Source organism: Paenibacillus thalictri (assembly GCF_004307995.1).
GTDB lineage: Bacteria > Bacillota > Bacilli > Paenibacillales > NBRC-103111 > Paenibacillus_AF > Paenibacillus_AF thalictri.
Genome location: NZ_SIRE01000031.1, coordinates 1 through 115,343 on the forward strand (window position 1 = coordinate 1; position 115,343 = coordinate 115,343).

84 protein-coding genes and 2 pseudogenes are annotated in these 115,343 nt (G+C 51.4%); 24 read left to right on the plus strand and 62 right to left on the minus strand.

The features are described 5' to 3' along the window. The first annotated feature begins 473 nt into the window (after positions 1-473). Positions 474-1,610, plus strand: coding sequence for a carboxypeptidase regulatory-like domain-containing protein (locus EYB31_RS32820; protein ID WP_131017747.1), 1,137 nt, complete (start codon positions 474-476; stop codon positions 1,608-1,610). 124 nt (positions 1,611-1,734) lie between these two features. Here EYB31_RS32820 and trxA read toward each other — a convergent pair whose 3' ends face one another. The 3 genes from trxA to EYB31_RS32835 form a co-directional block, all read right to left on the minus strand. Continuing rightward, complete coding sequence (trxA, locus tag EYB31_RS32825; RefSeq protein WP_131017749.1) at positions 1,735-2,052, minus strand: thioredoxin; 318 nt, start codon at positions 2,050-2,052, stop codon at positions 1,735-1,737. Positions 2,053-2,065: 13 nt separating this feature from the next. Further along, positions 2,066-2,461 (minus strand): hypothetical protein, encoded by a 396-nt coding sequence (locus tag EYB31_RS32830; RefSeq protein WP_131017751.1) that lies wholly within the window; start codon positions 2,459-2,461, stop codon positions 2,066-2,068. Between the two features lie 150 nt (positions 2,462-2,611). Beyond that, on the minus strand, positions 2,612-3,040 hold the full coding sequence (locus EYB31_RS32835; RefSeq protein ID WP_131017753.1) for an RrF2 family transcriptional regulator: 429 nt from the start codon (positions 3,038-3,040) through the stop codon (positions 2,612-2,614). A gap of 159 nt (positions 3,041-3,199) precedes the next feature. Between EYB31_RS32835 and EYB31_RS32840 the strand changes: the two genes are divergently transcribed. Further along, the gene (locus EYB31_RS32840) at positions 3,200-4,213 is read left to right on the plus strand and encodes an LLM class flavin-dependent oxidoreductase (protein ID WP_131017754.1); all 1,014 of its coding nucleotides are present in this window, start codon (positions 3,200-3,202) and stop codon (positions 4,211-4,213) included. A 68-nt stretch (positions 4,214-4,281) separates the two neighbouring features. Here EYB31_RS32840 and EYB31_RS32845 read toward each other — a convergent pair whose 3' ends face one another. From EYB31_RS32845 to EYB31_RS32855, 3 genes are read right to left on the minus strand one after another with little or no spacing between them, the layout of a single operon-like run. After that, a complete protein-coding gene (locus tag EYB31_RS32845; RefSeq protein ID WP_131017756.1) occupies positions 4,282-5,436 on the minus strand; it encodes a Ger(x)C family spore germination protein in 1,155 nt (384 codons plus the stop codon). Beyond that, on the minus strand, positions 5,433-6,911 hold the full coding sequence (locus EYB31_RS32850) for a spore germination protein (RefSeq protein WP_131017758.1): 1,479 nt from the start codon (positions 6,909-6,911) through the stop codon (positions 5,433-5,435). Before EYB31_RS32850 ends, EYB31_RS32845 begins: the two co-directional genes overlap by 4 nt. Next, positions 6,908-8,002, minus strand: coding sequence for an endospore germination permease (locus EYB31_RS32855; protein ID WP_131017760.1), 1,095 nt, complete (start codon positions 8,000-8,002; stop codon positions 6,908-6,910). Before EYB31_RS32855 ends, EYB31_RS32850 begins: the two co-directional genes overlap by 4 nt. Before the next feature lie 144 nt (positions 8,003-8,146). Here EYB31_RS32855 and EYB31_RS32860 point away from each other — a divergent pair, with 144 nt between their 5' ends. Together EYB31_RS32860 and EYB31_RS32865 are read left to right on the plus strand one after the other, a co-directional pair. Further along, complete coding sequence (locus tag EYB31_RS32860; RefSeq protein WP_131017762.1) at positions 8,147-8,575, plus strand: Rrf2 family transcriptional regulator; 429 nt, start codon at positions 8,147-8,149, stop codon at positions 8,573-8,575. A gap of 111 nt (positions 8,576-8,686) precedes the next feature. Beyond that, positions 8,687-9,322 carry an NAD(P)-dependent oxidoreductase gene (locus EYB31_RS32865; RefSeq protein WP_131017764.1) on the plus strand — a complete coding sequence of 212 codons (636 nt, stop codon included), beginning with the start codon at positions 8,687-8,689 and terminating at the stop codon, positions 9,320-9,322. Between the two features lie 474 nt (positions 9,323-9,796). Here EYB31_RS32865 and EYB31_RS32870 read toward each other — a convergent pair whose 3' ends face one another. From EYB31_RS32870 to EYB31_RS32945, 16 genes and pseudogenes are all read right to left on the minus strand, one after another. Continuing rightward, positions 9,797-11,851, minus strand: a complete 2,055-nt coding sequence (locus tag EYB31_RS32870; protein WP_131017765.1) for a molybdopterin-containing oxidoreductase family protein — start codon at positions 11,849-11,851, stop codon at positions 9,797-9,799. 167 nt (positions 11,852-12,018) lie between these two features. Further along, positions 12,019-12,567, minus strand: a complete 549-nt coding sequence (locus EYB31_RS32875) for a D-lyxose/D-mannose family sugar isomerase (RefSeq protein WP_131017885.1) — start codon at positions 12,565-12,567, stop codon at positions 12,019-12,021. Positions 12,568-12,774: 207 nt separating this feature from the next. Then, positions 12,775-13,791 (minus strand): annotated as a pseudogene (locus EYB31_RS32880) (carbohydrate kinase family protein); the annotation flags it as partial. 54 nt (positions 13,792-13,845) lie between these two features. Beyond that, positions 13,846-15,012: a Gfo/Idh/MocA family protein gene (locus EYB31_RS32885; protein WP_131017767.1), complete on the minus strand. Its 1,167-nt coding sequence runs from the start codon at positions 15,010-15,012 to the stop codon at positions 13,846-13,848. A gap of 5 nt (positions 15,013-15,017) precedes the next feature. Next, positions 15,018-15,857, minus strand: a complete 840-nt coding sequence (locus EYB31_RS32890; protein ID WP_131017769.1) for a class I fructose-bisphosphate aldolase — start codon at positions 15,855-15,857, stop codon at positions 15,018-15,020. Positions 15,858-16,141: 284 nt separating this feature from the next. After that, the gene (locus EYB31_RS32895; protein WP_131017771.1) at positions 16,142-17,212 is read right to left on the minus strand and encodes an ABC transporter substrate-binding protein; all 1,071 of its coding nucleotides are present in this window, start codon (positions 17,210-17,212) and stop codon (positions 16,142-16,144) included. 184 nt (positions 17,213-17,396) lie between these two features. Continuing rightward, a complete protein-coding gene (locus tag EYB31_RS32900; protein ID WP_206105516.1) occupies positions 17,397-18,398 on the minus strand; it encodes an ABC transporter permease in 1,002 nt (333 codons plus the stop codon). A gap of 16 nt (positions 18,399-18,414) precedes the next feature. Continuing rightward, complete coding sequence (locus EYB31_RS32905; protein WP_131017773.1) at positions 18,415-19,209, minus strand: ATP-binding cassette domain-containing protein; 795 nt, start codon at positions 19,207-19,209, stop codon at positions 18,415-18,417. Between the two features lie 269 nt (positions 19,210-19,478). Continuing rightward, entirely contained in the window at positions 19,479-25,181 is a 5,703-nt protein-coding gene (locus tag EYB31_RS32910; RefSeq protein ID WP_165452739.1) for an Ig-like domain-containing protein, read from the minus strand. Positions 25,182-25,229: 48 nt separating this feature from the next. After that, positions 25,230-26,762 (minus strand): ABC transporter substrate-binding protein, encoded by a 1,533-nt coding sequence (locus EYB31_RS32915; protein ID WP_131017777.1) that lies wholly within the window; start codon positions 26,760-26,762, stop codon positions 25,230-25,232. A gap of 58 nt (positions 26,763-26,820) precedes the next feature. Further along, positions 26,821-27,705, minus strand: a complete 885-nt coding sequence (locus EYB31_RS32920) for a carbohydrate ABC transporter permease (protein WP_131017779.1) — start codon at positions 27,703-27,705, stop codon at positions 26,821-26,823. Between the two features lie 15 nt (positions 27,706-27,720). Continuing rightward, a complete protein-coding gene (locus EYB31_RS32925; protein ID WP_131017780.1) occupies positions 27,721-28,641 on the minus strand; it encodes an ABC transporter permease in 921 nt (306 codons plus the stop codon). A gap of 212 nt (positions 28,642-28,853) precedes the next feature. Next, positions 28,854-31,169: a helix-turn-helix transcriptional regulator gene (locus EYB31_RS32930; RefSeq protein WP_165452740.1), complete on the minus strand. Its 2,316-nt coding sequence runs from the start codon at positions 31,167-31,169 to the stop codon at positions 28,854-28,856. Positions 31,170-31,539: 370 nt separating this feature from the next. Continuing rightward, entirely contained in the window at positions 31,540-32,319 is a 780-nt protein-coding gene (locus EYB31_RS32935; RefSeq protein ID WP_131017784.1) for a response regulator transcription factor, read from the minus strand. Continuing rightward, entirely contained in the window at positions 32,316-33,674 is a 1,359-nt protein-coding gene (locus EYB31_RS32940; RefSeq protein ID WP_131017786.1) for an extracellular solute-binding protein, read from the minus strand. Before EYB31_RS32940 ends, EYB31_RS32935 begins: the two co-directional genes overlap by 4 nt. Beyond that, complete coding sequence (locus EYB31_RS32945) at positions 33,671-35,464, minus strand: sensor histidine kinase (RefSeq protein WP_165452741.1); 1,794 nt, start codon at positions 35,462-35,464, stop codon at positions 33,671-33,673. Before EYB31_RS32945 ends, EYB31_RS32940 begins: the two co-directional genes overlap by 4 nt. Positions 35,465-35,755: 291 nt before the next feature. Between EYB31_RS32945 and EYB31_RS32950 the strand changes: the two genes are divergently transcribed. The 15 genes from EYB31_RS32950 (at position 35,756) to EYB31_RS33020 (ending at position 49,032) form a co-directional block, all read left to right on the plus strand. Beyond that, a complete protein-coding gene (locus EYB31_RS32950) occupies positions 35,756-36,502 on the plus strand; it encodes a GntR family transcriptional regulator (protein WP_131017790.1) in 747 nt (248 codons plus the stop codon). A gap of 69 nt (positions 36,503-36,571) precedes the next feature. Beyond that, positions 36,572-37,522 (plus strand): phosphate/phosphite/phosphonate ABC transporter substrate-binding protein, encoded by a 951-nt coding sequence (gene phnD / locus EYB31_RS32955; RefSeq protein ID WP_240763132.1) that lies wholly within the window; start codon positions 36,572-36,574, stop codon positions 37,520-37,522. Positions 37,523-37,540: 18 nt separating this feature from the next. Continuing rightward, complete coding sequence (phnC, locus tag EYB31_RS32960) at positions 37,541-38,287, plus strand: phosphonate ABC transporter ATP-binding protein (protein WP_131017792.1); 747 nt, start codon at positions 37,541-37,543, stop codon at positions 38,285-38,287. Further along, complete coding sequence (gene phnE, locus EYB31_RS32965; protein ID WP_131017794.1) at positions 38,284-39,117, plus strand: phosphonate ABC transporter, permease protein PhnE; 834 nt, start codon at positions 38,284-38,286, stop codon at positions 39,115-39,117. The genes phnC and phnE (EYB31_RS32965) overlap by 4 nt, the downstream gene beginning before the upstream one ends. Continuing rightward, positions 39,114-39,959 (plus strand): phosphonate ABC transporter, permease protein PhnE, encoded by an 846-nt coding sequence (gene phnE / locus EYB31_RS32970; RefSeq protein ID WP_240763133.1) that lies wholly within the window; start codon positions 39,114-39,116, stop codon positions 39,957-39,959. The genes phnE (EYB31_RS32965) and phnE (EYB31_RS32970) overlap by 4 nt, the downstream gene beginning before the upstream one ends. A gap of 1 nt (position 39,960) precedes the next feature. Further along, complete coding sequence (gene phnG / locus EYB31_RS32975) at positions 39,961-40,401, plus strand: phosphonate C-P lyase system protein PhnG (RefSeq protein WP_131017796.1); 441 nt, start codon at positions 39,961-39,963, stop codon at positions 40,399-40,401. Then, the gene (gene phnH / locus EYB31_RS32980; RefSeq protein WP_131017797.1) at positions 40,388-41,125 is read left to right on the plus strand and encodes a phosphonate C-P lyase system protein PhnH; all 738 of its coding nucleotides are present in this window, start codon (positions 40,388-40,390) and stop codon (positions 41,123-41,125) included. Before phnG ends, phnH begins: the two co-directional genes overlap by 14 nt. Continuing rightward, the gene (locus tag EYB31_RS32985; RefSeq protein WP_131017799.1) at positions 41,113-42,426 is read left to right on the plus strand and encodes a carbon-phosphorus lyase complex subunit PhnI; all 1,314 of its coding nucleotides are present in this window, start codon (positions 41,113-41,115) and stop codon (positions 42,424-42,426) included. The genes phnH and EYB31_RS32985 overlap by 13 nt, the downstream gene beginning before the upstream one ends. Further along, complete coding sequence (locus EYB31_RS32990; RefSeq protein WP_131017801.1) at positions 42,395-43,279, plus strand: alpha-D-ribose 1-methylphosphonate 5-phosphate C-P-lyase PhnJ; 885 nt, start codon at positions 42,395-42,397, stop codon at positions 43,277-43,279. Before EYB31_RS32985 ends, EYB31_RS32990 begins: the two co-directional genes overlap by 32 nt. Next, a complete protein-coding gene (locus EYB31_RS32995) occupies positions 43,270-44,205 on the plus strand; it encodes an ATP-binding cassette domain-containing protein (protein WP_420819492.1) in 936 nt (311 codons plus the stop codon). The genes EYB31_RS32990 and EYB31_RS32995 overlap by 10 nt, the downstream gene beginning before the upstream one ends. A 15-nt stretch (positions 44,206-44,220) precedes the next feature. Further along, the gene (gene phnL / locus EYB31_RS33000; protein ID WP_131017803.1) at positions 44,221-44,949 is read left to right on the plus strand and encodes a phosphonate C-P lyase system protein PhnL; all 729 of its coding nucleotides are present in this window, start codon (positions 44,221-44,223) and stop codon (positions 44,947-44,949) included. Between the two features lie 19 nt (positions 44,950-44,968). Beyond that, on the plus strand, positions 44,969-46,171 hold the full coding sequence (gene phnM / locus EYB31_RS33005; RefSeq protein ID WP_165452742.1) for a phosphonate metabolism protein PhnM: 1,203 nt from the start codon (positions 44,969-44,971) through the stop codon (positions 46,169-46,171). 51 nt (positions 46,172-46,222) lie between these two features. Further along, positions 46,223-47,188, plus strand: coding sequence for a sugar phosphate isomerase/epimerase family protein (locus tag EYB31_RS33010; RefSeq protein WP_131017807.1), 966 nt, complete (start codon positions 46,223-46,225; stop codon positions 47,186-47,188). A 175-nt stretch (positions 47,189-47,363) separates the two neighbouring features. Then, positions 47,364-48,245: a PHP domain-containing protein gene (locus tag EYB31_RS33015; RefSeq protein ID WP_131017808.1), complete on the plus strand. Its 882-nt coding sequence runs from the start codon at positions 47,364-47,366 to the stop codon at positions 48,243-48,245. 82 nt (positions 48,246-48,327) lie between these two features. Further along, positions 48,328-49,032, plus strand: coding sequence for a hypothetical protein (locus EYB31_RS33020; protein ID WP_131017810.1), 705 nt, complete (start codon positions 48,328-48,330; stop codon positions 49,030-49,032). Positions 49,033-49,056: 24 nt separating this feature from the next. On the opposite strand, the gene EYB31_RS33025 is transcribed toward EYB31_RS33020, so the two are convergent. The 3 genes from EYB31_RS33025 to adh all read right to left on the minus strand — a co-directional run bounded on the left by EYB31_RS33025 (position 49,057) and on the right by adh (position 52,344). Further along, positions 49,057-50,151, minus strand: a complete 1,095-nt coding sequence (locus EYB31_RS33025; RefSeq protein ID WP_131017812.1) for a nitric oxide synthase oxygenase — start codon at positions 50,149-50,151, stop codon at positions 49,057-49,059. A 288-nt stretch (positions 50,152-50,439) separates the two neighbouring features. Further along, a complete protein-coding gene (locus EYB31_RS33030) occupies positions 50,440-50,808 on the minus strand; it encodes a DUF779 domain-containing protein (RefSeq protein ID WP_131017814.1) in 369 nt (122 codons plus the stop codon). 15 nt (positions 50,809-50,823) lie between these two features. Beyond that, positions 50,824-52,344 (minus strand): aldehyde dehydrogenase, encoded by a 1,521-nt coding sequence (gene adh / locus EYB31_RS33035; protein ID WP_131017816.1) that lies wholly within the window; start codon positions 52,342-52,344, stop codon positions 50,824-50,826. 685 nt (positions 52,345-53,029) lie between these two features. Here adh and EYB31_RS33040 point away from each other — a divergent pair. Further along, on the plus strand, positions 53,030-54,259 hold the full coding sequence (locus tag EYB31_RS33040; protein WP_131017817.1) for an MFS transporter: 1,230 nt from the start codon (positions 53,030-53,032) through the stop codon (positions 54,257-54,259). Between the two features lie 134 nt (positions 54,260-54,393). Here EYB31_RS33040 and EYB31_RS33045 read toward each other — a convergent pair whose 3' ends face one another. The 9 genes from EYB31_RS33045 to EYB31_RS41070 form a co-directional block, all read right to left on the minus strand. Next, positions 54,394-55,158, minus strand: a complete 765-nt coding sequence (locus EYB31_RS33045; protein WP_131017818.1) for an HpcH/HpaI aldolase family protein — start codon at positions 55,156-55,158, stop codon at positions 54,394-54,396. Between the two features lie 132 nt (positions 55,159-55,290). Next, on the minus strand, positions 55,291-56,739 hold the full coding sequence (locus EYB31_RS33050) for a sedoheptulokinase (protein ID WP_165452743.1): 1,449 nt from the start codon (positions 56,737-56,739) through the stop codon (positions 55,291-55,293). Beyond that, complete coding sequence (locus EYB31_RS33055; RefSeq protein ID WP_131017822.1) at positions 56,732-57,769, minus strand: exo-alpha-sialidase; 1,038 nt, start codon at positions 57,767-57,769, stop codon at positions 56,732-56,734. Before EYB31_RS33055 ends, EYB31_RS33050 begins: the two co-directional genes overlap by 8 nt. 27 nt (positions 57,770-57,796) lie before the next feature. Beyond that, positions 57,797-59,416 (minus strand): extracellular solute-binding protein, encoded by a 1,620-nt coding sequence (locus EYB31_RS33060; protein WP_131017824.1) that lies wholly within the window; start codon positions 59,414-59,416, stop codon positions 57,797-57,799. Between the two features lie 136 nt (positions 59,417-59,552). After that, on the minus strand, positions 59,553-60,458 hold the full coding sequence (locus EYB31_RS33065) for a carbohydrate ABC transporter permease (protein WP_131017826.1): 906 nt from the start codon (positions 60,456-60,458) through the stop codon (positions 59,553-59,555). A gap of 15 nt (positions 60,459-60,473) precedes the next feature. Continuing rightward, on the minus strand, positions 60,474-61,445 hold the full coding sequence (locus tag EYB31_RS33070; protein WP_131017828.1) for an ABC transporter permease: 972 nt from the start codon (positions 61,443-61,445) through the stop codon (positions 60,474-60,476). A gap of 180 nt (positions 61,446-61,625) precedes the next feature. After that, positions 61,626-63,905: a helix-turn-helix domain-containing protein gene (locus EYB31_RS33075; RefSeq protein ID WP_131017830.1), complete on the minus strand. Its 2,280-nt coding sequence runs from the start codon at positions 63,903-63,905 to the stop codon at positions 61,626-61,628. Between the two features lie 316 nt (positions 63,906-64,221). After that, on the minus strand, positions 64,222-66,897 hold the full coding sequence (locus tag EYB31_RS33080; protein WP_131017832.1) for a YhgE/Pip domain-containing protein: 2,676 nt from the start codon (positions 66,895-66,897) through the stop codon (positions 64,222-64,224). A gap of 159 nt (positions 66,898-67,056) precedes the next feature. Further along, complete coding sequence (locus EYB31_RS41070; protein WP_240763134.1) at positions 67,057-68,367, minus strand: right-handed parallel beta-helix repeat-containing protein; 1,311 nt, start codon at positions 68,365-68,367, stop codon at positions 67,057-67,059. Positions 68,368-68,589: 222 nt separating this feature from the next. On the opposite strand from EYB31_RS41070, the gene EYB31_RS33090 reads away from it, so the two are divergent. Both EYB31_RS33090 and EYB31_RS33095 read left to right on the plus strand, forming a co-directional pair. Next, on the plus strand, positions 68,590-68,925 hold the full coding sequence (locus EYB31_RS33090; RefSeq protein ID WP_131017834.1) for a TM2 domain-containing protein: 336 nt from the start codon (positions 68,590-68,592) through the stop codon (positions 68,923-68,925). A 196-nt stretch (positions 68,926-69,121) separates the two neighbouring features. Next, complete coding sequence (locus EYB31_RS33095; RefSeq protein ID WP_240763135.1) at positions 69,122-71,383, plus strand: PAS domain S-box protein; 2,262 nt, start codon at positions 69,122-69,124, stop codon at positions 71,381-71,383. 89 nt (positions 71,384-71,472) lie between these two features. Here EYB31_RS33095 and EYB31_RS33100 read toward each other — a convergent pair whose 3' ends face one another. The 9 genes from EYB31_RS33100 to EYB31_RS33140 form a co-directional block, all read right to left on the minus strand. Beyond that, positions 71,473-73,515 (minus strand): polysaccharide lyase family 7 protein, encoded by a 2,043-nt coding sequence (locus tag EYB31_RS33100; protein WP_165452744.1) that lies wholly within the window; start codon positions 73,513-73,515, stop codon positions 71,473-71,475. Between the two features lie 323 nt (positions 73,516-73,838). Continuing rightward, positions 73,839-74,936 carry a response regulator gene (locus tag EYB31_RS33105; protein WP_131017838.1) on the minus strand — a complete coding sequence of 366 codons (1,098 nt, stop codon included), beginning with the start codon at positions 74,934-74,936 and terminating at the stop codon, positions 73,839-73,841. Next, positions 74,911-77,973: an ATP-binding protein gene (locus tag EYB31_RS33110; protein WP_165452745.1), complete on the minus strand. Its 3,063-nt coding sequence runs from the start codon at positions 77,971-77,973 to the stop codon at positions 74,911-74,913. Before EYB31_RS33110 ends, EYB31_RS33105 begins: the two co-directional genes overlap by 26 nt. Before the next feature lie 240 nt (positions 77,974-78,213). Then, positions 78,214-78,888 (minus strand): hypothetical protein, encoded by a 675-nt coding sequence (locus EYB31_RS33115; RefSeq protein WP_131017841.1) that lies wholly within the window; start codon positions 78,886-78,888, stop codon positions 78,214-78,216. Beyond that, positions 78,885-79,676: a winged helix-turn-helix domain-containing protein gene (locus EYB31_RS33120; protein ID WP_131017843.1), complete on the minus strand. Its 792-nt coding sequence runs from the start codon at positions 79,674-79,676 to the stop codon at positions 78,885-78,887. Before EYB31_RS33120 ends, EYB31_RS33115 begins: the two co-directional genes overlap by 4 nt. Positions 79,677-79,740: 64 nt before the next feature. Further along, positions 79,741-81,141, minus strand: coding sequence for a nitrilase-related carbon-nitrogen hydrolase (locus tag EYB31_RS33125; protein WP_131017845.1), 1,401 nt, complete (start codon positions 81,139-81,141; stop codon positions 79,741-79,743). 434 nt (positions 81,142-81,575) lie between these two features. Continuing rightward, positions 81,576-82,154 carry a sulfite oxidase-like oxidoreductase gene (locus EYB31_RS33130; RefSeq protein ID WP_131017847.1) on the minus strand — a complete coding sequence of 193 codons (579 nt, stop codon included), beginning with the start codon at positions 82,152-82,154 and terminating at the stop codon, positions 81,576-81,578. A gap of 74 nt (positions 82,155-82,228) precedes the next feature. Then, entirely contained in the window at positions 82,229-83,290 is a 1,062-nt protein-coding gene (locus EYB31_RS33135) for a Gfo/Idh/MocA family protein (protein WP_131017849.1), read from the minus strand. A 30-nt stretch (positions 83,291-83,320) separates the two neighbouring features. After that, on the minus strand, positions 83,321-84,586 hold the full coding sequence (locus EYB31_RS33140; RefSeq protein WP_131017851.1) for an MFS transporter: 1,266 nt from the start codon (positions 84,584-84,586) through the stop codon (positions 83,321-83,323). Positions 84,587-84,715: 129 nt separating this feature from the next. On the opposite strand from EYB31_RS33140, the gene EYB31_RS33145 reads away from it, so the two are divergent. Next, entirely contained in the window at positions 84,716-85,285 is a 570-nt protein-coding gene (locus EYB31_RS33145; RefSeq protein WP_131017853.1) for a hypothetical protein, read from the plus strand. A 184-nt stretch (positions 85,286-85,469) separates the two neighbouring features. Here EYB31_RS33145 and EYB31_RS33150 read toward each other — a convergent pair whose 3' ends face one another. From EYB31_RS33150 to EYB31_RS33175, 6 genes are all read right to left on the minus strand, one after another. Beyond that, the gene (locus tag EYB31_RS33150) at positions 85,470-87,005 is read right to left on the minus strand and encodes a leucyl aminopeptidase (RefSeq protein WP_131017855.1); all 1,536 of its coding nucleotides are present in this window, start codon (positions 87,003-87,005) and stop codon (positions 85,470-85,472) included. A gap of 93 nt (positions 87,006-87,098) precedes the next feature. Continuing rightward, a complete protein-coding gene (locus EYB31_RS33155; protein WP_131017857.1) occupies positions 87,099-88,115 on the minus strand; it encodes an aldo/keto reductase in 1,017 nt (338 codons plus the stop codon). A gap of 139 nt (positions 88,116-88,254) precedes the next feature. After that, on the minus strand, positions 88,255-89,625 hold the full coding sequence (locus tag EYB31_RS33160) for an ATP-binding protein (RefSeq protein ID WP_131017859.1): 1,371 nt from the start codon (positions 89,623-89,625) through the stop codon (positions 88,255-88,257). A gap of 185 nt (positions 89,626-89,810) precedes the next feature. Beyond that, positions 89,811-91,379: an anti-sigma factor domain-containing protein gene (locus EYB31_RS33165; RefSeq protein ID WP_131017861.1), complete on the minus strand. Its 1,569-nt coding sequence runs from the start codon at positions 91,377-91,379 to the stop codon at positions 89,811-89,813. Next, positions 91,379-92,203, minus strand: a complete 825-nt coding sequence (sigI, locus tag EYB31_RS33170) for an RNA polymerase sigma factor SigI (RefSeq protein WP_131017892.1) — start codon at positions 92,201-92,203, stop codon at positions 91,379-91,381. The genes EYB31_RS33165 and sigI overlap by 1 nt, the downstream gene beginning before the upstream one ends. Before the next feature lie 138 nt (positions 92,204-92,341). After that, positions 92,342-92,770, minus strand: a complete 429-nt coding sequence (locus tag EYB31_RS33175) for a hypothetical protein (protein ID WP_131017863.1) — start codon at positions 92,768-92,770, stop codon at positions 92,342-92,344. Positions 92,771-93,075: 305 nt separating this feature from the next. On the opposite strand from EYB31_RS33175, the gene EYB31_RS33180 reads away from it, so the two are divergent. Continuing rightward, the gene (locus EYB31_RS33180) at positions 93,076-95,043 is read left to right on the plus strand and encodes a glycoside hydrolase family 15 protein (RefSeq protein ID WP_131017865.1); all 1,968 of its coding nucleotides are present in this window, start codon (positions 93,076-93,078) and stop codon (positions 95,041-95,043) included. A 43-nt stretch (positions 95,044-95,086) separates the two neighbouring features. Here the strand turns inward: EYB31_RS33180 and EYB31_RS41075 are convergent, their stop codons facing one another. The 13 genes and pseudogenes from EYB31_RS41075 to leuB all read right to left on the minus strand — a co-directional run bounded on the left by EYB31_RS41075 (position 95,087) and on the right by leuB (position 115,183). Continuing rightward, entirely contained in the window at positions 95,087-95,746 is a 660-nt protein-coding gene (locus EYB31_RS41075; protein ID WP_240763137.1) for a class I SAM-dependent methyltransferase, read from the minus strand. A gap of 51 nt (positions 95,747-95,797) precedes the next feature. Next, positions 95,798-96,436, minus strand: a pseudogene (locus EYB31_RS41080) (glycosyltransferase family protein); the annotation flags it as partial. Positions 96,437-96,633: 197 nt separating this feature from the next. After that, a complete protein-coding gene (locus EYB31_RS33190; protein WP_131017869.1) occupies positions 96,634-98,238 on the minus strand; it encodes a hypothetical protein in 1,605 nt (534 codons plus the stop codon). 126 nt (positions 98,239-98,364) lie between these two features. Further along, on the minus strand, positions 98,365-99,228 hold the full coding sequence (locus EYB31_RS33195) for a sugar phosphate isomerase/epimerase family protein (RefSeq protein WP_131017870.1): 864 nt from the start codon (positions 99,226-99,228) through the stop codon (positions 98,365-98,367). Positions 99,229-99,355: 127 nt separating this feature from the next. After that, a complete protein-coding gene (locus EYB31_RS33200) occupies positions 99,356-101,116 on the minus strand; it encodes a cache domain-containing sensor histidine kinase (RefSeq protein WP_165452746.1) in 1,761 nt (586 codons plus the stop codon). Between the two features lie 17 nt (positions 101,117-101,133). Beyond that, on the minus strand, positions 101,134-102,720 hold the full coding sequence (locus EYB31_RS33205) for a response regulator (protein ID WP_131017874.1): 1,587 nt from the start codon (positions 102,718-102,720) through the stop codon (positions 101,134-101,136). 462 nt (positions 102,721-103,182) lie between these two features. Then, on the minus strand, positions 103,183-105,531 hold the full coding sequence (locus EYB31_RS33210) for an FAD-dependent oxidoreductase (protein WP_131017876.1): 2,349 nt from the start codon (positions 105,529-105,531) through the stop codon (positions 103,183-103,185). Between the two features lie 150 nt (positions 105,532-105,681). Next, the gene (locus EYB31_RS33215) at positions 105,682-107,313 is read right to left on the minus strand and encodes an extracellular solute-binding protein (RefSeq protein WP_131017878.1); all 1,632 of its coding nucleotides are present in this window, start codon (positions 107,311-107,313) and stop codon (positions 105,682-105,684) included. A 35-nt stretch (positions 107,314-107,348) separates the two neighbouring features. After that, positions 107,349-108,218, minus strand: coding sequence for a carbohydrate ABC transporter permease (locus EYB31_RS33220; RefSeq protein WP_131017880.1), 870 nt, complete (start codon positions 108,216-108,218; stop codon positions 107,349-107,351). After that, positions 108,212-109,084, minus strand: coding sequence for an ABC transporter permease (locus tag EYB31_RS33225; protein WP_131017893.1), 873 nt, complete (start codon positions 109,082-109,084; stop codon positions 108,212-108,214). The genes EYB31_RS33220 and EYB31_RS33225 overlap by 7 nt, the downstream gene beginning before the upstream one ends. A 331-nt stretch (positions 109,085-109,415) precedes the next feature. After that, positions 109,416-111,662: a golvesin C-terminal-like domain-containing protein gene (locus EYB31_RS33230; RefSeq protein WP_165452747.1), complete on the minus strand. Its 2,247-nt coding sequence runs from the start codon at positions 111,660-111,662 to the stop codon at positions 109,416-109,418. A 548-nt stretch (positions 111,663-112,210) separates the two neighbouring features. Next, a complete protein-coding gene (locus EYB31_RS33235) occupies positions 112,211-113,782 on the minus strand; it encodes a glycosyltransferase family 39 protein (RefSeq protein WP_240763136.1) in 1,572 nt (523 codons plus the stop codon). 321 nt (positions 113,783-114,103) lie between these two features. Next, positions 114,104-115,183, minus strand: a complete 1,080-nt coding sequence (gene leuB, locus EYB31_RS33240) for a 3-isopropylmalate dehydrogenase (RefSeq protein ID WP_131017884.1) — start codon at positions 115,181-115,183, stop codon at positions 114,104-114,106. Between the last annotated feature and the right edge of the window lie 160 nt (positions 115,184-115,343).

A 115,343-nucleotide genomic window follows, 5' to 3' on the forward strand; every position in this document is an offset into this window, starting at 1 on the left:
TTCAAGCTGCTCACTGCTTACGTCAATACCGACAAAGAGTTTCAAGTGGAAATCCTCCTTTCTATTAGGGATTCAGGGAAATGGACTTTTCGGGATGCCCCCAGCGCGCTCGCCGATCAGTCACCCTCGCCTATGAGAACTCACTTCGGTCCATGAGCTGCCCCGAAGTTGCTATCTTCGGGCATGGGTTGCCGGAGGGAACAGCCAGCGGGTAAGAAGTGCCGCACGAGTGCCAGGGAAACAGACTTTAAGAGTAGTCGAACTACAGGAGGAAAAAGAGTTTCCCCGAATGAACCCTAAGATTCATTGTCTGGAAGCATTACGAAAAGTCCAGTCCCTTTTAAGAATCTTCATTTATTTTTCATTTTTCAAAGATCAAATTGGAAATTTTGAAGGTGGCCGCCAGTACCCTAGGGTACTGGAAATTGGCTCAACAACAATCTTTAAGAAATACTATACGAGGAGCTTCAGTCATGAAAAGCATTAACAAAACAACGGCTCTTTTGGCGATTGCCGCCTTATTCGGCGGATGTTCGGCTCAGTCTCCCCATAACGCCGCTTCCCCGGCGCCCTCCGAGGCGGTGAAGGATCAAGCTCATACCGCGCAAATTCAGCTGGATGAGCAGAATTTTACGCTGAAGCAGTGGAAAGTGGACGGCTCTCACATCACGACCGTGAAAGGCACGCTTTTACTGGACAATCAGCCTGTCACCAACGGCATTCTGCATGCCTCCAGCATCAAACGGGATATCGTTACCGGCGAGGACGGCGCTTTTGCTTTGACAGTCGACCAGAGTTTGCTGGCTGATACACAAGTGAAAGTAAAATCGCTCGATCAAGCTACTTTTTCCGGCAAACCGCTAACAAGCGAGATGACAAAAGATTTACTGGCTGCCGAAACAAGAATCAACGTAAACTATCCGATTCAGGTCAAGCAGGTGGAGAACTCACCTGAGGACCCCGCTAAAGTAAAGGTGCACGGACAAGTGCTATCAGGCAGCAAAGATGATGTCATCTCTTTTTTTCAGGTGGATAAGTATCGGATCGGCGGGGTTGTGAAAGATGCGGATGGCAAACCGGTGCAAAACGCGGTCGTGTGGTTCGATCGAGATGAAGGCGAAGGTTTCGGAAAATCGACGCCAACGGATGAGAATGGCACCTATTCGATTTACTACATGCCTGAAGATGAAGAAACGAATCTGTCGGTCACCCTCGGTACGACAAGATATACGCTGCCGGAGGGCAAAGTGTTTGTCATGCCCGAGAAGACAAGCGTACAAATTGACATTACTTTGCCGAGACAAGGCACCATTATCGAAGATAAACCTCCGACGCTGGTCAGCGTAACGTCGCCCGGCGCTATTTATACCGGCGTGCTTGTTGGACTAAACGTTCCCAAAGACGTAGAATACACCGTTACGATTCCCGACAAGCAAGGAAATTTCGTAGTAACGCTCCCCAAACAAGTGTGGGAGCAGCAAAAACCCGCTTTTTTTGAAACAAAAATTTCCAAGTTCGTAGATAACATCAAACTAACCTGGGGAGATACGCTGCCGCCAAATTTCATTGAACCAAGCGATAACGACCCTAAGCTTACTACGACGTTATAGGCATCCACGACGGACCTTGAGAAAAAGACGAGTAAACACCGGAGGCATCTTCCGTTTTCACAAAAGTCCGCCGGGTTTTACTCGTCTTGTTTATTTTCCACTATGTGTTTCATACAGAACTGAATTATTGAAGGTGCTTTTGCACGATGGCTTCAAGCTCCGCCAACGGACGAACGCCAACATAATTGCCCATGTCCACTCCATCTTTAAACACTTTTAATGTAGGAATGCTCATTATGCCGAATTGGCCGGCTGTTTCCGGATTGTCGTCGACATTCACCTTCGCGATCGTTACCGCGCCTTGCAGTTTCTGATCCAACTCCTCCAAGATAGGGGCGATCATTTTGCAAGGACCACACCATGGGGCCCAGAAGTCAACCAGTACAATACCCTCCTGAATCGTTTCTTGAAATTTGGCATCCGATACATTCACAATAGCCATGTTAACCCTCTCCTTATTTTATATTTTCGGTTCCATTAAGCCGCGTTCTGTTATATACCATGCTGCGCTTTGCTCCGCCGCGGCCGGCCTCTTTGGCGGCAGCTTCGGTGAATTGGCCCTGCAGCTGTTCAAACCACGCTTTGTCATATGTGAGCAGCGCCAGTTCGATCAAACTGCGCAGTTCTTCAGAAGTTGAAGGCACATAATCAGGCAGCTTTCTCGCTTTCAGCCTTCTTGTTTCGATCACGGTGTTGACAGTTTCCGCATGGTCGCTTTGCGTAACCATTACCTTTATCATGCCGTGCGGATCCACCGATTCGACGTATCCGATAAATCTTTCATCCAGGGGGGATGTGCCGCTGACCCAATCGCCTTCTTGAATAATGCCATGCTCGCTCACTGCAGCCATACCTGTTCACCTCTTTATTAGAATGTTATATATCAAAGGCATCTATCACCATTTAGGTAACAGTTAACCTATGGTTTCTAACTGTCGTCATTCAAGTGACAGTTTAATGAAAGAAACTTGCTCAATGCTCCTTAATGCCTCAAGAAACATTTACTTCTGCTGTTCGGCCGCCAATACGCGCTCAAGCACCTTACTTATCGTCATGCATTGTAAATAAGAAAGCAAATGCTGCTCGGCCTCGCAAAAAATATGGTCCATCACCTCAGCCATGTTACAAGCGATCTTGCAATCTTCCTCCACATTGCCGGAACACCACGAAGGCTTAATCGAACCAATGGAAGTGGCCCGGTATATTTCGTCAAGCGATGCTTGCTCAGGGCTGCACTTCAAGTAAAATCCGCCGCCGACCCCTTCCTTCGTTGCAATGTAGCCATGTTTCCTTAAGATGCTTAACACCTTGCGGACTCGCGACGGATGGGTATTCACGTTATGGGCAATCATATCACTTGTAGCCATTCGGTCAGGTTTGGAAGCGAGATACACCAGGCTGTGCACCGCAATCGTAAATTCGCTGTTCACCTCGCTGACCTCCTTCGACTTAAGCTTACTGTCATTATAATTGTAACAGTTATAAAAAGCAATAGCCTTTTCCTACATACTTACAAAAAATCGGGTACTTGCAAATTACTATATAATATCGAATAATAATTCTATGTATATCAAAATAGGAGTGTGAACATGATGCGTGAAATCCCTATATCCGTTCTCGACCTTGCGCCGATCGTTGCAGACGGCACCGCCGCAGATTCATTCCGAAATTCGCTGGATCTTGCGCGGCATGCCGAGCAATGGGGCTATCAGCGATATTGGCTTGCCGAACACCACAGCATGCCCGGCATCGCCAGCTCGGCCACCTCGCTGGTGATCGGCTATATTGCTGCCGGTACGCAAAAAATTCGCGTCGGTTCCGGAGGCATTATGCTGCCGAATCATGCTCCTCTTGTCATCGCCGAACAGTTCGGCACACTCGAAACGATGTTTCCCGGCCGTATCGATCTGGGACTAGGGCGGGCTCCCGGCTCCGATCAATTAACAGCCCGCGCTTTAAGACGCGGTTTAGCCAGCGGCGGCCAGGATTTCCCTGAGCTGCTTAGCGAGCTCCAGGCTTATTTCGATCCAGCCCGCGAATCCGACTATCGTCCGCTCGGTGTGAGCGCCGTACCCGGGGAAGGGCTTCACATCCCGATCTGGCTGCTTGGCTCCAGCGGTTTCAGCGCCGAGCTGGCCGGGAAGCTGGGGCTGCCGTTTGCGTTCGCCAGCCATTTTGCTCCCGATTATTTGCTCCCTGCATTGGAGTTGTACCGCCGCAACTTCCAGCCGTCGGATGTGCTCGACAAGCCCCATGCGATGGTCGGCATCAACATCATCGCCGCCGACACCGATGAAGAAGCCCGCAGACTGGCTACCAGCCAGCAGCAGCAATTTCTGAACATCATCCGCGGCCGCCGGGGACAGCTGCGCCCTCCTGTCGACAGCATGGAACCGTTGTGGGCTCCGCACGAGAAAGAGTACGTGCTGAAACAGCTCAGTTATTCCATTGCCGGCAGCAAGCAAACGATACGCGAGAAGCTGCCCTACATCCTTGAGCAAACCGGCGCCGACGAAATCATCGTTGCCGCTCAGGTTTACGATCACAACGCCCGGCTTCGCTCGTATCAGCTTGTATCCGAAGCGGTGCAATCCGCAAATTAAGCAATTGTACTCACCCGCCGCGGCATCATTATTTATACCGATGAAAAGAAGGCAGGAAATCGAGTGATCTACTCGGTCCTGCCTTTATATTTGCCGGTATGGATGAGGTGAACGGTTACGTCGATCTTGTTCAGGGAATCTTTGTTCAGCACAAAATCCTCAGGTTTTTCATGCAGCTCATGCCATTTGCGCGGATACTCCCGGTACAGCGTTTCATCTAAGAACAATACGTCGATTTGCTGCTCCAGCCCTTTATTGTATGTGTTCCTGATTTGGCCGCCGATCACTTTCGCCGCTTTGTCCTCCAGCATTTTCTCCGGTATGTCCTTGACCAATTCTTCGACATATGCGTTGAAGCTTAGACCGATATCGTATTTTACCAGGCTGTCCTCCATGATCGGCTTGATTTTCACTTTGGGATTGATCAATACCATGGCGCCAACCGTACTTGGGCCATCGGGAATATTGATCGGGGAACGCGACATCTTTCGCTGCAGCCAACGTGCGCCCATCAAGTCTTTTTCGGACAGCCAGTTAACTTTATCATGAGTCAAGATGTATGCGCCGTCGATTTTCAGCATCGGCTTGACGCTGTTGTCTTCATGCCAGCTCCCCTTGTCGAGTGTGATGGAAGGGATCATGGCCGAGCGGGTCGGCTCATTCATTTTGGCAATGATTTTATATCCGTAGATAGGCTGGATAAACGAGCTTTGGGCGTACAGCCGGGCTGGCGAATACACCACTGTATCCAGAGGCGACAGATTAAACAGCGACTTTTCTACAAAAATATCCTGCAGCCGCTCCTTCGTTCCATACAACAGGACATTGTAACGGATTTCCCGGTAACGGTTCAGCGCATCGTAAGCGCCTTTGACATAATCCTCATGGTTTAAAAACTCCTCGGTGCAGATGATCGCTTTGACATGCCCCCAAAATACGCGGATTTGCGATGTTTTATATATATTAAAAAACGATTCGATCAACGTATCGCCTTCACCTTTGCCAATCCAATTGGGCACAACTTGGCCTACTTTCTCCGATTCGCCTTTAGCCACATTGGAAAAGTTCAGCACCTGGGCATAGGTCACAAATTTGCCGTCCCGGTAATCGAGACCAATTGCGGTCACATAAGCCATGCTTTGAATATCCTTGGAATTCCAGCAGCCTGCCAGCAGCAAAGTCGAACCCAATAGACCAATCAGCCAAATTATTTTCATCATCATCCGTTATCTTCCCCCTGATGATCGGGATCCACCGGATGGATGGCTTTAGGTCTCGACTTCAAAAACTCCCACGGAACCCGCAAATACGATTTGGCCATATCCGAGAATATCGGCGGAGAAATCGGTCCGAAATAAGGCACGCCAAACGAATGCAGTCTGGACATATAAAAAATAAGCAAAATAAACCCCAGAATCACCCCGTACATGCCCAGCACCGATGCAAGCAAAAACATAATGAACCGGGCAATGCTCACCGATGTGCTGAGTGTTTGATTGACTAAGGTGACCCCCATAACGGCCGTAATCGCTCCGATGACCACAACGGAAGGGGAAACGAGTCCCGCGCGAATCGCCGCGTCGCCGATCACCAGACCGCCTACAACGGTTAACGTTTGCCCGATGGAGTTGGGAAGCCGCAACCCGGCTTCGCGGAAAATTTCCAGCAGCACCAACAACAGCAGCATCTCAAGCTGGCTGGATAACGGCAGCCCCAAACGGGCCAGCGAAATCGTCGCCATTAAACGAAAGGGAAACTGATCCTGATGAAACGCCGAAATGGCAACCCAAAAACCGGGTAAAATAATCGCCGCCCAAAAGCTGAGAAACCGTACCATCCGGGCAAAAGAGATGTACATGAAGCCAAAATGGACATCTTCCGGCGATTTGAGCAGCAGCGATAATCCGGCGGGACCGATAAGCACAAACGGATTGCCATCGATGATCAAGACGAATCTCCCGGCCAGGAGGGAGCTTACCGCATAGTCGGGCCTGCCTGTAAAATCAAGCATTGGAAATAAGCTGTATTTGACATCGGCCAGCGCTTCCTCCAACTGGTTGGTCGTGTAAAGCCCATCGATATCGATCTTGCCCAGACGTTTGCGCACTTCCTTCACGATATCCGGAGCAATGATGTCGCGAATATACAACAAAGCGACCTTGGTCCTTGTTCTTCTGCCGATTACCGACATTTCAGCCTGCAGCGAGTTGCTGCGCAACCGTTTGCGAATGAGGGCGATACTGGTTGAAATATCTTCGACAAAACCGTCCTTGGGGCCTTTAATCGAAATTTCCGTGCTCGACTCCTCGGGCTGTCTGCCTGGGCGATTACATATGTTCAGCTTCAAGAGCTGTAAGTTTTCAGCAAATAAGAGCAGCAGATCGCCCTGAAACACGGAATCGATAATATCCTGGCTTTCAGGTATACCGTGAAACTGAATAACAGGCAGCGAGCCGAATAATTTCCATTGGGCCGACGATTCAAAGCCCTTATCGACATACAATTGCTGCAATACCGGCATAATGTCTGTACCGATCTTCCCCGAATTGCACAAGCCTTCGGCATAAATCACATACACTTCCGAGGAGGACTCTTCTCCGAAGCGGTAAGATAAAATTTGCACATCCGAGCAGCCGGCAAACAACTCTTCGAGGTCCTGCCGGGTCCATGCCTGCAGCCGTTCACGGCGTTCCGTCATGTCGCCCTCTCCTTTACCGGCTTGGTATACAAAGACATCACCGTCCAGATGACAGTCAGCGCCAAGGAAACCGCCAGGAAAACGGGAATGTGCACATGATACATCCATAAATAATACGCGTTTTGACTAATCGGCAGCATTGGCAGCACAATGTAGCTGAGCATGACCAGAAACATAAACCGTTTTCTCCATTTGTCCGTGCGAAACGGCAAAATATCCGCCATAAGAAATATGGCGGCGCTAATACGGATGGTAGCTCCGGCGAGCCATTGATATACGGAGAAAAAATCGACATGCTCCACATAATCGCCGATTTTTACCAGACGCCACTGCTCATACGGCGATGTCATCTGCTTGGCGGCTTCCTTCGGTCCAAATTCCGTGATGCCTCCCAGAATAGGTCCAAGCGTAATGCCCACAATAAACAAACCGAATAATACGATTTGCCACACCTTCACTTCCGATTTAATCCGGTGCTGCATGACAAGGATCAGCGAGAGCTCCAGCAAGCTTCCTCCGGCAAAAATCATCCCGTTCATCACGGGCTTCCAGCCGTCCTCCAAAAACGGCTTGAGCAAGTAAAAATCTTTCTCCGATGCATTCGCAACCGATACAAAAATGCCGAGCATAATCACCAGCGGCAGCAGCATACCCGCACTGACGGCAATCGTGCGGATGCCGGCGCTGGCACAGTACCAGCAAAATAGGACAATAGGCAAAATTAACGCCAGCTTTGGCGTTGCAGGCAAATAATTGGTAATCGTCCATACCGTTGTATGTATGACCGTCAAACCCCCGATGGAATACAGCTGCAAGCACAACGGGGCAATCAACAGCCATGAGACTAACGGACTCGAATGTTCCGCCATCCAAAACTGCAGCCTCTGGTAATTCATTTTTCGCATAATATAAACAAGCAGCACGCACCAAGGAATGTAGATGACTCCTGTGGCAAGAACGGTAATCCATGCATCTCTGCCCGATGCGTCAAGCAGCACGGCGTTAATGACGACATGACTGGTCAGACCATTCATCAAGGCGAAAATCATACACGCTTGCAAAAAGGAGATTTTTTCGTTGGAATGAATCATATCAGGCTCCCGTCGTTGAGTAAGAAGGAATCGTTGGTATTTTATCCCCAAAATGGTTAAGATATTCGCATATGGCTTAAGCGTCTGGGTTGACAATAGAGTCAATTGTAACTATGATAGTTACATCAAGGGAGGATACGACTTATGAAAATAAGCAGTCGGTTTACGGTCGCTGTTCATGTCTTATCTCTGCTGTCTATCCAAAATAGCAGCCCTTGTACGTCTGAATGGATCGCGGGAAGCGTCAACACGAATCCTGTTGTTATTCGCCGCATCATGGGCATGCTGAAGCAGCACGGATATATTGATATCCGCCGCGGCACTGGGGGAGCGAAGCTGCTCAAACCGCTGGAGGCCATTACACTGCTGGATGTATACCGCGCTGTCGAAGTGATGGAGGAAGGCGAGCTGTTTCAATTCCATAGCAACCCGAATCCGAATTGCGAAGTAGGGGCCAATATCCAAGCCGTGCTTGAGCTTATCCTGCACCGCGCTCAGGAAGCGATGGAGCAAGTGCTGGCCGAGATTACGATGAAAGAACTGGTCACCGTGTTAGTTCAAAAAATTGGATAATGGGATATCCGATTTTTTTTGGACTGGATGTAACTACAACGATTACATCTGGCGTAAAAACAATGGGTTTGGGCATCATGAAACTATATTATTATTCGGAGGGAACACACAATGAAAATCGCAGTAATTGGCGCTAACGGCAAAGCAGGAAGCTCGATTCTGAAGGAAGCTGCAGACAGAGGACATGAAGTAACGGCTATCGTAAGAAATGCGTCCAAACTTCAATCTACCGGAACAGCTGTCATCGAGAAAGATGTTTTCAGCTTGACCGCAAGCGATTTGGCGCCCTTTGACGTTGTGATTAACGCGTTCGGAGCGCCGCTGGAACAAGAGCAACTTCATGTGAAAGCCGGACATGCGTTGATTGAGGCGCTCAAAGGAACCCCAACAAGACTGATTGTTGTCGGCGGCGCGGGCAGCTTGTTTGTAGACGAAGCCGAAACGGTCCGCGTGGTGGATACGCCGGATTTCCCTAAGGAGTATCATGCAACTGCCTCCAACCAAGCTATCAACCTGGAGGAATTGCGCAATTCCACTTCTATTAACTGGACCTTCGTCAGCCCGTCGGCCTTTTTTGACCCGCAGGGGCCAAGAACAGGCACTTACCGCAAAGGCAAAAACCAGCTGCTGATCAATTCCAAAGGCCAAAGTTACGTCAGCTATGCCGATTATGCCATCGCCATCGTCGATGAAATCGAAAATCCGCAGCATCTTAACGAACGTTTCACCGTTGTTTCCGAAAATTAATCCGTTATAAGCGGCATTCCATCGTTTCAAAACGAAAGGCAAAGAGAGTCATGCGGCCCTCTTTGCCTTTTTTGTATGCCTAACTCACGGTCCTTCATCTCACCACTAATGATTATGAGTAGCCATATTGGTTTGTATATGCGCCATACCGATCTTGTCCAGGTATCTGCTTGCTAGGTAGTGGGTCTGACAATATCCTTTTGCGACGGACGGCTGCTCGCAGCGTCTCCATTTGCAGTTGATTTCTTTCGCTTTAACCCTTTCATGCTGTGGGTCCCCGTATCTTAGCAGCCGTTGATGGTGCATCGCACACAGATGTTTCGCTTTGATTGGCTTCATGCAACCTTCAATGGAACATTGATTTGCCACGATCAAGAATCTCCCTTTTTAAAAATTTGACTCTATAACGATAACCGAACATTGGAACGAAAATTGTTAAAAAGAACACGAAATGGAGACCCAATCATTACAAATTTATGAACTTTGCGGATCTTGTTTGGCCACATGTACTTTTCCGGAGAAGAAAACGGCTCCGCCTCCCATATCGGCCAAACGATCAGGTGTGAGCGCATTAACCAGCGCTTTTCCTCCTGCTGATGCGTCCGACCAGAGCCCTTGGCTCACGACCACTCCGGGAAGCACTTGATCGCCGACCGCAGCCGTCAGAATGCATTCGCCTTGCCGGTTCCATACTTTGACGGCATCCCCTTCCGTTATCCCGAGAGCCGCGGCATCGGCCTCATTCATGTGCAGCTTCGGAGATTTCTCCATCCGGACATGCTTTTCGTTATTGGAGAACGTGGAATTCAAGAAATTATGATTTGGCGCTGGAATGAACCAAAACGGTGAATCGTCCTCCTCAGGCAGCGGGACGTAAGCCGGCAAAGGCGGATAACCGCGCCGTTCCATCGCTTTGGAATACAATTCAATTTTCCCGCTTGGCGTCTTCAGTTTCCCCGGAAAAAGCGGCTTCACCTGCGCTTTGGCATACCGCCGTTCGGCCAGCGCCTCGAAAGTCACGCCCTCCAGATAAGGGTTATGCGGATGATCCAGCGCCTGGCGGATCATCTCATCTTCCGAATCCTGAAAAGCGCTGTCTGTAAAGCCCATGGCCTGAGCCAGCAGGCGAAACACTTCGACATTCGATTTGCTTTCCGCATACGGCTCGATGACCGGCTGCTGGATTTGCACATAGTGATGCCAATAGGAAGTGTATAGATCGGTATTTTCAAAAGATGACGTTGCCGGCAGCACAATATCCGCATAAGCCGCCGTCTCCGTAAGAAACAAATCGTGCACGACCGTAAACAGCTCTTCCCGCTCCAGCCCTTGCCTGACCTTATTCGCATGCGGAGCCGCAACCGCAGGATTGGCATTGTATACGTATAGCGACCGGATCCGCGGTTCGAGTTCAAGCAGCGCGCTGCCGAGCAAATTCATATTGATGCGGCGCGTGCTTTTGGCCAGCAAGTCGGGCCGTTGCAAGGCCGTGGTATTGACGTTTAAATAACCCCCGTTGCCTTTGATCGCGCCGCCGCCCCGTTTCAGCCATTGACCTGTCAATGCAGGCAAACAGGATATGGTGCGAACGAACATTCCGCCGTTGTCGTGATGCTGTGGACCGTTCCCGATTCGAATGAAAGAAGGGGAGGTTTCCCCGTACATACGAGCCAGGCGGTAAATGTCTTCGACGGGGACACCCGTGATACCGGATACAATTGCAGGTTCGTAATACTTCACATGCTCACGGAGCTCTTCGTAACCGACGGTATACTGCTCGAGAAAATCTTCATCGGTCATGCCTTCGGCAAATAAAATATGCATCAGACCTAACGCCAACGCCGCGTCGGTCCCGGGCAATATCGGAATAAACCAATCGGCCCAGCGGCCGGTTTGATTGCGATGAACATCAATGACGATAATCTGAGCCCCGTTTTTGCGGGCTTTTTCCGCGAGCATCACCTGGTGCATGTTCGTACTGACGGCATTGATGCCCCACATGATGATCAGCTTGGCATGAATCGTATCCTCCGGATCGATTCCATAACTCCCGCCCATCGTATATCGATACCCTTCCGTTCCCGCGGCGGAGCAGATCGTTTGCAGCAGACGGCTGGCTCCGAGCCGGTGAAAAAACCGGCGGTCCATCCCTTCCGTGCCAATCCGGCCCATATTGCCGTAGAAACTGTAAGGTAAAATGCTTTCCGCTCCTGCGCCCGCAATCAGCTTTTTCCAGTGGCCGGAAATCGTTTCTATCGCATCTTCCCAGGAAACCCGCTCGAATTGTCCGGAGCCCTTAGGCCCGACCCGCTTCATCGGATAACGAAGACGCTTCGGATCATAGATGCGCTGACCCATATTCCGCACCTTGTTGCAGATCGCCCCTTGGGTCACGGGATGGTCAGGATCGCCTTCGATTTTGACAATGTGACCGGCTTCTTTATGAATCAACAGTCCGCATTGGTCGGGGCAATCCAGCGGGCAAACAGAGGAAAACACTCCCGTTAATCGTTCGATGGCTGGTTCCATAACAGCACTTCCTTCGTTCACGACAAAATAAGACAAATGTCGATTTATTTTAGCATATGAAAAAGCCGTCTTTCCACAGCAAAAGGCAGGAAACAAACGGCTTTAATTTATTTTTATAAACTTTATCATTTCATAAGCAACGTTGCAAATTTAACGGCAATCCGCCTTCAATCAGCGGCCACTTCCGGTATCCGCTTGATCCGGGGATCCGTAAATATATCGTATTCATCCCGGCTGGTGCTGGAAAATTCGGAAACGATCGCACCTTCAGCCCCCGCTTGAAACCAATGCAACGTGTTCGGCTGAATCGTATACTGCTCGCCGGGATTCAGCTCGATTTCATGAAACACCGTGTAATACGGCTCGCTGCCCGCAGGCACTTGAGCTTTCGGACTTTCGGCCGGATCGCCTTCCACGTACAAATACACTTTGCCGGAGCGGCAGCGGAATGTTTCCATCTTGCCCGGATCGCTGCCGATGGGAGGATGCTTGTGCTCAGGGCAAGTCTGCCCTGGAAATAACACCAGCTCCTTGGCGCAATAGCGGTCCGTATTGATGTATGTAATGAGTTCCAGCCCTTGCTTCTCCAGCTCTTCGAGACCAAACTCGGCGATTTCGATACTCTCCGTTTCTTCCTGTGAAAGCACAATACCCGCTTTGGCAAAATACTCCGCCGTACGCGCCTGTGCCGCTTTCAATTGCGTTTGTGTCAGCATGTGATTTCCTCCTGCGTCGTTAGCATTTTCTATCGGCTTTCCGTGAGGAAAGCCCTCATCATGTATAACCCGGACCACGCTATCGTTTGGCCCTATCCAAATTCCCGTCTCGCTGCACTCGCGCCATTCTGGTATAGCCATCGCGGTCGGATGGCGAGGCCAGCCGGCGGACATGCGCCGCTGCAGCTCCGTCCAAGATGGTACGCCGCTGGTTGCGTCGGCTTGCTCCACACTGGATGCACCGACGGCGACAGCGCTGTTCAGCGCTTGCTCCGCGGGCATCCCCAGCAGCAGGGCGTTCAGAAACCCCGCAATGGTGCAATCTCCGGCTCCTGTCGTCCCGACGGCGTCAACCCTGAAACAGGGGGCCAACAGCTCGCGGCCAAGCCAACTACGGGGGTCAGCTAAAGCGCAAGTTCCCACAGCCCGCAATCTGTCCGCATCGCTTGTCGAGCGCAAATATAACCCGTATTCGCCCAGCTTCAGGACGACAATCGCCGCTCCCATACCGATCAACTCATCGGCAAGAGACCGTAAAAGCGTATCGTCTGGCACCACCGGTTCGCCTGTAGAACGGACTACTTCCGATGAGCTGCCGGAACGGCCCGGATCAAGCATAAATACGATTTCCTCCAGGCTCGGCATAAACAAATCCACGTAGGGAAGTGCCTTTTGCAGAACGGCTCTCCAATCCGCTCGGCCGGCAGCCGAATCGGGATCGGGCCGGGCCATGTCCAACGAAGTGGCGGCCCCCTGCCTTTTGATCCGCTCGAGCATGCCGGCTAATTCCGTCCCCCCATCCGCAAACATTCGCCGCATCAAAGGGGGATAACCGAAATGAAACCAACGTATTCCCGCTAATGCCTCGTGCCGAATGTCGTCAGCGGCAAACGTATCGTTTGTTCCGGTGTAATGCAGAAAAATCCGGTCTACCCCGGGCGGGCTGATCACAATCGTGTACGCGCTTGTTTCCCCGGGCTGTACCAGCATGCTGTCTGCCAGCCGTTCATCCTGCCGCCGCAGCACATCCAAGATAGCGCCGCCAAACATGTCGTCTCCGATCTTGCCCATCAGCGCGACATGGGCGCCAAGACGATGGAGGGCTATCCCTGTATTTGGCACAGCGCCACCGGTTGCCAACACCGCAGGACCGATATCAACCAGCTTGCCCGGCTGCAAAATATCGTGTATTCCGCCATGCCAACCGCCAAGAGCGGGGATCACGTCGAGGCAGATATGTCCGGCAACGACAATGTCGACTCGCTTCTGCCGCAAGCGCTACTCCCCCCATCGCAAGGCGACGGTCCGCCCGCTGCGCTCCGATTCCAACGCCGCCGTAAACAGGCGGTGGCTGTCGGCCGCTTCCTCCGGCGTCGCGCAATACAATGGCTGGCGCATGGCAGAGCCGTTCGTAAGCTCGTCGCAAAAGGCGGCCCACATCTGCAAAATGGAGTCGGAGAAGCCAAATTCGAATATGTTTCCCGTAATTGTACCGTAAGCCGATACATAAGGCACATCGGCCACACGCCACGCCTGCTCACCGCCGGGGGAATAAGGCAGCGATGCCATCATCTTCGGATTTTTCGTGCTGAACTCCGCTGAACATTCCGTCCCCTGGATTCGGAGAAACCAGGTATTGGCATGCCCGGGAGCTATCCGTTTCGTCGACAGCATAAGAGGAAAGCGATTGCCCCCGGCTTCGTGCACATCACAGGCAAGAATGGCATTGTCCCACGTTTCGCAAGGAACCATCCGTCCCAAAGCATCCGGACGTTCCGTCACGACGTTCGTAAGCAGCGAGCGGACACTTTGCGGCTTCCAGCCGAAACGAAACGGCAGATGAACGACGTGCAAGCCCAGATCGCCCATGCAGCCGTATTCGCCGTTCGTGGCTATGCGCCGCTTCCAGTTAATCGGCTTAAGCGGGTCCAGATCGCTGCTGTGCCAGAATCCGGCTTCCACTTCGATGATCCGGCCGAATTTGCCCTCTCTCACCATTTTGGCAATCCGATAAGCGCCCGGAAAAAAGGGAAACTCCGAAGAGCATCGGACCAGCACCTCGGGATGTTCGCGGATCGCCTGCATAACGGCTTCGTTCGCTTCCTTGTCGATGCCAAACGGTTTCTCGCCAAGCAGATGTTTGCCTGCCCGAATGATGTCCACATACAGCAGCGCGTGCAGATGATGCGGCACCGCGCAGTAAATCGCGTCGATATCCGGATCCGCCAGCAGCTCCTTATAGTCCGTGGTCACGGTGGCGACACCCGGAACATGGCGTACGAACCACTTTGCAGCCTCGGGATTTGCATCGCAAACAGCTGTGATTCGCGGCTCGAAATCGACGCCCGTCAGGTGGCACCAACGGGCAGCAGCGCTGGCGAATTCTCTGCCCATCAAGCCGCAGCCGATCAGACCAAAACGAATGATACGTCTTCCTGCTTCCATCCGCTTCAGCCCTCCCCGCGCAGAAGTAGCGCCGCCTGCTCAGGATCGGCCCCGGCATGAATCATCGCCATGAAGGCGCGTGTCATGCGTTCCGGTTTAGGGTGCTGAATGACATTTCGTCCGTACACGATGCCGGAAGCTCCTTGCTGCAGCAACGTATACGTACGAGTTAATATTTCTTCATCGGAGGCCTTACCTCCTCCCCGCGGCAGCAGCGGTTTTCCGGATGCCGCTTCGACGACGAGGTAATATTCCTCCAGGCGATCGCACGGATCGGCCTTGATGATGTCGGCCCCCAGCTCCACCGCCTGCCGGACCAGCGGAATGATTTTGGTTATATCGCCATCTACCATATAACCTCCCTTTTGCTCATTAGGCAGCATAACCAGCGGTTCCACCATCAGCGGCATGCCGTAACGCTCGCATTCCGGTTTCAAACGGCATACATTTTCGATACATTGGCGATGCAGCTCGGGTTGTCCCGGCAGCAGCAGCAAATTAACGACAACGCAAGCCGCGTCAAGCGCCAGCGCTTGCTCCACCGGCCGCTCAATGAGCTGGCTGAACAGGTAATGCGAAAGCCGGCTGCCGTACACATTCGCCACATCCGTGCGCAGCACAAGCGAAGGCTTCTGTTTGCCGGGAATATCCTGCAGCAGCCCCGCCTGTCCCGGACTTAACTGAATCGCATCGGGATTGGCGCTCACAATCGTGGCAACGGCTTCCCGCATATTTTCGATCCCGCTTAAAAATGAATACTCGTTAAAAAAACCATGGTCTATAGCCACATCAAAGCACTTTCCGTCCGTGCCGAACAGCCGATGCAATCGGGGTGAAACCGACATCTTATTTCCCTCCATATAAATAAATTGAATGCCAAGCGGTTAATGTGCGGGAGGGGCCGCCCCAGCTACAAGGCAGCCCCTACATTTTACGTTCCGATAAGCTATTGCATGCTTGTTCTTTTTTGCCGAAGCCTTCCAACGTGCGTTATCCCGAGTGGTGCGTTGCAGCATTACATGGGCAGCATTCAGAGAGCTGGCGCTTGCCAAGTCGCGGTGCTCCGTCGCTTGCATTTGTCGGCTTGGAACCGGATAGCCGTTTTCGGCTCGGGCAGGTCGTTCCCAACTTACTTGGTGCGATACAGCCACTGTTGAATTTCCGGCTTGTCGATGTTTTCCGGCGTGACCGAGACGTTATCAAGCACGGTCAGCTTTTTGGCGTCCTTTTTGCCATTCAAGTAATCGTAAGCCATTTGCAAAATGATACGCGCTTCCTCCAGCGGCTTCTGCGAGATGATCGCCTGCAGCTCGCCCGCCTTCAGCGATTTTACCTGCTCCGGACCGGCGTCGTAAGAAACCAGCTTCACCTTATCCTGCACATTTTTGACGCGCAGCCCTTGAGCGACACCGGCGCCGGAGACAACGTTGGCCGCAAATACGCCGCTCAGGTCGGGATTGGCCAGTAAAATGTCCTGTGTTTTTTTCGCCGCGACGGTTGCTTGGTCGTCACAATATTCGGTCGCTACAACTTGAATGTTCGGATATTTCTTGATTTGCTCGAGGAAGCCTTTCTGGCGGTCGTCGGTTGTCGTAATGCCCGGCTTCGTATTCATGACGAGTACCTTGCCTTTTTCCCCGATCTGCTTGGCGAGTGTGTCCGCTCCCAGCTTGCCGCCTTGGATATTGTCGGAGGTGACGTTGGCGATATAAGCCGATTCGTCGGATACGTTCGTATCGACCGTAAATACGGGAATGTTGGCGTTCATCGCTTTCTTTAGCGGAGCCACCATCGCTTTGGCGTCATTAGGGGCAATGATGATGGCATCGACTTTTTCGGCGATCAGGCTGTCGACGATCGGCGTTTGTTTCGTATAATCCCACTCCGGCGCGCCGGTCCATACAAGGTCCACCCCCAGCTTGCTGGCTACTTCCTCCGCTCCGAATTTCATCGAGATGTAAAAAGCGTCTGTCGTAATGCCGGCCACATAAGCGATGCGCGGCTTTTTCTTGTCTTTGCTGCCGCTATCCGCTGCGGCCGGTTTATTTTCTGCGGGCGCGGGTGCAGCCGCCGGCTGTGCGGGTTTCCCACCGGAATCTGCTGTGGAACCTGCTGCGGGGCTGGAGCCCGACGATGAACCGCATGCCGCCAGCGAGACGGACAAAATCATGGCAAGCGCGACTGACAAAACCTTTTTCATTGGATAAAAACCTCCCTTAAAAAGTGGATGGATATGGCTAGCCCTTTTGCGTGCTTGTTACCGGCTTACATTAAGCTTCGCACCTTGTGCAGCACCTAGAGCAAGGCACATTGCCGCGTGAAGGCTGTTAATCTTACGTCCGAATGATCAGTTGCTGCGATAATTAAGCTTCTACCATTGCTTGCTAACGTTTGCTTTTACTGCGCAGCTGATCGACATACACCGCAAGCACGATAATCGCGCCAACGGCGACGATTTGCCAATAGACCTGGACATGCGCCAGCACAAGTCCGGTCATCAGCACCGCGATAATCGCCGCGCCGACAACCGATCCCCAGATGCTGCCCCGGCCGCCGAACAAGCTGGTGCCGCCGATCACGACCGCTGCCACAGCGTTCAGTTCGGTATGAGAGCCTGTCAGCGGAGAACCGTTCACAAACCGCATGACGATAATAATACCTGCAAGCGCCGCCAGAAATCCGGACAAAACGTATACCTTGGTCAGATGACTTTTGACGTTAATTCCGGCTCGGGATGCCGCCTCCACATTGCTGCCGATCGCATAGGTATAGCGGCCGAACCGGGTTTTCGTCAGCAAAATGTAGATCCAGGCTACGGCAAGCGCCGTAATCAGCACGGAGAAGCTAATAAAACCTAAAATAATGTAATTGCCGGCCGTCCCCAGCTCCGAGGGCAGATTGGTCACGCTTGTTCCGTTGCAAATAATAAACGTCATCCCGGTGCACACGCCAAGCATCCCCAGCGTGGAAATAAACGGTGTGATTTTCCACCTCGTAATCAGAAAACCGTTAATAAAACCGACCAGAACCCCAGTCAGCAGCCCTCCCGCTATGCCCAGCGGAACCGTCACCCAATGGCTTATGCCATGGTCCATGCCGTATTCGAGAATCAGCGCAAACACGATACTCGACAGTCCCATATTGGCACCAACGGACAAGTCGATGCCTGCGGTCAATATAACTACCGTTTCCGCCAGCGCCAGCAGCAGCGTATCCGTCATAAACGTCGAGGTGTTGTTCCAGTTATCCACCGAAAAAAATACCGGGTTGATGATGCCAAAAATAACAATCAGCAGCACCAGCACGCCAAAAATCCAAAAGTCCTCCACCCGCTGCCTGAGCGGATGGACCGGCACATTCAAGGAAGTCATCGTATTTCTGCTCACTTTCCGCATTCTCCTTTCATGGTCGGGCCCCGCTTTGCTGGAGGCGGGCGATGCGATCCGACTGCTTGGAGCCGGTAATGTACTGCACCACCTCGTTCACCGTCGTCTCCTTCACCTTCAGATTTGCTACAACTTCGCCGAGGCGCAAAATGACAATCCGGTCGCAAACGTCAAACACAAAAGGCATCGTATGGCTGATAAAAATAACCGGTATCCCTTTGGAACGCACCTGCCTGACCAAATCAAGCACCATCGCCGATTGCTCTACGCCCAAAGCCGCCGTCGGTTCGTCCATGATAACCAGCTTGTTGCCCCACTTCACAGCGCGGGCCACCGCTACCGCCTGCCTCTGTCCGCCGGACAGATCGGAAATGTTCGCATTCAGATCGCGCACACGAATGTTCAATTTAGCGAACAAATCCTCCACTTCCCGGAACATCGCCTTCCGGTCCAGAAAGCCGAACCGGCTCCGCCAGCCCTTTTTTAAAATCTCCCTGCCCAAAAACAAATTTGACTCGATATCGAGATCGGTTGCCAGCGCCAAGTCCTGGTACACGGTTTCGATCCCGGCGTCCCTCGCCTCCTGCGGCGATGAAAATCGGCATATCTTGCCTTCCAGCAGCAGTTCCCCCTCATCTGGCGACAGCGCCCCGGAAAACACTTTGATCAGTGTCGATTTTCCCGCTCCGTTGTCGCCAAGTAGCCCAACCACTTCGCCCGGGTAAATCGTGAAATCGATCCCTTTTAAAGCTTGGATGCGGCCGAAGTTTTTAATGATCCCTTTGGCCTCAAATGATGGTATTGGTTCCATCGTTCCCCTCCTATTTTTTGGAATCACTTTTGTACTCATTGTACAGAAAACGCTTCCAATCCGATATGCGGTAAATCTATCTTTTGCGCAGGTTTTATATACAGATTTACGCCGGATCTAAACACCTCAAACCCTCGCCTCCGACTTCCAATTCCCTTCTGAAATCGCCATCGTGCCGCCGCGGGCCAAATCAAAAAAACATGGCGGCAGGTCCGCGCCTGCCGCCATTGTGAACGAAACACCGTACCGACTATAAGCTCAGCGCAATCTTAATTTGGCCTGAAAACTTGTGACAATGCCTGCATTCTGAATCCAGTTCTGGTTGCCAAATCTGTTTGATCGGTTGTTATTTGGGCAAAGTCGTGAGCCGTTCTAAAGATCGTGCCGTTGCTTTTTTGCAAAGTAACATAGGCTATTCCTGCCGACGCATCTTTCTTCTCCTGCCGGGCCCTTAATGTAATGGAAAATACCGCTGCCGGTTCGCTCAAAGAAAGGCTGTCTCCGTTAAGCATTACCATGACGTTGCCTTCATGATCATCGTCAACCGTACCGATATTTATTTCCGGCTTCAGCGATTGAATGCCGACAAATTCGAATGCCTGACTATCGTACCGAATGGCGGTATCTTTCATAACCATTCCGTTGCTGTCGGTATCGAGAGAAAGATTGAGCTCAGCCTCTTCGCCGACTTTTATTTCATTTGGGCCGCTAATCGCCGATTTGGGCACGGCTCCTAACGTAATACTGCCGCTTCTGGCGTATAGACCTAAATAGCCGGGTGTTGCAATGTTCCCTTCTCCGGAATCCAGATAGTTAAATATGTTTTGTCCGTCTACATAAAGAAGCAATCTGACTCCGTTGGATTCCGTAATCGCCCCCGCCTGGACGAGGTGGGTTGTATTAAATGCCATGACCGTGTTCGGGTAAGCCGGTCCTCCGATGCTTGTCGCTCCATCGATATTTCCAAAAATAACGGTCCTTACTCCCTTATTGAACCTTTGAAGTTCGATTTCGTTTGGTTTGAAACCGATGATATACAAGTCATTGGTCTCCGACAAATACGGTTCATTTGGCTTTTGGCCGCGGAGTACGACGGACGGCCAGCCATCCGTTCCGTTGATTTTCATGTTGAATGTCAGCAGTTCGTTTTCAAACATCCTGCCTTTATAGGAGGCAAATCCGCCCGGAGTAGATATTTCTATCGTCCCCGCGTCCGTTTTCTTGTTATTGTCTCCTGTTGCGTTTACGAACCAATGGTCCGAGTCCGCAATGACATCGTTCAGCGGATAAGCATCGTAATACAGGTAATCTCCATCATAGTCGACGACATGTATGCCTTGCACATTAACTACAATTCCGACTTGCTTCCTGACGCCATCCCATGTTCCCGCTACCGTAATATAAGCGGTTCCGCTGTTTACCGCCGTGACTTGGCCGCTTGCGGTTACAACTGCAATAGCAGGATTTGAACTGACATATGATAAGTCGCTCAGCTCCACATTTTGGCCATAACGGGAGATCCCCATCGGGATCAGGGATTGAGTCATACCTTCAAGAAGTTCAATACTTTGATCCACCACATCGCGAATTTCGATTCGTTCCAAAGCATCTTCAACATAAACGGGAACCGTACGGACCGTCCACACTCCTCCCATCTTTACGCTGACCTTGATCGACGCAAATCCTGAAGCTAATGCTTCGATACGGCCTTGTGCATTCACAGCGACGACCGAAGGATTGTCACTCTCATAGTAGATTTGCGCCGCTCCGGCCGTGAGGTCGATGACCGAATCCTTGCCTGATTTCGCTTGAATCTCAAGCTCAAATGCTTGCCCTAGCTGCATGCTCACCTGTTCTGGGACGATCAGCCTTTCCAATGTATGGGAGGCAAGATCGCGGTAGGGCAGCTGCAATCCGGCGTTTTCCATAATTTGCAGCGCTTCCTGCGGCCACACCGCGTCCGGTACCACAATCGTTCCGGTAAAGGAAACGTTTGTTCCGCGGTTTACGTAGTACCCGGTAGTCGTATAATTGTTGGCAAAGGTGATATCATGGATACCCGAAGTACCGACATGGGCCCAAGTGGCGTTTGTCGCAGCGCCCCAAACCGGGGTTTCGCTTAAATCCACGACATTGTGCTCATAACGCCAAAACGATGATCCTTCGTCCGGATAGATGGCCCCGTAACGCTCCATCTGATTCCGGATGTAATTCCCCCTTACAAGATTGGGAGCTTCCGATGTCCCCCCTGTACCTCCGATCGTGTAAATAGCGCCGCCGTCATAAATCCCGTCGCCAAACAAATCGTGAATAAAGTTGTTTTCGATTTTCATGTCGGCAAATGCCGACGATTTAATATTTGCCCACCCGTACCCAACGTGCAAACCGCTATAAGGCATATTAAACATCTCATTGTGACTGATATCCATATGAACGGGAAAACCGGCGGATATAGCGGCGGCGGAACGATATTCGACGCCGATGTCATGAATGTAGTTATTCAGAACGTCAACATTGCTCATCAATAAGTGCACGTCGGAAGGGTTATAAATGGCCGGATCGGAATTTGTCGGGTCTCCGACATTGATGGCTCCGCCGGAAACGTCGTAAAACCGGTTCCCCTGAATCAGACTGTTCTGCACACCACCTGCCATTTTCAAAGCCGTAATGCCAAGCTTGGAAAATTCGTTTCGTTCAAAATCGATATTATGAGCTCTCTCTATCGTAACTGCTGCCGGAGGAAGCACATCAGGCGCGGGCGGATAACGAAGGTGGTTATTTTGCGCGTCTGCATGCCCCAAATCACTGTTCGGACGAAGCCATGTAGTATAAGCGAAGGTGATGCCTTCGAATTGAATATGGTTGGCCGGCGTATTAAGCGAACTGCCTTGTATTTTCACCAATTCTTCTACTGTCGGAGCTACGATATAAGCCGAATTCATCTCTTCGCCGGGTCGCGGCTTGTAATAAAAGGTGTCGGTTGTTCGATCCAAATACCACTCGCCTGCTTCGTCAAGCAATTCGTATGCATTCTCGTAAGTCCACGGATAAGTGACCGACGGCCTTCTGGTAACGGCCGACCAGCCGGGCTGCTTCATGGTGATGACCGCCTTGCCGTCCTGCACCGTCACCGATTGGACACCATCCCTTGGGTTGGTCCATTCCGCCTTAAATACGAGCTCCATGTCGCTAATATGGCCCCAGCCTGCCAGGAACGTATCGTCAGACGTAAACCCGGCGGACGTCCTTACAGGATTTGTAAGCCCACCATTGCTTCTCGCTCGAATGGCTCTGGCGCCGTTTACGTACAGCTGCCGGGTTTCTATATTACCTCCGGCATAAGCCTTGTAAATATTTTTATTGGGGTCATGCAGCTGCCAACCTGTAATTTGCCGCCCGCCGCTCAGGATCGGGGCATGATTCGGCGTCAATGCCTTGTATATGACCTTGTACCCGTTTGACCCCGAATCCCGTTCATCCAATTGGAATGTCTCATCCAAGGTATATGTACCTTCCGCCAAGTACACCACGATGTCGCCCGTCATGTTCTGGTTCAGCTGCCGAACCGCGGCACGGGCTTTGCTCAATGACCGGAACGGAGCGGCTGCGCTTCCTGCGTGGTCATCGCTGCCTTGCGGCGACACATAATAAGACGCTTGAACGGAACGCGGCACCACAGTGACCTCATAAGACGTCGTTTTATTGCCGTCACGGGACGTAACGGTTATTGTAGCTGTTCCAACACCGATTGTCGTTAAGCTTCCATCGACGTCAACCGCAGCGACATTCGGATTGCTTGAGCTCCATGTCACCGTTTTGTCGCTGGCATTCGCGGGGCTAAATGCCAGGTCCACGACATGCTCTTTAGTCGCATTGACAGGAAGCTGTATCGAAGTTGGATTGACCGAGACGCTCACGACATGGCTAATGGCAACGCTAATATTCACCGAAGCGGCGATGGACGAGTTATAAGTGGAAACGGCCGTAACGGTTGTATTGCCGACTGCTTTGGCCGTGACCACTCCGTGTTCGTCTACAGCCGCCACATCCGGGTTGCTGCTGGTCCATACAAGTGAACGGAAAGTCGCGTCAGCGGGAGTGAATAGAGGAGACAGCGACAAACTATCACCTAGAGCCAACTGCTCCTCGCTTTGCGTGAAGGCTACGTTTTGCAAAGCTTTGAAAGAGTATACATTCAGATCGTCAAAATAGGCGGTTCCCGTATCCGTGCGGTACATCCCAAGCTGCATCGATTTCACCCATTGCGACGGATCGGTAAAATTCACTTTACTTTTGGCCAATACCCCGTCAATGTAAATATCCAGCCATCCCGCGTCGGCATTAAATACGGCGTCGATGGCATACCATTTCCCCGCCTCGTAAGATTGAAGCGGCTTCCAAGCACCATCCGATCTGACTGATATATTTCCATCGCTAAAAAAGGCGATCTGCGTAACGTTTCCGTTGTTCTCGTTTAATACAAGCGGGATGTATACAATGGCGTTGGTTTGCATCGCCATGGCCTTTAAAGAGATCTTCGCTTTCGTCAAGCCGTCCGGAAATGACCGGACAGCGTATAAGCTGTTGGCCGTTGCCGAGGGCTTCACCATTTTTAAGCTTTTGTTAATCTCATCCGGGACTTCCGCCACGCTTGTGACGGCGCTCACTTCGCTTTTTGCAGTCAAGCTGGAAGGAAATTGTCCCGCCGCCGTCGAATCGAAGTTTTCGCTATAAAGATCGCCCCGAGGCACAACCGTTACGACAGCATGAGCTTGATGCCCGTCATCGGCCGTTACAGTCAAATTGGATACTCCGGGACTTCCCCCTGTAATCACAGCATAACGGGAATAAGTATCGTAAGTGACGGAAGCAACTGTCTCATCGGTTAACTTCCAGACAAGCGGGTGGTTACCTGCATTTGACGGGTCAAAAGTGACATTGATTTTCGCTTTCCCGCCCTCGACCAGATTTACATTTGGCTTATCCAGTCCAATGGAATTCAACGAGACATACGGCGGTTCCGGCACGTTTACCGCACATTCGGCCGATGCTCCGCCGGAAGATACCGCCTTAATAACCGCCGCGCCGGAACGAAGCGCTTTCAATAGCCCAGATGAATCCACCGAGACGACCGAAGCATCACTGGAAGACCAGGTTACCGTCTGGAAAGCCGGCAGCGCAGGACTGACCGCAGCAGTTAATTGCTCGATTTGTCCCACTTCAAGCACGCTTGCCGATTTGCTCATCAAGACATGGTGCGTATAAATGTTCAGATCATCCATATAAGCAGTGCCCGTATATAATCGGAACATTTGGAAATCCAGCGTTTTAAAATCGGTTGCGCCCGCCGATTTAAATGAGACCCCTTCCTTCTTTTTGACGCCATCGATATATATGGTAAACGTCTGGTTTTGCGTATCCAATACGACCATCACATCATACCAAGTATCTATCGAATAGGATTGCAGTGTCGTTTCCGGCGTCGAATAGGAGCCGCTGGGGAGCTGATAAGCGATTTTGCCTCCATTGGTAAATAAAATATTGGCAATTTCGTCGTTACCTGAGCCCTTTATATTCAGCGCATAAACGACAGCATTTGTCTGCTTGGCCATGATGTTAGCCCGCACCACGATGTTGCCTTGCTGCGCGGCGGATAGCGTCCTTCTGGCTAGCAAGTCGGCGCTGCCGGATACTGCAGACCTGTTAATCATCAGCCCTTGATCGGAAGCATCCGCTTTGCCGGGCACTTTAACAACAGAAACAGTCCCCGACGACGAATTTTCCACATGACTCCATCCATTAGCGGTAAGCTTGGAATTTTCAGGGTAACTCTGAAAGTCCTCATGTACGATATCTCCTGCTAAAATGGCCGAATCCGCATATACGTCACGCGGCATTTCAAAAGCGAGTATACCCCAGAGCAGCGATACGGCCATCATCAAGCTTACCCAGTTGCGCGTTTTACTTGTCATCGAAACCCCCTCTTTCCGTACATTTGTCATGCTATGTAATCACCCTCATTACTTTTTCGCTTTCCACTCGTTGATTTGTTTTTGTTTCTCCGCGATAATCCGATCTGCCCCCGCCGTTTTCAACTTATCCAGAAATTGCGGAAGGTACTTTTCCGGATCGACGGCACCGGTCAAAAGCGAAGGAAGAAACTCGTCGGCTACCGCTTGGCTTTGCGCCACTTCCGCCTTCACCGGCTCGCTGTCGAACACAAATCCCATCAATTTCGACTGAGCGGCCCTCTCGTTCAGCTTGATTGTCTCCTGCCATACGTTTTCGGGCTGGCCGGGCAATAAATATGCATTGAATTGGTTGCCGATCGCCCACGCTTTATTCGGGAAATATCCGCTGTCTGCGACCGGCTCGATCCGGTTATCGGATACTTTCTTAAAGTGCTTGCCTTCAAGGCCAAAAGAGAGCAGGTTGTACAGCTGTTTATCCGTATTCACCAGTTCGATCAGCATCATCGCTCTTTCGGGATTTTTGGAGGTTCTGCTAATCGCCTGCAGCGTAGCGGAAATGTTCGAGGACGTTACAAAAGGCGTCTCAAACGATTTAACGGCGAGATCACGGTCACCGAATTGCGTCCTCACCTCAATCTCCCCGCCGGGTTTGATCGGATTCCACATGCTGATCCCATTCCCCGATTTCAATAAGTTATTGACATCGGAGACGGAAACCATAGCCGCATCTTTATTGATATATCCCTTTTGATACCAGCTTCTCATCAGGTTCACGTGTTCCTTGAAAGCGGGATCGGTAAATTGATTCACGACCGTTAAAGCATCGTCGTTTAATTTCACCGTTCCCGGCGAAGTCGGCGACACGATCGTATCGAAGCCGTAATATACCAAGCTGTCTTTCCACATCCCGGTTTTGTTCATGACAAAAGGAACAGCGCCGGCCGGCTCCGAGCTTTTTACTTTGGCAAAAAAGGATTCGAGATCCTCCAGCTTCTTCATCTGGTCGAAGTTCAGACCGTACTTGTCTGCGATGCTTTTCAGGATATAAATACCGTTTTCCCGGGCGACAATCTGATAATTCGGAACGCCGTATATTTTGCTGTCGACGGAAACAGCCTTCCAAAAGCCCGGCGGGATGGAAGCATACGTTTTGGGCGCGTAAGCTGTGAGCAGTTCATTCATGGGCAGGAAAGCCCCTTTGGCGACGCTTCCGTAAAAATCGCCGCCAATCGAAGAGGAAACAAAGGAGATATCGAAATTCTCGCCGGCCGCAATCATCGTTTTCAGTTTGCCGTCAAATGTTCCCGGATCGATAAATCTCAGTTCAACCTCGGCATTCAGCTTCTCCTTTGTAATTTTATTGACTTCCTGCTGGACCGCGGGCAAATCCGTCTGTGTGCTGATCCGCAACAGCCAAGTCAGTTTTACCGGCGGCAGTGAATTCGGGTTTGCTGCAGCCGCGGTACTCTGCACCGGCTTTTGCGTCTCTTGCGGCTGCGCCTGGGATGAACAGCCGGCAGTCAATCCTACTGCCAGCGCAAGCGGAATCGTCTTGTGCAGCCATTTTTTTCTTGCTTTCATTATGCAACCTCCTCATTGATTTTGAACTGTATGCTAAACCTTGCGGGTAAAGCCTGAACTAACCTTTAACGGCGCCAACCGTCAACCCTTGCACGAAATAACGTTGAAAGAATGGAAATATGAACAGCATTGGTCCCGCCGCAATGATGGCCATCGCCATCCGCGCAGATTCGGAAGGAAACTCAATGGTCTCATTAATTCCGCTTTCTGCCGCCATTCGGGCTAACTCTTGAATATTCGCCATGATTCGGTATAGCAGAAGCTGCAGAGGAACGAGGTTTTCGTTGTTGATATATAAGAGACTGAGCCACCAGTCGTTCCAATAGCGCAGCGATACCATCAATCCCACAGTCGCCAAAGCCGGCTTGGTCATGGGCAGCAGAATGGTAAAAAATATCCGGTACTCGCTGCAGCCGTCTACCTTCGATGCCTCGATGATTTCGTAAGGAATTTGGGTAAAAAATGTTTTTAACAAAAGCACGTACCACGGAATGACCAGATATGGCAGAATCAGCGCCCAAAACGAATCCCCCAGATGTAAATACTTGGTCACCACGATATAAGTAGGTACAAGCCCCCCATTAAACAACATCGTAAAAAACACGTAAAACGTCATTTTCCGCTGGTGGCGAAAATCGGCTCTTGATAATGGATAAGCAATCATGGCCATAACAAGCAAGGATAATGCGGTCCCGGCGGCGGTCACAAGGATCGTAACCAAATAGGAATGCACGATTTGCTTGGCATCGGCAAAAATGTAAGCGTAGGCATCAAGACTAATAGCGTGTGGAAGGAATGAATACCCCGTACGGTAGATTGATTGGATATCCGTAAATGAAACGTTAACGACCAGCAGTAACGGTGCAATACAGCAGATGGCCAGAAACAGCAATGGAATGTGTTTAAGCAAAAGCGATACATCGGCAAACGCTCTTTTATTCATCGAAGCGGTCTCCTTTTAAAACATCGAATTTTCTTTGTTGATTTTTCTGACCACCGCATTGGCGAGCAGGACAAGCATAAATCCGACAACAGCCTGATAGAATCCGACGGCTGCCGCCATTCCCGTGTCCCCGACGACCCTCAGCGACCGGTAAACGTACGTATCGATGACATCCGTTGCCGGGTACAGTGCGCCCGAATCACGTGTAACCATGTAGAAAAGTCCGAAATCCGAATGAAATACATGACCCAACTGGATTAATGTCATGATTGTGACCAAAGGGATCAGCAAGGGAACGGTAATATACCTTCTCATCTGTGTCACTGTTGCACCGTCTACGGCAGCCGCCTCATAATAGCTCCGGTCGAATGCCATAATCCCCGCATAATAGATGAGCGTATTGTATCCAATCGACTTCCAGAATGTAATAAAAACCAGCAGCAACGGCCATACGCCCGCTTCCGAATACCACATGACGGGTTCGATGCCAACTGACCCTAGCAGATGGTTCAAAATCCCAAGATCGACATCCAGAAAAGCAAATACGATTAACGCTACCACCGGCCACGACAGAAAGTAAGGAAAAAATAGGGTAGTCTGATAGAGGCGAATGAATTTTTTATGTAAAATCTCGCTAAGCAATATGGCAAAATATACGGCGCCGGCCGTCACCGTAACAATAAACAGCAGGTTAAGCCCAACTGTGTTACGTGTAATACGCCATGCATCTTGCGAAGAAAACAGGAAATAGAAATTTTTCAGTCCAACCCAATCACTGCCGAAAATCCCCTGATCATACCGGTAATTTTTGAACGCAAGCACAAGCCCGCCCATCGGAAGGTAATTCAATAATAACAAGAGCAGTAAGGCAGGCACGGCAAGAATCGTTAAGTCTCTCGTCTGACTCTTCAAAAAACTCGAACGTTTGGAACTCATCCAGGCTTCATCCTTTTTTTGTATTTGTTGTCGATACGATAAAAATAGCGTTTCCAGCCCGCTCTGCGATACTGTGAAATCCAACGAAGTATCGCTTTTTGACTATTCATTTTTATTAAATATGTTAAATTGAACAATCCAAAAAAACCCTTCATCAACATGGTTGTTCCCCATGCTGTAAAGGGTTCTTGTGGTATCTCCGCCGCCGCTCATCATTTGTCCTGGCTCACTAGTTCCAACGTTCGGCTTGTTCTGTATTCGTTAGGCGTAACGCCAAATTCCTTTTTAAACACTTTGTAGAAATTGGCCTCGTTGAAATATCCGGACTTTACCGCAATATCCCTGACGCTCCAATCCGTTGCGCGCAGCATATACTGCACCTTCTCCATCCGGATATCGTTGATATATTTCCCCACTGATTTGCCGCACGTTTCCCGAAACAGCTGGCCCAAGTACCCTTGCGACATTTTAAATTCAGAGGCAATCCGCTTCAGACTAAGATCGTCATCAGAATAATGCAGCTGAATATAATCGGTCACCGAGTTTATCATTACCTGATGCTTGGTATCGGCCGCTTGGCGCTGCAGCCCGGCAATTTGCTCGAACAGCTGCTGAAATCGTCCGCTAATTTCATCCAATGTTTCCGCTTGAACGATCTCACTGTAAAAATGAGAAAAATTGATTTGAATATCTTCCATTTTATTCAAATTGATTTCTTGCACGGTTCTGCCGATAGAAAGAGCTAAGCTGACCATGGTGACAAGCAGACGATTGTTATCGCTGTTTCGCAAATCATCGGTGAGCGCTTGAAATACGGCCGTCGCTTCATCCATCTTCCCGCGTTTGATCGCATCGCTAATTTTCGCTTCGGCATCAATTGGGTGAGCCCCGTCCGTTTGTTTCTCCATAAAGGAATCGTAGCTCAATATACAGCTGCTCCCTTGCGATAACCGGTAATTCAGCAAAGTACGGGTTGTCTGATAAACGTGGGAGAGATCGTCGAATCGATCGAACGAAGGACCGATCACGGCGGAAATCGTCATCACCTTTGTAATTTTCGCAACAACGGATTGTATGAGCTTGATTCGTTGAAGTAGAGCATCTTGATCTTGGCCTTCCGGTTCGGAAACTTCTACGAGGTAAACAAATTCCCCGCTGCCCAGGAATGCTTTCTCGTAAAGGCCAAATTCTCCGGCGATTTCATTGGCCACGTTCAGAATCGAGAATTTGACAAGCTGCTTCTCAGCTTGAACAAGGCTCTGGTAATGTTTGTTTTGATCTATCATAAAAAAGATCAGCCTGAACGACCGGCCTTGTTGAAACCATGCCCGCAAGTCGTTTAACTGTTCCTTATGAAGCCCGCTTTGCAGAAAATGACTCTCCGTAAGCAAGCCTTTTAGCACATTTTCCCTGATCGATTCCCTGCTGGTTTGCGAAATTTCACGGTACTTATTAATACTGGATTGCAGTGTACGCGATAAATATTCGGTATCGTCGTAGTTCGGGGAGCCGTGTTCCCCCATTATATTTCTGACTTTCTTCACAAGAAGACCAAAAGGACGATAAATCAGCTTCGAAATGGCAAGTGATGCCAGAATGGCGGCAACGAATGCAATACACGTGATGGGCAGAATCTGACCCTTCAGCTTGTCTATAAATCCGAATACGGATGAATAGGAGCGGATACAAAGCAGATACCAGTGATCCGTATCCGATACCGCCAGTTTCGTGATCACCTGTTTTCCGGCGCTTGTCGTTACGATCGTGCTTTGATTTGCATTTACATGAGCAAGCTGCCCTTGAATCTGATCAAACAAGCGATATTCGTTTCGAGCGTCCAATAATACTTTCTCATTCGCATCGATGAGGACAAAATTGGAGCCGTCATTCGTAATAAATTTTTTCAGGTTGCCGGCCAGCCAGTCCATTTTCACATTCAGAATGATCGCGCTGTCCATCACACCGGCTTGATCCACGCTGTCGAACATTAAATAAGAAAATACCGGAACATTGGCGCCATCCTCATTCAGGAGCCCCGGCATCGGGGTTAACACGGGAATCTGTTTCCCTTTTCTGACCATCTCCATGAAATTCGCTTGTGTCGGAGTCACACCCTTGGAATCCACGGTATAAAATTCTTTTCGTTTATTGTTGTAAACGACCACGGAATGAAGAAGCGCGTTGTTGGCAATGAGATTTTGCAGCTCCGCCACATTACGGATCGTGTTAAAATTATCCTCCGTGTCCACGTTATTTTGCATAATTTGTATCGTAGAAGGATCGAAAAACAACGTAATGGCCATGTTTTTGGAAAATTCGTTCATGTAGTCAAAGTTGTACGTTAACTGCGAATTCAGATTGCGATTTAATTCATGCGAATGTTCCAATCCGATTTCTTCAAACTTTGTATACAGAAATTGAATCAAAGATAAAACCAGAACCAGCATGGCGATCGAGATGAAAGTCATCATCTTGATGTAGGTTTTGGAAAAGTTGAGGTTCAACCTTCCTCGCATCAATGCAAGCACTTGCGGCCCCCCTTCCATGGAGTAAGGTGTACCCCCATTGTAATCACCGTCCGGGGGAACGATCAAGACTGGCGTTTGGATATAACCCCGGAAGTATCGAAAAGGATAGTAATCTGCAAAAATAATAGTCGCTATGATGCATCTTTTGCCATAGGCTGAAAGCGCTCACCTTCGCCGTATGATACGGCGCGCGTTTAGAAGCTAAGCTGTCGCACCGCGGCGTCTGCCTCTGCCCTAGGAGCACGGCTCGTCTCGCGCAAACGCAAAAACACCTGCGGCAGTGGTGTTACTGCCGCAAGTGTTTTTCAACACACGCGAATCCCAAGCGAGCATTTGGCGCTCTACGCGGGAGGCCGCCTCCCGGCCTTGCCTATCCCGTGTATCTGTTGCGGTAATCGGTAGGCGTCAGCCCGGTCGCTTTTTGAAACCATTCGTTAAAATACCGCGGATTCGGGTAACCAACCGTTTCGCCAATCTGATACACCTTCATCGCCGTATTCGTCAGCAGCTCCTTGGCTTTCTCCAGCCGCAACTGGGACACGCACTCACTGAACGATTGCCCGGTCTCCTGTTTGAACAAACGGCTTAAGTAATTCGGCGTTACAAATACTTCCTCGGCCAACTGGGCGAGCTGCAAATCCTCGGTATATCGTTCGTTTACGATATGAAGCGCCTTTTTGATAATATACGATACCGGGCTGCACTCGTTGTCCGCCCCCTCCGGATGCCGCACAGGCTGAAGCTTGGCGGAGTCCATCTGCCACTGCTTTTTGGCCCGGAGCAGCGCATCCTGAATATCCTCCTCATCGGCAGGCTTCAGCAAAAAGTCGACGGCGCCGAAACGGAGCGCCTGCTGCGCGTAGGCAAATTCGTCGTAGCCGCTCAAAAATACGATTTTCACACGGTCGAGCTCCGGTTTCTCGGCAGAGTGCTCCTTCAGCGTGGCGATCAGCTCCAGCCCCGTCATATTCGGCATTCGTATATCCGTAAGGATAATATGGACCTCCGCGGCCAAAACATATGAGAGCGCTTGCGAGCCGTCGGCAAACGCTCCGCAAAGCTCGATTCCCATCTCCTTCCACTCGAGATGCTCGGCCAACCCTTCGCGTATCCATGCCTCATCGTCGATGAGAATTGCTTTGCAGTTCATGGAAGGTTCTCCTTTCCTGCCGGCTGCGCATTGGCCTGAAAATGAATGGCGGCGCTGCGCAGCCGGGCACCCGCAGTCTGCAAAGCTTGCCCGGGCGGCGTATGAAGCGTCAATATTTGGGTGAGCGCATCGTTCTCAATGTCGATCATCAGCGGATAAAAAGGAATCGCCGGTTCGTTCCGAGCGATTTTCATACTTTCCAGCACCAACGCGAACTCCGGCCTGACGTACTGCAGCAGCGGGTCCGATAGGATCGATTGGCGCGCCGGAGTCCCGCCGGCTCTTGCGTAGATGACGCCGCCGCGCTTGCCGGTGATGTAGGAAATAAACCGCCACGCCTCCTGAGGATGAGGCGATTTGGCATTGATGGAAAGAGCCCATCCGTGCTGGAACGTCGCACGGCGGATCGAGCCGTCAGGCATGGGCGTACCGGGAATCATCGCCACCTTGATCACATCCTTATATCGGCTGTTCGAATTGCGGATTGAATCGTACGCAGCGTTCCAATACGGTGCCGCCATAGCGATATCGCCGTTCATCAGCGCGTCTCTCACTTCAGAAAATCCCCACGACAGCACGTCGGGCGGCACCACCTTATCCTTGACCCAACGCTCCCAATATTGTCCGGCTTCCACGGAACGGGAGGAATCAAGATACACCTCGTTGTCTTCGTTAAGCAGATCGCCGCCGAAGCTCCATAACATCGTATCGAACACCTTCGGCAGCTCTTCCGGCGCCAGCCCCGTCAAGCCGATTCCCCATTCCGTAGGGGAGTCCGGATTGCTTTTTTTGGTCCAACGAGCCGCCAGCCGACTCACTTCATCCCAGGTTTGCGGCGGATTCGGAATCAAATCGCTGCGGTAATAAAGAAAATGCGTGCTGATATCGGTCGGCAGCGCGTACACCTTCTGATTATAGGAATAAGTCGTCATAAAATCGGCTTGGTCAAAAATTTTTTCATCCGTAAATTGGGGATCGCGCATAAACGAGTCGAGCGGCAGCAGCACCCGGCCTAACGCGAATTGGGCGACATACGTGCTTGGTACAAATACCAGATCAAAATCGTCCGACCCGGCAAACAGCTGGGTAGCCAGCGTGGTGAAATAGACGTCCCGGCTCAGCTCGATCATCTCCACCCCGATGCCGGTTTCCTGCTCGAATGTCGGAATCGCCTGCCGCATTGCGGCCGCTTCGTTCCCGGTACGGACGAGCAGTTTGATTTTGTGGGGCTGCTCGGCTTGCGCCGCCGGCGTATCTTCGATCGACAAGCCAAGAATGTACATACAGCCAATCCCCCATACAAGCAAAAGCAAAATCGCTGAATAGCTGCTTAAGCCGAACTTCGGCATGCTCATACGCTCCCTTCCTCTGCCGGAATGTCGAAAGAAACGGAGGTTCCGCTTCCTTCCCGAGATTCGATGTGCAGCGTGCTCATCGGTCCGAATGCCAGCTGCAGCCTTTGCTGCACATTGCGCAGGCCGATATGCTCGGCTTTTTCCGTTTGCCCGAGACTCTGCAGCAGCTCCTGCAAAGTCTCTCCGCTCATGCCTTTGCCGTCGTCGGTAATTCGAATGCTCACTTTATCCCCCGAATATGTCGCTTCAATCGTGATTTCTCCGACCACGCCTTCGGGAAGCGATTGCGTGATGCCGTGTTCGAACGCATTCTCAACGATCGGCTGCAGCACAAGCGGCACGATCGGCACCTGCTTGGCCCGCTCGTCAAGCTGCAACCGGTAGACGACCTTATCGCGGAAGCGAATCGCTTGGAGCTCCAGATAACTCGCTACATGGCGAAATTCCTGTTCGAGCGGGATCCGGTCGTTGCCTGCATGAAGACTTAAGCGAAAAAACTTCCCCAGCGAGGTAACCAGCTTGCCGATTTGCTCGGCCTTGTATTTTTTGGCCATCCAATGAATCGTGTCCAAAATGTTGTACAAGAAGTGCGGATGGATCTGCATCTGCAATGCCCGCATGGACGCTTGCTGTTTCTCGCGTTGTTCTTTTTCGACCGCTGCCAGCAGTTCTTGAATTCGTTCCATCATATTGTTGAAGTTGCGCTGCAAGATCGATATTTCCCGGTAGCTTTCATTCGTATGCCGGACATCGAGATTGCCGTAGGAAGCTTTGAGCATCAACTGCGACAAATACACAACCGGCCTGGATATATGGGTCGCCAGCGAAAGAGATACAAATACCGAAACCGCCGCTCCCAATCCGGCAATAATCAGCAGGTTACGCAGCAGCAGCCGGTTAGGCTCAAGCAATTCCGCCAGCGGCATCACCGCGGCCATCGTCCATTTGCTCTTCTGCGATGTGACATATGCGACGATCCACTTGCCGTCGATGACTTCGGTGCCGGAGCCGTTCGCGGGAAGACGCCCCAAAGCTTGCCGGATGCGCTCGTTGCGCAAATAAGGCGATTGCTGCCCGAACAGCAGCTCGCTCCCTTGGTCAAGCAGCAGCAAGGAGCCCGTTTTGCCGATCTGCACATTTTGCAGAACGTCCTCAAGAAATAAATTATTGAACTGCATGATGAAATATCCCTGAAGCTCCACCCGGTTGCTGTCGACAATCTTCCTCGCCGCCAGCACAGACGGATGAATCCGCGTCGTGAACGCTTCGCGGTGGGTCATAATCGCATATTTTTCGCTAAACCAATGAATCGAGAGAGGGTCCTGCTCCAGACGTTCCGTAATATATTGAAAATTGCCGGGGATCACTTGCTCGAATGTCTGGAACGCGCTTTCCGTGGACAGCAGCGTGCGTTCGGGAGTTACAAAATAGACGGCGCTCACTTCGTTAATCCGTCCCCGGAAATATTGATGGACCATCTCCTCCTTGAACTTCTCCGCCGCTTTGACCAGTTCATAAGAAGAATCGCCCGGCTTGGCCAAAAAATCAAACGGCTCCCGGTACAAAATCGGCCATGTCAACCGGTCCATCTCCGCCAAGTTGGCATCAAGCGATCGGCTTGTCTGCACCACCGTTTGCAGCAAAAACCGGCTCACCTGGTTTTGAAAGATCTCATTTTCTTTATGGTAAGTCACGATAGTAATAACGATCATAGGAAAAATCATTAAGGCCAGGAAGCAGCTGATCAGTACAGTGCGTATCGAGATTTGTCTGGTTGAACGCGCTTTCATATCATCGGCTTCCTTACTCTGGGAAATTGTCATATTTTCCTATTATAGCAGAAAGCCCAGATTCGTCATCTTCCTTAAGCCCCCCATTTTTGGAGCTGCAGCGGCTCGATTTAAGCAACGTTTATAGCCAAAATCAGAAAAGGAGCTGTCTCAAAAGGTCTGAGAAAACGTGAGGAACAGCCTCTTTTGCGCTTCCAAATCGTCTTGTCTTAACGTAATCTTCACATTTGCTTGACACTGCTCTGATGTCGACAAGTTACGGTTAGTTCAGCAAGACAGACAACGACCCATATGGAGGTGAAAGTTTTGAAGCCCTACGCGGATTCGCATGAAGGTGTGACAAGACATGTGATAGCGGATATTTTGCAGGCTGAAATCGATAGCGGTGTGTATGTCGTCGGAGAAAAAATGCCTTCGGAAGCGGAGTTATGCAGCAGGTTTAAGGAAAACAGGTATACCGTCAGGCAAGCGCTCGACCTGCTCGTAACGACGGGTGTCATCCGGGCCCATCAAGGCAAGGGGCATTATGTATGTGAAAAACCTTTGGACATTGCCTATACCATTACACCCGGAATGCGTTTCTCCGATGTGATCAGCCGGCTCGGCTGCAAGCCGGGTATTCGCATGATCAAGCAGGAGATTGTTATCCCTCCCCAGCCCATTGCGCAGCATTTGCTGCTCTTGGAACATGAGCATGCTTACAGGCTGGAAATTCTCCGATTTGCCGACGATATTCCTTTAAGCCTCAATGTCACTTGGCTGCCGGAGCGCCATTTTCCTGACCTGCTGCAGCGCACCGAGTCATTTCATTCGCTGTATGAGCTGCTGGGGCGCCATTATGATATTCAGATGCAGCGGCTCTGGTCGACTTTCCAATCAACCTATCCCAACGCCCAGGAAGCCTTGCTGCTGCAAGTATCCCCCAGTATGAATTTATTGCATATCGAAAGCCTGATGAGAGATCAGCACGGCAGGCCCGTCGAGTTCACATCAGCCAAGTATCGCGGCGATCTCTGCAAAGTCTCGATTCATTTTTAAATAGACTCGTTCAGAAGCGTTAAATTCAGAATATTTTAAAAATTTAGTTCGACGAAGGGATGGATTTCAGTGAAAAAAAGGTTGTTCGCTGTTACGGCGCTTCTCGCCATCGCATTAGCAGGATGTGGTACGACAGACAAGCAAGCCGCAGGCTCGGCAGTTCCGGCCGCTGGTGCCCAAACGGCTCAAACCGCTTCTACCAAGTGGCCCGAAGTACTGCGATTTGGCGTACTGCCGGGTGAAGAAGAAGGCAAGCTGTCGCGCGGGAATAAACAATTCGTAGAAGATTTAGGCAAAGAACTAGGCATCAAAACGGAATTGTTTGTCGGCGACGATTACACGGCGGTTGTCGAAGCGATGCGCACAAAAAAAATCGACATGGCCTCCTTTGGCCCATTCTCTTACATTATCGCTGCAGAACGCAGCGGCGCAGTGGCGCTTGCCGTAAAAGCGAAATCCGAAGACGAAGCGCTGTACAAAAGCCTGATTGTCGTTCCCGCCCAATCCAAGGCTCAAAAGATCGAGGACTTGAAGGGCAAAACATTCCTGTTCGCCGATCCGGCTTCGACCTCAGGCCATTTATTTCCCCGCGCGATGATGATTAAGCAGCTTGGCATCACTAACGATCAAGTCGAATCTTATTTCTCCAACGTCTCGTTCTCCGGCGGACACGATAAGTCGATTCTGGCTATTGCCAGAGGGACAGCGGACGGCGCCGGCGTATGCGACACCTGCATCAAGCGGGTTGTGGACGCAGGGCTGGTCAAAGAATCCGATTACCGGGTGATCGGCACTTCCGATCCGATTCCGCAAAGCCCGTTTGCCTACCGCAAGGACCTCCCCGCAGACCTGGTGGAAAAAATGAAGCAGTTCATGCTGAATTACCATAAGGACAACAAAAACCCGCAGTTTTTCAGCAGCGGGACACAACGTTTCTTTTTGGTCGACGACAGCAAATACAATATCGTTCGGGAAACGGCCAAGGCGCTGAACATGAGTCCCGAGCAATTGCTCAAATAAAAGGGGGAACCGGAGACGATGGCATCCTCCATTCTGGAAATTCGCAATTTGCGCAAGGTGTATACGGACGGCACGTCGGCGCTGCAGGGCATCGATCTGCAGGTGCAGCAGGGTGAATTCATCGCTGTCATCGGGCCCAGCGGCGCGGGAAAAAGCACGCTGCTGCGCTGCATCAATCGGCTCGTCCAACCGTCCGAAGGCACCGTCATGTTCAATGGCATGGATACGACCAAAGCGAGCGGCGGGCAAATCCGCAAGCTGCGCCGGGAAGTCGGCATGATTTTTCAAAGCTTCAACCTGATTGAACGGGTCACTGTGCTGAGAAATGTGCTGCACGGACGGCTTGGTTATATGAGCAGCTTCAGCGGCGCTTTAGGACTGTTCTCCAAGCGGGACATCGAAGAAGCGATGCATATTTTGCACAGACTCGGACTTCACGATCAGATGTATAAACGAGCCGACGAGCTGAGCGGCGGCCAGCAGCAGCGTGTCGGCATCGCCCGGGCGTTGTCGCAGCAGCCGCTTCTCATCTTGGCCGACGAACCGATCGCCAGTCTGGATCCCGTCACTTCCGAATCGATCATGAAGCACCTGCATACCGTTTGCCGGGAAGATGGCATTACTTGTCTCGTTAATCTTCATCAAGTGGATGTCGCCAAAAAATTCGCAACGAGAATCATCGGCATCCACAAAGGAAGCGTCGTATTCGACGGGCCGCCGGAGCAGTTGACCGACGAAGCTGCGGAAAGGGTGTACCGCAAATGAATAAAACCGATGTCTCGGTAAGCTCAAGCTGGCAAGCGCGGCAGGGAGAACGGTTGGAAGAGCTTCATAAGCAAAAGAAACGTCTGAGCCTCTTCATCGCTTTATTGGTTGTTGGGATTACCGTCTGGTCCGCCGCTGAAACCGGATTTTCCATAACCGAATTGGCGAAAGGCAGCGGGGAAATATTCAGGTTCATCTTTTTCGATTTCCTGCCTCCCGACTTTACCAAGATCGGAAAGCTGATCGGGCCTGCGCTTGATACGATCTATATCAGCTTTGTAGCGATGGCGGTCGGCGCTTTTCTCTCCATGGGGCTTGCCTTTTTCGGCGCTTCGACAACTAGTCCGCATCCTGCCCTGCAAATGGCCGTACGAGCATTCTGCTCCGTCATGCGCAACATACCGACGTTGATCTGGGGTATCTTGTTTGTCGTTGCCTACGGCCTTGGCACATTGGTAGGTACCTTGGCACTGATCGTCACTTCCATCGGCACGTTAACCCGGGCTTACGCGGAAATGCTGGAGGAAATCGACATGGGCCAAGTCGAAGCGCTGAGAGCGACCGGCGCATCGTACATTCAGGTGCTGGCGCAAGCGGTTTGGCCGCAGTTTCTGCCGGGCTTTATCGGCTGGTCGCTGTATAAGTTGGAGTTAAACGTGAGAGCTTCGACTTTGATCGGGATGGTCGGCGGAGGCGGACTTGGTTTTGCCATTCAAAAAGGGCTTAAGCTGTTTCAATTCAAAGAAGTCAGCTTGGCGATCCTGATGGTCATGGCGCTGGTGCTGGTGACGGAATGGATCACAAGTAAATTAAGGGAGCGAATCCTATGAGCGCAAAGTGGAACCCGGCCGGGGAACATGCCGTCGATGTCGGTTTAATGAGGCGCCCGTCGTCCGGCGGTCTGGAAAAGCCGCGCAAGGACCCGGTTTTGGTGGCGGCTTTGATATTTGGCATCTGCTTTTTCGTATTTTGTCTGATTCAGCTGAACTTCAATTATATGGTGTTGTTTCAAGGCACATGGAAATTCATTCAATCGTTTGCCTTGATGTTTCCGCCTAATGTTGCGGAATGGAAGCCGGTACTCTTCGCCGCATTGGAAACATTGCAAATCGCCTTTGTCGGCACGGTGCTCGCCGTATGTATCGCGTTTCTGTTGTCTTTTCTTGCTGCCGCCAATTTGTCGCCGCGAACCGCTCCTGTTATTAAAGGCATCGCCTCCTTCTTAAGAGCGATTCCGACACTGGTATGGGCGCTGATTTTTATCGTTGCGGTAGGGATGGGACCTTTCCCCGGCATATTGGCGATTTGCGTTCATGCGACAGGCATGCTGATCAAGGTGTTCTCCCAATCGATTGAAGAAATCGACGACGGCGTCATTGAAGCGATGCGGGCCACAGGGGCCGGCTGGCTGCAAATCGTATGCCAAGGCGTGCTGCCGAACGTAGCCACCTCGTTCCTGGCCTGGAGCGTGTTCCGGCTGGAGGTTGATATCGGCGAATCGTCCATTCTCGGCGTTGTGGGCGCGGGGGGCATCGGATTTGAAATTGCCAACGCGATGCGGGCGTACGAATTTGATTCCGCTTGTTTTGTAGCCTTAGTCATTTTTGCCATGGTATTTACGGTGGAGCTCTGCAGCAACCGGTTTAAATCGAGCATTCGGAGGAGGAGCTAACATGCTGAAACGTTCGCAAATTACCCGTATTTTAATCGAAGGCGACAGGCAGCTGCTGAAGCGGCTGTGCGCGCTGGTGGAGGAAACCGCCGAGCCGGTCGTCGTAAAAGCGCCGGAGAAATCGCTTGTGATGAGCAAAGCGAGGGACTCCGTTTCGGGCCAGCCTTTTTATCTTGGAGAAATATTGGTCACGGAGTGCACGGTGGCTTTAGGTGAAACTCATGGCTTTGGCCTGCTCATCGGTGAAGATGCGCAGAGCGCCTATGAGCTCGCCGTTGTCGATGCCGCTTTTCATGCCGGACTGCCGGTAACGGCAAACTGGACGTCTCTTCTGGAGCAAGAAGAACAGCGCATAGCCAAGCGGCGCGCCGAAGAACAAGAACGCATTATGAAAACACGCGTGCATTTTGACACCATGGAGGAATCGTATGGAAAACGTTAAACACATCGTCCCGGCATGGGACCCGGTTCATGATACGCAAGCCGTTTACCGCATGCTGCTCGAAGCGATTTCACGTCCGGGCACTCTCGTTCACATCGGCCCGATGATTGCCAAGCTGCCGGAGAATATGAAATGCAGCCCGGCCGCCGCCGGCTTGGCGCATGCCCTGCTGGATGGGGAAGTTCGCTTTGCCGTCAGGCTGGAAGGGCAGGACGTTTTACCTTCCTACATCCGCCGTATGACCTTTTGCCGGGAAACGGCCCTTGACGAAGCGGATTATATTTTTGCCGACGGCGTCATGCCTGAAGTGGACATCGAGGCTTTGCTGCATGCCGTAAAACGCGGTACGCTCACCGCTCCCGATGAAAGCGCGACGTTGTTCATCCGGGTTCAAGCTCTGTGCGAGAACGAATCGTCATGCGCCGACGAATGCGAGTCCCCCCCTTCTCAAGTGCAGCCTGAGCTTAGCGGCGCAGGAATCCGGGCGGACGAATGTGAATCATCTCCCCCTCAAGTGCAGCTTGAGCTCAGCGGACCGGGAATCCGCGGCACGCAATTCTGCTGTCTAAGCGGCGTCTCCCCGGCATGGCTGAAAGTTCGCGAAGCTATCAATGACGAATATCCGATGGGCGTTGATATGTACTTTTTTACCGAATCCGGCGAGCTGATGGCGCTGCCCCGTACGACCAAATTAAGCAAGGAGGGATCGTCATGGCTTATGTAGCGGTTACCGGCGGGCAAAAAGCGATTGAACAAGCCGATCTCCTAACCCAATATTACCGGTTGAAGGATTCGAATGCGCCGATTGCGGTGAATGCGATTGAAAAGCAGCTCCGCTTGCTTGTCGACCGAATTATGAGCGAAGGGGGGCTGTACGCACCCGAGCATGCCGCTGTAGCACTGAAGCAAGCGGAAGGGGATCCGTCGGAGGCTGCGTTTCTGATCCGCGCTTACCGTTCCACCCTGCCCCGCAACCATTATTCCCAAGTCATCGAGCCGGCCGGCATGCGCATCATTCGCCGTATCTCCTCTTCCTTCCGCGATATTCCGGGCGGACAGCTGCTTGGGCCGACTTACGACTATACGCACCGCATGCTGAAATTTTCGCTCAGAGGCGAAGATGAGCGGGCGATCGAAGAGTTTGTCGATACGTACTTGCGTGATGCTGATCCGGAAGCACAGTCGGTCGCAAACGATCGTGCAGTTGAGAAACCGGCTGGGGAAAACAATCATGAAGCCTCCGAGCTGCTTCGGGAAAACAACCCTGCTGCTGGCGAGACGAATCGAGAAAACGATCGCGCTGCTTTGGAGTCCACTCAAGAAAACGGACCGCAGACCGGCGCTCCGCTTACTTTTGTCAAGGTAGCCGATTTGCTGCGCGAGCAAGGGCTGATGGGCAGAACGGAGCGGAAGGAAATCGAGCCATACGATATTACCCGCGAAAAGCTGACGTTCCCCGCTCCGCGTTCGGCCCGCCTGCAGACGCTGACCCGTGGTGAAACCGGGGCGATGACCGCTTTGGCCTACAGCAGCATGCGCGGTTACGGCGCGGTGCATCCGACGATCGGCGAGCTGCGTGTCGGCTACGCTCCAGTATATGTCCCCTATCCCGGCGGAGACGGCGGCGCTGATGACGATGCGCTGTACATCGGAGAAGTGATGCTGACCGAAGTCGAATCGATTAATTCTTTTACCCAAAACCAAGCGGGCAAAATCGAATTTTTACTAGGGTACGGCTTATGCTTCGGCCAAAACGAGCTGAAAGCGATCGCCATGTCCATTCTGGAACGCAGCTTGGAAACGACCGGCCCGGCACCTGCGCAAGACGAGGAATTCGTGCTGCTGCACATCGACAGCGTGGAGTCCAACGGCTTTGTTTCCCACTTGAAGCTGCCGCATTACATTACGTTCCAATCGTCGCTGGACCGCATCCGCGATACGCAAGCCCGCACCGCACAGCCGAAAGAAGAACAGAAAAAGGAGGCAGCCCCTGATGAGACCCAACTTCAACCCGCCCGCGTATAATTTTGCCTTTCTGGACGAAGGATCGAAGCGCGAGATCCGCCGCAAATCGTTAAAAGCCGTAGCCATTCCGGGATTTCAGGTGCCTTTCGCCTCGCGGGAGCTGCCGATTGGCAGAGGCTGGGGAACCGGCGCGCTCCAGCTTACCTTGTCCTTGATCGGGCAAAGCGATGTGCTGAAGGTCATCGACCAGGGCAATGACGACAGCGTAAATGCCGTCAGCATCCGCCGCCTGGTAGAAGAAACAAGCGGGATTCGCACGACCGAAGATGCGCTGGACGCCAGCGTCATTCAATCCCGCCACCGTATTCCCGAAGAAACGCTGCGCCACGGCCAAGTGCTTGTCATGCAGGTGCCGCAGCCGGAGCCGCTGCGCAAGGTGGAGCCGCGAGAGCGCCAATCGAGAATCAAACATGCCGAGATGGACTACAGCGCGATGTGGCTGACGTTGTACGAAGGCATCGTGAAATGGGGCGACATTACGCTTGGCGCGGATTATCCCGTCATGGTGCATGAAAGATATATTATGGCACCTAGCCCAATCCCGCGCTGGGATAACCTGAAGCTGCATCAAGCGGAACATCTGACGTTATTTGGCGCCGGTCGCGAGAAGAAGATTTACGCCGTCCCTCCTTATACCGACGTACGTCCGCTTGAATTCGAGGATTATCTTTTTCACGTGGAATCGTTCGAAGGCAAGGCATGCCGGCATTGCGGCGCAGCCGATACCTTCCTGGACGAAGTGGCCGAAGAGCAAGGCTCCGGGCGGCTGTATCAATGCTCGGACACGGCATTTTGCAATAAACGCCAAACGACCGCCAACGCTACATCAAAGGAGGCTATCGTATGTCCTTAATGTCGAAATTACATCCATCCGAGCCGGCGGTTCATGAACACGGACGGTTTGAAGCTAATGCTGCCCAGCTAGCAAATGACCCGCATCTGACGGAAACACCCTTACTGCAAGTGCGCGGTTTAAGCAAACGGTACGGCGCCGGCTGCAGCTTATGCGAGCACCCGGTTTCCGGCGACGATGCGCCGGTCCGCTGCCCGGCCTGCGGCAGCATCTGGGCGTGCCGCTCGCTCGATTTCCATGTGTACCCCGGCGAAATTCTCGGCGTGGTCGGCGAAAGCGGGTCCGGCAAAAGCACCATGGTGAAATGCCTGTACTTCGACGAAGCGATTACCGGCGGAGAAATGCGTATTACCGCTTATAAAAACGGCACATCGGAGCTGTTCACCGAGTCTTCGCAGCAGAAACGTTATATCCGCAACCATCTGATGGGCATGGTATATCAAAATCCGCTGCTTGGGCTTCGCATGAACTTCTCTTCCAGCGGCAATATTGCGGAGAAGCTGTTCGCCGCCGGCCATTTTCACGTAGGAACAATCCGCGAGCGCGCGTCCTCCTTGCTTGACCGCGTGGAAATTCCGGTCAGCCGCATGGATGAGCCGCCCAAGCAGTTCAGCGGCGGGATGCAGCAGCGCGTGCAAATATCCAAGGCGCTGGCCAACCACCCCCCGCTGCTTCTGCTTGATGAAGTGACCACAGGTCTCGACTTGTCGGTCCAAGCGAAGGTCATCGATCTGATCCGCGACATTCAACGCGAGCTGCAGGTGGCCATGATTGTCGTATCGCACGATTTGGGCGTCATCCGGATGCTTGCCGACCGCACGATGGTGATGCGTAACGGCTGTATCGTTGAGCAAGGCTTAACCGATCAAATTTTAGAGGACCCGCAGCATCCGTACACCCAACTGCTCGTCCATTCACTCTTGTAAGGAGGGGCCGACAACATGCTTAAAGTGCAATCGCTAGCCAAAACGTTCGAATTGTCCATGACCGGCCAAATGAAAATCCGCCCGTTCCGCGACTTATCTTTTGAGGTGGGCCGGGGCCAGTTTCTCGGTATTGCCGGACCAAGCGGCATCGGCAAATCGTCGATCCTTAAATGCGTCTACCGTACCTATTTGCCTACGGCAGGGTCCATCCTGTACGACTCGGAACTGTACGGCGAGCTCGATTTGGCGCAGGCGACCGAACGCCAGATAGTGCATCTGCGCCGGGCGGAAATCAGCTACGTCACGCAATTTCTCAAAGTGATCCCGCGTATCCCGGCGCTTGATGTCGTTGCGGAGCGGCTGCTTCTGCGAGGAGCGACCATGGAAGAAGCGCGCGTTCAAGCACAAGACATGCTGCAGCGGCTTAACATTCCGCAAGATTTGTGGAGCGCGTTTCCCGCCACCTTCAGCGGAGGCGAACAGCAGCGCGTGAACCTGGCCCGGGCGCTGATCGCCAGACCTAGGCTGCTCATTCTTGACGAGCCGACCGCTTCGCTTGATCACGATACGACCCTGAAGGTGCTGCAGCTGCTTAATGAGATGAAAGAACAAGGCACAACGATGATTGGCGTGTTCCACGACTGGGATGTCATGGGCCGGGTGGCCGACGACATTTTGGACCTGCGGATATGGCAAGCCTCGCAGAACGCAGCGGAAACCGAACAAATTCCGGCTGCCCGCTAAAGAAAAGGAGGATCACTTCATGCACAATGTTTATAAAATTTGCGGCGGATCCATAGTAACCCCCTCCGGCATATTGGAGAACGGCACACTGGTCGTCGAAAACGGCACTATCGCCGATGTGTCCTCCGTACCTTCGCTTCCCGGCCCCCATGATATTGATGCACGCGGTTTGCTGGTGCTGCCGGGTATTATCGATACGCACAGCGACGCCATCGAACATGAGATGCAGCCGCGTCCGGCCAGCTTGTTTCCGATTGAAATGTCCTTTTACGAGCTGGAGCGGAAGCTTGCCGGCCAAGGGGTCACCACCATCTATCACTCGCTTAGCATGTGGGATGACAATTCGCCGAAGGAAGTACGCCGCAACCAATCCGTGAAAAATATGATCCGCACCATCCGCCGTTTGTCTTCAGCCGGGCATTTGATCCGGCACCAGTTGCATCTGCGGTTCGAAATCGTCAATCTAAATGCCGTTCCGCATATCGTCGAGCTGCTTGAGAACGGCGAACTCGATCAAATCTCCTTCATGGACCATACTCCGGGCCAAGGACAATACCGCAATCTGGAGGTACAAAAAAAGTTTGTGATGGAGCGCCAGAAGCTTTCCGAAGAGGAAACGCTGCGGGTGCTGGAAGCCCGCAGACAGCAGCCCAAAGTCAGCCGGGACGATCTGCAGCTTGTCGCCGATCTGGCCCGCAGCAAAGGTGTGCCGCTGGCTTCGCATGACGACGATTCCGTCGAAAAGTTAGAGCTTGTGCAAGGCTGGAATGCGGCGATCAGTGAATTTCCGATCACGCTGGAAGTCGCTTCCGAAGCCAAACGCAAAGGACTCTACGTTGTAATGGGCGCGCCCAACGTCATCCTCGGCAAATCGCACAGCAACAATCTGTCGGCGCTGGAAGCGATCAAAGAAGGTCTCGTCGATATTTTGTGTTCCGACTATTATCCGCCTTCGATGCTGCAGGCCGCGTTCCGTCTTCACGCATTAGGTTACGATCTTCCTTATGCTTTTAACATGATATCGCTAAACCCCGCGAAAGCGCTTGGGATCTCGGATCGGCTCGGTTCGCTGGAATCCGGCAAAACCGCGGATATTTTGCTAGCACGTATGCACGAAGGCCGTCCGGTCATTGAGAAAGTATTGGTAGGCGGGCAAACCGTATGCCAGATGGATTATCGGGGCCGAATGGACCATGCTGCGGCGGCTGTTTATTCATTGTAGCCTGTGAGCCCTCAATTCGATTACGGACCGATACCACAAGGAGGAAGGCGCATGAAACTGAAAGGCATGGGAGTCAGTTTGCCGATCAACGAAACAACAAGCAATTTGGAGCGCCTGAAAGATAAGCTTCACAAGATTGCCGGGCTTGGGTTCGATACCGTCGAATTGCCTATCCAGGGCATGAATGTCATTAAGAACGGCCGCATTAATGCAAGCAGGCTGCAGGCTTATAGAGATCTGCTGAGCAGCTTTCCGCTGCAGTATACGACACATGCCCCGTTTGATTTGAACTTGTTCCGGCAAGGCGATACCTCCGTCGATGAAAAATGCCTGATGGCTTCAGTGGACATCAGCGGAGCTATAGGCGCCAAAATCATGGTGTATCATGTAGGCCGCTATGTAGGGGAAGAACAGCTGTCCATATCCCATTCATGGGCCCGGTATACCGAAGAAGAGAAACAAGCGTTATTGCAATATGAGCAAAAATGGATGCGCACAGCCGGGGACAGGGCTCAAGCATGCGGCGTAATGATCGCTATGGAGAACATGAGACCGTACCTTGATTGCGCGGATTACGTCTATGCGCTTTCCCCAAGCGCTCTCGCCGATCAAATCGAAGCCGTCGCGCATCCGCACGTTCAAGCCGTGCTGGACACGGGCCATCTGCATATGGCCGTGCATATGTATGGCTTGGATTTGCTGCAGGAACTGAGAAGGCTCGCTCCTTATGTGATCCACATGCATCTGCATGACAATTACGGCCGCCCCTGCTACTCCACGGAAAAAAGCCAATATGAGCTCGCTCCGCTCGGACGCGGGGATATGCATGCGCCGCTTGGCGAAGGAAACCTGCCCTTCCAGCTGATCGCAGCGGAGCTTGGGCCCGGTTTCCACGGATACGTGATCCATGAGGTCAGAGAAATGTACGAATCGTTTTGGCCGCAGTTAAGAGAGCGATACGATCAAGCGCTCGGCAAGACAGCAGCCGTTTCTCACAGCACTGCTTCCGGCGTTTGAACCCGGACGTTTGAATATGTGCGTTTGACCCCATACGGAACGATCTGGACGGCATAGATGATATCAGCGATACGGAGAACAGTGTCCTGACGATAGAGCAGAAACCAGTAATATGGGGAACAGCATCCTAACGACACAGGAGGCGCCGACAATACGGAGAAAGGAGAGGTCGACGATGGCACGCGACATTGTGGATTTGCACTGCCACACCCACTATTCGGATAATCCGCTGACGGTGGAGGAAGTGCTGCTTCAAGCAAAGGAACAAGGCGTGAGGTATCTCGCCATCACGGACCATGATACGACAGCGGGTCTCATCGAAGCGGCCGTATTGGGACGGAAGTATGGCATCGAAATTATACCGGGCATTGAAATCTCGGCATACGATATGCGCCGCAAACGAAGGGCTCACATATTGGGCTATTACGTGGAACCGTTACATCCCGCACTGGAAGCTCTCTGCCGGCCGGTTCTCGAGAGAAGGCACGAAGCATCCCGCACCATCGTACAGCGGCTGCAGCAGGCCGGTTATTCGATTCGCTGGGAGGATGCGCTTCAATACGGTACGGCAGGCGGTTACGTATATAAGCAGCACATTATGCGCGTGCTCATGGATCGCGGGCACTGCGACGACCTGCACGGGGAGCTGCAGCGCACATTGTTTCACCGGGGCGAACCGGGAAAAGCGCCCGGCCTGGCCTATCTGCCCATCGCTTATGCGGATGCGGTTCAAGCCATTGCCGCCATCCGCGAGGCCGGCGGCGTCGCCGTGCTGGCACACCCGGGCCAGCTCCGCAACTTCGAAGCGATCGGCGAATGGGTTGATGCCGGGCTCCAGGGCATAGAAGCGCAGCATCCTTCCCATACGCCGGAAGATACCGCTTTGGCCCGAGAATACGCCGCCAAGCACAATCTTATCGTAACGGCCGGTTCCGATTTTCACGGACCGTACGGATATCCCGGTTTTCGGCCCGGCTGTTATGACGCCGGTACCGACGCGCTCGCCGCATTGCGGACAGCAGCTGAGGCCGCTACCAGGTCGCAAATTTCCAAATAACTAATTTTTGCCAAATAATCACTTTTATCCCGGCCCTCCGCAGTGTAATATGGTTATTAAATAAGTGAAAAGTGGGGGCCGCATGAACGGGATTATTTGGATCAGCTTGCTTGTCTTGCTTTTGCTTGCCTACGTTGACCGGAGGCGCGACATGACAGTCAAGATGTGGCTTATCGTCGCCGGGATGTTTATGTTATGCCAATTTTATATCGACTTGTTCGGCTTATTGATACCTGCGGGTTGTATTGCCGGCCTTATCTATATGAGGAAAGCAAAAAAGTCCTATTTGTCCAAAGCGCTTATCTTCGGTCTGATTTGCGTATATGCCAATTTTTACCTTCCAAAAATCACTTTAACTCAGTTGAAAGAGCAAGTTGAAAACGCCAAATATACGGCGGAGTTTAATCAAGTGAGGGCCGTCTCCCAATATTCTGCGGCTTCAGAGGTGAACGCCATCCTGCAGAAGGCGGCCGAGCAGCTGAGGGACAAAAATCCGAAGTCGGAAATTACGATTGACGATCCTCACGTGTTATTCAGCATCTGGGTTCTTACCCACAGGGACATGTCGATACAGGACCTGGATTGGTTGTGGTACACAGCTCCGCGGGAGCTGCATTATTATTGGCAGTCGAGCCGCCCCGACCCGCTGACAACGCTGGAGTATGTTATTTTTAACGAAACGGGGTATATGGGGTTATTCAAAAGAGCGACGGCATCCAGTCCGTTTCTGTTGGAATCGGTTTACGAATTCGACCGGCTGAAGAACGCAAATCCGGCCATTCCGTAAGCTCTCAGCGTCGCCCTTTGATGCTCAATAAAGCGTTTCCTGATAAAAGAAATTCGGCGTTTCGATTTTATTGTCGTATGAATGGTGAAAGATATGTGTGGCCGCAGGCGAAAGCGGCGGGATGAGCCAAGTCCAATCCCCCGTAATGCCGCGGCCTTTTTTGCCTTCCGCTTGCTCGAAGAGCTGGAATTGCCGTGCGGCCGTATGATGGTCGACAATCGTTACCCCTTGCCGGTTAAAGGAATACAGCACGGCGGCGTTGAGCTCCACCAGTGTTTTGTCCTTCCACAAGGTCGCTTCCCTGCTCGTATCCAAATTAAGCAAAGCCGCCACCCGGGGCAGCATGTTGTAACGCTCTATGTCGGCCAAGTTCCTCGCCCCGATTTCAGTGCCCATATACCAGCCGTTAAAAGGAGCGGCCAAATAAGAAATGCCCCCGATTTCCAAACGCATATCCGAAACAAGCGGTACGGCATACCATTTCAGCTGCAGATCCGCAAAACCCGCGTGCTCGGGATGCAAGATAGGCACCTCCAGCACCAACGGCCGGGGAATTTCAAACCAGCGGGGCTGCCTGTCTCCCATCTGCACAACCAGTGGAAGCACGTCAAAAGGCGTACCCTCCCCGCTCCAGCCGATCGACTTGCAGAAACGGGTTAATGCCGTCGAGACCGGGTCGCCGATGATCCCGTGCTCCGTTTCATGACCCGCATAACGAATCAGTTGGTGGTTCCAAATACGCAAACGCTGCTCCGCACGATGCGACGGCCCGAAAACGGTAATTGCTGGCCGGATCTTGCCTCCGTTCGTGGCAAACTCGATATGCCTGCACAACATCTCGGCTGCTTTCTCCTCCGTGTCCGCATCACGCGCGTCGAATACGTGCAGCGATTCCCAGAACAACCGCCCGATGCACCGGTTGCTGTTGCGCCATGCCATTTTGGCGCCGTGCCGCAATTCCTCCGACGTGTGCTCGTAAAAGCCGGTCAGCTCTATCGAGCGCTGTATTTCCGACAGCCGGCGTTCAGCTTCATGCTGCGATTTGCCAAGCTCCTGATAAGCTCGAACTATAAAATGAGCAGCTTGCTCATACAATGCAATCTGATTGATCGTTGGCATGTTGTTTTCCCATCCTTACAAGCAGTTCGGTATACACCGCAGTTCTAATATTATATGAAAAACTTCCATACCAAGTCCAATTAGGGAGAGCCGCTGCATTCATAAGGAGCAGCTGCGAGATATCAGCTTTTGCAAACGGCTTCGGTTTAAATGCGCCAACCGGATGATCCTGAACCGTCACTGGCATTCCATACCTTTTCACAAAAAAGAAGCCCGCGCATCCCTTAGTAAAAAAGGGTGCTCCAGGCTTCCTCTTAATCCACGCATGAAACTTTTGACAATATCCGGCTACGTTAAACCCAGCTCCGCAAGCTCATCATCCGTAAACACTTTCGACCGGGTCAAAAACCTCTTCCCCTCCGGACCCTCCAGCGAAAACATGCCGCCCCGGCCCGGTACAACGTCGATAATCAACTGGGTGAACTTCCAATAATCGTATTGCACTTGGCTCATATAAAAAGGAGCGCCTCCGATCTCCCCGAGCTGCACATCCTGGTCTCCGACCATAAATTCGCCGAGCGGGTAACACATCGGGGAGCTGCCGTCGCAGCAGCCTCCCGATTGATGAAACATAACCGGACCGTGTTTGCTTCGCAGGAAGATGATTAAGTCCAGAGCGGCATCGGTAGCGAGCACTCTTTGCACTTGGGTAGACATCCCGTGTCGAGCCCCTTAGAAAAATCCCAGAGCATCGGGACTGTAGCTGACTAGCAGGTTTTTGGTCTGCTGGTAATGCGACAACATCATCCGGTGGTTCTCCCGGCCGATCCCGGAAGTCTTGTAGCCCCCGAACGCCGCATGTGCCGGATACGCATGGTAGCAGTTGGTCCACACCCGGCCGGCCTGAATACCGCGACCCATCCGGTAAGCGGTGTTCATATCGCGGCTCCACACCCCCGCCCCCAGGCCGTACAACGTATCGTTGGCGATCGCAAGCGCATCTTCCGCATCTTTGAACGTCGTGACCGAAACAACCGGACCGAATATCTCTTCCTGGAAAATACGCATTTTATTATGCCCTTTAAGCACCGTCGGCTGGATATAGTAACCATCCGCCAAATCGTCGCCAAGCTGCGCTCGCCCTCCGCCGATCAGGCATTCCGCCCCTTCCTGCTGTCCGATGTTCATGTAGCTGAGAATTTTCTCCACTTGTTCAGTGGACGCTTGAGCGCCAATCATCGTGTCCGTATCAAGCGGGTTGCCCTGCTTAATGGAAGCTACACGCTTCAGCGCTCTCTCCATAAACGCATCGTAGATCGATTCTTGAATGATCGCACGGGACGGACATGTGCAGACTTCCCCTTGGTTTAAGGCAAACATCGCAAAACCTTCAATCGCCTTATTAAAGAAAGCGTCGTCCTTGGCCATAATGTCCTCGAAGAACAGGTTCGGCGATTTGCCGCCGAGCTCCAGCGTCACCGGAATGATGTTCTGTGAAGCATACTGCATAATCAAACGGCCGGTTGTCGTTTCACCGGTAAAGGCAATTTTGGCGATACGGTTGCTGGAAGCAAGCGGTTTGCCGGCTTCCAATCCGAAGCCGTTGACGATATTCACCACACCCGCAGGCAGCAGGTCCTGAATCAGCTCCATTAGCAGAAGGATCGACGCAGGCGTTTGTTCAGCGGGCTTCAGGACTACGCAGTTGCCTGCCGCCAGCGCCGGTGCCAGCTTCCATGTCGCCATCAGCAGCGGAAAGTTCCATGGGATAATCTGCCCGACGACGCCAAGCGGCTCATGAAAATGATACGCCACCGTATCGTTGTCGAGTTGGCTTAACGTGCCTTCCTGCGCCCGGATACATCCCGCGAAATAGCGGAAATGATCGATCGCAAGCGGCAGATCCGCAGCCAGCGTTTCACGCACCGGCTTGCCGTTATCCCAAGTTTCGGCGACGGCCAGCATCTCCAGATTCGCTTCCATCCGATCGGCGATTTTATTTAAAATAAGCGCCCGCTCCGCAACGGAAGTACGTCCCCATGCGTCCTTCGCTTCATGAGCCGCATCAAGCGCGAGTTCGATATCTTCGGCGGTAGAACGCGGTACTTCGCAAAAAGACCGGTTATTGACCGGCGACACATTTTCAAAATATTGACCTTGAACAGGCGGAACCCACTGGCCCCCGATAAAATTCTCATAACGCTTCTTAAAAGCAATCTTTGCATCTGGGCTTCCCGGTTGAGCATAAATCATGAGTGGACAACCTCCTTTGGATTTGGGCAATACAAGGAATAGGAACGTAGAAGAGTAAGCCGACCGCTGATACGGAAGCGCTATCATTTCGTGAAATAAGTCGCACGTCAAGACATCATAAGCCGGCAAATTACCGGTATCAACCTGGTTAGATCCGTCCAATATTCGCCAAAATGCACCGCCTCTTTCAGCAAGTGATGAAATTTTTTCGCTGATGGGACATCGTGTGCTAGCTGGGCCAATCGGAGCATCAGTCCGATTGAACGATCTCTAGCGTGCTCGACAAATCATACAAGCAGAATAGAGCCATGCCAAATAAAATGCAGGAAAGGAAAGAATACTGGCGGTGAGCTGAGTTTGCAAAGCTGCGGGACGTCCCCGCCTGATGCAAAAGAGGAGTTGGCAAGCTATAGTGCGTCCGATCTGCCCAATCCTTTGCTTGGCGAGAGCAGGTCAGGTTAAAATCGATTCGCACCGTCCAAGGAGGTTATTCTAAATTTTACCTTTATAAAGCAAATTTGCCAAGCTGGTTTTGCAACATTTACCAAAATCTTCAATTTTCTTACTTGTCCGAATTGATCTTGCTGCGCATCATCACATTTTATCACATGAAAAATAAACTTATTCGGTTTCAAGCGGATGTTTAATGTTATGATGGGAACTGAAAAGGAAGGTGGTGCAGGGAATGTCGTCTGAGTCATTTTCTTGGAAGCGCAATATGTTCATGTTATGGAGCGGGGCTTTTTTGGTCAGTATGGCTTATTCGGTGTCGATCCCGTTCATGCCGATTTTTTTGCAAAAAGACTTGGGTGTTCATCAGCATTTGGAGGCTTGGACCGGGTTTGTTTTTGCGATTACGTTTCTCGCCAGCGCGTTAATCGCTCCGTTCTGGGGTTCGATTGCCGACAAGTATGGACGAAAACCGATGATTTTGCGAGCCGGCGTCTGCTTGTCGCTCGCTTACTTTTTGTATTATTTTGTGCAAAATCCTTATGAATTGATTGCCGTTCGCATCTTGGAAGGCCTGCTCGCCGGGTACATCCCTTCGGCAATCGCGCTTGTCGCCACCAATACTCCGGAAAAACATGTCGGGTACGCGCTTGGCATCATGTCGACGTCAGGAGCCGCGGCGTCAATCATCGGACCGCTGCTAGGCGGTGTAGTCAGCCATCTGATCGGGCCGCGCGATACGTTTCTTTTTGCCGGTGTGATGGTGTTTGTGGCGTTTCTGATTGCCCTCTTTGCGGTCAAAGAGCCTTACTTCAACAAATCTGCGGCCAAACGTTCTTCCGTAACACAGGACTTGAAGGAAGCGGCCGCCAACCGCAGCCTGATGATTGCGCTGGTTGTCGTTTTTGTAACGACCTCGTCGGTGATGATCATCGAACCGCTGCTGACGATTTATGTGCTGAATCTCGGCTCCAGCGAATCTTCCGCTTCGTTGTATGCGGGCATTATATTCTCCGCGGTTGGTGTCGCCACGCTTATTGCCGCCCCGCGTTGGGGCAAATGGGGCTCCCAGCTCGGATTTGAGAAGGTGCTGTTTATCGGGCTGCTGGGCGGAGGCATCGGCAACCTGCTGCAGATGGTGTTTCAGGATATCGTCAGCTTCGGATCGCTGCGGTTTGTGTACGGGTTGTTTTTTGCCGGCGTATTTCCGGCCCTTAACGCTTTTATTGCGCAGCAGACGGACCCGGCGTTTCGCAGCCGCGCCTTCGGCTTGAACCAATCGGCCAACCAGTTGGGCCTGATGGCCGGGCCGCTAATCGGGGGGCTCTTGGCCACTCAATTACCGATACCGGTTATTTTTGCAATCAACGGTTCGCTGCTCTTGGCGGTTGCGCTGCTGCTCAAAGTACCGAAGTTCTCCATCAGCACCAGCCGCCGCCCTGTGTATAAGGAAACATCGAGATAAAGCAAAGCCCCCAGGCTCCTGTCTGAACGAAAGACCGCAGGATGGACACTTAGGACAAAGTGCTCATCTGCAGCTCACAGTTCAGATTAGGGAACCGGGGGCTTTTTAACATAGTTCAGAAGCTGCCAATCAGGTCAGCCCCGCTTCAGCTTGGCGAGGCCTTCCTTGGCGCCGCTCATCAGCATGCCAACTTCGCTATTCCAGCTTAATATCGACATGCCTATCCGCTCGCAATGCTGCAGCAAGTCAATCTGCGACGAAATAATGCCGGAGCCAATGCCGGCTGTGCGGGCCGCTGCCGCGATTCTACCAATCGCTTCCATTAAAGCGGGATGATTGCGCGTTCCGGAAATACCAAGATCCTGAGCAAGATCGTTTGGTCCGACGATCAATCCGTCCAGTCCTTGAACGCCGGCGATCTCCTCCAATTGCCGCAGCCCTTGCTGTGACTCGATCTGCGCCAATATGACGGTATGTTGATTGGCCGCTTTCATATATTCACGCAAATTCTCAACATGATAACGGGTATGAGCACGTGTCGTCGATACGCCCCTGCGGCCCTCGGGAGCGTATTTGCCGTATTGAATTGCGCTGCGAAGCTGTTCGGCATGCTCGACCATCGGAATGAGCAGCCCATTCACCCCCATGTCCAAATACTTCACGATGCATTCTCTGGATACTTCAGGGATTCGCACGATGATCGGGATATCGGCCCCTCTGGCCGCTGTAGTTAAACCCGCCACCATAGAGTAATCAAAATAACCGTGCTCGCAATCAACGATAAAAAAATCAAACCCGCACGTTTTCAGCATGACTGCGAGATTCGGCGTGTGGAACTCGGACACCATCGTCCCGAATACAGGCCCATTTCCGTTCAGCTTTTCGTTTAATCCGTTCATGCCATCCTCCTGTGTAATTTAAAAACACCGCTTCGCGTCCTCGACCGATCCGAAGTCTTCTCCCATCCCTAGTCGTACCCGATCCGGGGGGCTGCAGTGCTTATTACCGCAGCGCGTATCGTTCCTGCAGCGTCAATCAAGACTCTCCGGCATAAGCCGCCTTGTTTCATCATAAGAACGGCAGCGGCCCGAACACAATAAAGCGACGCGGTACATACCGGCGAACACCTCGTCCTGCACCGGAGACCATATGCCGGGGATGCCGCTTCTTTGGCTGATCAGTTCCGCAAGCAGCTTATTGCGGCTGAGTACGCCTCCCGAGAACATCAATCGACGCGTTGTTTCCGGACGTGCACCATGTAATTGTTCGAGCAGCGAAACATAAATGTCCGCCATATTGTCCAATGCGCCGCGCACAATCGGACCGATACGCAGATTTGTCGCATCAACTCCTAATAAGGCCCCCTCCCGGACACCCCTTTGGTTCGAAAAAAAACCGACCGACACCTCTAGCCGCCCCCGGTCGTCGGCTCGATCAGCCGCTTGCAGCAGTCCGCTCCAAAGCTGCGCTTCCTCAATCTGACAGCCGAAGATCGTCTCGCCAATGTCCTTCACAAAATCGGCCAAAACGTCGAGATTGCGGCCTCCGGGCAGACGGGTCAGCGTGTTCAGCCACAGGCCGCCAACAAACGGCCGGATTTCGTACGCGCCGGGCCGGTACTCCTCTTCGAGCCGCGACATGATGCCGGCCGTTCCGATCGTTAACACGGTATCCTGCTGCGGAACGGCCAAGCTGCCGAGCACCGAAGCTTGATGATCTCCGATATCGGGATATATCGGAATGTGAACCGACCCGGCAGCGGCACTCCCCCTGTACCATCCGGCAGGTTCCGTCTCACAACGGATTTGCGGGAACGACATCGTCCCGCAGCCCGCTGCTTCGATCAGCCTCCGATTCCAAGCGCCGCTGCGAATGTCGGCAAACCCCGTAGCCGCTGCGTTGGTCAGGTGGCAAGCATGCTCGCCGGTAAGCCGCAAGATAATGTAAGAACCCAGCGTGCAAAAGCGGATTCCCGCCTCTCTGCGGACATCGACATGATGGCGCAGCAAATGGAATACGTTGCACATCGCCAGCCCCGGTTTGAGGCCAATGCCCGTAGCGGCCAAATCCTCTTCCGAGACCAGCGCGCGCAGCAGATCCAGATAGGTCCGCGCCAAACTGTCTTCCACCGGCTCCATGCATCTTTCGTCCTGCCATGAAATATACGGCGTAACGGCGTGTCCATCGCGTCCCGCCAGCACAAAACCGTGCATCTGCGTCGACAGCAGCACGCCTTGCGCCTCCGGCCGCAACGTGAGATGATCGTCGATCATCTCGCGTACGATGCCGACAATCCGTTCGGCGTCCGTCTCGTGCCGTCGCGCCACAATCCCGGCCCCGCTCCCAGACAGCGGGGCCGGGGTGGATAACGGAGCCGGCGTCTTTTCTCTGCGCACGGCAAGGAGGGCACGGCGATCCACATCAAGGATCGCCGATTTGATGTAGCTGCTGCCGATATCCACAGCGATGTAGCTAGCCATCGATCCGGGCGCCGACATAGATCGTATCGTGTTTGTTGTAGTCGAAGGTGAAATGAATAACTCCTTTGTCTTCGTCAACAAAGCCGTCGGGATATGAAAGTCCTCCGGGGAAGGTGACAAGATCCCTTTGGACGGACCATGTCTTCATATCGTCGTCCGAAATCCACAGCGACAGCGGATTCCTTGAAGCCAGTCCGTGCTCCGCCCGCCATGGCGCAGGATTGTGCAGCAGCGCGATGCGGTCGTCCTTTAAGCGGAACAACCGCAGCTTGGTGCCGGCGTTTACAATGCCGCTCGGATACGCCTCGCTCCAGGTGCGGCCGCCGTCCGCCGAATCGGAACGATACAGCATGCTGGTCCGATCGGCGCGAATGAGCATCACCATCCGGCCGTCGCTTAGCTCGACCACATTGTTTTCCGCCCAATTCCAGTTTGGCAGATCAATCGAGATGCCCCCATGGGCATCCCACGTTTTACCGTTATCGCGGCTAATTAGCACGCCATTGTCCGAGCGGTAACTCGAGGTGCGCATGATGGGCAAATCCTCGGCTCTCAAACGGGCCAGCTCCTCTTCCGCCACATGATAATGCTGATAAGGCAGCACCAGCTCCCCGTTGCGTTTGTGATACAACGTGCGGATGAAGGTCCGCTCGAACAGATGCGGCACAGGCAGCGGCACCAGCTCGCTCCATGTGTACCCGCTGTCGCGGCTTACGCACATCCACTGCTCCCAGTCGAGAAATTTGCCGTTATGCACGGTCACAAACAACGTCACTTCATCGCCAAGCACCATCGCTTCGGTCTGATAGGTCGCTTTGCCGGGAATGTCGAACAACCTGACAAGCGGTCCCCAAGTTTCCCCGCGATCCGTGGAGCGGCTCAAATACACATCGTTATCGATATGGGGTTCGGTAAAACCTCCGGTTTGGATGAACGTTACCCATTCTCCGTTTGGCATCTCCCGCAAAATCGCTTCGCAGCAGACGAGATTCGGGGCCTTGCCCCAGTAAATCAGGCGCATTGTATCCATCGTTTTGATTCTCCTTGTCGCTATTGTTTATTTCACGCTGTTCCATCTGTCGTAAGCCGTTTGGCGAATTTTGATCATGTCGTCCACGCCCATCTTCTTAAGCGTCGCAATATAATTGTCCCATTCGCTGAGCGGTGTTTCTCCCATGATGAACTTGGCTTCCATCTGATCCGCGTAGCTGTCCATATCGATGTACGAAGCGATTTTCTCCTGCTCCTGCGGGGTAAACTTCACTTCCGGATAAGGGTATCTTGCAACATCGACACTGCCGCTGCTCATGATCAAATTGGTTAGCCATACCTGCATCGGATCGTTATAAGTTAAATAATCGCCTATCGTCTGGCCGTTGTAGAACGGACCGTTCACCGGAGACTGCTTTTGTCTGAAATCGTAGAAGCTGGGGTAGCCCTCAAAATGCGTATTAAACGTCTTTACCCCGTTGACCGTCACATATTCGTAACCCGCTTTGTCGCTTACGACGCCAAGTTCAGGGCCCGCACGCATGGCCAAGCTGCCCTCCAGCGTAAACAAGTAGTCGACAAGCCGCAGCATCGCCTCCGGGTTCTTGCTTTTGTTTGTGATCGCAAACGTCCCCCAGCGCTGATAAGCCGGCTGCTTACGCGCCATTTTCTGCGAATTGACGGAGCTGGTGAGCGGGGGAAGAATGATAAACTGGTCCAAATTGCCTGATCCGATGTTCGTATATCCGCCGCTATCCCCGTTTAAGCCGACCGACAAGTTTTTTTCCTTGGCCAGTACCTGCTCTTTTTTCTGGGAGAAATATTCCTTGTCCAGCAATCCCTCTTTGTAGAGCTTGTTCATGTATATCAAATATTCCTTGTAGCCGGGCTGGATCGGCACATACACGTATTTATCCTTAATCACATCGTGCCGCGAATCGACGAATCCGACCGCCGAAAGAATAGGAATACTGGCCGAACCGTTAAACAGCCCCGTAAAAGGAATCTCGTCCGCCTTGCCGTTTTTGTTCGGATCCTTCTCCTTAAACGCCTTCAGCACCGTATACAGCTCATCCAAGGTCGTCGGCACTTTGAGCCCGAGATTATCCAGCCACCGCTTGTTGATGTAAGGGCGAACCGTCACGGTATCCCGCTTGTAATCGCTAAACGTCGGTATTGTATAGATGGAGCCTTCGGGGGTTGAGAACGTCTTGCGCACCTCCGGGTATTTGTCGAACAGCGCCTTTGTCTCCGGCCCGTATTTGTCGATCAGCGGCTTCAAATTCATGAGCAGCCCTTGCGGGCCATACATATTTTCATCCTTCACCGTAAGCCCCGAGAAAAAAATATCGGGCAAATCGCCGGTTGCAAACGCAAGCGCTTTCTTCTCTTCCCAACCTGCGCTCTCAATCGCCTGAACCTTGATGTTGATGTTGGTCCGCTTGGCAATTTCCTTAAAAAACCACATTTTGTCAAAATCGCCATGGGCAGGCTCACGCGGATACATTAACGTAACGGTGATCGGCTCCTTGACGATCGGCAGCCCCGTAGGGTTAACGTTATCGGCAGCCGCTTTGTCGCTTGCTTTTTTCGCTTCTTCGCTTTGAGGTTTCCCGTTATCCGAACAGGCAGCAAGTGTGGAGCCGACAAGCGCTGCCGAAAGCAGTCCGGCCATGTATTTTTTCAATATAAACGACCTCCTTTAGCTGACTCTTCCAAATCTTTGTGCATTGACTTGATCCGTCCGTTATTTAACGATGCCGATCACCCCCTTCAGAGTCTGAACGCCCTGCATTCATTGCTTTACCTCCCCTATCTTGCCGTCACCCCTTGATTGCTCCGATCATCACCCCTTTGACGAAATACTTTTGCAGAAACGGATACAGCACCAGCACAGGCAGCGAAGACACCACGATAATGCCGAATTTCATCGCTTCCTTCAGCTCCATCCGTTTCACCAGCTCTTGCATCGCCTCGGCGTCTAAGCCCATCAGATCAACCATCTGATCCATGATCAGCACATTGCGTAAAATGAGCTGCAGCGGGTACAATTTCAGGTCGGACAAATAAATCAGCGCGCTGAAAAAGGAATTCCAGTGACCCACCGCATAAAACAAGATCAGCACCGCGATAATCGGCTTGGACAAGGGCAACACGATGCGCACGAACAACTTGAAGTTGGAACAGCCGTCAATAAACGCCGCTTCCTTTAATTCATTGGGGATCGTTGATTGAAAATAAGTCCGGGCAATGATCACGTTCCACATCGACACGGCATTGGGCAGCAGCAGCGCCCAGACGGTATTGACCAGCTGCAGCTTTTTGACAACCAAATATGTCGGCAGCAAGCCGCCGCTAAAAAACAACGTAAACGTAAACAGGAAGGTGAATAGGTTACGCCCGATCAGATCGCGGCGGGACAAGGCGTAAGCGCAGGTCAAGGTCAACGCTACGTTCAGGCTTGTGCCGACAATCGTATAAAACAACGTGTTGCGATAACCGGTCCAGATCGGATCGTATTCGAAAATTTTGCGGTATCCATCGAGCGTAAATCCTTTCGGCAGCAGGTACACCTCCCCAAGCGTAATCAGCTTTGGTTCGCTAAGCGACGCGCTGACGACATAAATCAGAGGATAAGCGACGGCCAGCAAAATAAAGGCGCCGAGGATAAGAACGATATTGTCGACAATCCGGTCTTCCCGGCTGCGAATTAATGAAGATGACGGCATTTGCCCAAGGCCTCCCTACCACAGACTCGTTTCGCCGAGACGTTTGACGACGGCGTTGACGATCAGAAGAAGTATGAAATTAATGGATGTGTTAAACAGCCCCACCGCCGAAGAAAAGCTGTATTGCAGCTGCAGCAGGCCTACCTTATACACGTAGGTCGATATCACTTCCGACGCTTCAAGGTTCAGCGGATTTTGCATCAGAAACACCTTCTCGAATCCGACGGTCATGATGCCGCCAATGGCGAACAAAAACAAGATGACAATCGTTGGCGTAATGCCCGGTATATTGATGTGCCGGATGCGCTGCAGCCGGGAAGCCCCGTCGATCATCGCCGCTTCATGTTGCTCCTGGTCGATGCCGGCCAGCGCAGCCAAATAAATGATCGAGCTCCAGCCCGCGTTTTGCCACACATCGGATAATACATAAATCGCTTTGAACCAGCTTTTATCCGTCATAAAATCATGTGACTCAAAGCCGAACAACCCTATCGCTTTATTGACGACGCCATAAGAAGGGTTCAAGAGCAGCATAATCATGCTGACCAACACAACAATGGATATAAAATGAGGTGCGTAAGTGACGGTTTGCAGCACTTTGCGAAATTTTCCGCTGCGTATTTCGTTGAGCAGCAGCGCAAGCAGAATTGGCGCGGGAAAACCGACGACCAATTGGAATAAGCTGATGCCAACCGTGTTCGTAATGATCGTCCAGAAGCTCGGCGCGTGAACGAACCGCAGGAAATGCTTAAGCCCGGCCCAAGGGCTGCCTTCGATGCCCAGCGCCCCATTAAAATCTTTAAAGGCAATTTGCACCCCGTACATCGGCCAATAATGGAAAACGATAAAATAAACAAGCGTAGGCAAAATAAACAAGTACAATTGGTAATTCATCGTTACGCCGCGCAGTCGTTTTCGCAACGCCTGCCGGCGTGCCGCGTTTACCGCCCCTGCCGAATTCACAGGGTTTGTGGTCAATTGAGGCATTGCCGATTCTCCTTTGTCGTATGTGGATGTCGATCTCACCAACGTTGTACCATGAAAACGTTTTATTTGTATATCTGTCGTTTTTAACGCCATGTGCGGTTATTGCAAACCCTTACAAAAAAAGGAGAACCGCTTGGCTCTCCCGACTCAATAACAATATAACCGGTTTTTTTTGCACGACTATGTTTCATTTGCCGTGGCATACAACTTGCGATATTGCCCCGGAGTGATGCCTTCCTCGCCTTTGAACCTCCGGCTGAAGCTGCTGAGATCCAGATAGCCGATATCGGCCACGACATCTTTTAGCGTTTTGTTCGAAGCTGCGAACTGCCGCTTGGCTTCCCGGACCCGCAAATTCCATAAATAGTCCGTAAAGTGGCAGCCGATCTTTTCTTTAAAAAAGCGGCTCCAATAATAATTCGAATTGCCGAATTGTTCGGCGATGCTCTCCAAGCTGAGGTTCGGGTCTTTAAAGTTGTCTTCCATATAACGAATGATATGTGCAACTAATCCTTGTTCCCGCTGCTGCTGCACCTTGTACACATAATCGCAAATACTGCCGATCAATGTTTGCATATGACGCCGGAATTCGGGCAGCGAATGGAATTGGATCACATGGATGATCGCTTCGCCGAACTGCGGCGCCTCGTTTCGGCCTGGAGCCGACTCTCGGGTCACCTGCTGGACCGCCTGAATCGCCAGATCGGCGATTTTATTGCAGGCAAATCGGGTCATCGCTTCGGGCATATTTTTATCTTCGATATGCCCTACCATTTTACGCAGCGCCTCAAGCGCCTGCGCCCGGTCCCCTTGCTTCAAGCTGTGCAGCCAGTACATTTCATCCTCCGCCGACTGCCAGTACCACTGCGGGAAAGTGACGATTTCCTCAAATCGGATGATCGGCCGGTCACAAAGGACCGAGCGGTGTTCGACGGCGGCATACGCTTCAATATACGAGCGATTGATTTGGAGCAATTCGTCGCCGATTTTGCCGATCCCAATCGTCACTTTGCCGCGGGATTCCCCGTACAACTCAAGAATTTGCTCGGCCAGATGCTGCAGTTCTCCATAGTCTCCCTTGGCTTTGGCGCACGCGATAATCGCCACTGCATTGTCGCTGCCGGGTTCCACGGCAAACGCCTTGCCGTCGGCGGAATAATGATCGGCCACATAATCGAGCACTTTTCCGTTTAACTTGGCCAATTCTCCTTCCGTTGGGTCATAACAAACCAGGATAACGGCATAATACGGCCCCGTGCTGCTCAAACCGCTTGATTCCAGCAGCTTGATCTGTTCGTCGCGGCTGCTCGAATCGCCTTTCAACAAGCGGATCAACACATCGTACCGCAGTAGCATGCGCTGCGTGTCCAACTGGTCCGTAAGCGATTGATTCAGCGCTAGCGCTTTGCCGATGGCTTGGCTGATGTTTTCCAATTCGTTGCCTTTGGCTGCATCCGATGTAAGACGGTGCTGCCGGACAAACGTGTCCAACTTGCGAATCGGACGGTAATTGCCAAGGGCCAGCGTCAACGCCACGGCCGAGCAAAGCACAAGCAGAATCAACGTACACGCGATGACGAATATTTCCTGCGACGTCACCACCGCTTGAAATTGCCGGGTCGGGATGACGGTGACATACGTCCAACCGGTTTCCTCGGATACGACGGAAATCATCGACAAGCTGTTGTGCTTAAAATCGACGACATGAATGCCGGGCACGACCTTTTCCTTGAGAAAAGCAAGCATGCCTTCTTGCTCAAGCATGCCGTTAGTGTCAACCTTGACCATTTCGTTCAGATTGGCGTCCAACAGCAGGGTTGCGCCTTGGAATTCGGTGCGCCCTTCGCTGATCATTTTGCGAATCACCGAGCCCTTGAACATAAATATGGCGGTACCGTGCTGAGAAAGGCCAAAGACGGGAAGCGGCACCATATACGTCATCGTGTCGGAAGCTGGGAAACTTTTGAGCACAGGTACCTTCATGTTGCGGATATCCCGTTCGAACTGCATCCGCTCGGCTTCGTTAAAACCGTAGCTTTTCTCCAGCAGCACCGGCAACGAAATCGTACCCGTTGAGGAAAACAGCCGGTCCTCGTCGTTTTTGTACCAGAGCAAAATATCGCTGATAAACGCATTGCCCGCTTTATATTTCGCCAGCTCGGCAATCCCCTCCATTGTTTGGTAATCCTGGTTGGTCATATTGTACGGAGACAACTTGGGATTTAAAGAGATCAGCGAAGAGATGCTTTTCCACTCGCGAATACGCGTGTCCATGAGATCTTTGATTTTGTACATGTTGGAGATGCTGAACGATTCCACCTCGCTGCGCAGATTAACGACGCTGTTTTTGTACAAAATCCCAAACAGCACGGCGATCGGTATAAACGTAATCAGCATATACGAGACAAACAACCGGCGGAACATGCTCCCTTTTTGAAATATAAAAGTCCCCTCTTTCATGAAAAGATGTGGATGCAAAAAAGCACCTTCCCGTTCCGGTATAGTGAGTGATCAAAGACAACACTAACCTGCACAAAAGGTGCCAAGATTTATTATTTATTATACCGAGCGGTTCTTGCGAAGGGAATACATAACAAGCGGCCTGCAAAAATAGCCAATCCCGGCAAAAATGGCCGAACGGACTTGGTTATAATCCGATCAGCGCTGCCTTGGGACGCTACCTCGCTCATTGTCTGGAGCAGGCACAGTTGCCGACTAAACCGCCTCTAGCGGCCAGTGGCTTAAGAGATTGGCGGCGTCTATATCGGTTCGTGGCTTAAGAGATCAGCTTCGTTTTCTTCGCTTGCTCCGCTACCCGCTTGATGTACCCGCTGAGCGGCTTTTTGAGCGCCAATGCCACGACGTAGCAGATGGCGATAAATACGCACAAGCATAAAACATCTTTGACAACCACATCCGGCAAAATGCCGCCGACCGCTTCCCGCATCGCACCCACAGCATAGGTAAACGGCACAAACGGGTTCAGCTTCTGAAAGAACGCCGACGAGGTGCTGACCGGGAACGTGCCGCCCGAGCTGGAAAACTGCAGCACCAGGAAGATGATCGCCACCCCTTTGCCCACATTGCCGAAGACGGAAACCAGCGTGTACGTAATCGTCACAAACACTTTGCTGATCAGCACGGCAAACACGACAAACCAAATTTTGTGTACGACATAGGTACCGAGCAAGAACATATCGCCCATCGTAACAATGAGCGCCTGAAAGAACCCGATCGTCAAGAAGATCAGCAGCCTGCCAAAATAAATTTCATAGCTCTTGTACGATGCCTCGTCTTCTTCCAGATCAGCCTTCATCAGCGATACAAGCAGCATCGCCCCGACCCATAACGATAACGTCGTGTAAAAAGGCGACATCGCCGAGCCGTAATTCGGAATCGGGAACCGTTTATTCTCCTTCACCACAATCGGATTGGCAAAAAAATCGCTCTGCTTCTGCACGTCGTTCTGCAGCAGCTTCAGCAGCTCGTCGATGTTCGTCTCGCCTTGGATGCGCCGGATTTGCCCGGCCGCCTTGCGCACCGCATCTTCAAAACCCGGCAGGTCGTTGCGGACAAGATCGGCGGTTTGATGCACGGCGTTTTCCACTTCCGGGAACTTCGTCCGGTACAAGTCCGCCACCTTGCGCAGTTCGTCTTCCGCCGCGGGCAAATCGTTGCGCACAAAATCGGCCGCTTCGTGCACCTTCTGCTCCACTTTCGGCAGATCGCTGCGGATAAACGGCGCCGCTTCCTGGATGGCCTGCGTAAATTCGCCCAGCTTCGCTTGAATCGTGACCACGGCTTCGTGCACGCGGCTGCGAATTTGCGGCATATCGCTTTGCAGCTTGGCGAATTGATCCTGAGCGAAATGCACCGTCTGCTGCGCATCCTGCAGTAAAGCGCGGATGTCCGGCAGCTTGGCCTTCAGCGTCCCGAGCACATCGGAGGCATTCAGCGCCACCGACTTGATCTGCCCAAGCGCCTTCCGCACATTCGGCACAATTTCCGAATCGTAGCGGGATAAGATGCCGCTGAGCAGACCGCTTGCATCCTTGGACAGCGCGCTGAGCTTGGCGACCAAATCTTGGGCCGGCTGCTCGCCCTTTTGCACAGCATCGATAATCGCCCGAATCGTCTCCGTTTGCTGAGCGAAATTCGTTTTGACAGCCCCTAGCTTATCGACCGTATCGGTAAGCGGCGCACCGGGAAGCCAAGCATTCAGTTTAGCGAAAATGTCGATCATCCGGTCGAGCACACCTGCCGCCGTCGCAAGCCGGTCCGCGATAGCGGTCAGCATTACAAGCGCAGGCTGCGGGTCGATATTGGCATTTTGCAGCAGACCGGTAATTTGCGTGACGTCATCGGCGATTTGCTGAAGCAGGACCAGATTCATCCTCAAGACCGGAATCAGCGCCTCAAAAGCGGCATCGTTATTTTGCAAAAACCGGTTTAGCGTATCGGCAAAAGCGCCCCCCTGGTCGGCGATCGTCTCGATTTTGGGAAATACGTTTAATGCCGTCGTAATGATTTCGTTGGCTTTGTTGGCCTTCTCAATCGCGGTATCCAGCCCTTCTTCGACCTTGTAAAAGTTTTGATCCAGCTCCGTAAGCCTGTCCGCGGCGCGCTGAATCTCGGGCAGCTTGTCCTCAATAAACAGCACTTCTTGCGCCGCTTCATTGATTTTGGGCCACTTTTCCTCTACCTTCAGAATCGTATTGCCGGCTTGATCGAGCTCGGGAATTCTACTCTCCAACTCCACGATTTTATCCGCCTTGTCGCGAATCTCCGGCAGCTTCTGCTCAATCTCAAGCGCTTTATTGCCCATCTCTTCGATTTCCGGAAGATGCGCCTCCAGCTCCAAGATACGGCTCTCCACCTTGCGGATCACCGGGAGCTGCTCTTGAAACTGCAGGCCCAGCTCCTTCATTTGCGAAAGCAGCGTTTCGCTAACTGTTTTAATGAAGTTTTCACTGATTTGCCCAGTGATGCCCGAAGCGCCTTTTTCCGTAATTTTCGGGGCGATTGCGTTGATCTTTTCATTTACCGTATATTCAATTTCCGGCTTCTTCAGGTTGCCGCCAATCACACTGGCAATGTTCCGGGAAAAGTCGGCCGGTATCAGCAAGCTTGCATAATACTCGCCATGTTCCACGCCACGCAGCGCTTCCTGCTCATCGACAAAAGTCCAACCGAGCTTATGGTTGTCCTGAAGACTTTTCAGCACCTCATCGCCGATATTAAACGCCTTCCCTTGCACGGAGGCCCCTTCATCTTTGCTCGTCACGGCAATTTTGATACCCGACGTATTGCTGTACGGGTCCCACATCGCTTCCAAATTGATCCACGCATAGACGGAAGGCAATATCGCCAGCGCCACCATCAGCAGCAGCCCTGTCGGCACCTTGGCGATATTAAGCAGATCGGTTTTATAAATGTGCAATATTTTTTTCATGATGGCCCTCATAAGCTTCTGTGATATTTTGGATTTAACTTCTCCTCCCGTCCATTTTTTCATACAAACATTTTCCATTCAAGTCGTTTACCCGCGTTCAGCAAAATAAAGCCGCCTCGAGCGCAAACAGCGGCTTCAAGACGGCGTCAATCACGTAGTTCACACTCTTTGATCCGATACGGTGGCGTTGTTATTATTGGCTTTGAGCTGCGAGATCGGATCATAGGGAGGACCGACCGGCGTCCCGGCGAATATAGCGATATCCACCTCGTTGGCCGTATTGCCCCAGGAGTTGCCGTTCATCACGAAGACGGCGCTGTCCACCAAAAATCCGCCTTTAGTGTTATACACTACATTGTTTATAATATTTCCGTTTGTGCCCGGATTCAGGTACATACCGGAACGGAGCGAATAAAACATATTGCCCTGAACAAGCAAATTGGTCATATTGTTGGCTTGAGGAACAACGGCCCGGTTGACGACCCAATTCATCATCGGCAGCTGCTGTGGAGGTCCATAAATCGTATTGTTCAGCACTTGGTTATTGCTTCCGCCGATTTGGATAAATTCGTTTTCATAAGGAGCATCGCTGGTCATCCTCAGATTCTTCAGCGTAATATTGCTTCCCACGGCGACAATCGGAATCACCGGAGCGGTGAGCAGGATCATGCTCCCGGCGGCTCCTTCAAAAGTGATCGATTTATTGATGAATAATGTTGTGCTGCGGGTGTAAGTTCCTTGCAGCAGCAGCAAGTCGTCGCCCGAGCTTGCGCCGGCGACAGCATCATCCATTGTGCTGTAATAAGTTCCCTGCGTGCGGTTGTATACGCCGGTTGCTATCGGGATAGGGCCCATAATGTCCGCGACAAACGATAGTCCTGCCGGATTGTTCAGAATGGTAGGTTTTGATTTGTTATAATTTAACGCCGTAAATGAAATCAGGATCCGATAGTTTCCGGCCGGCAGATTCCCGGTAGAAATCGTGTAATACCTGATATTTTGCCAGTTATACGGTTTAAAACGATCGGTAGTCGAACTTGCCAGCGGATCCATGCTCCCGTCCTGCAGCAGAACGCCTAGCGGAGCCGTGCTGATGATAACGCCCGTATCGGCATTCACCAGGTCAACCTGCATCTGATGCGCATTGTCGCAAAATACCGCCGTCTGAATATCGAAATACGTTTCGACAGTCGACAAATAGGCCCCTGACAATACGGCAAAACCGTATTGCTGACCACTCTGAACGGGCGGATTCCACAAATATTCCGGGTTCTGATCTGCTGCGGGATTATAGTTCAGGAAAGTGGCATTATCGTTGGTATAAGGCTGCAGTGCCGGCCAAACAAGATGGCGTATTTCCGAAGAAGCCAGCGTGCCGGCGTTCGCCAGTACTTCCGCGACAGCAGCTTCCCTTGTCGCAGCAACATAAGTATTGGATGACGAACTGACAATTCGTTCAAGTAACGGCAACTCTTTCACTCCCTTAAATTTATTTATAATATATGTAAAGTATATTCAGAGTGGTAATAAAGGCATGTACCAAGGCCTAACGCTTGAAAAAAGGGGGTTTGCCGCCCCTCCTCCCATTGGCTGCGACCGGACATTAAAAATAAATTTTACCATAGAAAATTTTGGTTATTTCTGATAAAGTATACTTATCATACAAAAACGTGAGGAGATGTACGTTCGCTTATGGATAATTTGGTCGCTCGTCAAGGATTGACCACGGATCAGCAATTGATGGTTAACTCGGAGTTTGAGAAGAAGAAGAAATCGAAGCCAATCGCATTTGTATTGTGGTTCTTTCTCGGTGGTCTAGGCATTCATCGTTTTTATTTGGGTGACATCGGGTATGCAATTGGCTTGATCGTCGTTCTAATTATAAGTTGGCTGACGTTTTTCATTTTGTTCTTCCTTCCGATCGGCATTTGGCTGCTAGTCGAATTGTTCCTGATCAGCGGACGCGTCGATAAAATCAACAACAACATTGAATTGTCCATTGTGAACCAGATTAAATCGATTAGCTAATTTCTCTTACTCCAATAATGGTAACGCTCTCATTTTACGCAAGCAGGCAGCTGCGGAACCTTCCCGGCTGCTTTTTTATTTATTTCGGGTCTGCGTTTTACATGTCGGGTGGAATATTTTCTCATATTCTCCGATAAACAATTTCTGCTAAAATGTAGATTAGTATAGACATCATAGAACTTAAGGGGCAGAAAATGTGTCAATCAAAATTAAACTAACCGTCTGTATATCCTTATTGGTCGCTTTCATTCTGGCGCTTAATATCTTTATGTATTACTTCTCGACAAAGGAAGGTCAAGAAGCCAGCAACCGACAGCAGTTGGCTTTCATTGCCGAGCAAGTAAGCAAAACCGTTGAGATATCCCAGCAGGACCGAAGTTATATGGAGGATACAATCGGCGAAAGGCTGAGAACGGCTGCCATCGCTGCGCAAATGCAGCTTGACCCCGATATCGAGAAAGTGACAAATCAGCAACTGATCGAGCTTAGCGCAAAGTTGGGGGTCGACCATATTACACTATGGAAGAAACTCGACGACGATATTGTCGCCCTCAAATCGTCCGATCCCAATGAAATCAACTTAAGCTCTCGCACCTGGGATTACTGGTATACCGCGCAGCAGCAGCTTTTCAAAAATCATGATGTCACGATTCCCCAAGGCCAGAAACTGCCGCACTTTTGGTCGGGACCAATTAACTTCGCCTCCTCCGATCCGAAAAGGATTAATAAATGGGGTTATTATTACGACGGAACGACTAATTATCTCGTCAATCCGTTTATCCATGCCGAGGTGTTTCTTGATTTTGAGAAATCAACAGGAACAGAAGCCATTGTGCAGAAAATTTTGCAAAATAACCCCAACATTCTGGAAATTACAGGAATGAGTCCGGATTTTTTCGGAAAAGAGCCGTTGATCAAAGTCAAAAAGGGCATACCTGTATATAACTTGGACATTCGCGGCGTTATTTTCGGACAATATACATATCGAGATGAAACTTATGATGCAATCGCTATCCAATCAGCAATTAAAACGGGAGAAATCACCAATAGAGAACTCCGCTTGAACGGCAACAATATTTTGAAAAGTTTTATCCCCATTTTTAGCGAGCATCCTTATGTCATTGGCATTACTTTCGATAATACGGCCATGAACAGCAGCTTAAGCCATCAGTTGTTCATACACTGCATGATTTCATTAATTTTGCTCATTGTGACTATGATCGCCAGTTATTTTTTATCCGGAATTATCGTTCGTCCTGTGCATGAAATTCTGATGACGGTAAACCAGGTCGCCTCCGGCAATTTCAGCAGTTTGATTCACGTCAGCCGGAAAGACGAGTTGGGGGTGCTGTCTTCGCGGGTGAATACAATGACAACCAATTTAAGCTCCCATACTGCCAGATTAAAAGAAACGGCGGAAGAGCTCAGAAAAACGAAAGAATACTTGGAATCGTTCGTAAACCATACCTCCGATGCGATTCACGTATCCGATCTGCTAGGCAATGTCATTCAGGTGAATATTGCGTTCGAAGCCATGTACGGGTGGGCTGAAGATGAGGTGCTTGGCCGCCCGCTGACCAATATTCCCGATAATGTGAAAGAAGAATACGCGTTGAAAATAAAAAGCATGCTGCGGGGAGAGTCGGTTGCGGATTACGAAACGGTGCGATATGCAAGAGACGGAAAGCTGATCGATGTAAGCATCACCATCTCACCCATTCGCGATCAATCAGGCAACATCGTCGCCGTAGCATCGATTACCAGAAACATTACCGCCCGCAAACAAACCGAAGACGTGCTTAGGCAGTCGGAGAAACTTTCCATTGTCGGACAGCTGGCTGCAGGCGTCGCACATGAAATACGCAACCCGCTCACTACATTAATCGGATTTGTTCAGCTGCAGAAAATGAGAGGGCCGTTAAGCGAAAGCCACCTGGATGTAATGTTGTCCGAGCTGGACAGAATTAATTTTATCGTCAGCGAATTCCTTGTACTCGCCAAACCTCAAGCGAGAAACTTTCAACCGGAAAACGTGGGCAGTATCCTCTTCGACATCGTCATGTTTATGGAATCGCAGATGATCCTGAACAATGTGGAAATTGACATGCGGCTGCCGCAAGAGACGCCGCTTGTGCTTTGCGAAATCAATCAATTAAAGCAAGTGTTCATTAATGTCATTAAGAACGCCATGGAATCCATGCCGGGCGGCGGGTCGATCATTATCGAGCTGACCCATCCCCATCCTGAAAGTGTTATGGTTCGCATTACCGACCATGGCTGCGGCATTCCGGAAGAAACTTTAAACCGGGTGGGGGAGCCGTTTTTTACGAGCAAAGAAAATGGGACAGGACTTGGGCTTATGGTGACCCAACGCATCATACACAACCATAAAGGCAGCTTATCGATCCACAGTAAGCCGGGTCAAGGTACTACGGTCGAAATTGTTTTGCCAGTATAATACCAAACAGCCGGCCAGGAGTCCTAGCTCCTAGCCGGCTGCTTGTGTTTTATTCCGATGTTTAATACGAGCTTAAGCAATCCGCGCCTTTACTGGTGTGTCACCGTATAATCGTAGACCCAATTTTCCGCATACGCGTTTTGACTTTCTCCGGGTGCGGTCGTATCGTTGGACTGCGTATAGTTGCCGATTTTGAAATAGCAGCCGGTAGCGTTTTTGGTCTGCGTGTAAGGCACCGCTTGACCGTTGTACTCATAGCTGAGCACACCGCCGGATGCCGTTACTTTAACCGTAAATACGGTACCCAATACGTAGTTGCTGTCGAGCAAATAAGCATGTGTGTTGTTCCCGTCGGTAATGTAGATTTTGGCTGTTGTGGACACGCCCCCGGGATTGTCGCCTTCCACGCGGAACACCGTGACATCGTCGCTGGCATCATGAATTTGGCCGACCACGGTATGCGGTTTGACGGAAGTCAGATGGGTTACCTTTTGCTTGATGAACATCGAATGGGTCTTTCCGTCGTTGGTTCCCCACGACATTTGCGAACTGGACCCGGTACCGCTGTAATTATCCTTCATTTCGCGCAGTTCGCTTCTGGGATTTTTGGAGCCGCTTGTCGATACGGCCCCGTGATTAGCCCGGAACTGCACGGCATAACCGTCGGAATCATGCACCACTTTAAACCACGGATCAATGGAATAGGTGTCCAGATCGGGCTGAACGATCTCCAGCGGCGATGACAGATCGGAGGGCGATTTAGGTATAGGCAAGGTTAGCTTCCAATTTTTCAAATATAGCACCTGCGATGGCAAAGTCGGATTTTGCGAGCCTCCGGACTGCGTGGTGGCGCTGGCGGAATTGCTTGCAGGCGACACGTTGCCTGCTGCGTCTTTCGCTTTGACCGTATAGCTGTAAGACGTCGACGGGTTTAATCCCGTATCGCTGAACGACGTCGCGGTCGGCGAACCGACCAGCGTTGTGCCGCGATAGACGTCATAGCCGGTGACGCCGACATTATCAGTAGACGCGGTCCAGCTCAGGTTGATTTGGCTGCTCGATACGGCCGCCGCCGTCAAATTCGTCGGAACCGTGGGCGCTTGCGTATCTCCTCCGCTTCCGGCACCGCCGCTGGTCAACGTGAAATCGTCAAAGCGAACATCGCTTGACGTTGTACCACGGGCAAAAATCACCACGCTTGTGTTCGAAGCTCCGGTTGTGAAAGAGACTGAAATTTGCTTCCAGGAGGGTGAGTTGCCGTTTACGGTAACTTCTCTGCCTCCGAAGCCGTTCGCCCCGATCGCGCCTTGCCCCATTATCCAGGCGCTGACCGTATATGCGGTATTTGCGCTCAAACCGGTGACGGTTTGCGAAACCTGCGAGCCGGACGCTTGAATTTTCGCGGAACGCGAACCGCTATGATGATCGCTGGTGGAAATAGCGGTGCTTCCGCTTGTCGTCCAGCCGCTAAAGCTGCTTTCGAAGCCCGGGTTGGCGATTGTAATGGATGTGTCTCCGCCGGAACTGACCAGAACGTCATCCCACCAGCCGGCGCCGGTCGTGTATATGCCGATTTTGCCGCCGGACAAGCTGCTGTCGGTAACGCTGACTTGCTGTACGCCGTTGACATACCCGGAAATCGTCGTGCCATTCATCGAAAGCTTTAACGTATAGAAGGTGGAAGTATTAAAGGAGTATGCTGCGCTTTGCAGCACCGTGGCCGTCCCGCCCGATTTTTTCTTGAGCACCACGTTGCCGTTATTTAATGCTAGCAAATAATAATTGTTGTTGTCGGCGTAACGTCCGAGAATACCTGTAGTGGAGCCGGTCGAGCCGGTTTGAACGCGGGCTTGGTAGGTGTAGTTCGTCCAGGAAGTTTGACCGTTAGTCATGACGTAGTCGGTCGAGGTCGTTTGGGTTTGCTTGGCCAATTTCGTGCTGATTTCCGAAATCGCCCAACTGCCGTTACCTGTTGCATTCACCCAGTTGCCTTGCGGAAAAGCGGAGTATGATTCGAAATTGTCACTTAACAATGTGGCGGCGGAAGCGGGAGCAAGAGGAACAAAAGCCGCCAGTAAAAGTAAACAAATCAATAGACGCACAACTTTGCTGATTTCATTACGCAACATCATTATACCCTCCAATATAATTTTGTATGCGGTTACAAGTTGTCCTTTCGACATTTCAAAATCCACTTTCATCATCACGGCAAGCATTCAAGTTTTATTGCATCGGGTGAAGCGAACGGCAATCCCTCCTCAGGCAAGCATAGTGGCCGGCTTTTCCATTATATAGTCCATGAACCTGAAGATGGTAAAAGTTTTTTTAGGTCATGTTGTCATTATTATAGGTCCCGGTCCATTCTCACATCATCGTGCCCATTGCATGACGGCCCCGTCAGCCCCGTTGTTACGGGCTGCTCCGTATTCCCGAAGCAGCCGAACCATGGGCGAAATCAATTGTCCCGCTCGCCTAGATCCTCAGTCAACCACATCTTCATTTGCGTGCGAAGTCTGTTGGCGGCCCCCATTTCCCCCCGCTCCTCTAGAACCTTAAGCAGAGCATTGTAATGTGCGACTTCGCCCGGCTCCAGCTTAATAAATTGCCGCAAAATCGCTTCCTTGATGATGTCATCCGCTTTGGGCAGCCAGTTCCCCAAACTTCGCAGATAGGCGGATAAAAGCTGGTACCGCTTATGCTCCGACCAGAGATACGACTCCATCTCCAAATAATCTCCGCGATACAACTTCAGCATCTGTTCGATGACGGTTTGATCCGCTTCGCGCTGCAGCAGCTCACTTAAACGCCCCGCGTCGCTTTCGATTTGTTCGGTCCGCATCCAGTAACGTTCGTCGCCAAACATAATCATATCGGGAAATCCCGCCTGTTTAAGCATGCTGCGCAGCTGGTACAAAGTGGTGTGAAGCAGCGACTGCGCCCTATCCAGAGGAAGATTGGGCCACAGTTCATCCATCAGCTTATGGCGGTATACGGGGGAGCCGGCGTGATGCCACAAGTAAGCGAACAGCTCTTTGGTCTTTTTGGTGCGCCATGTCATCAATCGGTCTTCTGTGTCGTAAAGCTCCATACTTCCAAGCACATGCAGCTGCAGGCATGCCTTTGGCTGCTTCTCGGGCTGGGCCGAATTGTGAACAGGTTGAGCCGCAGACCTGCCTGACGATGCCCGCTTCAAGCGGCGATCGCGAAATCGGTCCAACGTCTTATTCAGCCGGTCTTTGGAGACAGGCTTAAGCAAGTAGTCAAAAGCACTCGCCTCAAAAGCTCTTACCGCATATTCTTCATATGCGGTTACAAAAACAACTTCGCTCTGCGGCACCTTGGCAAGCAGCTTGTCTGCGGCAGTCAATCCGTTCATACCCGGCATTTCGATATCGATAAAGATCAGCTCCGGGTTGAGTTCGTCTAGGTACCGAAGGGCTTCGGACGCTTGGTTAAATTTCCCCATAACAGAAACGCCGCCCACCTCTCCAAGCAGTATGTCCAGCACATCGAGCGCAATCTCCTCATCATCGATCAAGACGGCTTTGATCATGGAATTCCTCCGGTATAGTAAATTTAACTTGCGTTCCTTGTCCAAAAACGCTGCTTACTTCCAACTTGCGGTAATAAATCATTTGCAGCCGGCGTTTCACGTTACCTACGCCGATACCGGTTCCATCCTCATGCTCAAGTCGTGTAAGCGTCTCTTGATCCATCCCCACTCCATCGTCTTCGACCTTGAAGTGGATATCTCCGCTCACATTGCTCACGCTGATCCACACCGTTCCTCCGGCCTCTTTGGGGCCGATGCCATGGCGCACGGCGTTCTCTACGAGTGGCTGCAGCGTAAGCGGCGGGAGCATGCACGTAAGATCGTCCTCCACATCGTAAATGACGTTTAATCTGCTGCCGAAACGAAGCTGTTCAATGGCCAGATACGCTTTGACCAGTTCCAGCTCCTGCTGAAAAGATACCAGCTGCCCTTGAAACGAAAACGTAAATTTGGCGCGCAGATACGTCGTCAGATGATGAATCGTTTCTCTCAGCTTGTCAACGTCTTTATAACTTAAGCCAATCAGCGCATTCATGCTGTTGTACAGAAAATGAGGCGTAATCTGCGCCTGCAAAAAATCGATCTCTTTGCGGACCGCCTGCTCCGACGACCGTTTCATCGCAAGCAGCGACTGCATCCGCGCTTTCAGCTCCTCCAGCTCAAACGGCTTTTGCAAAATGTCGTTAGCCCCTGCGGCAAACGATGCCATCACATCGCCCCTTTGACCGGAGGCGGTCAGCATCAGTACGGGAAGCTCGGACAAACTGTGACTGGAGCGGATCTCCTTGCACACATCCAATCCGGATACGCCGGGCATCATCAAATCGACCAGCGCCAGATCCGGTTTCAGTCCGTTCTGCAGCAGCCCCAGCGCCTCACTGCCTCTTTGTACCGCCGTGTAGCCGTATCCTAACGAAGTAACCGCATGGATCAAAATCACCACATTGGACGGTTCATCATCGATAATCAATATGGAAAAGGGGGCCGAGCTATCGTCGGATCGTTGAATCGGCAGCAGCGATATTTTTTCCATAGGCTCCGGGATGAACCGTTGTTCCGCCAGCTCTGTGTCTTGCCGCGCGATCGGCAGCGTGAACGTAAATCTCGTCCCCTGACCTACTTCGGATTCCATATCCAGTATGCCGCCTTGCAGTTCAATCAGCTGTTTGGTTATGCTGAGGCCAAGTCCGATCCCCCCTGCCGATCTTGCTCCTTCTTCGCGGTACTGTTCAAACGGCAAAAAGATCGTATGGCGGGCTTCTTCCGGAATGCCGATGCCTGTGTCGATGACCGATATGGCGAGTTCCTCGCCTCTTCGTTCCGCCGAAATCCGAACCGTTCCTTTCTCGGTAAACTTCAGACCGTTTTCCAACAAATTGTATAAAATTTGCTTAAGGCGATTCTCATCGGCCCAAACCAACGGCAAATCCGCAGGCAAATCGTCAATCAAGACGGTTTGGCTGCTTATCGGCGTAATGGAAAGCGTCTCGATCACAAAACGTGTCGTCATGCGGACGTCGACAGGTGTCGTACGAATGCGCAGCTGTCCCCGCTTAATCAAGGACATATCGAGGATATCGTGCACCAGACCGGCAAGTCGGCGGCTCACCAGGTTCAGAAGCCGGATGTCCTCCCGTTGTTTGGCTCCCATTTCACTGCCCCGTTCATCAAGGAGCGACTGTGAAAGGTTCATAATGCCGTGCAGCGGGGTCCTGAGCTCATGCGACGTTTTGGCCATAAACTCGTCCTTCTGCCGGTCATATTCAATCAATTGTCTGGACAACCTGTCATTTTTGATAAACGCCTGCTGAATTCGGTTGGACATCAGGAAAGCTTGCGAGAAAACGAGCAGCAGCGGAGCCACAATCATATAATAAGGGTTGTCCAGGCCGATCTCGTATCTGAATTGAGCCGTTGCCCAACTAACGATCAAGAAAAACAAACCGAGCATTAAGTAAACCGCGTCCGTCGTCCCTTTTCGCCAGCTGCGAAACAATGCTGCTATGATAATGAAAAAGGTAGTAATTTGCAGCAATAGGTACAACGGAACCGTTAAACGCAAATAATCGTTGGGTGTGAAGCAGGCGACCGTAACAAACACGTACGTAACTCTTTTTAACCATCGGAAAAATCGGTCTTCTTGAAGTCCCAGATACGCATAAATGTACAAGCCAAAACAAATAAACGATAAAAACACGGAGACGAAAATCAGTTTTTGCAGCACCGGAAAAGAAAGGCCGGGAAAAAGGGAGGACAACAATATTTCGTTATCGATGCTAAAAAAGAAGCCGGTCCCCAGGCAAAACAAACTGAAATACATCAAATGGCGCTCCGTGCGCCAATGCTTAATCATGCCGACATAATACAACGTAAACAACAGCATAACCGAAATTTGCACCATATCCGCAAGACGTGAGTTGTCCCGCCGGTCAAGAAGCATCTGTCCGGGACCAAACTCGGGCGTCTGCGCGATGCCGCCGGCCAAATATTTAAGGCTGGCGACCTGAATAATAATTTCTACCTTGTCGGATTCCGACTTCGCTATACCGTAAAAAGGAAAGTTGCTGGCATAAAAGACGCTTTCCTCAAGCGAAGGCGTCCCGCTGCCTCCGAGGTCGACGCCATTTATGAATACCCGGCTGGACATCCGCACCTTTTTTAATCTGAGACCGTATATGTCAGGTTTGCTTACATCAACGACAAGGCGATATGTTCCTACGCCAAAGCCGTCCCTGCCTGCTCTTTCCACGGTACCTTGCCAATCGCCCGGCACCTTAAGCATCTGTTTATCCGCTTCCTGGGCCCCATTGGCGAAATCGGCAGGACTAAGCAGTTTGTCCTCATAGAACTCCCATTCGCCTTTTAGCGGAATAATGCCCCTCTTGGCGAAATTCCACGCTTTGGCATCCAGCGATCCGTTCTTCGCTTCAGGGAAAATTGCGTCCGGATGAAGCCATTTAAATAAGAAGATGAACAGCCCCAGCAAAAAAATGGCCAATATCCCCGAGATCACAAACATATGTTTTTTTCTCATCATCCGGCCCCATAAAAATATGCGCTTTGTATGCCACATAGGCATCACCCTTATCATAACAGATTGTTCGACATCGTAGCGTGAAAAATGAAGAAGCAGTAGCCTAAAAGCCGCCGCTGCTTTCCGTTGAATCTATACGAAGCTATCGATAATCGTATTGTAACGAATAGACTCTCAACATTTTCTAAACATGAAAAAAAGCCCATGAGTAGTTCATGGACTTAATAACTCAGCTTATGGGAATTATTTCTTGCGTTTCTTTAATGAAGCTTCCAATTTATCCAACTTCCTAAAAAGCATGTACCGGTCGAGCGGCTCTCTATATTTGATAATGATTTGGTTAAACATTTCCATTTGTACGGTGCTGAGCCCAAGTTCGGATTCCAAATATTCCTCCAGTTCCTCTAAGGTGCTCAGTTTGCTGTAATGCTGATTTACCGCTCTCATTACGGTCAAATAGCAGTGCTTCACCTGGTCCATATCATCCAATTGAACGTAGACAATACAGCGATCCCACGTCAAAAAACGGCGTTCGACGTAGTTGTCCAATATGATTAAATCTACGACCCTTTCAAATTCGGCATCATCCATCCGTCTAAGCGATGCGGCCTCAAGATAAGGCCGCAAGGCATCAAACGCCGCTGCGGTCATGGCAGCTCGCAAATCTTCGTTTAATTTATACTTTTTAAGTGCCGCCTGGGTTTTGTTAAATTCCCGCTCCTTCATCATCTGATGAATCGCGGATTGCAGCTCGGCATACATTTCATAGGTAGATGGATAATGCTCTTCAAGCCATTCCAGAATATCTGCATAACCCTCTTCGATGATCTGGATTGCATTAAACTGGTCAGCTTCCGGAAGCTCAAGATACCAGGCACTCAAATCTCCGCATAATTTGCCAATTGCCGGTTTACTCATATGCCAAGCACCGCCAATGGTTTTTGATTCGTATCGTTGACATCGAATTTACCCGGTTTTTTCCCTCGGCGGACAGAACCGTGCTTTCCTTTATGAGTCCGCGGTTCGAACGACTGCAGCTCTACAATGTTACCCGATGACAATTCCGCAAATTCCTCAAATTTGCTTTCGTGTTTCTCAGGCTCGGCGTTCTTCGATTGTTTTCGCTTTAGCTCTTGAGCGGCCGGCTCTTCGATTTCGGCAAACGTATCGGCCGACTTCAAGACGGACAGCTCATCTTGCGCTTGATGTGCAGCATGTGCAAGCTCGCCAATCTGACTTAAGCTGTACCAGCGGTTTTTGCCGATCTCCAAATACTCGATCAATTTCTTGGAGCGCAAGGAACGCAGCAAATTGCTTATTTGTTGACGGCTGGAAAGTTCTAACCCGCCGGCTAATTCAGTCGGGGTGCTTTTCGGGTGGTGTGCGAGAAAATCAATTACTTTCTTCTCTAAGGGAGCAAGGGCTTTAAACGTAAACTGCTGCTGCTTGGCAATCACATCATGATGAAGCATATATTGAAGAACCTGTGCCATGCCCAGGTTATAGCTGCTCCAGTCTTCCGGCAGTCTGCCTTCAATAGACTCCTCCAGCTGAAACCTGAGGCGATCCAATTCCGGCAAATCAGCCTTTCCTCTGGTTTCAAAAACATAACGCAATAGCAGCATTAGATGAACATTGGCCTGCCGCCCGTCAGAGTCCTGCAATTGCTTCCAGTTCTCCATCCATTCCCATACCATATTGCTCATCTCAATCACTCCTTTATTGTACACTTATTGTACACTTTAATTATATGCAACTACAGCTTATTTCTCAACCGCTAAAGCCTGATCGGGCTTGTTTCTTCGCAGTAAGATTTTCTATTACTTGCCGAATGGTACAGACACCGGATTCCATGGGATCCCAATATACTTGTTTAAAACCTGGAAGTGACACGACAACCCGCGCTTCTTTATCGACTTTGGATGTATCCGCTTCCGGTTTTCCAAAGTGATTGCATACAATAACGACAGCGCCGTTTCGCTCGGCCAACTCCTGCATGCGCCGCGTAAATTTACCGCTGGCGGGATTAGGTGTCATGGCCATAACCAAAATCACGTCGACTTTACGATCCAGCAGTACTTCTTCCAACTGAGAGCTAAGAAAATCGATGCAAATAAAAATAGCTATACGCCCCAGCGAGCTCTCAAACAACGTGATTTCCCGCCGGTCATAGGCATTTTTTTCAACGCCATCATGATGAACAAAGGGGGCTAACTCTCCTTTGAAATCTTCGCTGCGTTGAAGGATAAAGCGGTTCATTTTATATACTTTGGATAATTCTTTGCCATTTCCTGAAGTAATTTGAGCTGCATTGAAAATATGGTCATCGATATTCTCATGAAAGGAGCCGGAAAGAAATAAGAAGGGACGGCGGTCTTCCCCTAACTTATCGCTCGCAGAAGCACTCTCACGTAATCGTTGAACCAATTGCTCACGAAGGTCCGGAGGTGTGAACAGTTCCGGAAGCATCATCATATCCGGCTTGTGTTCGAGCAATTGTTCGAAGAGCCCCATTACATGAGAATAATACCGCTGGGGATCACTGACGCCCTTAAAGTAAAACGGCCTCAGGCCATCATCATCCAGCTCCGAATCTGTGTGCAGTTGATAATCGAAGCTGACATCAAATTTGCCGGGCAAAAAACCGATTTTCAAATCCAATACATTCTCAGGTGTATAAGTCGGTGTATTTAAATGCCGATGCTTTACTTGATAAAATGTATACGACGGTTTAGCCAGATGGAAGCTCTGCACATTATTGGACAATAACAAATAGTTCGGGTCTATCGGCCTTCGATAAGAAGGATGGCCTTGAATAGCAAGCAGCAGGACCGAGTCGCCCACCGGAACCAAATCGCCATAGCGGGTTTCTATCGGAAGTTCTTCCTTATAGTATAAATTGTAATCGGTTTTTATTTTAAGCAGCTGCCGATCCAGTACCTGCAGCAAACTCACCATACGCAACAAGAGATTGTTCAGCGATTTTGAACTTAAGATGAGCTCCCTGTAAAAATCTTTTGTGCCACTGTCCACAGTGATATAACTCCGGGTCGTGTACAAAACTTGATGCGGCCTCAGATGCGAGGCCCACTCCCGTTCCAGCTTATGATACACTTTATGAGCTTCTTCAGGGTCCCGGTTGGATGCGGTCTTGTAATCAATGTAATTCAAGTTGTCCAACATCTTATAGAGCAGCGCATACCACTCTACTATCGTTTCAAACGATTTTTCCTTCGAGCAATCGCAGTCCGGTATCGAGCAAACCGCTTCCGCGCGGGAAATTCGAAACTCATAACAATGGCGGCACAATATGGCTTTCTTTATCTTGTCTACATCCACGACCCTATCCTCCTGTTACACGTTCTGGACATATTCGACAAAGACTGCCAAGTTTCCTTCCATAATTATACTGGTTGATTGAACCTGATCATGGGACCAGCCAGCCCCCTCTAACGGACGCGTGCGCTGCAATTTAAACAAAATCAGAGGTCCGTCAAATGTAATCGATATGTTCATCTTCGCTGAATTCATATAAATTCTGGCGTTAAAAAAGGCAGTACCACGAAATTCGTGATGACTGCCTTCATGACTTTTCAGTCGACACATTAATCAAAATCGTAGCGCTGCTCGAGGAAGGGGTCTCCATACATATGATATCCGTTCTTCTCCCAGAACCCCGGCTTATCTTTCTCCATAAATTCAATGCCGCGCAGCCATTTGGCGCTTTTCCAAAAGTATAGATGCGGCACGACCATCCTAACCGGGTAGCCGTGCTCGGGGGTCAATCGCTCGCCGTTGTGCTTGATGCCAAAAAAGGAAGTGTCCCTCATAAAATCCGCAAGCGGCAGGTTCGTTGACCATCCGTGCTCGGCATGCAGCATGACGTATTGGGCTTCGGGTTTCAACTTTACCCGGTTCATGACCTCGCTTACGGCCACGCCCTCCCAGACATTGTCCAGCTTCGACCATGTCGTGACACAGTGAATATCGTTGCTGAACTCACGGCGCGGCAATGCCATGAAATCCTTGTAGCTGATAGAGATCTCCTCTTCCACCAAACCGAATACGCGCAAATCCCACTTGCTCATATCGTTGTAATACGGCACGCTGCCGAAATGCAGGACCGGAAATCCGGACGTTAAAGTTTGTCCGGGCGGAACACGGTGCGCTTGATCGTTAGGCATATAATATGGTCACTCCTTTTACTCAGATTTAGGATATGTTGGTACATAGTATATCCTATTTATATTTCCGCCCCTCAAAGCACCAACATCCGGTCAGCCAAACGTTCCACAAGCCGATGCGTTTCCAGCACACGATCCGCTCTTATCGAGCAGGAGTCCGGAGTGCGAAGCGAATCAAGAAAATGCTCCACACAACCGGCAAAACCGCGGCGGTATAATATCCCGTCCCAACTGCCGAAGGAAGCCGACCGCACACCTTGGGATGGGGTATAGAAGTTCGCCGCCTCCATGTTGCTCACCTCCGCGGAGCGTCCGCCGCCATGCAGCTCAAGCCGCTCCAAATCGGCCCCTGCATATCGCACCATGCTAAACTGCCCTGCGGCTGCTGAAGATGACGCGATCCCTCCGCCGGCTGCGGCGGCGGCTCCTGACGAGACAAGCTGGGCAGCGGAATCTCCAACTGCAGTAACTGCTTCCACTCCTTCATCGTCTGATTTCGCTCGGTTATCACCAGCGGAAAATACGAGACTGCCAGTCGCACTGACAAGCCGTTCTTCGGCATCAACGCGCTGCCGGTAAGCGTCAATCGCCGCGGTTCCGCCAAGCCAAAGCAGCAGATCCAGCATATGGATCAGATCATCATACAAGGTCAACTTCGCATGATGTTTTTGTTGGCGTGTACGCTGCTTCTGCACGATAGCGAGATCGAATCCTCCCGTCTCCTCCAACCAGCGTTTGGCCTCTACATAATGCGGAGCAAATCGCCGGTTAAAACCGACAGCTAGCAGACGTCCGCGTTCCAGCGCATACTGCGCCATCTGCTCGGATTCCTCCAACCGGTAAGAAAGCGGCTTATCCACATATACGTCCACTCCGGCGTTTAATGCCTCCATGACAAGCTCATAATGCGTTTCCGTTGGGCTATGAATAAACACAGCGTCTAACCCGCAAGCAAGCAGCTCTTTCAGACTGCCATAACGGCCTTCGATGCGGTATTGCGAACCGATTCTATCGACGGTTGAGAGACTTCTGCTGGCGATGCCGACGATATCTACCCGCTCATTTGCAGACAACAACGGCAAATATACTTTTTGAGCGATATCGCCCAATCCGATCAAACCGATTCTTGATTTCATTTCTATTGCGACTTCCCTTCCCCAGATTGTTTAGGCTGTTTTTTTGCCAAACACATATTTCCCGGCAGCCGCATACATCAGCAGCAATAAGCCGGTTATCGCACAAATGCCGTACTGCTGCAGCCATTCCGGCCAATTGGCCGCATGCTTGAAGATAACGCCGCCTAACAGCGGACCAATAAAACCGGCGATACCTGTCAGCGCGGAATACACCGCAATAAACATCGGACGTTCGCTTTTTGGCGTGTCTCCGATAATAAAATTAAAAGCGAGCAGGTTGAAGCCCCCGGTACCGATGCCAAGCAGTATATGAACCGCCCCTAAAACCAATAGCGCGGGCAAGAAAGCGATTCCGCCCCACAGCAGGCACGACAAGCCGATAAACGGAAGCGACCACAACAGCAGCAGCTGCGTGCTGTATTTCGAGTTAAGCGCCCCCCACAAATAGTAACTTACCATCATCACAAGCGTCATTAAGAGCGTATACATCGAGACCAGCGAGTATCCCAACTTCAGCACATCCAGCATGACAAAATTAAAGAAAGGCACGGCCAGCCCTTGAACCAGCAAATAAGCCGACAAAAACAAGACGGCCCGGCGAAACATCGCATCCTGAAAAGGCCTTCTCAACATCCCTCGGATATCCAGTTCCGTCGATTTGGCGAACGGCGGATTTGGGTAGAAGAAAAAAGCGATGATATTCAGCACTGTACATATCGCACATATGATATAGATCAAATGAAAGCCTTCGGCCCCGGGATATTTCTCCAGAATTTGTCCCCCGGCATAAATACAAACACCGCCGATCGCCCAGACGATCGTATTTCGAATGCCGATATATTTGCCTCTCACCGCAGCCGGAACCATATCGCCCATCATCGACGTCCACACGACACTGCCGATGCCATTGGATAGGAACGCCAAAAAATACAATACGATGTAAGCATCCACCCACCAAACTTGAGGCAACACGAAAGGGATAAGTCCCGTCGATACCCATAACAAACGGTGCATGGAGCCAAACAAGACAAGTGTCATTTTGCGGCTTTTGATTTTTTGCATGGCGACCGCGGCACCGAGCTGTACAATATTCACGAGAGTGGTTACAGCAAGCACGATCCCGATTTGTTCGCTGGTTGCTCCAAGAAACAACAAATAGCCGGTGAGGAACGGTCCTCCCAGCAGCTGTAAAACAACGATGGCCGGAAAACCTTCCATCGTGGCGGCCCATAATCCGCGGCGATAATCGGAAATCTTTCGTTTGGGCCGAAAAAAGAGGGCCTTATTCGCTTCCATCTGGATAACTCTCCAGTCCTTATATGAATTGGGTTTGGAACCCCAATGCTTTCGCTCTTCAAAACAGAGGGGCGCTTATGATAGAATAGGACTGTTAACCTACTTTGTATACTATCTTGGGGGATAAAAATGACTTCAAAGACAACCCGGATTTTATTGCTATTATCGGTTCTTGTTTTTCTCGGTTTGATCGGGCTTGCCATCTACATGGAATCCACCTACATGCTGTATGCCGCAAGCGCCGTGCCGCTGTTTATCGTGCCTGTGCTGCCGGATATCCGGACCAGCCAGTTTATACGTTCCGGCAAGCAAGGCAAACAAGCCGGCGGCGTTTCTATAACAGGAACAACGGACGAATCCGGCACAGGGCGCATTACGATCGCTTTTTCGCCTGGATATGTGGCATGGCACAAACGCCGGCTGTACTTCAACACCGACGATATCATGCCTGCACTGGCAGCGCCCGGGGCCGAAGCGAATGCCGTTTCCGCCCCGGTGCTCCGATTTGACCTGATTGCTCACCCGCGCAAACAAGGCTGGGTCGGCATCCAGCTCGCCAATCTCGTTCAACGCACCCAAGGCGTGTCTTACACAACCGACGAGATTTCCCGCCTGATCTTAAATGCCTCGGACGTAGAAGAAATTGCGAGACGTCTGCCGGCCAAAGCCGCTTCGCACAACCGCGGCGTCGAGGCTTGAACCGCACTTTCGCGAATGCAACCGCGGAACAATAGACGTTTTTAACCAATCTAGCTGAGCAGATACAGCGCTCAGCTAGATAAGTTGAACAAAAGAACTTCCAGGACTGCAGTGGACAAGCTGTCTGAAACGGCAAAATAATCCCTTTTCGGAACGGAACGGGCTTCCAAGTCATTTGTTCAATTTATATAGAAGCAACTGTTTGCTGCTCCGCACTCTCCAGAATCCACTCCGCGATCGTTCTCACGAGAGCACCCGTACCGCCTTTCGGCTCCGTGCCTTTTTCATCCCACAGCCAAGCGGTACCGCCCGTATCGAAGTGAATCCAAGGCGTATTCCCGGCAAAAAAACCGATAAACAATCCTCCTGCAATGCTGCCCGCCCACCGGTGCGAGGTGGCATTTTTGATGTCCGCCACCGAGCTTTTCAGCATCTCTTGGTACTCCGGGTAATTCGGAAAAGCCCATACTTTCTCGCCGGCTTTGTTTGCCGCGGCAAGCAATTCGCCAAGGAACGCTTCGTCGTTGGCAATCGCGCCGGTGGCCACATCACCAAGCGCCACCAGTACCGCGCCGGTCAACGTAGCAACATCGATCAGCTTTTCCGCCCCCAGCTGTTTAGCGTATGTCATACCGTCAGCCAGCACCACGCGGCCCTCAGCATCGGTGTTTAATACCTCGATGGTATGGCCGCTGAGCGATGTAATGACGTCGCCCGGTCTCATCGCATCCCCTGAAGGCATATTTTCCGCGGCGGGAATAACAACGACCACATTCACCGCAGGCCGCAACAGGCAAAGCGTATGCAAGGCGCCCAGCAGCACAGCGGCTCCGCCCATGTCGCTGATCATCTCTTCCATGCCTTCCGCTTTCTTTAAGGAGATTCCGCCGGTATCGAAGGTGACGCCTTTGCCGACGAGGCCGATGACGCCGTTCCACTCGGCCCGGCCCTGATAACGCAAGGCGATCATCCGCGGCGGATTGGCGCTGCCCCGCCCGACGGCGGCGAGTCCGCCCATTCCCAGGGCGGCAAGCTCTTGTTCGTCCAGCACGGTGCATTCCAGCCCGTGCTGCGCCGCCAGCGCGCGCGCCTCCTGAGCCAGCCCCTCCGGCAGCAGCATGTTGCCGGGCAGGTTGGTCAGGTCGCGCGCATAGATGATGCCCTCCGCAAACGCCACCGCGTCGTGCAGGCCGTCTTCCGCCGCGCGGCGAGCCGCAGCATCGCCCGGCGGCACAAGCAGCGCAGCCTCGCGCAGCTCGGCGGCGTCATCCTTCTGCAGGCGGAATACCGGCATCCGGTATCCGCCCAGCAGCAGCCCTTCCGCGACCGCCCGCGCACGGTCGCGCCATGGCACTGCGCCGCCGCCAGCCGCGAGCTTCGCGGCGGCGCGCGTCAGCTTCCGCGCGAGCAATGCGCGCGCGGCATACACGGACGCAGCGCGCCACGCCAGCGGCGACGCTGCGTCAACACCTAGGCCGGCGAGCAGCACGCCGCCGCCCGCGCCGCAAAGCCCGAAGCCGGGCAGCAGTTCCGTCTGCCCGGCTTCGCCGGTAAACAGCCCGCGCTCCCTCAGCCGCGCGAGCTCCTCATCAAGCCCCGGATGCAATCCGGTACCTTGATGAACAGACTCTTTATCCATGTAAAGGATCAAAGCATCCGCTTGGAGTGTATCCCCAGCTTCCGCAATAACAAGTGAAACGGCATTAGTTCTTACCGGCATAGAAGCCCTCCAAACCATCATATGTAAGAAAGTTTATCGTTAAACTTTCCTTTCTCTTATAGGAAAGCACCGCCATGCAGCCGACTACTGAAATTATCCCGTATAAGCAATCGACTTGCGGATGACCGATGCCATCGGCAGATGATACGGGCATTCCTGCTCACACAGAGGTTTCTCACGGCACGGTTCATAGTCGGCGCATGCGACTATTTTGTCCTGTAACCGTTCGTAAAATCCATTGCCTTTTGGCAGCAAACCGAAATGGTCCCTGATTTTGCTGGTGATCATCACATCGGGAATTTTAATATCAAGCGGACAAGAGCAATAATTGCAGCGGCGGCAGTTGTGCTCCCCTAACTTGTGGGCCAGCTGTTCCAGCTCCGCGCGCTCCAGATCGCCTACTTCCCGCTCCATAGCCGCGATGTTTTCCTTTACCTCGTCCACACTGACCATACCGGAAATAATCACATTGACGTCCTGACTGTACGGATATCGGATCGCCTTATCGACCGGTTGAATAAATCCTCCCGACAGCGGCTTCATCGCTACTTTTCCCATATGCTGCCGCGTCGCTTCCGGAATCAACTCCTCAAGAGCAAACGGCTGCGCAAGATTCAAGTGAAACAATACTTGATCGAAGTCGCCTTTGCTGACCCATCTGGCAAGCAATTCAGGCCGATGTCCCGTAATGCCGATAAAGCGGATTTTACCGGCCCGTTTGGCTTCCAGAGCGGCAAGATAAGCCCCGTCCTCGCCCATTGCCTGCTTATAATCTTTAACAAAGTTAACGTAATGGATTTGCAGCAAATCGATGGTATCCGTCTTCATCCGTTCCAAGCTGCGTTCTATTTCTTCCTTGGCCGTCTTATAATCACGCTTATTCGTCTTGGTGGCCAGAAAATATTCCGACCGGCGATGCGAGATTGTTTCTCCGATAATTTCTTCGCTGTTGCGGTAAGCCGCGGCGGTATCAATGTAGTTGATCCCGTGGTCCAGCGCGTAATTTAGCGCTTCGCGAGCTTGCTCCAATGGGACGCCCGGCAAATTCATTGCCCCGAACCCTAGTGAAGACACGTTATAACCGGTCTTTCCGAATAAGCTGTACCTCATCTGTTTCTCCTCCTCGCGCCATCCCATGACAACAAAAAAGGCGTGAACGCACGTCAGCGGCTATGCGCCTTCCGAACTGATTCCCACCTTGAACTTCCTTCATTATAAGCCATCTGCCTGTAAAAAGGAATAAATTTTACTAGCCCACCGGCAGGTGAACGATAAATGTCGTGCCTTCGTGCAGCTTGCTTTCGACCTGAATCGTGCCGCCGTGGTTTTTGATAATCCGATAGCTGACGGATAAGCCAAGCCCGGTTCCTTCCGCTTTCGTGCTGAAGAAGGGATCAAACAGCCGGGATAGGACCCCGGGCTCCACGCCTTCCCCATTGTCGCTTATCATAATGGATACTTTCCCGTCATTCAGATAAGCCGTGATGCGAATAAAACCTTGCTGATCCCGACTCCGTGTTTTAAGCGCTTCCATTGCGTTTTTCACGATATTCAGCAATACTTGCTTGATCTGTTTGACATCGATAGAAATAAAAATATCAGGATTGATGCCTCCCGATTCGATCATGCACCCGTTCAGCAGCGCCTCGCTTTCGTACAGCAAGGAGACTTCCTTCACCAGCGCGGCGACCTGAATATTTTCCTTGACCGGAGCGGTAGGCTTGGACGAGTTCAGAAACTCATTAATAATTTCATTCGCCCGGTTAATTTCCTGCAAAATGATCTTGGCATATTCTTCTTTGCCAAGCTGCGCCAAATCCGGACGCAGCAGTTGGATAAAACCGCGAATCGAAGTCAGCGGATTGCGAATTTCATGGGCGATAGCGGCGGCAATCTTACCGAGCATCGCCAATTTATCGTTATAGTAGGCGGATTGCTCAATTCTTCTGAACTCCGTCACATCTTTTACGCTGATCAGCGTATCGCCGTCAAATTCATCGCCATATGTAACCGTAATAAGCAGATGCCTCCCGTTCTCGTCGATCAGTTCTTTAAACGGGGTCCGGTAATAAATCATCTCCTGGAACAAACGGCCGATCAGCCGTCTGGTTGAAGGCTTGAGCTGACGGTTTTTGAGCAATCCACGAATGTCTTGAGCGAGCAGCGATTTGCGGGGAGCTCCGATCATTTGGCTGAACTTGATATTAACGAAGGAAATAAATCCTTCGTTGTCAAACAGCGCGATCCCGCTATCCATGTGCTGCAGCACATTCTCGTATTTGTTTTTTACATTGCGAAAAGATATTTGCGTTGACCGCAGCATCTCCCGCAGCTCGTTCAACAGGTCGTTGCCCGAATCGGATACTTTGCTCTTCCGGCACATGTCCATCAGTTCAATGAGAAACACAAAAGAGCGGTGATAATACGACAACGCATCGGTAGAATCGACATTGGCAATCAGAATACGCATACATTCCTCATGAAGGGCGGTCAATTCTTCCGGAAGCATGTCCTGCAAATAATCCTTCAACGATGAAGTGTAGGGATAGCTGTCATCGCTTCCGCTTTGCACGACATAATCGGTCAAAGCACGTACATACTGTTTTTTGACATCCAACACTTTCTGAACTCCTCTCCCGGTGGAGCTCCGCCTTCCCGTTTTCAAGGCTATTATTCTATTAAAAGAATAGTCAAAATAAACAGAAAAGTAAATATCAGTAACCCCGCTTTGGTTAAAAAAAACGGGGTATGTCCGATTAATTTCCGGGACATCCCCGTTAAAGCTATAAAAACGTTACGTTTGGGTTACCTTTTCTTATCATCGTCCTGCTTCTTGGAGTCGTCCTTTTTGTTATCGTCTTTTTTGTTGTCGTTGTCCTTGCGGTTATCGTCCTTGCGATTGTCATCTTTTGTGGTGCTGTCATCCTTCTTGTTGTTGCCCTTGTTGTTGCTCTTGCTGTCGTTATCGTTTTTGCCGTTATCATTTTTGTCGTTTTTGCTGTTATTATCGTCTTTCTTGTTGTCGTTTTTTTTATCGTCGTCCTGCTTATGCGTATCTTGCTTTTTGTCGTCCTGCTTCTTGTTGTCGTCTTCTTTTTTCGGATCGTTTTTACGCGGATCGTCCCGCTTGGAATCATCCTTTTTGGGATCATCCTTCCGCGGGTCATCCTTTTTGTTATCGTCTTTCTTGTTATCGTCCTTTTTGTTATCGTCTTTCTTGTTGTCGTCTTTCTTGTTATCGTCTTTCTTGTTGTCGTCCTTTTTCGGATCGTCTTTCTTGTTGTCCTGGTTACCGGGCTTTGTTGCAGGCGTCTGGGTCTTATTACCCTGCTGATTAGTTCCGCCCGCTCCGTTGACAGCCGGTTTTCCTTGCGTTGCTCCCGATGTCCCGGTGTTGGTTTTTCCGTCATTTTTATTGTTGCTGTTAGTGTTATTGCTTCCGTTATGTTGATTGGTGTTTGTACCGCCGGTTTGTTTGGTATTCGTGTTGTTTTTATTTGTATTATTCTTTTCCCGTTCTTTTTTGGCTTCTTCGACCTTTTTGTCGAGTTTGCCCGATTTTTCTTCGGCCATCAGCTGCTTCATAGCAGCCTTGCTAGGCGGCGCCGACGGAGTCACTACATTCTCGGCCCCTTTTTCCTTAGCGATCTGCAGTACGGATTCCTTCTTGAAGTCATCCACCGTCACCTCGGCGCCATTGTTTTTGGCGTTTAAGTACACGGCGTATTTCCCCATCGACAAGCCGTTCTGACTGGCCGTATCGCGAATTTCCTGAGGCGCCGCAAAAGCAGTCACCTGATAGTCTTCGGAACGGTCCGGATGAGTGGTCTTAATATGGCTTTCGACTTGCTGCTTTAGTCTTTGTGCGATGGCAACATCGCTTACTTTTGCTTGCTCCTTAACCGTCGTACTGGCAATGACGATTTCCCCTTCACCTTTTGCGAGCGATTTTTGTTCCGCTTTGTCGAGCAGTGTGCCGGTTACATCCTCCAGCTTCTTATTCTTAAACTCGACTGCCTGAATTAATTCCGCGCCATCTTGGTTCAAGCCTCTCAGCTCGATGACGTTCTCCATGTCGTCGATACCGAGTTCCACACTCGGGTTAATGTCCATCGACACATAAGCAACTACATCTGGGGTTCCCAGTTTACCGGCGAAGCTGCCGAACAAGACCAGGCAGAACACAACTGCCGCGGCCAATGCCGACTTGCCGGCCACGGAAGGACTCCTCCAATTGATGCTCGTACTGGCAAATACGATCTCCTCACCGATATCGCATTGCCGTTTCTTCCGAGCCAATTTCTCGAATTGTCCTTCCGGCGTCATGACGATAATATGTTTATCTGTAATCTCCATGACAACCCCTTTATTCATTATTCGTTGTCCCCCCCTTCTGACGTCGCCGCTGCATAAGATCTTGCTTCGTCAATATGTAAATAATCGCGAAGATACGGATATGGGCCTATAAAAATAAGTGCAGTGGCAATAATAAACTTACGGTTGCGCTCCAACGTTTTACGCGACACCTCCACTTTTCCTTGCAGTTCCTTAATCGGCAGCATCCGCTTGCTCAGCATGATTCTCATCAGAGCAGGATCTCCGGACAGTACTTTGCCGATATGAAACAATGTCAAACGAGAATCCGTGTGCTTAGGAGAAGCATCCGCCAAATCGGAGAACGAAATCCCAAAATCGGAAAGGCACCGGTTTAAATCAATGATTTCTCCGCGGCGTTCCTCCATTCCTTTCTGCTTCTCATATTGCTCAACTGCCTGGTGAATCTCGACAGGATTAATTACATTGTCTTCCTCATCCTCCACCTCAAATGAACTGTAAGGAATTTGCTGCTGATGACGCTGCTCTTTGCGCACATAATCAATCAGACGCCTGCGGATGACCTGCTCGGCAAAGCCAAGAAAGGAACGTCCGGCTTGGGGTGAGAATTGGTTGATCGCCTCATTAAATGCGCCAAGCGCGACACTGAATTCGTCATCCCGGGCGGGATCGATGTATCTTTTGCAAAACCGGCTCGTCACTTTGGCTACATATGGCTGGTAATCGGTAATAAACTGATTACGCAGACGCGTATCACCCTCTTGAATCCGAATCACTTGCTGCTCAGGTGTTTGCGAATCCGTTGTTACAGGGTGGTCTGACTGGCGTTTCCCCAGAAATTTCTTAAACAAAACCAGTAGCAACCGTTCCACCTCACACTACTTAAATTTCGGGCCCAAGGCACCGTTTTCGGGGGTATATAGGACTATAGGAAAGAATTCTTTTTGCTTTAACAAAAAAACGTCTTCGGCGAAGAAGACGCACACCCAGCTTATCCAAAATTACATCGCATTTTTCGACGTTTTTTTCGCCTTTAGCTTGCTGCGGCGCCGACTTAGCATTTGCAGGCGCGTTTTCAATTGTTCTTCCCAGGCGGTATCGTTCCATTCCTTGGCAAGCATAAGCAGATCAAGCGACATGTCGATTTGGCTTTGAACGACGTCCATCGCGTCCTCGTTATCATGATTGACGCAATTTTCGAAAAGCTCCTTTTCATCCCGCTGCTCGACGTATTCTTGAAAATCCACTTCACGGGCTCCATCCCCGTGAGCGTATTCGGCTAAAATTTCGTATTCATTTTCAACCAGATGGTGAACTTCCACACGATGACAAACCGGGCAGAATAATAATGGTACGTTATGAATTTGGGTTCGAATATGCTTCAATGTGCCCTTCGTGCCGATCATACTGGCTCCACAACAAAAACTCATGATTATCCCCCCAAGGTTTAATACTCCCCAATGTCTTAGACGCAGTTTTTCATTTTAAGTTGCTAGGTTTTTTTTGGAAATGCCCACTCAAAAACCGTTGCCAAAAATTATGGAAACGAGTACTCTATACAGTATAACAAGTTTTCACCCGATTTGCGCTACACAACCACCTGCAATTTGCCGCATTGAACTTGACTGCCCACACTAACATATTAACCTACAGCCAACGACAATTTCATATGAAATGCCTGACAATCATTTAAGAAGCCATACTGGCTAACATAAATAATAGGGAGTGAAATGTATTGCCAAGGCATCTCGTTATCGGAAACGGCAAGTTTCTCATTAATCTGGATCAGTATACGTGTATACGCGATCTGTATTATCCGTATGTAGGACAACTTAACCATGTTGGTGGCTACCAATGCCGTATCGGCATCTGGATTGACGGTCAATTCTCCTGGCTTTCCGACGGCGAGTGGCGTTTTGAACTTGCTTACGCTGAAGATTCGCTCATCACCGAGGTGAAAGCGACCCATGACCATCTGGGCATCACTTTGCTCATCAACGATGGCATTCATCAGCGGGAAAGCATCTATTTAAAGCGGATCCTCATCACGAATCATTGGGATAATGTCCGCGAAGTGCGCTTGTTCTTCAATCAGGATATGGTCATCAACGAGACGGAAGTCGGCGATACAGCCGCTTATTATCCGGTGAACCACACTGTATTTCATTATAAAAAAGACAGGTACTTCATGTTCAACGGCAGTACTGGCTCGGAAGGCATCTTCGAGTATACGAGTGGTGTCAAACGTTTCTCCAACGCCGAAGGCACTTGGAGAGACGCGGAAGACGGCCATCTGATGGGCAATCCGATTGCCCAGGGCTCCGTCGACAGCACGATCAGCTTCCGGCTTTACGTTCCGCCGCAATCCGGCCAAACGATGTATTACTGGATGAGCGCCGGCAAAAATCTCGAAGAGGTCAAGAAGCTTGACCAATATGTCAGAGACAGTCATCCGGGAAAATTGATCGACAGAGTCAAAATATATTGGCAGCGCTGGGTTAATAAGTCCGAATCGAGTTATGCCGATTTAAACGATAAGATCATCAGTCTTTATAAAAAAAGCTTGCTGCTGGTTCGCACGCAAACCGACGTAGGCGGCGCGATCATTGCGGCCAACGATTCCGACATCATGCAATCCAACCGCGATCATTACAGCTACATGTGGCCGCGCGACGGCGCTTTGATCGCCTATGCGATGACCATGGCCGGATACCAGGGCATGATTACCCCATTTTTTAAATTTTGCGAAAGGGTCATGTCTCCCGAAGGTTACCTGCATCATAAATATAACCCGGATGGAACCGTCGGTTCAAGCTGGCACCCTTATCTGCATCAAGGCAAAATTCAGCTGCCGATTCAAGAAGACGAGACGGCGCTGGTGCTGTTTGCCTTGTGGCAGGATTTCCAGCGACACGGCGATATCGAGCTGCCGCAATCGCTGTACGGCAGCCTCGTTCGCGGAGCGGCCCGGTTTATGTCAAGTTACATCGAGCACGATCTGAACTTGCCGAAACCAAGTTATGACTTATGGGAGGAACGTTACGGCATATTCACCTTTACCGCCTCCGCGGTTTACGGCGGTCTGATTGCCGCCTCCAACTTCTGCAGCTTGTTTGGCGACGACGAACGCAGCAACCGCTACCGTCATACGGCGGAGAAAATCAAGTCCGGCATTTTGAAGCATCTATGGGATGAAGAGGAAGGCCGTTTTGTTCGCGGGCTGTATATGGACAATGGCAAATGGGTCAAAGACAAGACACTGGAGAGCAGCGTCTACGGCATATTCGAATTTGGCGTGCTGCCGGCGGATGATGACCGTGTTGTCCGTACGATGCAGGCCAATCGCGATAGGCTTTCGATCAAAACGGAAGTCGGCGGCGTGGCCCGTTATCATCATGATTATTATTTTCAACGTTCCTCCGATATTGAGAAGGTACCGGGAAATCCTTGGATCATCTGTACCCTCTGGGTGGCGGAATGGGAGATTGAATCCGCCAAAACGATCGCCGATCTGGAGTCGCCGCGCCGCACCCTCGAGTGGGCGGAACGGCATGCGATGGAAAGCGGCGTGTTGCCCGAGCAGCTTGACCCGTTCGACGGAGGACCTGTATCTGTGGCGCCGCTGACCTGGTCCCATGCCACCTTCGTGCTGACCGTTGTGAAATACGTGGAGAAATACAAGAAGTTGGCCGCAGAAGCGTAACATTGGGCTACGGGCAAAAATAAAGAGCTGAAGATCAGGAACCTCACCGGTACCTCATCTTCAGCTCTTTTTCGTGAAGCAGCATATCCTGCAGCAGCTCGGAGCAGCCTTTAGGAAACAGCACGCCCAGCCCATGGGATTGATCGAAGGCCAAACCCGGGTACTGCCGGCGCAGCTCTTCCCATAACCTGTATACACCGAAGTTTCCGATCCGTACGTTAATGTCATGGAACAATACGATGCCGTTATCGGCCATCTTGGGGAGCCAAGTATAAAAATCGTGGGCGGCCGCTTCGTACGTATGATAGCCGTCGATATGCAGCACATCGACGGATTGATCGGCAAATTGGCTCAGCGCCTCGTCAAACGTCCCCCGCAGCAGTTCGGCTGCTGGAGCATAATATGCTTTGGCCACACGGGATACCGTTTCGTAGACCGCCTCTTCATACCCGCCCGTATGAGAATCGCCTACCCAGGAATCGACGGCATAACACTTCGTACCGGTTGAGCAGTCCACAACCGCTTGGCAAAAGCTGAAAAACGAAAGCCCCATATGCGTGCCCAATTCGACAACGACCCGCGGCTTCACATTGCGTATCAAATCATAGGCAAAATACCGATGGCCGACCCAAGCGGAGCGTTGGACAATATTCGGATCATCCCGCTCATAAGCAAAAACCGGCTGGCCGAAGCTCCACTTCATTGCAGCGGCATGGTTCGGCTCCGAACCCGGCGGGTTCATATAATGCTTAAGAAAGATCCGCCGGTTCTCCTCATAACCCGTCAGATCGGAAACACCGCAATGATGGAGACAAACCGGCGAGAGCTGCTTTATAACTCCGACCTCGTATCCCGCTTTGACGAATTCGAAGCTTTGCGAAACATCGTAAAAATGCCAGCCCTTCAGCAAATCTTTCCTCCATGGCAGATCAACTGTTGTGACCATCAGCAAACCGTCAATTGCTTGAACACTTTCGTAATCTTCTGCGACCTCATTGAAATTTAACAGAGTCGTTTGGCCGTTCACTCGGCTTTCGTACACCATCCCGTATTTGTGCCGGCTTTCCCACCAAATCCCGTTATCCGGAATGCTCTTGGAGCCGACCACCCCGATCATCCCCAGCGACGGATGCTCAGCAAATAAAGACACGATCTCATGGAGAAAAAGGGGATTGAGAATATACACATCTTGATGCAGATATACCTTAATTCGGGCGTCGGACCGGTTCATCGCCTGGTTGTAGCCGGCTGTCATGCTTTCCGCATGAAACACTTGCTGCCATTCGATCTCGTAGCCTTCGGGAATTTGCAATGCTTTCATATAATTCAAAGCCATCTGATATTGGACCAAATCGGATACACACGTGATAAAACAAATTTTATTTGCCTTCATACGAGTACCTCCACCTGTAGCTGCACTGCATACGGACCCTGGTAAACAACATACGATACGATATGTACACAACTTTCAATCGGGAACGAAGCAGATGTCTATATTCACGGAGCGCCGGCTCTCTCGTATGGAAAACAAAAAACGCCCGCCTTCCGCGAAATAGCGGATAACGGACGTTCCTTTTGAAAACGGATTGGTTAAGGCACTTTCACATAAAAATGACCTTTATCGAAATACGCTTTGATGGCGCCGGACCTCGGTGTGGTGACCCACTCCGAAAGGGATACATTCACCTTATATAACCCGGGGCCTTGAGTCAGGTGCAGCGGCATGACGTAACGGCCGGATTCGTCGGGATTTATTTCCTGCTGGGGGGTGGGCTGCAGATAGCCGCTCCGCTCATCCCATTTAAATACCTGCACGTTGAAGGGGACTTTGGAAGTTCCCGTAAATTCGGGCTCGGCGGAATCGCTTTGAACAAGTCCTTGTGCAGCGCCATCCAGCTTGAACCCTTCCAGATCGACTGAGAAAGGAAACTGTGCGAAGTCTGTACTAACATCGTACGCCGATTTATAAAGAATCCGCTCGCCCGATTTCAGCGTTTCCTTAATCCGGTTCAGACCAAGCGCTAGCGCAATGTCGCAGTCCGCCAAGGATACGTGCATGTCATCCTGCATCTTCTGCCCCGCTGCCGCCGCCGTTGTCATATTATAAATCAGCCCCATATTGTCAAGGCTTAAACTTATCGGTTTGGTCGTATAACCCCGCATCGTCGACTCCAGCAAGGTTCCCGTCACTTTCAAGCGATCTCCGCTTACAACGGCCGGCAGGCCATAATCCTGTACGTCGTAATGGTCGTAGCGAATATCAAGTTTGCTCTCCTCTTGGTTCCAAAGCGCCGTATAGCCAAACAGCCGCTCCATATCGATGGAATAAATATAGATCTGCCCGTCCTTGACCTGCGGGGCTCTAATCAATTCGAATTGATTATCCAGCTCGCCGCCCCAATACGTTTTTGCCGTTAAGCTGCCCGGTGTGACCTCGAAGCTGTACAACCCTCCGTCGATCGTATACACTTTACCGCTGCGGGAAATTTGATAACCGAACATTTTTCCGAAATAGTCCAGCGAGAAAAAGGGCAACCCGTCTTCGCCAAAACCGACCTTGGCTTCTCCGTCGTACATGGTACCATCACGGAAATCAATCGTTTTGGCCACCGCCGACGTCGTTTTCAATTGCAAAGCCTGCGGCTGCGCTTGTGGGTTATCCGGCTGCTTCCCGGTAAGAAAGCTCTCGGATTGAAGCGAAAGCGTTCGTTTCGCCTCATCCCAGTCCAGACGCCCGTAAGACTCCAGATCGTTCAACACGATCGCCGTGCTGCCGTCAATATTGTAGGAGGGGAGAGGAAACTCCTGACCGTCCTTTACGTAAAAGGACTGGATGTCGGTATACAACACATCTTTGAGCTTAGCGCCGACGGGCAGCGCAGCCCGCTCGCCAGGAGCAACCTTCCCGGTTATATCCCGGCCCGCAGCCTCCGAGATACGCAGCTGCCTTGTATAAGGCGACCAGCTGACGTCATATCCATAAGAACGCAAATCTTCGGCCGTCACTGCGGTATAACCGCGAATGTTCATGGAAGGTATTTTTTGGCCGTTCACAAAAGCTTGAATGTCGGTGGAAAGCACTTGATCGATTACTGTACCGACCTTCTGACCGGCTGCATGTGCTTGATACGGCACATCTGCAGCAAATACTACCGTGCAGATAGCTGCTGCTGCAATCCAACGAGAAACCATCATATCACCGTCCGTCTACTGATCTTCATTGAAGAAGCTTACGTTTAGCTGAAGCCCCTCTTTTCATGTAAAGACGTACGGAGTTGAACATTAGTTGCGTTTTCCGGCTATTCAAATTATTGCGGATTCTCAGACTTCATTCCAGATGCGCCTGGCGTTGTCCAGCCCTGCCTTGGTGCCAAACCGCGGATCTTCATGCCCTTCAAATTCGATCGATATATATCCGTCATATCCGGATTGTTTAATGACGCGAATAATTTGCGGCATATCGATATCGCCTTGTCCGACAATCGCCCCCCGCAAATAATCGCCCCCTGCGCTGCGGAACCAGCCTTCCCCGGGATGGCGGTCCGCGCCGCGGCGGTAAAAGTCTTTCAGATGCACCATCGATGCGATAGGCAGATTACGGCGGACCCCGACGATCGGCCATTCATCCGCACACCAGAAGTTGCCGATATCCAGCGTCGTTTTAAAATTGGGATGGTTCACCGTATGAATGAGCGCTTGCACACGTTCGCTGGCTTGGATGTAATAGCCATGGTTCTCCACACTGGTGACGATGCCCAATGAAGCCGCATAATCGGCAATTTGCCGGCAGGCTTCGGCCAAGCGGCCCAACTCGTTTATAAATGCTGCGGTTGTCGCCTCAGCCGGAGGCCGGGAAGCCACATCATGACGCATCCGTTTGGCTCCAAGCGCCGCGGCAATATCGACATGCTGCTTCACTCGATCGATTTCCTTATGGAAAGCGTCCTCATCGTCAACTGCAAAATGGGCTCCGATTGCATAATTGGAAATGTCGAGACCGGTTTCCGCCGCCTTGTGACAAATCGACTGAACAAGAACATCATTGCCTTCCAGCTCATAACCGATCGGCACGATCTCGACATGCTCCCCGCCATTCTCAGCAATCCATTCAATCACATCAAGTACGCTCATTTCCCCCGAACGAATCAGACGGCTCAAGCTGTAAGTGCTTACACCCAGTTTCATAAAAATCCCTCTCCCTTGCTTAATGAGATTTTGCAATCTCTCGCCCGAGCAAAAAACAGATGAATTCCAATAATTTCTACTTCTCAAAACGTATCATTCCGTATAAGTAAAGTCAATAACTGTGAACTCAGCCGATTGCCTCCGAAACGACAGCAGGTTCATATTGGATCGGCGCGATGATGCGGACAATCGTGCCCCTTCGTTTGCTTGATGTAATTTTCAGACCGTACTTCGAACCGGAATAAATCCCGATCCGATGATGAACGTTTTGCAAACCGACATGATTGAACCCTCTGGAAAACTTCTTAATAAAACGGTCCGTCAATACACTGCGCGACATGGCCCGGTCCATCCCTGCTCCATTGTCGTAAACGACAATGTGCAGTTCCTGGTTGCGCCTGGTTGCGCGCACGATGATTTTGCCCTTCCTTTTGGCCGGAATGATTCCGTGAAATATGGCATTTTCGATGATCGGCTGGATCGACAGCTTCAGCACCTGCATCGCAAGCAGCTCCTTCGGCACCTCAATGGCCAGCTCGAAGCGGTTTCCGTACCGGATGGTTTGAATGTATGCGTAAGCGCGAATCGCTTGGAGTTCATGCTCAAGCGTCACAAATTCAGAGATTTTGTCGAAGCTGAATGAAAGCAGATGGGTCAAGCTGCGGATCGTTTCATCCACCTCGGCGAAACGCTGCTGCTTGGATAAGCTGGAAATACACGCCAGCGTGTTGTACAGAAAATGCGGGCCTATCTGGCTTTGCAGCATTTTCAGCTCATATTCCTTTTTATCCTGCTCGATGCTTTTCACCGTCTGCACAAGCTGAAAAATCCGGCTCATCATATCGTTATAACTTTGTGCCAGCTTTCCGATTTCATCGCTGCGGCCGACGGCAATCGCCGAAGGATATTCCAGATTGTGCACGCGGTCCATCTTGGAAATAAGCAGACGGATCGGCGAAACGAGCCGCCTTGTCATCAGCCATGTGCCCAGGATCAGGATGGCAAACCAGATCAACGCCGTCTGCTTTAAGTTGTCGCTCAAATCACTTGTCGCCCGGTAAAAATAATTTTCGTCGATCAGCGTAATCAAACTCCAGCCCATCCGGTTGCCAAACGATTTGACGGCGGTCATCTTGCCCTTCGGTCCGCTTACGGCGCTCACTCCTTGCGGCAAGCTCGCCAACTGCTCGCGAAACGCCTCGCTCATCGTCCTCGGATAAACGTTGTAAGGGATTAATGTCGATTCCTGTTCAATGCTGAGCACGTTTTGCTGTGCCGTCAAGATGGTAAACGTCCGGTCATAACCGGACAGCAGCGGCAGCAGCCGGCTGTTTAACGTATCGAGATCAATCTCCGCAGCCAGGACGCCGACAAACCGCTGAGACGCGTCATATACCGGCTGTACAAATGCGACCGTCTTTCCGGACAACTTCGATTCATATGGTTCGGTCCATTGGATAACGCGGCTTTTTTCCCGAGCCAGATCGTAAAGCTCCTGCAGCTGCGGGTTGCCCACCAACTCGTAAATCAGCTGTTTGCTGCTGTATATCGATCCATCCGTACCTATCCAATAAAACGTTTTGACATAACCTTGGCTTAAGTCGCTGTAGGATTGCAGCACCGGAACCGCTTCGCTTTTGCCGCGCAGCAGCTCAGGGCGTACGGAAAGCTGGCGCAGCGTGGTTTTGATATTGTCTACATAAATGTCGAGGATATGGTTAATTTTATCATTCAGCGTTTCCGTGCTCGACAAATATTGGCGCTTCAGCACCTTCTCCGCATCGTGAAGACTGTTCCAAGCCAGCGTTCCCAGCAGGATCGAAGTCAGCACAAATAAACTGAGAAACCATTTCAAAGCAAGCCCGCGCCGGTCCATCCAAGCTCTCAAGCGTCCCATAACCCCGATCAACCTCTCTTGAATTCGGTCGGCGTCTGCCCCGTATATTGGCGGAACATCAGCGAAAAATATCGGTAACTCGTGATGCCGACCCGGCTCGCAACCTCATATATTTTATCGTTGGTCGTACGCAGCAGCTCAATCGACTTCTCAATCCGCAGCCGGGTTACATATTCCTGAAACGGCTCTCCCACCTCGTCGCGGAACAGTTTGCCAAGGTAATGAGGCGTTAGGCCAACCTCTTTGGCGATAGACTGGAGCGTAATCGCCTCCGATAGCTTTTCCTCGACCATCTTGCGGGTTCGCAGCACCTCGGCCCGTTGTGCGGCGGGCGGTTTCACCGTTCCGGAAGCTGCGGCGCCGGCAGCCGTCTCGATCCATTCCTGCAAAGTAGGCGCTTGCAGTAGGCTTTCCGTCAATCCCCGTGGCGGCGTAATCCGCGCGCGCCTTAACCAGCGGGAAACCGCACCGGCCAGATGCAGCTTGAGCTCCGTCGGTTCATAATGCCATCTCGATAGCGCTTCCATAAATTCTCCTTGCAAAAAGGCTTGAGCCCCCATCTTTTCCCCTCCGGCAAGCCATTCGTCCAACTGCTGCTCTTCCGCTTGCCCCAGCGGTTTCAGCAACCAAAGCGCTCCGTGCCATAAGGAATGCTGCCAGTAAAAAGACGGCTTGAGCCCTCCCCGAAGCATTTCCAAAGCTGTGACGTAAGCTTGCGGCGTCTCGCAGACAGGGCTGATCCATGCCGACAGCCTCACCTGTCCGCACAAATACGGCGCCTTCTGCTCCAGCGATTTGCGCAAATAATCAAGCAAGGACTCCATGCTGCGAACGTATTGTTCCGCATAGGGGTCGGCGGATTCGGCAGCCTTCTCTACAACAAAATGCAGCGCGTATTCGCCGGTCTGTACAGCCAGGAATCGCATACCGGGATGCATTTGCGCATATTCAGCCAGCAATCGCTGAATCTCGCGATCGGCAAACGGCTTCTCTGCGGGCTTTGCATCCAGGTGCACACAGCAAAACCGGCCGGGTAACAATGGAACTCCCGCTCCATTGCCGGGAAGCTGACTGCCTTCCGCATAACCTGCCGCCAGCAGCGCCAGTAACTGCTCGTCGTCCCGGTCCTGCTGCTGCAGCAGCTTGTTCAGTTGACCGGCCAATTCCCATTTCTGCTGCTCTTCACTGCCGTAAGCGTAAATTTTATGTCGGCGGATGTGCTCTCTCGCGCGCCGGATCGACTGCTCCAGCTCCGCTTCGGTGAAAGACACCTTGACCAGATAATCCGTAGCTCCAAGCTGGATGCCCTCCTTGGCGAAATGAAAATCGCTGTGGCAGGTCAGCAGCATCGCTTTCGTCTGGGGATAATCGCGGTTGAGCGCACGCAACAATTCCATGCCGTCCAATACCGGCATCGTAATATCGGTAATGACTAGATCGGGCCGATAATCCCGGCAAAATTGCAATGCATCTTCGCCATCTTCGGCTTCGCCGATAAGCACCGCACCCCACGATTCCCACGGGTACGTGCGCATCTGCTCACGAATAGGAATTTCATCATCGACTATAAGAACGGTGATCGGTTCTTGAAACACGGTGTTCCCCCCTTATGTCTAGCCCGCCGTATAAATGTTCCTTTTTTACATTACTTGAGAAAGACCTTCCGGGAAACTCGCCGGACGTTCCTTTTGGGTGCGATGAGCTGCTTATGCGCATGGTGAGGGGATGGGCACGGGACTCCAACCGCCAATTAAAATCATGGCCCTTTGAATGATGAGAGCACGGTTGGGCCAAGATTTTAAAAGCGGCCGCTTGCGCTTTTCCGCCCCGTGCCCATCCCTTTGTTCAGCTATTTGCCAGTCCGTTTCAATAGATTTGTTCCCATGTCTCCATTCTACGAAATTTTGCAAGCAAGGAGTACCCTAAAGAGATCAATTCTTTAACGTTAAGGAACACTTCTATCGTAGTCATCCAAGGAAAATGCGAAAGCCGCCTTACCCGCCATCTATTTTTTAGAAGGCAGGCAAGACGCGGCGTTCAAACCAAATGCTCAACGATTACTCATAACAACGAACCTCATATATAGCGGCGGATGGATCTCCATTGGTCGCGTGAACGGCGATTCGCAGACGGGTGGTTGCCGTTTGCTCAGCCAAACGGTGCCTCCGATGGCGCTGATAATTGTCGGGCTCCTGATGCAGCGTCCTCCATCTTCCCTCTTCCCAAATCTGAATGCTGTACGACTTCGGACACTGCGCATCGCGGTAGAACGGGCTGTAAGCGTGGTATTCGCGCAGCAAATGTCCGGGAAACGTGAGTTCCACTTGACCGATTCGCTGCGGCTCATCCCATTCCAGCTCCAGCCACTGATCGAGCGGCTCCCGCGGATCGGATCTCCATACATTGGTATATGCATGCGGCCGGGTCACGCCGCTTACCGTGTTGGATGCGCCATAACACGCTTGAGGCGGATCGACCTTAAAGCTTAACGTCACCCCGTTATCGTACCGGCGCATCCGGCCCATGCCGATATCCATCGCCGCCACGTGCCCGGGTTCAATCGCCCCCGCTTTATGCCATTCGACTTCGGGATTGGCCGACAGCTCCAAACGGACGTACCGGCCTGCGGCCAGCCCATTTTGCTCCGTTAATTCAACTTTCCAGTCGATCCATTGATTGTCACCGGGCGGCACAAGCAGTTCTGTTTCCGCAAGCGCAGGATAAGCGTCGGTCTGGTAATCCCAGATGTGATCCACAGGCACGATCCGCGCGCGAAGGGTCTGCGCATCCGGCGCATGGCTGCTGAGGCAAACCGACAAGCTTCGGATTTCCGCTCCGCCGGCGGCGTTCCCATCTGCCGAAGATGATACGCCTACGGCGATCCATTGGCTTCTTGCGGTGTGCAGCCGGTCGTCTTTGGTGCGGTGGTTCTGATCGCGCCATACGCTGAGCCCTTCGTGGGCTCCCGTGCTGAACGGCCCCAGTCCATAACAGCGCGCCTCGCTGCTTGCCATGACACGGGCGCTGCGCGCCAAATCGGCAGGGTCCTCGTTGCGGTAGTTCGGCAGGAAACAGCCGTCCCGCAGCAGCTTCTGCTGTACCGCGAAGACTGCCTGCTCCTGCTCGGGCACCTTGGCTACAGCGATGTTCCGCTCGATCGCCTCCCAGGCGGCAATACCCGCCGCCTGCCCCATAAGCGCGGTTGTGCTCATCACCCGCACCGTGCCTAACGCGGCATGTGTGACACTGACATTGCGGCCTGCCATCATCAAATTGTCGGTATCCTTCGCAATCAATATGCGCAGCGGAATGCCGTAAGGGCCGCAGTAACTTTTGACCGCGTATTCGCTTGTCTGCGTATAATTTTCCGCCGAAGCCGGCTCGCTGTGCGCGGCAAGCAGCCCGCCCGGGGTGTGCAAGTCGAGAAACCAGCCGCCGAAGGCGATTTCGTCAGGGAATACAGTGAGACCCGCCGGGTCGTGTTCGGTCATCAAATATTGCCCCATAATGCGGCGGCTTTCCCGTTTGCCCGGCACCTGCCCGATCCAGTCCAACGCGAAATTGGCCGCTTTGTCCCTCAGCTTCGGATCTTTGTTTTTGATCCAATCCCAGACGCCCAACGTGTGACGGGTTAATTCATGGCGTATATCTTCAGCGTCGTGAATCGTATCCCACGGCACTCCGATTTCCAGCCACCAATACCCGCCGCGCAGCTCCTTCGGCTCCCGACCGTCCTCATAAAAATAACTGGCGTCTTCATGCTTAACCGCCCAGTCCGGCGCTCGAAAAGGGACCGGCCTGCCCATATCCCGGGCGCGGAAATGAATCGAGTTGCCCATCGTATCTTTGCTCGCCAGCTCAGGAGCATGATATTCATTGAATTCGCTGCGCCCTTCCGAGCCCATCCGCCATTCGCACCCGGCTAGATCGGCGACAATGCCGTCCCCCGTGCAGTCGATAAACACTTTACCCGCAATCGTGATTTCCGTCTCGGCCCCGCCAACCCGTCCGACGATCGCTTGGATATGCCGCCGCTCATCTTTTATGACATCAAATATCGATGTATTTAAATGAAACACCAGATTAGGCGTATTCATCGCCATATCATACATCGTCATGTCCCAAACACTGTTCGTCCAGCCGTTCTCGAATATCTCCTCATGGTTGCGCGCCCGCTCTTCAATGAGCAGTTCCGATACGATCCCGCTTTCCCGCGCATAGGCGTGAAAAGCGGCCGCTCCGTGAGGAGTGACGCGAATCTCCGAAGAACTGTTCCCTCCGAAAACAGGCCGGTCCTGCACAAGACACGTTTTCGCCCCATGCCGAGCCGCGGATACGGCGGCGCAGAATCCCGCCAGCCCGCCGCCACATACGACCACATCGTAAGTTTCGTTTGTTTTTCTCATATGCATTTTGCCTCCGCATCATTTGCCGTCATCTATGTCCGAGCGTTTTCTCTTGCCGCAGTGCCGCACTCGCAGCAACCGGCACACATGTACATGCCGAAGCGTGGGCAACCTTATTCTCCATGCTGCGCTGCGGCTGCCAACAAGCCGCTATTTCAGCACGCCAAGCGTTTGCAGCTGTGCGGCGGCGCCATCCATATAAGCCTTATAGCCGAATTGGCCGTCAAGCGTCTTCAAGAAGTCATCGTATTCGCCAAGCGGTCGCTTATTGTACACAAACTTTAAAAATTCTTCGGAGGCATACCGCTCCGCATCCGCCTTATTGTAGCCCTTCGGAATATCGACGTAGCCGTTCAGCGCTTGGATGCGCGGCTGCTTGTTCGTAAAGTCGATATATTTAGCCTGCTTATCGAACCTGCCCTGCAAATATTCCAGCTCCGGACGGCCTACGAATTGATAAGACCAGATATAACCGCCTTCTTTACCAAGCAGGTCGGTCGGTTTTGGTTTGCCGCCCTCCAGCGTATAATGCTTATCCTTAATGCCGTACTGCACCAGCGTCAGACCGTCGCCATCGGCAACATAGTTCAGCAGATCGATCACCTTCTGCAGCTTTTCCGGGTTCTTCTCAAGCGATTTGGACAAGCCAAGCAGCATAGGTGTTGTGCCCGAATCCCAAGTGCCGTCGAATTGGCCCCCTGGACCTTTCGGCGCGCTCATCTGAACCCATTGCGCGTTCGGGTTGACAGATTTGATCTGATCGGCGAATTGATCCTTGGAAATGTTGGCCCAGTCGATATATACGATACCGACCTGCCCCTGAATCGCCTTCTGCTGATGCTGAAGGCCGTTGTTAGCCGCAAGATCCGGATCAACCACTTTATCGCCGGTAAATTTGAGAATCGATTGAATGGCATCCTTCATCGCCGGATCATGGTAAGCATCGACCATCTTGCCGCCTTTGCTGTAAATACTGCCCGGCAGCCCTACGCCATAAGCGCCGAACACGGGAGCAAACGCTGTCGCTACGCCCGGGTTGGAACCAAACACCTGGGCTCCACCGCCACCGCCGCCGGTGATGCCAAACGTATCTTTCTTGCCATTGCCGTCGGGGTCGTTTTCCGTAAATGCCTTGGCGACCTGAAGCAGTTCGTCGACCGTGGTCGGAACCTGCAAATTCAGCTTATCGAGCCAATCCTTGCGAATCCAATATGTCCAGTAATCGATAACCGGCTGTTTGGGAACCGCGTACAGCTTGCCGTTGTAATAGCCTTTTTTCAGATTATCGTCGCCCAGAAACTTCTTCACCTTATCCAGCTTCGCCACATAAGGCGTCAAATCAAGCAGTTGCCCTTGATCCGCCAGTTGGGCCAGCTGTCCTCTGTCCGTCACCTGAAACAAGTCCGGGCTGTTGCCTCCGGCCACCCGTACGTTCAGTTGGCTGACGTAATCGTTCAGCGCCGTATACGACGTCAGGTTCAAATTCACATTTAACGCCTTCTCCAGCGCTTGCTTGATAAAATCCGCATCGGCCGCAGGCAGCGCCGCCGCGCTTTCGATAATGTCCAGCGTAACCGGGCCGCTGCTTTTGGCCGCGGGTGCGGCGGCATCGCCGGTTTTGGCCGGCTGCGGCTGCGTGTTGCTCGCCTTCGCATCTGAAGCCGGTGCTGCCGGGGCAGCCGGCTCCGCTTGGGGCGCACAGCCCGCCAGCAAAGTCCCCGTCATCAGGACGGCTAATGCGGAAACGGATATCGAGTGACCTCTTTTTCTAAAGTGACGCATGACAACCTCTCCTTTTTTGAACTCTTATGAATGCTCTAACCTTTGACCGAACCAAGCATCATGCCTTTTGTAAAATGCTTCTGGATCAACGGGTACACCAGGATAATCGGCAGACTCGCCATCACGACGGCGGCCATCTGCAGCGTCAGCGTCGGCACCATGTCCGCGCTGGTTACATCGGCCGACGCCGATTGCGTCAATATATCGCGCACGACGACCTGCAGCGGATACAATGAGCGGCTGGAGACATACATGATCGCTTGGAAAAACTCGTTCCAATGCGATACGGCGTAAAACATGCTCAGCGTCAAAATAACGGGAACGGATAACGGGACTGTAATTTGCAGCAGGATGCGCAGTTCCTTGGCCCCGTCGATTTTGGCCGATTCGTATATTTCTTCCGGCAGCTGATCGAAAAAGCTTTTCATAATCAGCACGTTGTAGCTCCATATGGCATTAGGGATAATCATCGCCCACACCGTATTAAGCAAACCGGTGTTTTTTACGATTAAATAGGTCGGGATAATCCCGCCGCTAAAAATAAAGGTGAAGATGATCGTGAACAGCAGCGCTCCCCGCCCCGGCAAATCTTTACGGCTGAGCGGGTAAGCCATCAAGGTTGTCAGCACCATGTTGACCAGCGTTCCGACCACCGTAATGTAGACGCTGACATGCAGCGATTTCGGGATCGCCGCCTGCTGGAACAGCTGCTTGTAGCCGTTCCACGTGAGCGAAGTCGGTATAATCACAAAACCGCCGTTCTTAAGCACCTCGGAGTATGGCGTCACCGACGCCGAGAAGACGTACAACATCGGAAACAACGCGCATAAGCCAATGGCTCCGAGGAGCACATAAACGAGTGTATTGACGATGCGGTCTTCACCACTGCTTATTTTATTCACCATATCGATCCCCCCCACCTGCGGGCCAGCCGGTTAGCGGAGAGCACAAGCGCAATGCCGATAAATCCTTTAAACAATCCGACTGCGGCGGCAAGACTGAAATTAAGCTGCTGCAGCCCCGTCCGAAACACCCATGTGTCGAGAATATCGGCCACCTGATACACCTGCACGTTGTACATGACATAAATTTGCTCAAACCCTGCGTCCAGAAAATGGCCCAGCCGTAAAATCAAAAGCAGCACCATCACCGTTCGAACGCCGGGCAGCGTAATGTGCCAAATCATCCGCAAGCGGCTCGCTCCATCCACTCGGGCCGCCTCGTACAACGTCGGATCAATGCCGGCCATTGCAGCCAAATAAATGATCGCGCCGTAACCGGTTTGCTGCCACATGTCGGAGCCGACCAGCACGCTGCGGAACCACGATGTCGACGTCAGAAACGGGATGGAATCAAAACCCGCTTCCTTCAGCCATTTATTGACGATACCGGAGCTTTCCGAGAAGAAAGCGACCGCCATCCCATAGATGATGACCCATGATAAAAAATACGGCATATACGTCAGCGTCTGAATGAGCCGGTTGTACCAGGCGAGCCGGCATTCGTTCAGCAGCACGGCCAGCGCGATCGGCGGAAATATGCCGAAGATGAGCTTATACAAGCTGATCAGCATCGTATTCACCAAAAGCTGGCTGAAGTACGGCGAGGTGTAGAAGGTTTGAAAATGTTTGTACCAGGGACTTGCCCACGGACTGCTGACGATGCCCTCGGTGATTTGAAAATCCTTAAACGCGATAATGGTTCCGTACATCGGTACGTATCGGTACACGATATAATAGACGACTCCCGGCAAAAGCATAAAGTACAACATGCGGTAGCTCCATATTTTCCGCAGCAGTCGGCTCCGCGGTCCCGCTCTGCCTACCGCTGTCTGCCGACGGTAAGCGATCTGTTCATTCAATGGCCTCACCCTTCTCTGATTGCGCTTTCATCTTTCGTATTTATCGTACATCAAGCGCGCAGCCCGAGAATATGCATGCAAGTAACAATATTGTACTTTCATTAGTGAACATATCGCTTTGACGCTTAAGTCAGCTAATAACGGCAACCGGCCGGCTCCAAAGGGACTAATGAAGCCGGCCAGCCTTGGCGGGGCGCTTCAGATTTATGAAGCGTCTCCCGGCGTTCTAACTCTGTTGCCGCTAATTTTGCACCCAGAACTCGATCCCGTTATTCGGCACCGTGACATTCAGATCACTGGCGTTTTTGCCGCCAAGATTGATATTTTCATCGACTTTCCCGAAACGGTAGCCGGTAAAAGTGCCGCTCATGCCGCTAATATGGAACGTATAGTCGGCTCCGCTGCGGTTGGTCAGCGCAACGACCATTTTGCCTTCCGGCGTTTTCCAAGCCATAATCCGGTTATCGCCGCGAACGGAGCTTTCGTCGACTTGGTAGCGCTGCGAATTCCAAGGCATATATTTCAAGAAACCTTGCACCGCGTGCCAGTTGGTCGGCAAATAATCGAAATGGCCTTTTTGGATATTCGGATATTTGCTGAAATCGTTGTCGTCGTCCGGACGCCATAAGCCCAGACCGTATCCCTCCGATTCCGAATTGTAGGTCGGCTTCAAGGCATGAAGCCAGAACCACGTAGGCGAGTTTTCGAAGGTCATCCAGTTCATAATCGACTGGGCGGTATTCATCATTTTGGCTTCGCTTGTTTTGCCGTCCAAATATTCAAATTCGTTGTTGAACACGACTTTCCCCGCCGTGTTGGAATTATAAGTGCCGCTGCCCGTAATCTGGTCGTTCGAATCCGTGCCGATTTTATGCCAGGTCCAGCCGTCCACATAACTCAGCGCAGTGCTGTCCGCACGGATCAAGGCCGAGCCGACGCCATTTTGCCCGCCTTCGCTGTTGGCATGGATGAACATATTTGGATAGGCGCTTTTGATTTTCGGCGCAACGGCGGCAAAGGTATCATGGTATTGTTGCGAATTGTACACCGCAGTCGAATAACTTGTCGAGACTGAGGGTTCGTTTTGCAGTCCCCACATCTTTACGGGAACGCCGTTGCTCGTCAAATAGTTGACATCTTGCACCAACGCGTCTCCGAACGCATTCAGAAACGTGCTGTCGAACTGTTTGAGCGATCCTCCGATATAACTGTTGTTCGATTTCCAGTAGGGCGTTGGCGACCAGTATTCTACGGATGCCCCTTCCATACCGGACTGCTGGATCATTTCGCTTAATTCCGCCATCTGTCCCGGATACCGTTCCACTACGTTTTTGCCGTCCGCTGTAGTGCCGCGCAAGTAAAGCCCCATCGCCAGCCTGACGTAACGGAAGCCTTTGAGCAGCTGCGTGTAAAGGCGTGTTTTTTCCGAACTGACCAAATCGTGCGGTACCCCGGAAATTTTGCTCGGCAGGCCGTTATTGCCCGATCCGATGCTGTCGCTTTGAATTTCCACACCAAGCCCCCAAATGACCTGCTTCGGCACATCCATCCGCACCACGTACTGGCCTTCGGCAGGAGCGCCTGCGGGCTGGAATTTTACGGCGTCTGCGATGACATACGTATTGTTGGCTTGATCGGTGAGCTGAACGTACCCGCTTGTGCCTGCGGCAAAAGGATGCGTGCCAAGCAACACCCACGCGCCGCCCGCCGCTTGCTCGTTCACCGTATATGCCTTCGAGCCGCCGCTGTAATACACGGTAAAGGTCACATTGGTCGCGCGATCCGGCGCACCGGCAGGCAGCCAGTAATAGACGCCATAATTGCCTGCCGACGGCAGATCGGGTGTCCATTTGACACTGGCGGTCCCTGTTCCCGAGTTTTTAAATAAATAGTTTGCGCCATAGTAACCGCTTTGATAGGTTGAGGACGTCCAACTGCCGGTAACGGCCGCCGCCGAGTTGTCCACGATGACCGATGGAACAAATTTCACCGCATCGGCAATAACGTAGCTGCTGCTGCCTGCTTGATCGGTGAGCTGAACGTACCCCGCAGTGCCCGCGGCAAAAGGATGCGTCCCAAGGTATACCCAAGCACCGCCAGCTGGCTGTTCGTTCACTGCATAATTTTTCGAGCCGCCGCTGTAATACACGGTAAAAGCCGCGCTGTCCGTACGGTCGCCTCCTCCGTCAGGCAGCCAGTAATATACCGAATAGTCGCCGGCTGCCGGCAAATTCGGCGTCCATTTGACCGAAGCCGTCCCCGTTCCGCCTGCTTTAAATACATAATCGCTTCCATAATATCCGGTCTTGTACGTCGATGTCGCCCATGTTCCTGTCAATACGGCCGCCCCGTTGTCCACGATTACGTCGCCCGCCGCGTAAGCGCTTCCCACAAAAGGCGCGCCGGACGGCAGCCCTGCCGCAGTTACTGCCAAAGCGATTACCAGCATGACGCAAATCAGCCATCTGGGCCATTTGTTCAATTTCATGTTCATTCCCTCCATTAAAGTTGTTCCTTGCAAACCGATACTGCCAGATACCGTTGAATCTTGTGGCTGCAAACCGTCCGAATCAAACTCGCAGCTCGCGGCGGACCAGACACTTTTGGCCAAAATACCATAATGGATGCCAGCCGGTACAAACCGCGTTTCACATCCCTCCTTCGTAGAAGCAAATCGCTGTGATTGGCTGTCAAATCATCCTGCGTCTTCCTATCTGCCTATCATCGTACTTCAAGCAGCAGCCGGAAAAATATGCATGCAAATAACAATAATGTGCTTACATGGGCAATAGAATGTAAAAAAAGCCCGGGAACACCTCCATGCAGGAGATGCTTCCAGGCTTTTGATATATAGATATTTTAGCTCATTACGCTTACTAGCGGATTGCCTCGAGAGCCATTGCCCCTTTACTAATGTGCCGATCGCCTTGATTTATTCGACCGCAATGTCGCCTGTACGATGACCCGCATCAAGCACTGCCTTGCAGCGCGTTCGTTTCGAAGACGCATGTTTTCCCTGTTCTTCCGTATTACCCGTTAGTTTACCTGATATAACCGCCATTCAAAGTGATTCGTTGAGTCCTGAAACGTTTTGTACAACGTCGCCCATTTACTTCCATTCTCGAACATGTCGGGATATTTGGAATTGATCGTGCTGTAACCGGGAGGTTTGGGCAGCAGGATGTACTCGATGCTTTTGCCGGGCGGATCGCTGACAGCGTCTTTGAATTCGAAATCGCTTGTAATTAGAAATTTCCTCGGATTTTTACTGCTCATAATAATCATATAAGCCGACGCAGAATCCGTAAGAATTGTTTTATCCGGCAGTTGTTCGTCGAGCCATGCGGCAACAGAACGGTCGAGTTGAATGCTCTGATTATACTGTCCGCTTTTAAAAGTAAGCAACGTGTTTTCATCGGGAGCAATGGACGGATCAGTTATCGCGTAACCAAGCAAGCCGATGGTCACGATCAGACTGCAAATGACGATTCCATATTGGAATAAGCTGGATTTTACTTTGCTCAGCTCATAAGGTATCCAAGCTGCCGTTAAAGGAAATACATACATAAAGTACCTGAACCAAGCGAAGGAGGATGAATTTAAAAGCAATAAAAACTGCAAGGCGGGAACAGAGCAAAATACAAGCATGATAGCGATGACATCCGAGCGAAACAACCGCTTATTGATCACCCGTACCAGCAATACGCCGAACAACGGTGCGGAGAACCATAGTGTTTTCTGAAAGCAAATCTTTAAAGCAACCAAAGGATTGCTGAATATTTCACTAAATTGAACATCCGTTTTCAAACTTGCGGACTGGGCCGAATTGGAATATTCCGAATTTAGGAAGTAAAGCGAATTACCCGTAAACATCTTATTAAACAACAGCCATAACAATCCGGAAAATACGGCCGGCAATAAGAGGACGATCCAAGAGGATTCGATTCGGAAATACGTTTCTTTCCACCTTTTCGATAATTTATCTGCGTTGGAGCTGCTTTGGGCAAGTAATAACGCAACAATGGAAAAAGCCAGCGCCGCTCCGACCAGCACTGCTTCATACCTTGTCCAAAAAGCAAGTGCAAGCCCAAAGCCGGAAAATATGAGGTTTGAAGGATGTCTTGTGTCCATCCAATGTGTAAAATGAACCACTGTGTACATTAAGAAAAATATAAAAGGCACATCGCTTAATCCGTTGAATCCAAACAAAAAAATAAACGGATTCAGTGAAAACAACAGTGAGAACGTTAAGTTAAACCATCCGGGTAAGCCGTAACGCTGCCCGGCCGAATACAGCAGCACCGTATTTAATCCGGCAAAAAGGCTGCTGACGATCACGGCAGAAAGCCCATCGTAGGCTAATGCAGGGAAAAGCGGATAAAACAGCAGCGGAATGATTTCCATAAAACTTGGCAGTGGATTCCATACAAAACCGATAGCTGCAAGATGCGGGTCTCTGCTGTATAAAACATAAAATGCATTTGCAACGCGGCTTAGCGCATCTGGATGCATAAACTCGTTGAAGTAACTTATATAGAATCCGGCCACAAATTCGGCCGCAAAAATCGCTATGAATAAAAACATCGTGAGCATTCGATTCGCCAGCATTACATGTTGATCCTCCATTCACACGCTTACCTTACGTTAATCAATTCAATTTGCATCATATACTTACAATTTGTTAATTTATATCTACGATATACTAGCATAAAGTTTCTAGTTATGTATATTGTTTTTTCCATTTTTGTGAATATATAATATATTTCTGTCATCTCAAAAATGGTGTACGCCAATTTCGTTTGCCCCAACATTGCATCTCCTTATTCATAACAAAAAGCCCTTTTTCCATACCAAAAAGCCCGGAACACAAGCTCCTTTTCGGAGCCTGCTTCCAGGCTTTGAACATACGAAATGCTTCTTATAAAAAGATTACTTGCGGATCGCGTCAACGATCAGTTGGCCCATAGCTATAGTGCCAATCGCTTTGCTCTTGTCAACGGCGATATCGCCTGTGCGGTGACCGGCGTCAAGCACTTCTTTTACAGCGCGTTCGATGGCTTCCGCCGCGTCATGATAACCAAACGTCAAACGGAACATAAGCGCTACGGAAAGGATCGTAGCGATCGGGTTAGCGATGCCTTGGCCTGCGATGTCCGGAGCGGAACCATGTACCGGCTCGTACAAGCCGAATGCGCCTTCGCCCAGCGACGCGGAGGACAACATGCCGATCGAACCGGTCAGCATAGCCGCTTCGTCGCTCAAGATGTCGCCGAACATGTTTTCGGTCACGATAACGTCAAAGCTCGACGGACGGCGCAGCAATTGCATCGCGCAGTTATCAACCAGCACGTGCTCCAGCTCAACATCCGGATAATCCGGAGCGATGCGGTTGACGGTTTCTCTCCACAAGCGGGATGTTTCCAATACATTCGCTTTGTCGACGGACGCCAGCTTTTTGCTGCGGGTACGGGCGATTTCGAAAGCTTGACGAACAATACGTTCCACTTCAGTCACGTCGTATACGCATGTATCAACCGCTTCTTGTCCGTTAGCGCCTTCGCGGCGGAATTTCTCGCCGAAATAAATGCCGCCGGTCAGCTCGCGCACGACGATCAGGTCAGTGCCTTCCAGCACTTCCGGCTTCAATGTGGAAGCGTCCTTCAAGCAGTCGAAAATAACAGCCGGACGAATATTCGAGAACAAGCCCAGCGCTTTGCGAATACCGAGCAAACCAGTTTCCGGGCGCAGTTCTTTGGAGTTATTGTCCCATTTCGGGCCGCCTACCGCGCCAAGCAGCACAGCGTCCGCATTTTTACAAAGCTCCAGCGTTTCCTGCGGCAGCGGAGTTCCTTTCTCGTCAATTGCGATACCGCCGAATAAACCGTCTTCGGTTTCAAAACGGTAGCCGAATACTTCTTCCGTTTTCTTTAGTACTTTCAAAGCTTCTCCGACAACCTCGGGGCCGATGCCATCGCCCGCGATTACAGCAATCTTTTTCACTTCAGACATTCCATTCACTCCTAGTCTATTAATATTACATTTGTACCATAAAAGGCCGCATCTGACAAAGATATAAAATCTATGATTTTGATAGTTTGAGCCTATAATGCTTCAAGTAAGAAAATCTGGCATCTCGCCTGACTGGAGTTCATTTTCGCGTGTTGTATGG

What these genes read in the sequence shown, in the direction of transcription:
- EYB31_RS32820 (WP_131017747.1), top strand. Translation starts at nt 474, where the DNA reads ATGAAAAGCATTAACAAAACAACGGCTCTTTTGGCGATTGCCGCCTTA.
- trxA (WP_131017749.1), bottom strand. Translation starts at nt 2,052, where the DNA reads ATGGCTATTGTGAATGTATCGGATGCCAAATTTCAAGAAACGATTCAG.
- EYB31_RS32830 (WP_131017751.1), bottom strand. Translation starts at nt 2,461, where the DNA reads ATGGCTGCAGTGAGCGAGCATGGCATTATTCAAGAAGGCGATTGGGTC.
- EYB31_RS32840 (WP_131017754.1), top strand. Translation starts at nt 3,200, where the DNA reads ATGATGCGTGAAATCCCTATATCCGTTCTCGACCTTGCGCCGATCGTT.
- EYB31_RS32845 (WP_131017756.1), bottom strand. Translation starts at nt 5,436, where the DNA reads ATGATGATGAAAATAATTTGGCTGATTGGTCTATTGGGTTCGACTTTG.
- EYB31_RS32850 (WP_131017758.1), bottom strand. Translation starts at nt 6,911, where the DNA reads ATGACGGAACGCCGTGAACGGCTGCAGGCATGGACCCGGCAGGACCTC.
- EYB31_RS32855 (WP_131017760.1), bottom strand. Translation starts at nt 8,002, where the DNA reads ATGATTCATTCCAACGAAAAAATCTCCTTTTTGCAAGCGTGTATGATT.
- EYB31_RS32860 (WP_131017762.1), top strand. Translation starts at nt 8,147, where the DNA reads ATGAAAATAAGCAGTCGGTTTACGGTCGCTGTTCATGTCTTATCTCTG.
- EYB31_RS32865 (WP_131017764.1), top strand. Translation starts at nt 8,687, where the DNA reads ATGAAAATCGCAGTAATTGGCGCTAACGGCAAAGCAGGAAGCTCGATT.
- EYB31_RS32870 (WP_131017765.1), bottom strand. Translation starts at nt 11,851, where the DNA reads ATGGAACCAGCCATCGAACGATTAACGGGAGTGTTTTCCTCTGTTTGC.
- EYB31_RS32875 (WP_131017885.1), bottom strand. Translation starts at nt 12,567, where the DNA reads ATGCTGACACAAACGCAATTGAAAGCGGCACAGGCGCGTACGGCGGAG.
- EYB31_RS32885 (WP_131017767.1), bottom strand. Translation starts at nt 15,012, where the DNA reads ATGGAAGCAGGAAGACGTATCATTCGTTTTGGTCTGATCGGCTGCGGC.
- EYB31_RS32890 (WP_131017769.1), bottom strand. Translation starts at nt 15,857, where the DNA reads ATGTCGGTTTCACCCCGATTGCATCGGCTGTTCGGCACGGACGGAAAG.
- EYB31_RS32895 (WP_131017771.1), bottom strand. Translation starts at nt 17,212, where the DNA reads ATGAAAAAGGTTTTGTCAGTCGCGCTTGCCATGATTTTGTCCGTCTCG.
- EYB31_RS32905 (WP_131017773.1), bottom strand. Translation starts at nt 19,209, where the DNA reads ATGGAACCAATACCATCATTTGAGGCCAAAGGGATCATTAAAAACTTC.
- EYB31_RS32910 (WP_165452739.1), bottom strand. Translation starts at nt 25,181, where the DNA reads ATGACAAGTAAAACGCGCAACTGGGTAAGCTTGATGATGGCCGTATCG.
- EYB31_RS32915 (WP_131017777.1), bottom strand. Translation starts at nt 26,762, where the DNA reads ATGAAAGCAAGAAAAAAATGGCTGCACAAGACGATTCCGCTTGCGCTG.
- EYB31_RS32920 (WP_131017779.1), bottom strand. Translation starts at nt 27,705, where the DNA reads ATGAATAAAAGAGCGTTTGCCGATGTATCGCTTTTGCTTAAACACATT.
- EYB31_RS32925 (WP_131017780.1), bottom strand. Translation starts at nt 28,641, where the DNA reads ATGAGTTCCAAACGTTCGAGTTTTTTGAAGAGTCAGACGAGAGACTTA.
- EYB31_RS32935 (WP_131017784.1), bottom strand. Translation starts at nt 32,319, where the DNA reads ATGAACTGCAAAGCAATTCTCATCGACGATGAGGCATGGATACGCGAA.
- EYB31_RS32940 (WP_131017786.1), bottom strand. Translation starts at nt 33,674, where the DNA reads ATGAGCATGCCGAAGTTCGGCTTAAGCAGCTATTCAGCGATTTTGCTT.
- EYB31_RS32945 (WP_165452741.1), bottom strand. Translation starts at nt 35,464, where the DNA reads ATGAAAGCGCGTTCAACCAGACAAATCTCGATACGCACTGTACTGATC.
- EYB31_RS32950 (WP_131017790.1), top strand. Translation starts at nt 35,756, where the DNA reads ATGGAGGTGAAAGTTTTGAAGCCCTACGCGGATTCGCATGAAGGTGTG.
- phnC (WP_131017792.1), top strand. Translation starts at nt 37,541, where the DNA reads ATGGCATCCTCCATTCTGGAAATTCGCAATTTGCGCAAGGTGTATACG.
- phnE (WP_131017794.1), top strand. Translation starts at nt 38,284, where the DNA reads ATGAATAAAACCGATGTCTCGGTAAGCTCAAGCTGGCAAGCGCGGCAG.
- phnE (WP_240763133.1), top strand. Translation starts at nt 39,114, where the DNA reads ATGAGCGCAAAGTGGAACCCGGCCGGGGAACATGCCGTCGATGTCGGT.
- phnG (WP_131017796.1), top strand. Translation starts at nt 39,961, where the DNA reads ATGCTGAAACGTTCGCAAATTACCCGTATTTTAATCGAAGGCGACAGG.
- phnH (WP_131017797.1), top strand. Translation starts at nt 40,388, where the DNA reads ATGGAAAACGTTAAACACATCGTCCCGGCATGGGACCCGGTTCATGAT.
- EYB31_RS32985 (WP_131017799.1), top strand. Translation starts at nt 41,113, where the DNA reads ATGGCTTATGTAGCGGTTACCGGCGGGCAAAAAGCGATTGAACAAGCC.
- EYB31_RS32990 (WP_131017801.1), top strand. Translation starts at nt 42,395, where the DNA reads ATGAGACCCAACTTCAACCCGCCCGCGTATAATTTTGCCTTTCTGGAC.
- EYB31_RS32995 (WP_420819492.1), top strand. Translation starts at nt 43,270, where the DNA reads ATGTCCTTAATGTCGAAATTACATCCATCCGAGCCGGCGGTTCATGAA.
- phnL (WP_131017803.1), top strand. Translation starts at nt 44,221, where the DNA reads ATGCTTAAAGTGCAATCGCTAGCCAAAACGTTCGAATTGTCCATGACC.
- phnM (WP_165452742.1), top strand. Translation starts at nt 44,969, where the DNA reads ATGCACAATGTTTATAAAATTTGCGGCGGATCCATAGTAACCCCCTCC.
- EYB31_RS33010 (WP_131017807.1), top strand. Translation starts at nt 46,223, where the DNA reads ATGAAACTGAAAGGCATGGGAGTCAGTTTGCCGATCAACGAAACAACA.
- EYB31_RS33015 (WP_131017808.1), top strand. Translation starts at nt 47,364, where the DNA reads ATGGCACGCGACATTGTGGATTTGCACTGCCACACCCACTATTCGGAT.
- EYB31_RS33020 (WP_131017810.1), top strand. Translation starts at nt 48,328, where the DNA reads ATGAACGGGATTATTTGGATCAGCTTGCTTGTCTTGCTTTTGCTTGCC.
- EYB31_RS33025 (WP_131017812.1), bottom strand. Translation starts at nt 50,151, where the DNA reads ATGCCAACGATCAATCAGATTGCATTGTATGAGCAAGCTGCTCATTTT.
- EYB31_RS33030 (WP_131017814.1), bottom strand. Translation starts at nt 50,808, where the DNA reads ATGTCTACCCAAGTGCAAAGAGTGCTCGCTACCGATGCCGCTCTGGAC.
- adh (WP_131017816.1), bottom strand. Translation starts at nt 52,344, where the DNA reads ATGATTTATGCTCAACCGGGAAGCCCAGATGCAAAGATTGCTTTTAAG.
- EYB31_RS33040 (WP_131017817.1), top strand. Translation starts at nt 53,030, where the DNA reads ATGTCGTCTGAGTCATTTTCTTGGAAGCGCAATATGTTCATGTTATGG.
- EYB31_RS33045 (WP_131017818.1), bottom strand. Translation starts at nt 55,158, where the DNA reads ATGAACGGATTAAACGAAAAGCTGAACGGAAATGGGCCTGTATTCGGG.
- EYB31_RS33050 (WP_165452743.1), bottom strand. Translation starts at nt 56,739, where the DNA reads ATGGCTAGCTACATCGCTGTGGATATCGGCAGCAGCTACATCAAATCG.
- EYB31_RS33055 (WP_131017822.1), bottom strand. Translation starts at nt 57,769, where the DNA reads ATGGATACAATGCGCCTGATTTACTGGGGCAAGGCCCCGAATCTCGTC.
- EYB31_RS33065 (WP_131017826.1), bottom strand. Translation starts at nt 60,458, where the DNA reads ATGCCGTCATCTTCATTAATTCGCAGCCGGGAAGACCGGATTGTCGAC.
- EYB31_RS33070 (WP_131017828.1), bottom strand. Translation starts at nt 61,445, where the DNA reads ATGCCTCAATTGACCACAAACCCTGTGAATTCGGCAGGGGCGGTAAAC.
- EYB31_RS33075 (WP_131017830.1), bottom strand. Translation starts at nt 63,905, where the DNA reads ATGAAAGAGGGGACTTTTATATTTCAAAAAGGGAGCATGTTCCGCCGG.
- EYB31_RS33080 (WP_131017832.1), bottom strand. Translation starts at nt 66,897, where the DNA reads ATGAAAAAAATATTGCACATTTATAAAACCGATCTGCTTAATATCGCC.
- EYB31_RS33090 (WP_131017834.1), top strand. Translation starts at nt 68,590, where the DNA reads ATGGATAATTTGGTCGCTCGTCAAGGATTGACCACGGATCAGCAATTG.
- EYB31_RS33100 (WP_165452744.1), bottom strand. Translation starts at nt 73,515, where the DNA reads ATGATGTTGCGTAATGAAATCAGCAAAGTTGTGCGTCTATTGATTTGT.
- EYB31_RS33105 (WP_131017838.1), bottom strand. Translation starts at nt 74,936, where the DNA reads ATGATCAAAGCCGTCTTGATCGATGATGAGGAGATTGCGCTCGATGTG.
- EYB31_RS33110 (WP_165452745.1), bottom strand. Translation starts at nt 77,973, where the DNA reads ATGATGAGAAAAAAACATATGTTTGTGATCTCGGGGATATTGGCCATT.
- EYB31_RS33115 (WP_131017841.1), bottom strand. Translation starts at nt 78,888, where the DNA reads ATGAGTAAACCGGCAATTGGCAAATTATGCGGAGATTTGAGTGCCTGG.
- EYB31_RS33120 (WP_131017843.1), bottom strand. Translation starts at nt 79,676, where the DNA reads ATGAGCAATATGGTATGGGAATGGATGGAGAACTGGAAGCAATTGCAG.
- EYB31_RS33130 (WP_131017847.1), bottom strand. Translation starts at nt 82,154, where the DNA reads ATGCCTAACGATCAAGCGCACCGTGTTCCGCCCGGACAAACTTTAACG.
- EYB31_RS33135 (WP_131017849.1), bottom strand. Translation starts at nt 83,290, where the DNA reads ATGAAATCAAGAATCGGTTTGATCGGATTGGGCGATATCGCTCAAAAA.
- EYB31_RS33140 (WP_131017851.1), bottom strand. Translation starts at nt 84,586, where the DNA reads ATGGAAGCGAATAAGGCCCTCTTTTTTCGGCCCAAACGAAAGATTTCC.
- EYB31_RS33145 (WP_131017853.1), top strand. Translation starts at nt 84,716, where the DNA reads ATGACTTCAAAGACAACCCGGATTTTATTGCTATTATCGGTTCTTGTT.
- EYB31_RS33150 (WP_131017855.1), bottom strand. Translation starts at nt 87,005, where the DNA reads ATGCCGGTAAGAACTAATGCCGTTTCACTTGTTATTGCGGAAGCTGGG.
- EYB31_RS33155 (WP_131017857.1), bottom strand. Translation starts at nt 88,115, where the DNA reads ATGAGGTACAGCTTATTCGGAAAGACCGGTTATAACGTGTCTTCACTA.
- EYB31_RS33165 (WP_131017861.1), bottom strand. Translation starts at nt 91,379, where the DNA reads ATGAATAAAGGGGTTGTCATGGAGATTACAGATAAACATATTATCGTC.
- EYB31_RS33175 (WP_131017863.1), bottom strand. Translation starts at nt 92,770, where the DNA reads ATGAGTTTTTGTTGTGGAGCCAGTATGATCGGCACGAAGGGCACATTG.
- EYB31_RS41075 (WP_240763137.1), bottom strand. Translation starts at nt 95,746, where the DNA reads ATGAAGTGGAGCTTCGGCCAGCCGGTTTTTGCTTATGAGCGGGATGAT.
- EYB31_RS33190 (WP_131017869.1), bottom strand. Translation starts at nt 98,238, where the DNA reads ATGATGGTTTCTCGTTGGATTGCAGCAGCAGCTATCTGCACGGTAGTA.
- EYB31_RS33195 (WP_131017870.1), bottom strand. Translation starts at nt 99,228, where the DNA reads ATGAAACTGGGTGTAAGCACTTACAGCTTGAGCCGTCTGATTCGTTCG.
- EYB31_RS33210 (WP_131017876.1), bottom strand. Translation starts at nt 105,531, where the DNA reads ATGAGAAAAACAAACGAAACTTACGATGTGGTCGTATGTGGCGGCGGG.
- EYB31_RS33215 (WP_131017878.1), bottom strand. Translation starts at nt 107,313, where the DNA reads ATGCGTCACTTTAGAAAAAGAGGTCACTCGATATCCGTTTCCGCATTA.
- EYB31_RS33220 (WP_131017880.1), bottom strand. Translation starts at nt 108,218, where the DNA reads ATGGTGAATAAAATAAGCAGTGGTGAAGACCGCATCGTCAATACACTC.
- EYB31_RS33225 (WP_131017893.1), bottom strand. Translation starts at nt 109,084, where the DNA reads ATGTTGTACTTTATGCTTTTGCCGGGAGTCGTCTATTATATCGTGTAC.
- EYB31_RS33230 (WP_165452747.1), bottom strand. Translation starts at nt 111,662, where the DNA reads ATGAAATTGAACAAATGGCCCAGATGGCTGATTTGCGTCATGCTGGTA.
- EYB31_RS33235 (WP_240763136.1), bottom strand. Translation starts at nt 113,782, where the DNA reads ATGCTGGCGAATCGAATGCTCACGATGTTTTTATTCATAGCGATTTTT.
- leuB (WP_131017884.1), bottom strand. Translation starts at nt 115,183, where the DNA reads ATGTCTGAAGTGAAAAAGATTGCTGTAATCGCGGGCGATGGCATCGGC.